Origin of the sequence: Rhodococcus pseudokoreensis, from assembly GCF_017068395.1 — a bacterium.
GTDB classification, from domain to species: domain Bacteria; phylum Actinomycetota; class Actinomycetes; order Mycobacteriales; family Mycobacteriaceae; genus Rhodococcus_F; species Rhodococcus_F pseudokoreensis.
Genome location: NZ_CP070619.1, coordinates 629019 through 743457, shown reverse-complemented (window position 1 = coordinate 743457; position 114439 = coordinate 629019). Strand labels below are relative to the sequence as shown.

Genomic DNA, 114439 nt, shown 5'->3' with positions numbered 1-114439 from the left:
CTGAGCGGCGCGGTGGCATAGTCGTCAGCATGGCTGCGTCGGACAGCGAACTCGAGGACCGCATCCGGGCGCTCCTCGACGCCCGGGCCGACAGCGCGAGCATCTGCCCATCGGATGTCGCACGAGCCGTCGCTCCTGACGACTGGCGACCCCTCATGGAACCGGTGCGGGAGGCTGCGCGGCGTCTGGCAGACGCCGGAGAGGTCGAGATCACCCAGAAGGGTGACGTGGTGGATCCGGAATCGGCACGGGGCCCGATCCGGATCCGGCGGGCCCGCACGAACTGAGCGGCGAATGTACCGCTCGGCGCATCGAAGGCGCCGAACGATCCGTTCGCCCGGTCAGAGCCCGGTCGGAGCCCGGCCGGAGCTCGGTCAGCGACCCGGCAGGGGACGCTCGGGAATCTCCGGCCGCGCCAGTGGATGCCGCACGCGACGTTTGGCCCCCGCGTAGACGTGGACGGTCTCCTCGGCCACCTTGTGCCAGTCGAAGTCGGCGGTGAGCCGGTCGCGGGCGGCCACCGCGCGCTGCTGTGCCCCGGCCGGGTCGTCGAGGACCTCCCGGACTGCGGACGTGAGTCCGGTGACGTCGCCCGGCTGGAACGACATGCCCGTTTCGCCGTCGACGACCGCTTCTCCGAGGCCGCCCGCGGTGGACGCGACGAGCGGGGTTCCGGAGGCGGCGGCCTCGAGTGCGATGATGCCGAACGGCTCGTACCGGCTGGGCAGGACGATGGCGTCGGCGCCGTGCAGCCACCCGAGCAGTTCGATGTGGTCGAGGTTGCCGAGGAAGTTCACGGCGCGGGCGACGCGATGGGTGCGGGCCTGCTGGTAGAGCCAGGTGAACTGGGTGCCCTCCCCGGCGATCGACAGCGTCGTCCCGGGGTGGCTGCGTCGGATGCGGGGGAGCGCGGCGATGGCGTCCTGCACGCCCTTCTCGTATTCGAGGCGGCCGACGAACAGCAGTTTCGGCGGCCCGGACCGTGGCGCGCGCTCGCGGAAACTCCACGTCGTGAGGTCGATTCCGTTGCGGATCACCGTGATCGGCGGGAGCTGCGGACCGTAGAGTGCGGTCACCTCGTCCTGCATCGACGCGGAACACGTGATGAGTGCGTCGGATTCGTTGGCCAGCCACCATTCCACCGAATGCACCTGCCGGTTGATCCGGCCGGACACCCAGCCGCTGTGCCGTCCGGCTTCGGTGGCGTGGAGCGTGGAAACCAAAGGGACGTCGTAGAATTCGGCCAACGCGATGGCCGGATGCGCCACCAGCCAGTCGTGCGCGTGCACCACGTCCGGCTGCCAGCCCTCCCCGACACCCGGCTTGTGCAGTGCGACGCCGGCCCGCACCATCGCGTGGCCCATCGCGAGCGTCCACGCCAGCATGTCCTCGCCGAACACGAAGTGCGCGGGGTCTTCGGCGACGGCGACCACCAGGACGCCGTCCTCGATGTGGGTGACGGTGGGATGGGTCGACGCGTCGGTGCCCGACGGCCGCCGCGACAGCACCACCACTTCGTGTCCGGCGGCGGCGAGTTCGGTGGCCAGGTGGTGCACGTGGCGGCCGAGACCGCCGACCACGACGGGTGGGTACTCCCACGACACGATCAGGATCTTCACGACGCCCCTCCCTCGGTGCCCGTCAGCCGGTGGTCCCCGGCGGGCAGACGCCGCGCGTCGAGCCCGGGGAACAGGCCGTCGGCGCGGTTCCATCCCTCTGCGAGCCTGCTCGCGGCCGCGTCCTTGCCTGCCGAGACGGCGGCGGCGATCTCGCGGGTGGCGTGCGCGTGCTTGTGTGCCCGGTCGCGGGCGTACCCGGCCGCCGAATCCTTGCTGACCATGAACGCCCAGTCGCTCGACACCGTCATGAGTGCCTCGCGCAGCATCTGGTCGTTCACGCGATTCCGGAGCGCGGACCGTCCCGGTGCGGCGTCGTGGTCGTGGGACTTGTCGACGGTGTCGAGGGCGGTCCCGACCACCTCGGAATTGAGTTGCACCAGGTCCGCGACCTGATCGCCGGCCCACACCCGCCAGTCCTTGCCGGATCCCCACGACGAGTTCTCGAGCTGCACGGGTTCGCCGACGTAGCCCTGGCTGCGGGCGTCGTCGAGGGTGCCGACCCGGATTTCGGCCTCGGGCAGCGCCCGCAGCACCTTCTCGAGCCACTCGGGGCCCTCGTGCCACCAGTGCCCGAACAGTTCCGTGTCGAACGCGGCGACGACGAGCGCGGGCCGGCCGATGCGCTCGGACTCGTCGCGCAGCCGTCTGCGGACGGTGGCCACGAAGTCGGCGACGTGCCGGTCGACCGCCGCCGACGCGAGGGCGGGGTCGTACGGCGCCTTGTCGGCCGAGTCGACCGTGCGGCCGGTGACCCGGGCCGGTTTGAGTCCCGTGGCGTGGTCGTACGTGTGGAAGTCGCGGTAGGCGCCGTGGCCGGGGTAGCCCGACTTCGGCGACCACACCCGGTAGCTGACCTGCAGATCGCGTCCGAACGCGACCACGTCCGACTCCCGGACCGGCCGGCCGAGGGACGTGTCGCCGCGCAGGGCGGGGCCGTCGACCATGAAATGCGTCACGCCGGCGTCGGCGTATCCGGTCTCCATGCCGGGGGTGTACCCGCATTCGGGCCCCCAGATACCTGTCGGCGTGCAGTTCCACCGGGCGGCGGCGTCGGCGATCCCCTCGCGGAGGGAGAAGGCGCGCAGCCGCGGATCGAGCAGCGGCTGGAACGGGTGGGCGAGCGGACCGCCGAGCAGTTCGAACGCCTCGCGGTCGAGGAGGTCGCGCAGCACCGGGGAGCCGCCGTGGCGCCAGCGCAGCTCGAAGTCGGCGAGCGCGGCGGCGGACGCACGGTGTTCGCGCGCACCGAGTTCGCGATGCGCGTCGTCGGGCATGCCTGCTGCCTCGTGCGCGCGGATCTGCCAGTTCCCGAGCCAGTGGTGCATTCCGGCGAGGCAGTGCGGATCATCGAGCTGAGCTGCCAGAACGGGGGTGATGCCGAGGGTCAGCAGATGCGAGCGACCCTCGTCGGACAGCCGCCGCAACATTGCGGTGAGGGGGAGGTACGACGCCGCCCACGACTGGTACAGCCATTCCTCGCCGACGGGCCAGCGGCCGTGGTTGGCGAGCCAGGGCAGGTGGGAGTGCAGGACCAGGCAGAACATGCCCGGTTCCGTCGCGTCGCCCGCTCCGGTGCGGTTGTCGGATTCGGTCACCGAACAGGATCCTTCACCGCGATGGCCACCAGGTCGAGGCTGTCGTCGATGTCGCCTTCGTGCAGTGCGAAATCGTCGACGGTGATGCCCTCGACGTCGCGGGTCAGTTCCTCGGGCCAGGGTTCACCGGCGAGTGCGCGGTCGATCTGCGCGCCGATGAACGAGCCGCCGTGCTTCGCGTCGAGGGCCTGCAGCCGCGCGCCGTGGTGGACGCCGGTCATGAGGGCGACGGTGAACCCGGCCTCCTCGAGCAGTTCGGTCAGCTCGGCCGCGTCGAGTTCGCGGGTGTGGAACGGATTGAGCGGCGTGTCGCGGCCCGGCGAGAACGTGATGCGGTTGGGCGTGCTGACGAGCAGTTCCCCTCCGGGGGTCAGCACCCGGAAGCATTCGCGCAGGAATTGGGCCTGGTCCCACAGGTGTTCGATCACCTGGAAATTGACGACGGTGTCGACGGATTCGTCCCCGAGGGGAAGCTCCGCGAGGTTGCCGTGCAGCATCTCGACCCGGGGGTACCGCACGCGGACGTGGTCGACGGCGGAGATGTCGTAGTCGAGTCCGGTGACGTTCTGTGCCACATCGGCAATCATGTTGGCGCCGTAGCCTTCTCCGGATCCGGCCTCGAGTACCCGGCGTCCCGCGCAGCGGGGGAGGAGGTCGCGGTAGACGACCTCGTGCCGCCGGAACCAGTAGTTCTCCTCGGGGATACCGGGCACGGTCCGCTCGCCCGTGAGGGGCAGTGGTGCGTCCTCGCGGTCGCCGACAAATGATTCGCTCACCGGTGCGAGGTTAGTGCCCCCGGCAAGGTCGCTCGTCCAGGTGGTCTACATCACAGCGGTGAAATGCGGTTTCGGCCGTTATGGTGAACGAGACTTTCGCGCAAGTTACCAGCGGGTAACTTAGCGTGGGGTAATCTGTCGCAGAGCAATCGTGCGACGAAATATCGAAAGACGAGAGCTCGGTCCGCGCGGAGCGACTCACGATAACCACGCAAGAACACACAGGAGGTCGACGAAGACCCATGACGAACATCGTTGTTTTGATCAAGCAGGTCCCCGACACGTGGTCCGAGCGCAAGCTGACCGACGGCGACTACACGCTTGACCGCGAGGCCGCCGATGCAGTGCTCGACGAGATCAACGAGCGCGCCGTCGAAGAAGCGCTCCTGATCAAGGAGGCCCAGGGCGGCGAGGTGACCGTCCTCTCCGCAGGTCCGGACCGCGCCACCGACGCCATCCGCAAGGCCCTGTCCATGGGTGCCGACAAGGCAGTGCACATCAACGACCCGGCCCTCCACGGCTCCGACGCGGTGCAGACCGCGTGGACCCTGGCCGCGGCGCTCGGACAGATCACGTTCGAGAACGAAGAGCCCGCCGACCTGATCATCGCCGGCAACGAGGCCACCGACGGCCGCGTCGGCGCCGTTCCGGCCATCATCGCCGAGTACCTGGGCATCCCGCAGCTCACGCAGCTGCGCAAGCTGACCGTCGCCGACGGCACCGTCACCGGTGAGCGCGAGACCGACGAGGGTGTCTTCGGCCTCGAGGCGAGCCTGCCGGCCATCGTCAGCGTCACCGAGAAGATCAACGAGCCCCGCTTCCCCTCCTTCAAGGGCATCATGGCCGCGAAGAAGAAGGAAGTTCTCGTCTACACGCTGGCCGACCTCGGTGTCGACCCGGAGACCGTCGGTGTCGCCAACGCGGGCACCACCGTCACCGCCTCCACCCCCAAGCCCCCGCGTACCGCTGGTGAGCGCATCGTCGACGAGGGCGACGGCGGCAGCAAGATCGCTGCCTACCTCGTGGGCCAGAAGATCATCTGATCGCGCCCCTCTACACACCAGCAGACACATACAGGGAGAGTTAGACATGGCAGAAGTACTGGTGCTCGTCGAGCACGCAGAGGGTGCACTGAAGAAGGTCAGCACCGAACTCATCACCGCCGCTCGCGCGCTCGGTGAGCCGGCCGCAGTGGTCACCGGTCCCGCCGGTACCGCCGACAAGCTGGCCGAGGGCCTCGCCGCCGCAGGCGCGGCCAAGATCTACGTCGCCGAGTCGGACGACATCGAGGGCTACCTCGTCACGCCGAAGGTCGACGTGCTTGCGTCGCTCGTCGAGTCGGCCGCCCCGGCCGCGGTCATCACCGCCGCCAGCGTCGAGGGCAAGGAGGTCTCCGGACGTCTTGCTGCCCGCATCGGCTCCGGCCTGCTCGTCGACGTCGTCGACGTGAAGTCCGACGGCAGTGCCGTGCACTCCATCTTCGGTGGCGCGTTCACCGTCGACGCCAAGGCCAACGGCGACGTCCCGGTCATCTCGGTCCGCCCGGGTGCCATCGAGGCGAAGCCCGAAGCCGGTGCAGGCGAGAAGGTTTCCGTCGAGGTTCCGGCCCAGGACGAGGGGGCCGTCAAGATCACCTCGCGTGATCCGATCGTCGGTGGCGACCGCCCCGAGCTCACCGAGGCGACCGTCGTCGTCTCCGGTGGCCGCGGTGTCGGCAGCGCCGACAAGTTCACCGTCGTCGAGGACCTCGCCGATTCGCTCGGTGCCGCTGTCGGTGCCTCGCGTGCCGCGGTCGACTCGGGCTACTACCCGGGCCAGTTCCAGGTCGGTCAGACCGGTAAGACGGTCTCCCCGCAGCTGTACATCGCGCTCGGTATCTCCGGTGCCATCCAGCACCGTGCCGGTATGCAGACGTCGAAGACCATCGTCGCCGTGAACAAGGACGAGGAAGCCCCGATCTTCGAGATCGCGGACTTCGGCATCGTCGGCGACCTGTTCAACGTCGCTCCGCAGCTCACTGAGGCCGTCAAGGCTCACAAGGGCTGATTTCCACCGACGGCGGCCCCGTTCCCTTTCCCGGGAGCGGGGCCGCCGTCGTATCTTCCGTCGTTCATCCGGGCTGCATCGACACGACACCCGGGCGACGCCCCCGCGCCGCCCCTGCTCGGTAAACCTGCGCCATGACAACTTCGTCAGTTCTCCGCGCACCGAGTGAGACCGCCGATTCTGTTGTAACCGCACCCAGATACTCCCTGGTGGTCTCGTCCGACCGCGAACACCGCGTGGCCGCTCAGCGGTTGCGGTACCGCGTGTTCGCCTCCGAACCCGGTTTCTCCGTCCCCGCGCACGCGGACGCCCTCGACGCCGACCGGTTCGACGACTTCTGCGACCACCTCCTCGTCCGGCACGAGGAGACCGGCGAATTCGTCGGGTGCTACCGCATGCTCCCGCCCGACGCCGCCGCCCAGGCCGGCGGCTATTACACCGCCACCGAATTCGACATCTCCGCACTCGATCCCGTCGGCAACCGCATCGTCGAGATGGGCCGGGCGTGCGTCGACCCCGATCACCGTTCCGGTTCGGTCCTGAGCCTGATGTGGGCCGGGATCCTGCACTACCTGCAGTTGACCGGATACGAGTGGGTGATGGGCTGCGTCTCCGTGCCGATGCGGGAGCACCCGGACGCGGTGGCCGGTTCCAACGTCCGGGGCGTGCGTGATCTGCTGCTCTGCAAGCACGGCAGCGACCCGGCCTCCCGGGCCGTGCCCCGGAACCCGGTGCGCGTCGACGGGCGGTCACTCGACGAGATCGACCCGCCCGCCCGCCCCGTCCTGCCGCCGCTGCTCCGGGGATATCTGCGCCTCGGCGCCACGGTGTGCGGCGAGCCCGCGCACGACCCGGAATTCGGAGTCGCCGACTTCGTCGCCCTGCAGGGACTGCACGGGGCGAACGAGCGTTACCTCGACCGCCTGCGTTCGGCTTCGGCCACTCTCGAGGCGGGGGCACAGGCATGAGCACCGCCGTGTCGGAGACGGCCGCGGTGCCCGTGCATTCGTGGATGCCGTCGAGTCCGTGCGGTGCGGGATGCCTGCCCGCGGAGGCGACCGCCGTGTCGATCCCGACCGTGGTCGTGCGGTGGTGCCTCGTGGTGTCGGCGCTGGCGACGGCGCCGCTCCTGACCGCGGGATGGTTGCTGCCGCGGTCGTGGCGGACCGGACTGCAGCGTCGGTACGCGGCGATGCTGTTGCGCTGCGTCGGGATTCGCCTCGTCGTGGTCGATCACCGCGGAAAGCGCAGGCACGACGGCGGGCTTCTGGTGGTGGCCGGCCACGTGTCCTGGACCGACGTGCTGGTACTGAGCGCGCTCGCACCGGCGAACTTCGTCGCCCGCGGCGATCTGCTGGACTGGCCGGTTCTGGGCTCGCTCGCCCGGCGGATGCGGGTCGTCCCGATCGAACGGCAGAGCCTGCGGGCGCTGCCGGGCACGGTGGCGACGACGGCGGGCAGGCTGCGCGGCGGCGAACGAGTCGTCGCGTTCCCCGAGGGCACCACGTGGTGCGGACGCGCGTATGGCGGATTCCGGCCCGCGCTGTTCCAGGCGGCGATCGACGCGGAGTGCCCGGTCCAGCCGATCTCGCTGCGATACACCGGCCGGGGCGGGGAACTGACGACCGGGCCGTGCTTCGTGGGCGAGGAGACGATCGGCCGGTCGATCCGGCGCATCATCCGCCAGAAGGGTGTCAACGCCGAGGTCCGGCTGGCACCGATCGAGTATCCGGGGGAATGCCGCCGGGATCTGGCGGCCCGATGTGAACGCGCCGCGCGAGGCGACGAACGCATCGATCTCGCAGCGCACGACATCGTCGATCCGCTGCAGGGTGCGGTCGGGACGGCGGCTGCGGGCATCGAGGCGGCGGAGCGTCTCGTCGCCTGAGCTATCCTGGTCACGTCATGACCTCTGCCCGCAGTGCCGATCACCCCGTCTACCTGGACCACGCAGCCACCACTCCCATGGTGCCGGCGGCCGTCCGGGCGATGACCGACATCTTCAGTACCGTGGGCAATGCGTCCTCGCTGCACGGTTCCGGGCGCGCCGCCCGCCGTCGCATCGAGGAGGCCCGCGAGTCCATCGCCGCCGACCTCGGCGCCAGGCCGTCCGAGGTCATCTTCACCTCCGGCGGCACCGAGAGCGACAACCTCGCGGTCAAGGGCATCTTCTGGGCGCGGCGTGACGCCGACCCGGGCCGGGTGCGGATTTTGGCCAGTGCCGTCGAGCATCATGCGGTGCTCGACGCGGTGGAGTGGCTCGAGAAGCACGAGGGCGCACAGGTCACGTGGCTGCCCGTCGACGAATTGGGCCGGGTGTCGCCGCAGACGCTGCGCGACGAACTCGCCGTCCATGCAGACGAGACCGCCCTGGTCACGATTATGTGGGCCAACAACGAGGTCGGCACGATCATGCCGATCACCGAACTCGCCGCGGTGGCGGCCGAGTTCGACGTGCCCATGCACAGCGACGCCGTCCAGGCCGTCACACACATCCCCGTGGACTTCGCTGCGAGCGGGCTGTCTGCACTGAGCATTGCCGCGCACAAGGTCGGCGGACCGCAGGGCGTCGGTGCGCTCCTGCTGGGACGGCAGGTCCCGTGTGCGCCGTTGCTGCACGGCGGGGGACACGAACGCGATCTGCGTTCGGGCACCCCGGACACCGCCGGTGTCGTCGGCATGGCAGCAGCGCTGCGCGACGCGACCGCGAACCTCGACTCCCGCGCCGCGGAACTGTCCGTCTTGCGCGACCGCCTCGTCGAGCGCGTCGGCGAGATCGTCCCGGACGCCGTGCTGAACGGTCCGGTCGGCAGCGCGCGACTGCCGGGCAACGCCCACTTCACGTTCCCCGGATGCGAGGGCGATTCGCTGCTGATGCTGCTCGACGCCGCCGGGATCGAGTGTTCGACCGGTTCGGCGTGTACCGCCGGGGTCGCCCGCCCGAGTCACGTCCTGACCGCGATGGGCGTGGATGCCGCGACCGCCCGCGGATCGTTGCGCTTCTCGTTCGGGCACACGTCGACGGTCGCGGACGTGGATGCAGTCGTCGCGGCATTGCCGCAAGTTGTGGAGCGGGCCCGCGCCGCCGGGCTCGCCGGTGTCGGAGCGCGTGGAGGGAATCGTTGATGCGAGTACTGGCGGCCATGAGCGGCGGTGTGGATTCCGCCGTGGCGGCGGCACGGGCAGTCGCTGCCGGACACGACGTGGTGGGCGTGCATCTCGCACTGTCCGCCGAGCCGGGCACGCTGCGCACCGGATCCCGGGGCTGCTGCTCCAAGGAGGACGCCGGTGACGCCCGGCGTGCCGCGGACGTGCTCGGAATCCCGTTCTACGTCTGGGATTTCGCCGACCGCTTCAAGGAAGACGTGATCGACGACTTCGTGGCGTCGTTCGCGGCGGGGGAGACGCCCAACCCGTGCCTGCGGTGCAACGAGAAGATCAAGTTCGCGGCGCTCGCGGACCGCGCGATCGCCCTCGGGTTCGACGCGGTGGCCACCGGTCACTACGCGCAGCTCGAGGACGGTGTGCTGCGCCGGGCCGTCGACGCGGACAAGGACCAGTCGTACGTGCTCGGTGTGTTGACGGCCGAGCAGTTGTCGCGGGCGATGTTCCCCGTCGGCGACACCCCGAAGGACCAGATTCGGGAGGAGGCCGCCGCACGCGGCCTCGCGGTGGCGAACAAGCCCGACAGCCACGACATCTGCTTCATCCCGTCCGGTGACACACGGGCATTCCTCGGCGCCCACATCGGCATCCGCCCGGGCAGTGTGGTCGACGCCGATTCGGGTGAGGTGCTCGCGGAACACGAAGGCGTGCACGGGTTCACGATCGGACAGCGGAAGGGCCTCGGCGTCCAGGGTCCCGCGGCCGACGGGCAGCCGCGGTACGTCACGTCGATCGAACCCGAGACCGGCACCGTCCGTGTCGGTTCGGCACGCGACCTCGAAGTGCACGCGATCACCGCGGACCGCGCCGTGTGGACGTCCGGAAGCGCGCCGGCGGGACCGATCGAATGCACCGTCCAGGTGCGCGCGCACGGCGGACTCGCCGACGCAGTGGCGGAAGCCGTCGACGGCGGTATCCGCATCTCGCTACGCGAACCGCTCACCGGTGTCGCGAAGGGGCAGGCCGTCGTGCTGTACCGGACCGACCCGGCCGGCGACATCGTGCTGGGCAGCGGAACCATCTCGGGTACCGACGCGCGTCCGAACACGCAGTGACGCAGGATATCTCACTGGCCGGTGCCGTCACCGGCGTCGGCTCGTGGCCCGGAGCGGATCCGCGCGAAGCCGCCACCGTCGTTCTCGGCGAACTCGGCAGACTTCCGCACCTGGTGGAGTTGCCCGCCCGCGGGCTCGGCGCCGACATGATCGGCCGCGCCAGCGCCCTGCTCGTGGATCTGCAACTGGACGTGTCCACGTCCGCCTACCGTGTAGTGCAGCGCCGCGGCTCGGTGGCCAAGCGGGCGACCGACTTCCTGAACCAGGACCTCGACGCGCTCGAAGAAGCATGGGAGAGTGCGGGCCTCGTCGGGGCCGATCACGTGGTGAAGGTGCAGTCGGTGGGTCCTCTCACGCTGGCGGCCGAGGTGGAACTCGGCACCGGCAGGCGCGTGCTCACCGACCCCGGTGCGGTGCGCGACTTCGCCGAATCGCTGGGCGAAGGACTCGCGCGGCACGCCGCGGAGGTCACCCGGCGTGTCGGTGCGCAGGTGCTGATCCAGTTCGACGAGCCACGACTGCCCGCCGTGCTGGCGGGCACGCTGTCCGGTCGGTCGAGGCTCGAGACCGTGCGGGCCATGCCGGAACCGGAGGCGCTCGCGGTGCTCGAGGCCGCCCTCGCCGGGTCCGGCGGAGTGACCATGGTGCACTGCTGCTCCGCGGATCTGCCCACCGACCTGCTGCGGCGCAGCAGTGCGCGCGCGGTCGGTCTGGATGTGTCGCAGCTTTCCCCTTCGGACCTGGACGGCATCGGCGAGTTGCTCGACGCGGGCAAGGAGCTGGTGCTGGGGCTGATCCCGGCCACCGCCCCCGCCGTGCCCGCCACCTGGCGCGACCTCACCCGACCTGCGGTGACGCTGATCGACCGGCTCGGATTCCCGCGCACGACGCTGCGGACCCAGGTCGCCGTGACACCGGCCTGCGGACTCGCGGGCGCCGACGCGTCCTGGAGCCGCGACGCGCTGAAGTTGTGCGCCGAGGTGAGCAGCGCGTTCACCGACGACCCCGAATCGCTCTGAGTCCGGGGTTCGGTGTCGGCCGGACCGGTTAATCTTCGATGGTGAGTGAATCGACCGAAGCCCCGACACCGGCCCCCGGACCCGTCCGGGAGCACTGGAACGAGCTGGCCGAGGAAGTGCGGCAGCACCAGTTCCGCTACTACGTCCGCGACGCGCCCATCATCTCCGACGGAGAGTTCGACGTGCTGCTGGGCGAGCTGAACGACCTCGAGAACCAGTACCCCGACCTGCGGACGCCGGATTCGCCGACCCAGCTCGTCGGCGGCGGATTCGCCACCGACTTCGCCTCCGCCGATCACCTCGAGCGGATGCTGAGCCTCGACAACGTCTTCGCGACCGACGAACTGCGCACCTGGATCAGCCGGGTGGAGCAGGAGACCGGCCCCGACCTGCACTACCTGTGCGAGGTGAAGATCGACGGCGTCGCGCTGAATCTGGTGTACGAGAACGGCAGACTCGTCCGCGCCGCCACCCGCGGCGACGGCCGGACCGGTGAGGAAGTGACGCTCAACGCCCGGACCATCGACGATATCCCGGAAAAGCTCACCGGCACAGACGAATACCCGGTTCCTGCGCTCCTCGAGGTGCGCGGCGAGGTGTTCTTCCGGCTCGAGGACTTCGCGGCGCTCAACGCGGCGCTCGTCGAGGAGGGCAAGGCGCCGTTCGCGAATCCCCGCAACTCCGCGGCCGGGTCGCTCCGGCAGAAGAATCCGGCCGTCACGGCCCGCAGGCGCCTCGGGATGATCTGCCACGGCCTCGGCCGGAGCGAAGGATTCGAGCCTGCCTCCCAGTACGACGCGTACACCGCGCTGGCGGCGTGGGGCCTGCCCGTGTCCACCCACACCGTCCGCGTCACCGGCGCGGACGCCGTCGTGGACCGGGTGCAGTACTGGGGCGAGCACCGGCACGACGTGGAGCACGAGATCGACGGCCTGGTCGTCAAGGTCGACGAGACGTCGCTGCAACGCCGACTGGGGTCCACGTCGCGCGCGCCGCGCTGGGCGATCGCGTACAAGTACCCGCCGGAGGAGGCCACCACCAAGCTCCTCGACATCCGGGTCAACGTCGGCCGCACCGGCCGGGTCACTCCGTTCGCCTACATGGAACCGGTCACGGTCGCCGGGTCCACCGTCTCCCTCGCCACCCTGCACAACGGCTCCGAGGTCAAGCGCAAGGGCGTGCTGATCGGCGACACGGTGGTGCTGCGCAAGGCCGGCGACGTGATCCCCGAGGTCCTCGGGCCCGTGGTGGACGCCAGGACCGGCGACGAGTACGAGTTCGTGATGCCGGCGAACTGCCCGGAGTGCGACACGCCGCTGGCCCCCGCCAAGGAGGGTGACGCGGACATTCGCTGCCCCAACCAGCAGTACTGCCCCGCGCAGCTTCGGGAACGCGTGTTCCACGTCGCGGGTCGCGGTGCGTTCGACATCGAGGTGCTCGGCTACGAGGCCGCGACGAGCCTGCTCGAAGCGAAGGCGATCGGCGACGAGGGCGACCTGTTCTCGCTCACCGAGGACGACCTGCTGAAGACGACGCTGTTCCGGACCAAGGCCGGCGGGCTGTCGGCCAACGGCCGCAGGCTGCTCGACAATCTCGATTCCGCCAAGGACAAGCCGCTGTGGCGGGTGCTGGTCGCCCTGTCGATCCGCCACGTCGGTCCCACGGCGGCGCGTGCGCTCGCGGGCGAGTTCGGGTCGCTCGACCGGATCCGGGAGAGCTCCGTCGAGGAACTCGCGGCCGTCGACGGGGTCGGTGGCACCATCGCCGCGGCCGTCGTCGAATGGTTCGGCGTCGACTGGCACCGGCAGATCGTCGACAAGTGGTCGGCGGCCGGTGTGCGCATGGAAGACGAACGCGACGAATCGATTCCGCGCAACCTCGAGGGACTGTCGATCGTCGTCACGGGTTCGCTCGAGACGTTCTCCCGCGATCAGGCGAAGGAGGCGATCCTCGTCCGGGGCGGCAAGGCCGCGGGTTCGGTGTCGAAGAAGACGGCGTTCGTGGTGGCAGGCGAATCCCCGGGGTCGAAGCACGACAAGGCCGTCGAACTCGGTGTGCCGGTCCTCGACGAGGACGGGTTCCGCCGGTTGCTGGAGGGTGGACCGGACGCGGTCGCGGATTCGGGAGTGTGACGGGAACCTCACGCTCGAGTTTGGGGCGGCGTGAGCTGTCCTGTCATAGTTCTGGACATGATCGAGATTCGGAATGCGACACCGGACGAGTACGAGGCCGTCAGCGACCTCACGGTGATCGCCTACGTGGGCGGCGGACACGTCGAGGCACACGATCCGTACACGAACCGGTTGCGCGACACCGCTGAACGGGCGGACAAGGCGGAGGTCCGGGTGGCGGTGATGGAGGGCCGGGTCGTGGGTTCCGTCACGATCGCGGAACCCGCGTCCCCGTACGCGGACGTCGCGCAGCCGGGGGAACTCGAATTCCGGATGCTCGCCGTGTCACCCGACGCCCGCGGTTCCGGCGTCGGGTCGGCGCTCGTGCGGCACGTGCTCGACACGGCCTACGACCGCGGCGACCGCGCTGTGGTGATGTCGACCCAGCCGGACATGGAAGACGCCCGCCGCATCTACGACCGCAACGGTTTCGTGCCTGTGCCCGACCGTAATTGGGCGCCCGTCCCGGGTGTCGAGCTCACCGTCCTGGTCCGCGAACTCGTCTGAGGCGACCCCAGACCCGGACCGCCCGGCCCCGAACCTTCCGGCCCCGGACCTTCGGCCCGGGGCGGCGCTCAGCTCAGCACCGTCGCGATGATGCCGGCGAGGTAGCCCAGCCGGGCGATCTCGGACGGACGGAACTCCGGGCCGCCGGGGCGGCCGAGCATCAGCACGCGGCCGGTGGTCCCGAGGGGAGCCGCGGCGAGTGTGGTGTTCATGTCGCGCCACACCTGCGGCACCCAGTCGCCCTCGCCGTCGAGCGCGGTCGGCTTCTCCAGCGGCATCCACGGGATCTCGGTGGCGTGCGTCTCGGGCGCTCCCGAGCTGCCGACCACCCGGTATGCGCCGTGCGGGCCGAGATCGGCGACCACGGACCAGCCGACCCGGAGCACCCGAGGGGCGCCGTCGACGAGGACCTGCAGTCGATCGTCCGCGGCTGTGGCGACCTGGTCGATGAGTTCGAGCTCGCGGTGGGTGTCGAGTATTCCGGCGTACGGCCGGATGGAGTCGACGGTGACGCCGGGCAGGTTCTCGGCGGCCGTGATGAGGGTGTCGGGGAGCGATCCCGGCTCGACATCGACGACGAGGTCGTCGATGGCGAATCCGGCACCCCGTTCCACCACGTCGAGCGACAGAATGTCAGCACCCACCGAGCCCAGGGCGACGGCGAGAGAGCCGAGGCTACCGGGACGGTCGGGGAGCTGGACGCGAAGCAGATACGACACGTGCGTCCCTTTCACCACGAGATAGACGCGGGAGTACCTGCGACCCCCGTCGCTCACCATCCTTGCACTTTCGTTCCCGAGTATGCGGTCCCCCCTGCGGGTTCGCCCGGGTCGGAACGGGGACTCGCAGGTCGCGCTCGATTCGTGACATCGCCGATACGGATTCGCCTCGTGCGCGAAACACGATGGCCCAAACATGGGTGCATGAACACCACGGCAACGGGAGTGACGACGTCCGTCTCGAGGCGGGTGGCGGCGGGCCGCGAGCAGGAGTTCCTGCGCTGGACGGACGCCGGGATGGCGATGGCGGGCACGTTCCCGGGGTTCCTCGGCGGGGGCTGGCTGCGCGCGGCGTCCGACCCCGAGCAGTATCACGTGGTGTACCGGTTCGCGGACGAGCACACACTCGACGCGTGGACCACCTCGCCTGCGCGGAAGGTGTGGGTGGGGCGGGGGACGGGTCTCGCGCAGGACACGGTGACGCACCGGCTGACCGGGGTGGAGGGCTGGTTCGAACCGCAGTCGACGCTCACCCACGCCGTGCGGGTCAGCACCCCACCGCCGCGGTGGAAGCAGGCGGTCACGATCTGGCTCGGGTTCTTCCCGATCTCGCTGCTCGTCGCGATGTTCGTCACTCCCCGGCTGGCGGCTCTGGATGTGGTGACCCGCACCGCGGTGGCGACGGTGCTCACGACTCCGGTGATGGTCTTCGTGGTTCTGCCGTTCCTGACGGCCAGGTTGCGGCGCTGGCTGCACGGCTGATCCGACCACTGCTCTAGGCTGGGACCCACTTGTGTACGTCCGAATGTGTACGTCCGAACCGAAAGGGGCCCCGCGGTGCCTGCCATCTCCCGTGACGAGGTCGCGCACCTCGCGCGGCTGTCTCGACTCGCCCTGACCGATGCCGAGCTCGACGAGTTCGCCGGTCAGCTGGACTCGATTCTCAGCCACGTGAAGGTGGTCACCGAGGTGCCCGCCGAGGATGTTCCGCCGATGGCGAACCCGAACGCCGTCACCAACGTGACCCGTCCCGACGTGATCGTTCCCGGCCTGACGCCCGAGCAGGCGCTGTCCGGCGCGCCGGCCGTAGAGCAGGATCGTTTCGCCGTCCCGCAGATTCTTGGAGAGGGCGAATGAGCGCCGATCTGACTACTCTCGACGCCGCAGATCTCGCGTCGAAGATCCACAGCCGTGAGGTGTCGTCCGTCGAGGTCACCCAGGCGCATCTGGACCGCATCGCCGCGGTCGACGGAGAGCTGAACGCCTTCCTGCACGTGGCAGGCGAGCAGGCCCTCGTGTCGGCGAAGGAGGTGGACAGCAGCCTCGCCGCGGGTAATGCGCCCGCTTCCCCGCTCGCGGGAGTTCCGTTGGCGCTAAAGGACATCTTCACCACCACTGACATGCCCACCACGTGCGCGTCGAAGATCCTCGAAGGCTGGATCGCGCCGTACGACGCGACGCTGACGAAGAAGCTGCGCGAGGCCGGCATCCCGATCCTGGGTAAGACCAACCTCGACGAGTTCGCGATGGGGTCGTCCACCGAGAACTCCGCGTACGGACCCACCCGCAACCCGTGGGACACCACCCGCATCCCGGGCGGCTCGGGCGGAGGCAGTGCTGCGGCACTCGCGTCCCGGCAGGCCCCGCTCGCGATCGGCACCGACACCGGTGGCTCGATCCGCCAGCCCGCCGCCGTCACGGCGACGGTCGGCACCAAGCCGACGTACGGCACGGTGTCCCGGTTCGGTCTCGTCGCCTGCGCGTCCTCGCTCGACCAGGGTGGTCCGTGCGGCCGCACGGTGCTCGACACCGCACTGCTGCACGAGGTCATCGCCGGGCACGACCCGCGCGACTCCACGTCGATCGACGCGCCCGTGCGTCCCGTGGTGGCGGCCGCGCGTGAGGGCGCCGGCGGCAACCTGAAGGGCGTGAAGGTCGGTGTGGTCAAGGAACTGCACTCCGACAGCTACCAGCCCGGCGTCATCTCCTCGTTCGATGCCGCTGTCGCGCAACTCACCGAACTCGGTGCCGAGGTCGTCGAGGTGTCGTGCCCCAACTTCGAGTACGCGCTCGCGTCGTACTACCTCATCCTGCCGAGCGAGGTGTCGTCGAACCTCGCTCGCTTCGACGCCATGCGGTACGGGCTGCGCATCGACCAGGGCGACATGAGCGCCGACCAGGTGATGGCCGCGACGCGTGCCGCCGGCTTCGGCCCGGAGGTCAAGCGTCGCATCATGATCGGCACCTACGCGCTGTCGTCCGGCTACTACGACGCCTACTACGGTCAGGCGCTCAAGGTGCGGACGCTCATCGCCCGGGACTTCGACAAGGCCTACGAGAAGGTGGACGTCCTGGTGTCGCCCACCAGTCCGTTCACGCCGTGGAAGCTGGGCGAGAAGGTCGGCGACCCGCTCGCGATGTATCTGTCGGACCTGTGCACGCTGCCCACCAACCTGGCCGGGCACTGCGCGATGTCGGTTCCGTCGGGGCTGTCCGCGGACGACGGTCTGCCGGTGGGACTGCAGATCATGGCTCCCGCGCTGGCCGACGAGCGGCTGTACCGGGTCGGCGCCGCCTACGAGGCCGCGCGCGGTCCGATCGGCTCGCCGAGCTAGGGGCAGTCGGGCAGGGCGGTGCCCTGCTCGCTGCCGTAGCGGTGTCCGTGCCCGGACGCGAAGTTCAGCGCGGATACCAGGTCGACACTCGTCTGCAGGAACGTGATGCCCGGAATCCATTGGGGGACCGGCGCATCGCGTACTGCGAGCGAGAGGTCGGGCCGGTGCAGGATCAGGTCGGGGGACCACCACACCACCGGATCGGACGTGTTCGCCAGCACCGTCGCGCCGTCCGTCAGCACGGAGCCGGCGGGTGGGCCCGCCCACAATGCGCCGCAGACGCGTTCCCGGAGTTGGTCGGCGTCGGTGAAAATTGCACTGCCGCCCACGGATCCGAGGCTCTGGCCGTAGACGTAGAGCGCCGGGCGCAGGATGTCGGGTAGGTCGGCGATCCGCTCGGCGACGGCGTCGAACAGTGCTGCCGCCGAGTCGTCCGCGGCGGAACGTCCGAACACGAACGTGATCCAGCTCGGCAGATACGAGTACTGCATGCCGACGATCGCGACATCGTCGGCGAAGCGTTCCTCGAATCCTTCGGCCGCGTTCTCGTCGATCCACCCCGAGCCGGTGGGCACCGTGACGACGATGGCGGACCGGGTGAACCCGCCCGCCCGTTCCAGCTCCGAGACCGCCAGTGCCGCACGAGATTCGACGTCGGGGGCCGAATCCATTCCCACATAGGTGCGGATGGCGGCCGACTGCTCGCCCGCCGCCACGAACCGCCGTCCCTGGCGCCCGAGCGACTCCCAGCTGATCTCGGACTCCGGGCCGCCGGACGATTCGGCCGACACCGGCCGGTGCAGGGACACGTCGACGAGCGCGTTGGAGTCGCTGTAGGAACGGGACATCATCCCCCACAGCGCGGGTCCGGCGACCAGTTGCAGCCCGGTCGCGAGAACGACCGCGGTGGTGGCGCTGCCGATCCAGCCGAGGCGACGGGCGACCGCGGCGACGACGCTGCCGATGCCGGCGAACAGCACGAACGTCAGCGCCGCCCCGAGGATCGCCTGCATCCAGTGGTCCGGCCCGATGCCCGGCATACCCATGGCGGCGCGCAGCGAATCCTGCCAGTGGTCGGCGAGCACGATCGCCCACGTCACCACGATCATGGCGCCGATCAGGACCAGCAGACGCACCGAGTCCCGCGGAGGGTGACGGGGGTGTGAACGCGTGACGAGTCGCCGCAGCAGGCGGGCGAGGACGAGGATCCCGAAGCCGACCGCGGCGAGGAATCCGGTGAACAGTGCCTGCGTCAGCGCACTGCGGGGGAGCAGAGAGGGGGCGAGCGACGCGAGTGTCGCGGTGGTGACGGCGATCGTGGAGGAGGTGCGGGGGAGCGCGGAGATCGGAATCGTCGTGGTCAGTGTGCGGCGCAGGGCGTTCGGCGCGGTACGCGACCGGGAGTGCGCCGGGCTCCGTCCGGGACCGGACAGAGCCGCAGTGGTCATGCGATCGCCCCGACCGGACGCGGGCGGCGGCGGATCGACCAGGCCGCGCCTGCGAGCAGTGCGGCGCCGGCGGCGCCGGCCAGCGCGTACGGGAGCCCGGCTTCGGTGACCGGCGTCGAATAGCCTTGACGCCAGCTGTTTCCGGTGACCGCGGTGGTCGCGATGTTGGCCATCACGAAGCACTGCGCCCGCGCCTGCTCGTCGAGTCGGGTGTCGCACGCGGAGTGCATCCGCTGATCCAGTTGCGTGTCGAGCGACTGCCGCGCCCAGGGGCCGAGATCCTCGCCGGACCGCGATGCATATCGCAGGAGGTCGTAGCCGAGGTCGTGGGCCTTGCACGCGGTGTCGAACTCGAGCGGCAGCGGGACGGGGGAGGAGCAGTCTCCGCCGGGGTTGGCGAGCATGCCGTCGATCCGCACCGGTGTGTACCCCATCACCGATGCGAAGTCGTCGGGAATGGAGTCCTCGGAGAGCGTCGCCGGTGTCGTGAGCGTGCGCACCGCGGCGGACGCGGCGGCGTTCTCGTGACGGGGCGTGCTCGCCGCGCCGGTGCCGGCGAATCCTGTGGTGGTCAGTAGCGCGGTGGCCGCGCACGCCACCGCGGCCCAAGTCGTTCTCCGTGTCCCCGTCGTTCGCATGACGACGACGTTATGAATTCGTGTTGCGCAGCCACATCACTCCCGGGTCCGGTTCGATGACTGGCCTCGTGGGGGGAGAGGGCTCCGATCTCATACTCCGGTACTAGGCCGACGTGAGTCCGGGGTATGAGGACACGCCGTGACCTGTGTTTCTACTGTCGAGGGTGTGAAGACGAAGACGCGCATCCGGAGAGCCGCCGAAGGCCAGTGGCTGAACGTGGCAATCGTCGTGGTCACGGCGATCCTGTTCGCCGTGGCGTGGCCGACCCTGCAGCTGACCCACCAGGTCAGTCCTCCGATTCAACCGTTCGTGGCGGCGCTCGCGACGTTCCCGTTCCTGCTCATCCGGTCGAACCCGGCGCTGGCCTGGGCGATCTCCGCGATCTCGGCGCTGGTGATCCCGCGCGTCTTCGCGCTGCAGGACGGCTACGACTACCCCTGGCAGGTGGTCCACATCCTGGTGATGCTCGCCCTGCTGGCCGCGGTCAGCATGCGCGCCGCGATCCCGGTAGTGGGAGTGGCATGGATCTCCACCGTTCTCCTGTTCCTCGCCGACACCCCGGGCACCAACGGTCGCGGGTGGGCCGTGGGACTGACCGCCATCGTCGTGTTCGGCCTGCTGATCCGGTGGCTGGTGCTGTCCCGGCGGCAACTCGCGCAGCAGGAGGAGCTGAGCGAACTCGAGCGCACCCGCAGGACGATCCTCGAGGAGAAGGCGCGCATCGCCCGGGACCTGCACGACGTCGTCGCGCACCACATGTCGATGGTCGTGGTGCAGGCGCAGAGCGCGCCGTACCGCATCGCGGGCATGTCGGACGAGACGCGGGCCGAGTTCGAATCGATCGGAGCCGCGGGCCGCGCCGCGCTGAACGAGGTGCGCGGACTCCTCGGTGTGTTGCGCAGCGACGGCCAGGTGGCCGAGCACGCGCCGCAGCCCGGGGTCCAGCAGATCAGCGAGCTGCTCGAGGGCAGCCGCCGGGCCGGCATCCCCGTCTCCTGGCACGTCGACGGCGACCCGCGGCACGTGTCGGAGTCGGTGGGGCTGGTGATGTACCGCATCCTGCAGGAGTCCCTCGCCAACACGGCCCGGCACGCGGCGGGCGCCGCGGTCGAGGTGCAGATTGCGTACGAGACGCCGATCGCGTCCGTGTCGATCGTCAACGGCCCGCCGCGGCGGAGCCTCGTCTCGGCCCTGACCAGGCACGAGTCGACCGGCGGCAACGGCATCATCGGGATGCGCGAACGTGCGCAGGCGGTCGGCGGCGTCCTCTCCACGCACCTGCACGACAACGGTGGATTCGAGGTCCACGCCGAGTTCCCGGTCGCCTCCGCCTAGGCTGGCGGCGTGGCCATCACCGTATTCATCGCCGACGACCAGGCTATGGTCCGGCAGGGTTTCGGAGCCCTGCTCGCCTCCCAGCCCGACATCAGTGTCATCGGTGACGCCCCGGACGGGGCGGTGGCGGTGAGCGAGGTGAAGCGCCTGCGACCCGACGTGGTCCTGATGGACGTGCGCATGCCGGAGATGAACGGACTCGACGCCGCCCGCGTCATCCTGTCGGCGGGGTTCGATCCGCCGGTGCGGGTGCTCATGCTCACGACGTTCGACGTGGACGACTACGTGTACGAGGCGCTGAGCATCGGGGCCAGCGGTTTCATGCTCAAGGACGCGCCCGCGGAGGAACTCATCCGCGCGGTGCGGGTGGTCGCCGACGGCGAGGCACTCCTCGCGCCGACCGTCACCCGGCGTCTCATCGCCGACGTGACCAGCCGCCGGAGCACCGCGCGCCGCAAACCGGCCGCGCTGTCGGCGCTGACGCCCCGCGAACGCGAGGTGCTCGAGCTGATCGCCCGCGGCATGTCCAACACCGAGATCGCGGAACGACTGTTCGTCGCCGAGCAGACCGTCAAGACGCATGTCGGCAAGGTGCTGTCCAAACTGGACCTGCGCGACCGGGCGCAGGCGGTGGTCCTGGCCTACGAGAGCGGTCTCGTCACACCCGGCTGACCGAACCGGCCGATCCGAGGTGCTCGAACACGTTTCGGGCGGCAAGATGTCTAATGAGAACCACCATCACCACACGAGACGACGAGGGGTGCTTGGATGCGGATCGGAATCCTCACCGGAGGCGGCGACTGCCCCGGGCTCAATGCGGTGATCAGGGCAGTGGTGCGGACGGCCGACGGCCGGTACCGCAGCTCGGTGGTGGGATTCCGGGACGGGTGGCGTGGTCTGCTCGAAGACCGCAAGGTCGCGCTGTCCAACGACGACCGGATCGACCGGATCCTCACCCGGGGCGGCACCATTCTCGGTACCGCGCGGGTCAACCCGGACAAGCTCAAGGCCGGCCTCGACCAGATCCGGCAGACACTCGACGACAACGGCATCGACGCACTCATCCCGATCGGCGGCGAGGGCACGCTCACGGCGGCGAGCTGGCTCGCCGAGAGCGGGGTGCCCGTGATCGGGGTCCCGAAGACCATCGACAACGACATCGACTGCACCGATGTGACGTTCGGTTTCGACACCGCCCTGTCCATCGCGACGGACGCGATCGACCGCCTGCACACCACCGCCGAGTCCCACCAGCGGGTGATGCTCGTCGAGGTGATGGGCAGGCACGCGGGCTGGATCGCCCTGCACTCCGGGCTCGCGACCGGTGCGCACCTCACGCTCGTTCCCGAGGTCCCGTTCGACGTCGGCGAGGTGTGCGCCATGGTGAAGAAGCGGTTTCAGCGCGGCGATTCGCATTTCATCTGCGTCGTCGCGGAGGGCGCCACACCCACCCCGGAGTCGATGAGCCTGCGCGAAGGCGGCATCGACGAGTTCGGCCACAAACGGTTCACCGGGGTCGCACAGCAACTCGGCGACGAGATCGAACGCCGCATCGGCAAGGAGGTGCGGACGACGGTGCTCGGGCACGTGCAGCGCGGCGGCACCCCGACGCCGTACGACCGGGTGCTCGCCACCCGCTTCGGGGTGCACGCCACCGACGCGGTCCACCGCGGCGACTTCGGCAACATGGTCGCCCTGCACGGCACGTCGATCGACCTCGTGCCCCTCGAGGAGGCCACCCGGCGGCTCAAGACGGTGCCGCGGGAGCGGTACGACGAGGCGGCCGCATTTTTCGGCTGACCGCGTTTTCCGGTGAACCGCCGGACGCATAAACTCTGTGGCATGACTGCTGTCGACACTCCGGACCTCCTCGACTACGACGACGTGCTCGCGAAGTACGAGCCTGTTCTCGGCATGGAGGTGCACGTAGAGCTCGGCACCAACACGAAGATGTTCTGCCCGTGCCCCACCGAGTTCGGCGCCGAGCCGAACACGCAGGTCTGCCCGGTGTGCCTCGGTCTGCCCGGGTCGCTGCCCGTCGTGAACGAGGCGGCGGTGGAGTCCGCGATCCGGATCGGACTCGCACTGAACTGTTCCATCACACCGTGGGGCCGGTTCGCGCGGAAGAACTACTTCTACCCGGACCAGCCGAAGAACTACCAGATCTCCCAGTACGACGAGCCGATCGCCACCGACGGCTACCTCGACGTCATCCTCGACGACGGCACCACGTGGCGCGTCGAGATCGAGCGCGCGCACATGGAAGAGGACACCGGAAAGTCGCTGCATGTCGGCGGCGCGACCGGTCGCATCCACGGTGCCAGCCACTCGCTGCTCGACTACAACCGCGCCGGGGTCCCGCTCGTCGAGATCGTCACCAAGACCATCAGCGGCGCCGGCGCCCGCGCCCCCGAGGTGGCCCGCGCGTACGTCACCGCGCTCCGCGACCTGCTGAAGTCGCTGAACGTGTCGGACGTCCGCATGGACCAGGGCTCGATGCGATGCGACGCCAACGCGTCGCTGATGCCGATCGGGGCGACCGAACTCGGCACCCGCACCGAGACGAAGAACGTCAACTCCCTCAAGAGCGTCGAGGTCGCGGTTCGGTACGAGATGCGCCGCCAGGCCGCGGTGCTCGAGGCCGGCGGCGAGGTGATCCAGGAGACCCGGCACTTCCAGGAAGCGGACGGCACCACGTCGCCGGGCCGCCGCAAGGAGACCGCCGAGGACTACCGCTACTTCCCGGAGCCCGACCTCGAGCCGGTCGCGCCCAGCGCCGAATGGGTCGAGGAACTGCGGGGCACCCTGCCCGAGCTGCCGTGGGTCCGCCGCGCCCGGATCCAGGCCGACTGGGGTGTCTCCGACGAGGTCATGCGTGACCTCGTCAACGCGAACGCCGTCGACCTCGTCATCGCGACCGTCGAGGCCGGCGCCTCGCCGGAGGCCGCACGGTCCTGGTGGGTGTCGTACCTGGCGCAGCAGGCGAACACCCGCGGGGTGGAACTCGGCGAGCTGCCGATCACGCCGGCCCAGGTTGCGCAGGTGGTCGCGCTGATCGACAGCGGGAAGCTGAACAACAAGGTGGCCCGCCAGGTGGTCGACCACGTCCTCGCCGGTGAGGGTGACCCCGAGCAGGTCGTCGCGGATCATCCCGAGCTCGTCGTAGAACGCGACGACACGAAGCTGAAGGCCGCCGTCGACGAGGCCCTGGTCGCGAACCCCGACATCGCCGAGAAGATTCGCGGCGGCAAGGTCGCGGCCGCGGGCAAGATCGTCGGCGACGTGATGAAGGCCACTCGCGGTCAGGCCGATCCGGCCCGCGTCAAGGAGCTGGTCATCGAGGCCTGCGGCGGCTGACCCCCCTCTGCACCAACGGGACGCTCGTTCGGATCAACCGAACGAGCGTCCCGTTCGTTGTGCGCGTGGGACGCGGCGCGAGGGCGGGGCCCGTCAGTCGAATCCGCCGCCACCGGAGGGCAGGGGCATCTTGATGACGCGGTCGTCGTTGGGTCCGGGCTGACCGGCGGTCTTGTTGACGGTGCTCACCCAGATGAGCCCGTCGGGACCGAGTGCGGCGCCGCCGAGTTGGCCGTACCGGTCCTGGACGATGACACCCGGCGCGGTGGTGACGGCACCCGTGCCGGGGTCGGCGGCGAGCGCCGACATGGCCTTCGCGGTGCTCAGTGACACCGCCACGACATCACCGGCGGCGACGCAGCCGCCGACGCCGGGCCGCTCCGGCCACGTCCACACCGGAGACGACACCGCTCCGTCCGCGCTGACCCGCACCAGCCGATCCTCGAGCGGGGTGCGGTCGGTGACCCACACGGCCACCCCGGGATCGACGCAGACCCCGCCAGCGGTCCCCATGCCCGTCAGCACCACCTGCGGCCGGGGCTGCGCCGGCGTCGGGGCGGGCGACAGCGCGGTGACCTTCAGCAGCTTCCCGGCGAGGGACGCCGGATCGGCGGCCGCCGCCGGGTTGTTCGCGTTGCCGGTCAGGACCATCAGTTCGTCGCCGGAGAATTCGAGCGACCCCGCATTGCCCGTGTCGCCGCGCGGGATTCCCCCGAGAACTTCCTTGGCGGAGTCGCCCGGTGCGATCCGCACCACCCGGTTGTCGGTCGGGGTGGTGACGTAGGCGTAGATGAGGTTGTCCTCGACGAAACTCGGGGACAGCGCGATGTCGAGGAGGCCGCCGTCGGTGCTGCCGTCGACGTCGACGTGCGCGATCTCCTTGGGGGTCTGCCCCTGGGCGACCTGCAGGATGCGTCCGGTCCGGCGCTCCGCGACCAGCGCGGTGGCCCCGTCGGGGAGGACGACGAGTCCGCCGGTGGTGTCGAGACACGTGGCGATGACACTGGGATCCGGATCCTGACACGGTCCCAGCGGCCCGCTCGGCGGCGGTGTGGTCGTGGTGGACGGCGGCGGATTCTCCGGCTCCACCTCCGCGCCCGACGCACCCGTCGGCTCGGGTGTGAAGGGGGAGGACGCGGAGTCGTCGAATTTCGCGCACCCGGCGGCGAGGACCGCCGTCACGCACAGTGCGGACATCGCCATCTTGCGGGACGCCGTGCGGCGCCGCCCACCCACCATCATGATGGAGACGTTACGGAAGAGTGCGAGGTCGCCGCCACGCCGGTTCCGCCTACCAGCGTTGTCCGGCGGATCGACCTAGGCTTGACGGTGTGACTGACATGCGGAAAGACCCCAGCGAGTCGTCGGACGACGGTGCCGCGCAGCAAGGCGCCTCACCCGGCTACGGCAGGGTCTCGAGCCCTTACGACCTTCCCACCGAGCGGTTTCCGTCGGCCACGCCGGCGTCCGGTTCCGCGGGACAGGGTCTCCCGCACACCGACGACGAACTCGATTACGGCGATGCACGCGGCGCCGGTCTGCCCACCGAGCAGATCCCCGCGTACCGGCAGTCGGCATCCGACGTGCCGGACCAGCCGACGCAGGTGATCGGCGCGACCTCCGGTGCGTCCCTCGGGGCCACGGCGGGTGATCCGTCGACCGACCGGCTCGGCGAGGGGGACGTGAAGATCGGCCGCGGAACCCTGGATCTCGGACTGCTGGCACTGCGACTCGCGGTCGGCGGTACGGCGCTCGTGCACGGTCTGCAGAAGCTGACCGGAATGTGGAACGGTCCGGGCCTCGACGGTTTCGAGGAGGTGCTCGTGAACTCGGGCTTCCAGCAGGCGAAACTGCTTGCGATCCTCGGCGCCATCGGTGAGGTCGCTGGCGGTGCGCTGCTGATCCTCGGCCTCGTCACCCCGCTGGCCGCCGCCTCGGTGCTGGCCGTGATGATCAATGCGTGGGCGTTCCGGCAGATCGCGGAACCGGGGCTCGAGTACTTCGCACCCTCCGGCACCGAGTACGAGACGCTGCTCGGCGTGTGCGCGGGCGTGATCATTCTCACCGGCCCGGGACGGATCTCGCTCGACGGCCGCCGCGGCTGGGCCACGCGGCCGTTCATAGGGTCTTTCGCGGCACTGATCCTGGGCGTCGCCGCCGGCGTGTGCATCTGGATCTTCCTCAACGGCGCCAACCCGCTCATCTGATCGTTTCTCCGAACCACGACTGCGCCGCACCCCCGACCGGGAGTGCGGCGCAGTCGTTTCTGCCGGATCAGTGCCGGCCGAGAATCAGTGCCTGCCGAGAGTCAGCGCTGGACGAGTTCCGGGATGTTCTCCTCCTCGGGTGGGGCGGCCTGTGCCTGTGCGGCGAGCCTCTGTCCGAGGACGGACTTGCGCCTGCCGTAGGCGAGGTAGACGACGACGCCGAGAGCCATCCACACCAGGAATCGGATCCAGGTCTCGACCGACAGGTTCAGCATCAGCCATCCGCAGGCCAGGACGGCGAGGATGGGAACGAGCGGGACCAGCGGAACGCGGAATCCGCGCGGCAGGTCGGGGCGGGTGCGGCGCAGGATGACGACGCCGATGCAGACGAGCACGAACGCGAAGAGGGTGCCGATGTTCACCATCTCCTCGAGGGTGCCCATCGGGAAGAACGCGGCGAGGAGTGCCACCACGGCGCCGACGAACAGCGTGATGCGGACCGGGGTGCCCTTCTTGCCGGTCTTCGCCAGACCGCGGGGGACGAGTCCGTCGCGGGACATCGCGAACAGGACGCGGGTCTGGCCGAGCATCATCACCATCACGACGGTCGTGAGGCCTGCGAGTCCGCCGAAGTTGATGGCGGTCTGCGCCCAGGTGATGCCGTGTGCCTCGAAGGCGGTCGCCAGGGTGGCGCTGCTGTCGCCGACGAGCGGGCTGCCGGTCTTGAGGTCGGTGTACTTCACCATGCCGGTGAGCACGAGGGTGACCGCGACGTAGAGGACGGTGACGATCGCGAGCGAGCCGAGAATGCCGCGGGGGAGCGCCTTCTGCGGGTCCTTGGTCTCCTCGGCGGTGGTGGCGACGACGTCGAAGCCGATGAAGGCGAAGAACACGAGGCTCGCGGCGGCGAGGAGACCGTACCAGCCGTAGCTGCTGCCGTCCGCTCCCGAGAGGAAGGAGAAGAGGGTCTGGTGCACACCGTGTGCGGCGCTCTCGTTGCCCTCGGCCGGCGGGATGTACGGGGCGTAGTTCTCCTTCTTGATGTAGAAGACGCCGACGGTGATGACGAGGAGGACGACGGCGATCTTGATGGCCGTGATCACGGCGGACACGCGGGAGGACACCTTGGTCCCGATGGCGAGCACGATGGTGATGCCGCCGACGATGATCAGCGAGCCCCAGTCGAAGTCGATGGGCCCGAGGTGGGCGGTGGTGGATCCGCTGAATCCGAGGACGTTACCCAGGTACAGCGACCAGCCCTTCGAGACGACGGCCGCCGCGAGGGCGAATTCGAGGATGAGGTCCCAGCCGATGATCCAGGCGACGAACTCGCCGAAGGTGGCGTAGGAGAACGTGTACGCGCTGCCTGCGACGGGGACGGTGGATGCGAACTCGGCGTAACAGAGGGCGGCCAGGCCGCAGGCGATGGCGGCGAGGACGAAGGCGAGCGAAATGGACGGCCCGGCGACGTTGCCTGCAGTCCGGGCGGTGAGCGTGAAGATGCCGGCGCCGATCACGACGGCGACACCGAAGACGGTGAGGTCCTTCGCGGTGAGTTCCCTCCGCAGCCGGGTGTCGGGTTCGTCGGTGTCCGCTATCGATTGCTCAACGGATTTCGTTCGCCATATGCCGACTCCTGGCATGTGTCGCTCCTTGGTTGTGTTCCCGATGGCCTCGTGGGCCGGAGAAGTTCCGGTGGTGCTGCCGATTGTGATGTAGGTCTCAACGGCCAACTGAGGGAACCACTACTGAGCGCCGTGTGCAAGAAGCGCGGGCTCAACTGATCAATTCGATCAGTAGAACCTGTTCACGGGTGTCGCCGTTTGAGCGAGTTGATCACCCGTGAGGGCGGTCACATCCGAGCCGGAATTCGCGGGCGCACCGACGACGGAAGCCGGGTGCCGCGGCAGGAAACCTGCTGCGGCACCCGGCTTCGCGTGTGCTCGTGCTGTGGGTGCGTGCGATCAGGGAACCTGACGGACCGCGCCCTTGTCGGCGGACGTCGCCAGTGCTGCGTACGCGCGCAGGGCCGTGGTGACGGTCCGTTCGCGGTTCACCGGCTGCCAGGGACGCTCGGACGACTCCATCTTCGCCCGGCGCTCGGCGAGCACCGCGTCGTCGACGAGCAGTTTCAGGCTGCGCGTCGCGATGTCGATGAGGATCTGGTCGCCGTCCTCCACCAGGCCGATGGCACCGCCGCTGGCGGCTTCGGGGGAGATGTGGCCGATGGACAATCCCGAGGAACCGCCGGAGAAGCGGCCGTCGGTGATCAGCGCGCACTTCTTGCCGAGGCCGGAGCCCTTGAGGAATGCGGTGGGGTGCAGCATCTCCTGCATGCCCGGGCCGCCCGCAGGACCCTCGTAGCGCACGACGAGGACCTCACCCGGCTGGATCTTCTTGCCGAGGATCACCGACACCGCCTCCTCCTGCGACTCCACGACGCGTGCGGGTCCCTGGAAGTGGAACAGGTCTTCGTCGATGCCTGCCGTCTTGATGACCGCGCCGTCGACGGCGATGTTGCCGCGCAGCACGGCCAGGCCGCCCTCGACCGTGTGCTTGTGCTCGAAATCGCGGATGCAGCCGTTGGCGGCGTCCGTGTCGAGCGACGACCAGCGGTTGTTCGTCGAGAACGGCTCGATGGTGCGGACGCCGCCGGGAGCGGCGTGGAACAGTTCGACGGCCTCGTCGGATGCCTTGCCGGACCGGATGTCCCACGTGTCGAGCCACTCGTCGAAGCTCTTCGTGTGGACGGTCGAGACGTCGCTCTCGAGCAGGTCGGCCCGGCGGAGTTCGCCGAGGATCGCGGGGATTCCGCCTGCCCGGTGCACGTCCTCCATGTGGTAGTCCGAGTTGGGTGAGACCTTCGACAGGCAGGGCACCTTGCGGCTGATCTCGTCGATCTTGTCGAGGTCGAAGTCGAAGACCTCACCCTCCTGCGCGGCCGCGAGGGTGTGCAGCACCGTGTTGGTGGAACCGCCCATCGCGACGTCCAGCGCCATCGCGTTGCGGAACGCGGCGGGCGTCGCGATGTTGCGGGGGAGGACGGAGTCGTCCTCGTCCCGGTAGTACCGCAGGGCGGCCTCGACGACGGTGGTGCCTGCACGGGTGAACAGCGCGCGCCGGGCTTCGTGGGTGGCCAGCGTCGAACCGTTGCCCGGCAACGCCAGACCGAGCGCCTCGGTGAGGCAGTTCATGGAGTTCGCGGTGAACATGCCCGAGCACGATCCGCACGTCGGGCAGGCGCTGCGCTCGACCTCGGACAGCCCCTCCTCGTCGACCTCGTCGTTGGCGCTCGCCGAGATCGCCGTGATGAGGTCGGTGGGTGCCTGCGCGACGCCGTTGACCACCACTGCCTTGCCCGCCTCCATCGGACCGCCCGACACGAACACGGTGGGAACGTTCAAACGCATTGCGGCATTGAGCATTCCGGGGGTGATCTTGTCGCAGTTGGAGATGCAGACGAGCGCGTCGGCGGTGTGCGCGTTGACCATGTACTCGACGGAGTCGGCGATGATCTCCCGGCTGGGAAGCGAATACAGCATGCCGCCGTGCCCCATCGCGATGCCGTCGTCGACGGCGATCGTGTGGAACTCGCGAGGTACACCACCGGCGGCGCGGACGGCGTCGGCGACGATGTCGCCGACGTTCTTGAGGTGGACGTGGCCGGGAACGAACTGCGTGTACGAGTTGGCGATCGCGACGATCGGCTTCCCGAAGTCGGAGTCGGTCATTCCGGTGGCGCGCCACAGTGCGCGGGCGCCTGCGGCATTTCGTCCTGCGGTGGTGGTTCGGGACCTCAGCGGGGGCATGAGCGTATTCCTTAGTCAGCGTACGGAAGTACTGACAAACGCTACTCGCGCACTATTCCCCGTCTGTGTCCGGCCGGTTCTTCGCCGGCTGCTCGCCGTTCGATTCGGCGTCGGCGTGCTGGGCTGCCTCGTCCGCCGCGGCCGCTGCCGCGTAGGGGTCGGTGATGCGGCCGCCGCTCGCTTCGGCGATCTCGGGGAGCCGGTCGAACGTGACGACGGGAAGAGCGACTTCGCCGCCGTCGGCCAGTGTGGCCCGGGCCCAGCCGCGCTTGGGGAAGCGGAATCCGGTGATCTCGGACCATGCGAGCGACCGGCCGCCGAACAGGTTGCGCACCTCGAGTCCGTCGGGTGTGACCGTCGTGCGCACCCGCGCGACCCAGGCCACCGCGAGGATCGGGGCGATCACGAGCCAGCCGAATGCGGCGGGCCAGCCGAAGATGGGGAACGACACGGCGAACAGGAGGAAGGCGCATCCCAGATAGGCAAGGGGAGAAATCCGGATGACGCGCTTGGGCGGGTTCGTCGTGTGGGATGATGATTCTGGTGGCACGGGCTGCTGCGGAGTTGACACCTCTACATCTTCGCACCGCAGCCGACGTATCTCATATTCTGGGACGGCCGACTCACCAAGTTGACTGTTCACTATTAGCGCGCCTACCGTCGAGCGCGTGAAACAGAATGAGTTGCTCGTAATCGGCCGGCGCGTCGTCGCCTGAGTCGATTTCTTCAACTCGCCAGATAACGACGCGCCACCCTCGTACAGCATCAGCTGACGGGGGTTTTTTGTTGCCCGGAGCCAGAATCAGAGGATTTCCCAGTGAGCGCACCAACCGCACGGCCTCAACCCACGCCGCGCAAGTCGGGGGCAGCAAGCCCGACGACCGCGGCCGCCGCGACGCAGACCGGTAGCCGCCGCCAACTCGCCCCCGAGCGGGTCAGCGGCGCCCAGTCCGTGGTCCGAGCCCTCGAGGAGCTCGAGGTCGACACGGTATTCGGCATTCCGGGTGGTGCCGTTCTCCCTGTCTACGACCCGCTCTTCGACTCGAAGAAGGTCCGGCACGTGCTCGTCCGTCACGAGCAGGGTGCAGGTCACGCCGCCACCGGGTACGCGCAGGCGACCGGCAAGGTCGGCGTCTGCATGGCAACGTCCGGTCCCGGTGCGACCAACCTCGTGACGCCGCTCGCCGACGCGCAGATGGACTCCGTTCCGGTCGTGGCCATCACCGGTCAGGTCGGCCGTGGGCTCATCGGCACCGATGCGTTCCAGGAAGCCGACATCTCGGGCATCACTATGCCCATCACGAAGCACAACTTCCTCATCACCGACGGCGTCGACATCCCCCGGATCATCGCGGAGGCGTTCTACCTCGCCTCCAGCGGTCGTCCCGGAGCGGTGCTCGTCGACATCCCGAAGGACGTCCTCCAGGCGCAGACCACGTTCTCGTGGCCGCCGGAGATGCGGCTGCCCGGATACCGTCCCGTCACGAAGCCGCACGGCAAGCAGGTCCGCGAGGCCGCTCGCCTCATCGCCGACGCGAAGCACCCGGTGCTGTACGTCGGTGGCGGAGTCATCAAGTCGGAATCGTCCCCGGAACTGCTCGAACTGGCCGAGCTCACCGGCATTCCGGTGGTCACCACCCTCATGGCGCGCGGCGCGTTCCCGGACAGCCACACGTTGAACTGCGGCATGCCCGGCATGCACGGCACCGTCGCGGCGGTGGCGGCATTGCAGCGCAGCGACCTGCTGATCACGCTCGGCGCGCGGTTCGACGACCGCGTCACCGGTCAGCTCGACTCGTTCGCCCCCGACGCCAAGGTCATCCACGCCGACATCGATCCGGCGGAGATCGGCAAGAACCGGTACGCGGACGTCCCGATCGTGGGCGACTGCAAAGAGGTCATCGTCGAGCTGATCGAGGCGATCAAGGCCGACCTGGCCACCGGAACCACGCTGGACCTCACCGAGTGGTGGGCGTACCTCGACGGAATCCGTCGCACGTATCCGCTCAGCTACGACCGTCCCTCGGACGGCGCGCTGTCCCCGGAATACGTGATCCAGGCGGTCGGCAAGCTCGCCGGTCCCGACGCGATCTACTGCGCCGGCGTCGGCCAGCACCAGATGTGGGCCGCGCAGTTCGTCAACTACGAGAAGCCGCGCACCTGGCTGAACTCCGGTGGTCTCGGCACGATGGGCTACGCGGTGCCTGCCGCGATGGGCGCCAAGATGGGCATGCCCGACACCGAGGTGTGGGCCATCGACGGTGACGGCTGCTTCCAGATGACCAATCAGGAACTCGCCACCTGCGCGCTCGAGGGCATCCCGATCAAGGTTGCGCTCATCAACAACGGCAACCTCGGCATGGTGCGCCAGTGGCAGACGCTGTTCTACGACCAGCGCTACTCCAACACCAACCTCGGCACGCACGGCGCCATCCGCATCCCCGACTTCGTGAAGCTCGCGGAGGCGTTGGGCTGCCACGGCATTCGCGTCGAGCGCGAAGAGGACGTCGAGGCGGCGATCCGTGAGGCACAGGCCATCAACGACAAGCCGGTGGTGATCGACTTCATCGTCGGCGCCGACGCCCAGGTGTGGCCGATGGTCGCGGCGGGCACGAGCAACGACGAGATCATGGCGGCACGGGGCATCCGGCCGCTGTTCGACGACGACGAGGCGGCCGCCGAGCCGGCCGTCATTCACGAGGCCATGGAGCGCGAGCAGCGTTCGGGCACGGCCGCAGCGGCCGGGGAGGAAGATCAGTGAGCACCAGCCACACCCTCAGTGTTCTCGTCGAGGACAAGCCGGGCGTGCTGGCCAGGGTGGCCGCGCTGTTCTCCCGTCGTGGGTTCAACATCGAGTCGCTCGCCGTCGGTGGCACCGAGCTTCCCGAGATCTCACGCATGACCATCGTCGTGACCGTCGACGAGTTCCCGCTCGAACAGGTGACGAAGCAGCTGAACAAGCTCGTCAACGTCATCAAGATCGTCGAGCAGGACGGTGAGGCCTCCGTCGCCCGCGAGCTGGTGCTCATCAAGGTGCGAGCCGACGCCAGCGTGCGCACGCAGGTGATCGAGACGGTGAATCTGTTCCGCGCCAAGGTGATCGACGTCTCCCCGGAGTCGGTCACGATCGAGGCGACTGGAACGCGATCCAAGCTGGATGCGCTGCTGCGGATGCTCGATCCGTACGGCATCCGGGAGATCGTGCAGTCCGGGGTCGTGGCCGTGGGACGGGGGCCTAAGTCCATCACGGCCACTCGCTAGTACTTTAGATACGCAAATCCAAGAAAGAGGTTGAACTGTGGCAGTCGAGATGTTCTACGACGACGATGCCGATCTGTCGATCATCCAGGGCCGTAAGGTCGCTGTGATCGGTTACGGAAGCCAGGGCCACGCGCACTCGCTGAGCCTGCGCGACTCGGGCGTCGATGTGCGTATCGGCCTGAAGGAAGGCTCGAAGTCCCGCGCGAAGGCCGAGGAGCAGGGCCTGACCGTCGGTACCCCCGCCGAGGTCTCCGAGTGGGCCGACGTGATCATGGTGCTCGCACCCGACACCGCGCAGGCGTCGATCTTCACCAATGACATCGAGCCGAACCTGAAGGACGGCGACGCGCTGTTCTTCGGACACGGCCTCAACATCCACTTCAAGCTGATCAAGGCTCCGGAGTTCGTCACTGTCGGCATGGTCGCCCCCAAGGGCCCCGGCCACCTGGTGCGTCGTCAGTTCGTCGACGGCAAGGGTGTTCCTGCGCTCATCGCGATCGACCAGGACCCGAAGGGTGAGGGCCAGGCCCTCGCGCTGTCCTACGCCAAGGCGATCGGCGGCGCCCGCGCGGGCGTCATCAAGACCACGTTCAAGGAAGAGACCGAGACGGACCTCTTCGGCGAGCAGGCCGTGCTGTGCGGTGGCACCGAGGAACTGGTCAAGACCGGTTTCGAGGTCATGGTCGAGGCCGGCTACGCGCCCGAGATGGCGTACTTCGAGGTGCTGCACGAGCTCAAGCTCATCGTCGACCTCATGTACGAGGGTGGCATCGCGCGCATGAACTACTCGGTGTCCGACACCGCGGAGTTCGGTGGCTACCTGTCCGGTCCGCGCGTCATCGACGCCGGCACCAAGGAGCGCATGAAGGCGATCCTCGCCGACATCCAGTCGGGTGAGTTCACCCGCCGCCTCGTCGCCAACGTCGAGAACGGCAACACCGAGCTCGAGGGCCTGCGCAAGGCCAACGCCGAGCACCCCATCGAGGTCACCGGCAAGAAGCTGCGCGACCTGATGAGCTGGGTCGACCGGCCGATCACCGAAACCGCCTAGGTTTCACTGCTTTACAGTTCCACCACAGCACCGGCCCGATGTCGCGTCGGCCTCGTCAGAGGCCTCCGCAGCGACATCGGGCCGGTGTTGTTTCGTGCCCGGTTCCGTTGTTGCAGGCGTCCACTATGTGGTATCGCAGACCGGGATGTGGTTTCCCGGTGAGGGCGGACTAAGCTGTGTGTGGTTAAAACACCCCCACACCCACCTACTCAGGGAGTTTGCACGTGAGCCAGCCAGGCCGTCCTGTAGTTCTGATCGCCGACAAGCTCGCGCCGTCCACCGTCGAGGCATTGGGCGACGGTGTGGAGGTGCGATGGGTCGACGGACCTGATCGCCCGGCCCTGCTCGCGGCGGTGCCCGAGGCCGACGCGATCCTCGTCCGTTCCGCCACCACCGTGGACGCAGAGGTCCTGGCGGCCGGTACCAAGCTCAAGATCGTCGCCCGCGCCGGCGTCGGCCTCGACAACGTCGACGTGCCCGCCGCCACCGAGCGCGGTGTCATGGTCGTCAACGCCCCGACGTCGAACATCCACACGGCCGCCGAGCACGCCGTCGCGCTGATGCTCGCCACCGCCCGCCAGATCCCCGCCGCCGACGCCACCCTGCGTGACCGCGAGTGGAAGCGCAGCAAGTTCAACGGCGTCGAAATCTTCGGCAAGACGGTCGGCGTCGTCGGCCTCGGCCGCATCGGACAGCTGTTCGCGCAGCGCCTCGCCGCATTCGAGACCCACGTCATCGCGTACGACCCCTACGTGTCGGCCGCCCGCGCCGCGCAGCTCGGCATCGAACTCGTCACCCTCGACGAACTGCTGAAGCGCGCCGACCTCATCTCCGTGCACCTTCCCAAGACGCCCGAGACCAAGGGGCTGCTCGGCACGGAGAACCTGGCGAAGACGAAGAAGGGCGTCGTCATCGTCAACGCCGCCCGCGGCGGCCTGATCGACGAGGCCGCGCTGGCCGAGGCCATCAAGTCGGGTCACGTGCGCGCCGCGGGCCTCGACGTGTTCGAGACCGAACCGTGCACCGACAGCCCGCTGTTCGACCTGCCCGAGGTCGTTGTGACGCCGCACCTCGGCGCGTCGACGAGCGAGGCTCAGGACCGCGCGGGCACGGACGTCGCGAAGTCCGTACTGCTCGCTCTCGCAGGCGATTTCGTTCCGGATGCCGTCAACGTGTCCGGTGGCGCCGTGGGCGAGGAAGTTGCCCCGTGGCTCGAGATCGTCCGCAAGCAGGGTGTGCTTCTCGGCGCCCTGTCGGGTGAATTGCCCGTCAGCCTGTCCGTCGACGTGCGCGGCGAGCTCGCCTCCGAGGACGTCGAGGTGCTCGCGCTCTCGGCTCTGCGCGGCGTGTTCTCCGCTGTCATCGAGGACGCGGTCACGTTCGTCAACGCCCCCGCTCTCGCGGAGGAGCGTGGCGTCACGGCGGAGGTCACCAAGGCCGCCGAAAGCCCCAACCACCGCAGCGTCGTGGACCTGCGGGGCGTGTTCGGCGACGGAAGCGTCATCAACGTCTCGGGCACGCTGACCGGTCCGCAGCAGGTCGAGAAGATCGTCAACATCAACGGCCGCAACTTCGAACTGCGCGCCGAGGGTCTCAACCTGGTGGTCAACTACACCGATCAGCCCGGCGCACTGGGCAAGATCGGCACGCAGCTCGGCAACGCCGGCATCGACATCCAGGCCGCGCAGCTCAGCCAGGACGCCGAGGGCGAGGGCGCGACCATCCTCCTCCGCGTCGACCAGGAAGTGCCGAGCGAGGTGCGGGACGCGATCTCCACCGCCGTCGGCGCCACCAAGATCGAGCTCGTCAACCTGGCCTAATCCCCACTGTGCGCGTGCCACGACCCCGTCGTGGCACGCGCACAGCTCTATCTGAAGTGAGGCGTTCATGAAGCTTGCGGTCATTCCGGGTGACGGCATCGGTGTCGAGGTCACGGCCGAGGCGCTGAAGGTGCTGCGGAAACTCGTCCCCGATCTCGAGACCACCGAGTACGACCTCGGTGCCCGTCGGTACAACGCGACGGGGGAGTTGCTCCCGGACGCCGATCTCGCGGCGATCCGCGAGCACGACGCGATCCTGCTGGGCGCCATCGGCGACCCGTCGGTCACGCCGGGCGTGCTCGAGCGTGGACTGCTGCTGAACATGCGATTCGCGTTGGATCATCACGTGAATCTGCGTCCGTCGCAGCTCTATCCGGGGACGAAGTCGCCGCTCGCGGCTCAGCCGGACATCGATTTCGTGGTGGTGCGCGAGGGCACCGAGGGCCCGTACACCGGTAACGGTGGCGCGATCCGGGTCGGCACCCCGCACGAGATCGCGACCGAGGTGTCGATCAACACGTGGTTCGGCGCCGAGCGGGTGGTGCGCTACGCGTTCGCGCTCGCGCAGACCCGGCGCAAGCACGTCACCCTGATCCACAAGACGAACGTCCTCTCCAACGCCGGTGCGATCTGGACGCGCGCGGTGGAGACGGTGTCGGCCGAATATCCGGACGTGGAGACGGCGTACTGCCACATCGACGCGGCCACCATCTACATGGTCACCGACCCGTCGCGCTTCGACGTGATCGTCACGGACAACCTGTTCGGCGACATCATCACCGATCTCGCGGGTGCGGTCACGGGCGGTATCGGCCTGGCGGCGTCGGGGAACATCGACGCCTCGGGGACGAACCCGTCGATGTTCGAACCGGTGCACGGCAGCGCCCCGGACATCGCGGGCCAGGGGATCGCGGATCCCACGGCGGCCATCCTGTCCGCGGCGCTGCTGCTGCGTCACCTCGGCCGGGACGGCGACGCCGCGCGCATCGAAGCCGCAGTCGAGGCCGATCTGGCGTCCCGGGGCGACTCGAAGGTCGCCACGTCGGAGGTCGGCGACCGGATCGCCGCGGCCCTCTAGGGCCGAGCGTCGACCCTGTCTCCCTCGATCCCCGTGGACCGGTCTTCGGACCGGGCCACGGGGATCAGTGGTATCGAGGCGGCCGGAAATCCCGCGGCTATGGCGAAAGTCACCGGGAATCCGACGATTCCGATCAGTGCGCCGAACACCGGGGGAACGATGGAGGCCGCGACGAATTGCCCGGTGTTCTGGACACCGAGGGCGCGCCCACCCCAGAACGGGCCCGCGATCTCGGCGACGGCGGTGAAGGCCAGCCCGTTCGGTGCCACCGTCGCGACGGACGCCGCGAGCAGCACCACGATCGCGAGCGGCGAATCCATCGCGTCCGTCACGGCGAGTGCCGCCATCGACAGTCCGCCGGCGGCCGCGACCCAGCGAAGCGGACGCATGCGGCTGCCCACCACGTCGGACCAGAAACCGACGCCCATCCGGCCGAACGCGCCGAGGATCTGGGCGAGGGTCACGATCAGGCCGGCCGCCGTTGCTTCCCAGTGCCTTTCGGAGATCAGCCACACGAGCGCGTACGTCCACACCGTGTACTGGGGCACGACGAGCAGCACGGAGACGGCGTGGATCCGCCACAGTGTGCCGCTGCTGCGGTACGGATTCGTGAGCATGCCGAGATCCGCCGCGTCGCTGCGACTCGGCCGGGGCGGATCGACCACCCAGAGTCCACAGGCCAGCGCGGCAGCGGCGCACAGGACGGCGGGCAGCGCGAGCGCCCATCCGATGCCGTGGTCGTGTGCGATCGAGGGGAGCGTCAGCGCAGCGCAGGCGATGCCGAGCGGCAGTGACATCTGCCGGATACCCATCGCCAGGCCGCGGCGCTCGGGCGGGAACCAGCCGACGACGACGCGTCCGCTCGCGGCATTCGCCGACGCCGCCGCCATGCCGCCGAGCAGCAGGAAGACCGCGGTGGCCGTGAGCGATCCGGAGAGGGCCGCGCCCACTCCGGCAGCTGCGGTGGCCGCCATGCCTGCAGCCAGCACCCTCCGTTCGCCGTAACGGTCGGCCAGTGCGCCCCACGCGATCAGCGTCACCATGACCCCGAGGGTGGGTGCGGCGACGACGAGTCCGGTGCGGGCGAGGCTGAGCCCGTGATTCTCCTGGAGTTCGGGGATCAGGAAGGCGACGCCGTTGACGAAGACCGCCTGTGCGGCCTGGGCGAACATCCCGAGGGCGAGCATCCACCATCTGCGAGCAGTTCCGACGGCGGACGCGGTGTCGATCGATGCTGTCATGTCATCTCAATATCTAGGATTTGATTCTCATATATTGGCGAACGTTCGGAGTCTATACCTCGCGTCGCCCGGCGTCCCGGCACGGCGGTGACGGCGGGCCGATAGACTCGGCGCCATGCGTCTTGGTCGAGTGGCAAGTCCCGATGGTGTTGCGTTCGTCAGTATCGAAGGGGACGGGGAGTCCCGGGTCGCGAAAGAGATCGCCGAGCATCCGTTCGGCAACCCCACTTTCACCGGCCGGAGCTGGCCGCTCGCCGACGTGCGACTGCTGGCCCCGATCCTCGCCAGCAAGGTCGTCGCCATCGGAAAGAACTACGCCGCCCACGCCGCCGAGATGGGCGGAGAGGCGCCCGCCGATCCTGTGATCTTCCTCAAGCCGAACACCTCGATCGTCGGCCCCGACGCCGCGATCGTCCTGCCGAAGTCCTCCAACGAAGTTCATTACGAGGGGGAACTCGCGGTCGTCATCGGGCGCCCCTGCAAGGACGTGCCCGCGGCCAAGGCCCTCGACGTGGTGCTCGGCTACACGGCGGCCAACGACGTGTCGGCGCGAGACCACCAGCGCCACGACGGCCAGTGGGCGAGGGCGAAGGGCCACGACACGTTCTGCCCGCTGGGCCCGTGGATCGAGACCCAGCTCGACGCGTCCGACGTCGACATCACCACCGAGGTCGACGGAGTCGTGAAGCAGCGGAGCAACACTTCACTTCTGCTGCACGACATTCCGAAGATCATCGAATGGGTGTCGGCCGTGATGACGCTGCTCCCCGGCGACGTGATCCTCACGGGCACCCCGGAAGGCGTCGGTCCGATCGTCGACGGACAGAGCGTCAGCGTGACCATCGGCGGCATCGGCACCCTCACCAACCCGGTGACCGCCAAGCGCTGACGGCTCTCGTGTCGAAATCGGGAGCGGACTAGCCTGTAGGAGTCCGTTTTCCCAGCGTCGACCCAAGTGAGCCATGACCACAAGCGAAGTTCGCGTCCGTTTCTGCCCGTCGCCCACCGGAACCCCGCACGTGGGGCTCGTCCGAACCGCCCTGTTCAACTGGGCGTTCGCCCGACACAACGGCGGGTCGTTCGTGTTCCGCATCGAGGACACCGATGCTGCCCGTGACAGTGAGGAGTCGTACCAGGCGATCCTGGACGCGCTGCGCTGGCTCGGGCTGAACTGGGACGAGGGCCCGGAGGTCGGGGGACCGTACGAGCCGTACCGCCAGTCCCAGCGACGCGACCTGCACTTGGACGTCGTCGCGAAACTGCTCGCGGCGGGCGAGGCGTACGAGTCGTTCTCGACGCCCGAGGAGGTCGAGGAGCGGCACAAGGCGGCCGGCCGCGACCCCAAGCTCGGCTACGACAACTTCGATCGTGACCTGACGCCGGAGCAGCGGCAGGCGTTCCTCGACGAGGGCCGCAAGCCCGTGGTCCGGCTCCGGATGCCCGACCACGACCTGACGTGGGACGACCTCGTGCGCGGTGAGACGACGTTCAAGGCCGGCACCGTGCCCGACTTCGCGCTGACCCGCGGCAACGGGATCCCGCTGTACACCTTGGTCAACCCCGTCGACGACGCGTTGATGAAGATCACACACGTGCTGCGCGGAGAGGACCTGTTGTCGTCGACGCCGCGGCAGCTCGCTCTCTACGCGGCGATGCAGCGGATCGGCGTGGCCGATTTCACGCCGCAGTTCGGGCATCTGCCGTTCGTGATGGGGCAGGGCAACAAGAAGCTGTCCAAGCGCGATCCCGAGTCGAACCTCTTCATCCATCGCGACCGCGGTTTCGTTCCCGAGGGATTGCTGAATTACCTGGCGCTGCTGGGCTGGGGTATTTCCGACGACCACGACGTGTTCTCGCTGGACGAGATGGTCGCCGCCTTCGATATCTCCAAGGTCAATTCCAATCCGGCCCGGTTCGATCAGAAAAAGGCCGACGCGATCAACGCCGAGCACATCCGCCTGCTCGAGCCCGCCGATTTCGCCGCGCGCCTGCGTGCGTTCCTCACTCTCCACGGCCACCTCGGCGAGACGGTGGACGAGTCCGTCTTCGCGACCGCTGCCGATCTGGTCCAGACGCGCATCGTGGTCCTGTCCGACGCGTGGGATCTGCTGAAGTTCCTGTTCGTCGAGGAGGCCGACTTCGCGATCGATCCGGCCGCCGCGGCGAAGAACCTGGGGGCCGACTCGGCGCCGGTTCTCGACGCCGCCCTCGCATCGCTGGACGCAGTCGGTGCGTGGGACGCAGCCTCGCTGGAGGAGGCCCTCAAGACCGCTCTCGTGGACGAACTGGGCCTCAAGCCACGTAAGGCGTTCGCGCCGGTGCGGGTGGCCGTCACGGGCTCGCACATCAGCCCGCCGCTCTACGAATCGATGGAACTGCTCGGACGCGACGTGTCGCTGTCCCGGCTGCGTTCCGCGCGGGCCGGCATCGCCGGTTAAACCGCCGCCCTCGGGCCGAAAAGGGTGCAAAAACAGCCTCTGACCATACGATTTGGTAAATCCCGGGAGTAGGCTGGTAATCTCTTCTTCGGCCCGAGGCGGGCCGCAGAGCCCAGAAGCTCAGCGGTTCGAGAACGGCCATTGGGGTATGGTGTAATTGGCAACACAGCGGTTTCTGGTACCGCCATTCTAGGTTCGAGTCCTGGTACCCCAGCGGAAGTTCGGCCGATTTTGACTCCGAACTTCTGGAAGCTATGCTTGCTGAGCTTCCAAAGCAAGACAAAGTTCCTGGCCCCGTCGTCTAGCGGCCTAGGACGCCGCCCTCTCAAGGCGGTAGCGCGGGTTCGAATCCCGTCGGGGCTACAAAGAGAAACACCCTCCGAGTATTCGGAGGGTGTTTCTTTATATATAGGGATGATGCGTTTATCCGGTCTTGCGGCGGAATTCGCGTTTGTGGTCGGCAGGCCCGTGCGCATGGTGCACCTTGGAATCCGCGTCCTTGTGATCGGCGGACAGCCCGGCCTGATGATTCTTCCGCTCCAGTGCTTCGCGGAATTTCTTTTTCGTGTCCTCGTTATCGGCGTCAGTCACGGTGAACTCCCTCGGGTAGTCGGTTCACTCTGTGAAGCTACGCCGAGGGCACCGAGAATGCTCCTGTTTTTCCGCCCTGCCCGATATCAGTCGCGGCGGTCGGCCGTCTCCACGTATGCGGCCGTGGTTCCGCCCACCGGCATCGCGGGAAGGCCGAGCTTGGCGTGGTCCCAGCTCCTGATGCGCTCGGGAACGATCCGCACGACCACCCGCTTGTGCAGCAGCTGATCGATGGCGGGACGCAGATCGTCGGTGTAGGGCCCGGTGTAGCGTTCCCACACGCTGACGCCGACGGCGAACATCGCGTCCGGATCCTCCACGATCTCCGCCCGGCCCTCGATCGAAATTCCACGCAGGGTGTCGTACGTCTGGCCGTCCTCGATCAGGACGGTGACCCGGTCGTCGCGGCGCAGGTTGACCGCCTTCTGCGATTTGGATTTCGTCTCGAACCAGATCTCGCCGTCGATCACGGCGTACCACATGGCGACCAGATGGGCCCTGCCGTCGGCTGCCACCGTTGCCAGCGTGGCGATCCGGCTCCGGTCCACGAATTCGGTGATCTCCGAATCCGTCATCGTGATCTGCGATCGCTGGTTCTTCCCCATCGGCTTCTCCTGTCGCGGTACGTATCGGTCGTGAGTGGTCAGAGTCTCTTGTGCAACGCCTCTGCGGCGGCGAGGAGGTCGGCAGCCCACCGGGCGCCGGGGCGCCTGCCCATCCTGTCGATGGGGCCGGACACCGAAATCGCCGCGATGACAGCGCCCGCGGAGTCCCGCACGGGTGCGGCGACACTGGCGACGCCGGGTTCACGCTCGGCGGCGCTCTGCGCCCAGCCGCGGCGGCGGACCTCGAGCAGCACGCGCTCGCCGAACGCCGCGTCGGGGAGCACCGTGCGCTGGGTCTGCGGGTCGGCCCAGGCGAGGAGGACCTTGGCGCCCGAACCGGCGCTCATCGGCAGGCGTGCTCCCACGAGAACGGTGTCGCGGAGGCCGGTGGGCGGCTCCATCGCCGCCACGCAGATGCGTTGCGTACCTTCCCTGCGGTACAGCTGCACGCTCTCGCCGGTGATCTCGCGCAGTCGCGGAAGGACGAGAGCCGCCGCCGAGACGAGCGGATCGTTAGCCGTTGCAGCGAGTTCGGCGAGGCCGGGACCGGGGCACCACAGCCCGTCGGAATCACGCGTCAGGAGGCGGTGGACCTCGAGCCCGACGGCCAGCCGGTGGGCGGTGGCGCGGGGGAGTCCGGTGCGCGAGCACAGTTCGGTGAGGCTGCAGGGCTTCTCGGCCACGGCATGAAGCACGCCCACCGCTTTGTCAAGGACCCCGATGCCGCTATGCTGTCTCATAGGTCGATACCACTTTCTCGCATATTGGGATCATAGCGCACCTTCGTCTCACGTCGAGTGCGTGTCCGGGAAGACAGTAACGACAACAAGCGCACGGCGGACCAGCCCGAAGCCCGCGGTGCGAGAGACACACAGAGGTGGAGAAGATGGCCGACAAAGCACGCACCCTGGCAGAGAAGGTGTGGGACGACCACGTCGTGGTCCGGGGCGAGGGAGACAACCCCGACCTCATCTACATCGATCTGCATCTCGTTCACGAAGTGACGAGTCCGCAGGCATTCGACGGACTTCGGCTGGCGGGGCGCCCGCTCCGCAGGCCCGACCTGACGATCGCCACCGAGGACCACAACGTCCCCACCGTCGACATCGACAAGCCGATCGCCGACCCCGTGTCCAAGACTCAGGTCGACACGCTCCGGCGCAACTGTGAGGAATTCGGCGTCCGGTTGCACCCGATGGGAAACATCGACCAGGGCATCGTTCACGTCGTCGGCCCGCAACTCGGTCTCACCCAGCCCGGTATGACCGTGGTGTGCGGCGACAGTCACACGTCCACCCACGGCGCCTTCGGTGCGATCGCGATGGGTATCGGCACCAGTGAGGTCGAACACGTCATGGCGACGCAGACGTTGTCTCTGCGCCCGTTCCGGACGATGGCGATCACCGTCGACGGCGAATTGCCCGAAGGCGTGACGAGCAAGGATCTCATTCTGGCCGTCATCGCGAAGATCGGAACCGGCGGAGGCCAGGGCTACGTCCTGGAGTACCGCGGCGAAGCGATCCGGAAGATGTCGATGGAAGCGCGGATGACCATCTGCAACATGTCCATCGAGGCCGGTGCGCGGGCAGGCATGATCGCCCCCGACGAGATCACCTACGAGTTCATCAAGGGACGCCCCCACGCGCCGCAGGGCGCCGACTGGGACGCCGCGGTGGCGGCCTGGGAGCAGTTGAAGACCGACGAGGGTGCGGTTTTCGACAACGAGGTCCACATCGACGCGAGCACGCTGACGCCGTTCGTGACCTGGGGCACCAACCCGGGCCAGGGTCTGCCGCTCGGCGAGGCCGTGCCGGATCCCGAGCAGATCGTGGACGAGAGCGAACGTCACGCCGCGGAGAAGGCGTTGACCTACATGGGTCTCGAAGCCGGAACTCCGTTGCGTGACGTGGCGATCGACACAGTTTTCGTGGGTTCGTGCACCAACGGCCGGATCGAGGATCTGCGGGCCGTGGCCGACGTGTTGCGCGGGCGGCACGTCGCCGACGGGGTCCGGATGCTGATCGTGCCGGGTTCGATGCGCGTGCGCGCCCAGGCCGAAAAGGAGGGTCTCGGCGAGATCTTCACCGCCGCCGGCGCCGAATGGCGGCAGGCGGGCTGCTCCATGTGCCTCGGCATGAACCCGGATCAGCTCGCGCCCGGCGAGCGTTCGGCCTCCACGTCCAACCGCAATTTCGAAGGCCGTCAAGGCAAGGGCGGGCGGACTCACCTGGTTTCGCCGCTGGTCGCCGCCGCGACCGCAGTCCGGGGAACCCTGTCCGCGCCGACAGATCTGGCCTAGGACCCAAGGAATTTAGGAGATTTTTCGATGGAATCCTTTAGCACACACAAAGGTATCGGCGTCCCGCTGCGGCGATCGAACGTGGACACGGACCAGATCATCCCGGCGGTCTACCTGAAACGAGTGACCCGCACCGGTTTCGAGGACGGGCTGTTCGCCGCGTGGCGGAACGATCCGGACTTCGTCCTCAACGTCGCCCCGTACGACAAGGGCAGCGTTCTGGTCGCGGGACCGGACTTCGGCACCGGCTCCTCCCGGGAGCACGCCGTGTGGGCGCTATCCGACTTCGGATTTCGGGTCGTGATCGCGTCCCGGTTCGCGGACATCTTCCGGGGCAACGCCGGCAAGGCCGGTCTGCTGGCCGCCCAGGTGTCTCAGTCGGACGTCGAACTGCTCTGGAAGTTGCTCGACGAACAGCCCGGTCTCGAATTGATCGTCGACCTCGAGAACAAGACCGTGACCGCCGGAACCACCGTGGTGCCCTTTGCGATTGATGACTACACACGGTGGCGTCTGCTCGAGGGTCTCGACGACATCGGATTGACATTACGGCAGGTAGAAGCCATTTCCGAGTTCGAAAAGGCAAGGCCTTCTTGGAAACCTGTGACTCTTCCGGAGCCCACTTCGGCCGACTGAAAGTTGGAATCGGAGCCCTGTCTCCCAGATAATAAGTTCCTGAGAATGGTGCCGCGTTGTTTGAGAATTGGCGTGGCACATAGACTCCTGCGGTATTCAGGTTTACCGTAGTTCGTAGTCGGTCCGATGATGGACCATTAGTTCGCGGAGGAATTTCAATGAATAAGGCAGAGCTCATCGATGTTCTGACCGAGAAACTGGGCACGGACAGGCGCACGGCAACGGAAGCTGTCGAGCATGTCGTGGACACGATCGTCCGGGCAGTGCACCGCGGCGACAGCGTGACCATCACCGGTTTCGGCGTCTTCGAGCAGCGGCGTCGTGCGGCACGTGTCGCGCGTAACCCGCGCACGGGTGAGACCGTCAAGGTCAAGCCGACGTCGGTGCCGGCGTTCCGTCCGGGCGCTCAGTTCAAGGCGGTTATCGCTGGCGGCCAGAAGCTTCCGGCCACCGGTCCGGCAGTCAAGCGCGGCGCAGCGGCGCCCGCCACCAAGGCCGCCGCCAAGAAGGCTGCTGCCAAGAAGACGGCAGCGAAGAAGACCGCCGCCAAGAAGGCTGCACCGGCCAAGACCGCGGCAGCGAAGAAGACCGTCGCGAAGAAGGTCGCTCCCGCCAAGACGGCGGCAGCGAAGAAGACCGTCGCGAAGAAGGTCGCTCCCGCCAAGACGGTGGCTGCGAAGAAGACTGCGGCCAAGAAGGCTCCGGCCAAGACGGCGGCAGCGAAGAAGACCGTCGCGAAGAAGGTCGCTCCCGCCAAGACGGTGGCTGCGAAGAAGACTGCGGCCAAGAAGGCTCCGGCCAAGACGGCTGCAAAGAAGACGGCAGCGAAGAAGGCTCCCGCGAAGCGCGCCAAGTAAGACAGCGCACACGGGTCTTCCCGAACACAGACAGGCGCCGACCCTGGGGGTTGGCGCCTGTCTGTGTCGTCGTCGTTCCCGGATGAAATCCGGTCGGTGGCGCTCAGTCCTTCCGCGTGGGAGGCAGAGGGCTGTCGATGTGGTCGGCGGCGATGAGTTTGCCCCCGGACAGGGAGAGCACCCAGGTGCTCGCCTTCCTGTTCCGTGCCGGGGGTAGTGCGACGCCGTCGATGTCCGCCCACCAGTCGAGCAGATCGGGAATGACGCCGCCCTGACTGCAGATCACCTGAACCCCGCCGAGCGCGGCGATCTTGCGGACGCGGGTACGGGTGGCTGCCGGGTCGGCGGTGTAACTCTCCTCGGACAGCAGCGGATCCAACCGGACGGTCGTGTCCAGCGCGCGAGCCAGCGGGTCGACCGTCTGCGTGCACCGCGTCCGATCGGCCGACGTGATGTCGGTGGCCCCGAACGCCTCGAGCTGGGCTACGAGCGCGTCGGCCTGCAGTACGCCGTTCGCGTCCAGGGGCCGGGTCGCGTCGTCGCCCTTGTACCGTTTCCGGCTTCCCGCCTTGGCATGCCGCACCAGCAGCACGGTCGCGGTGTCGGGCGGCCCAGCCGTGAACCGGCGGAGCATCTTGCGATCCATGGGATAGGACAGCTGATCGGCCACCTCCGGTACCGGAAGCCACCGCATCACGTCCACTTCGCTGTTGGCGACGAATTCGCCGGCGCGGGCCTCGGCCGCCCAGTATTCGACTCGTTTCAACCGGCGGTGCCCGGGAATCGGATAGGTCAACGCGCCGAGATGCCTGCCGAGGCGCCCGCGAATACCCGTCTCTTCTTCCACCTCGCGCAGTGCTGCCACCACAGCGGTTTCACCGGGGTCGAGTTTTCCCTTGGGAAACGACCAGTCCTCATATTTGGGCCGGTGAATGACCGCGATCTCGATCTCGTCGGGATTCTCGGGAGACTTTCGCCACAGCACTGCTCCCGCCGCGAAGATATTGGCTTTGACCGGTTTGCCGGATGTGCTGCTCACCGAGTTCCTTCCCTACTGCCGCGGGTGCGCCGCGATCAGGATCCGGTGCCCATTCGTTTACGCATCATGGCCTCCTGGTGGTCGCGTACCTCCTCGCCGTGTGCCGGCGACGGAACCCACCGGCCGTCGGGCCCGAGCACCCAGCACCGCGTGACGGGATCGAGCGCCGAGTCGACGATGTCGCCGATCTGAGCGGTGAGGCGAGGATCCTTCACCTGCGCCATGACCTCGACGCGTCGGTCGAGGTTGCGGTGCATCATGTCTGCGCTGCCGATCCAGAATTCGTCGGCGCCGCGGAAATGGAAGACTCGCGAGTGCTCGAGGAAACGGCCGAGGATCGACCGGACGTGGATGTTCTCGCTCAGTCCGGGAACTCCGGGCTTGAGGGCGCAGATGCCACGCACGACGATCTCGACGGGCACACCGGCCTTGGATGCGCGATAGAGCGAGTCGATCACCTGTTCGTCGACCAAGGCGTTGGCCTTCAGGAGGATTCCGGCGTCTTCACCCCGCAACTTGTGCGCAATCTCACCGTCGATCCGCTCGATGATTCCCCGGCGCACACCGTACGGCGCGACGAGGAGGTTGCGATACTGCGTCTTCCGCGAGTAGCCGGTGAGCGAATTGAACAGGTCCGTGAGGTCGGCGCCGATCTCCGGCGCCGCGGTGAGCAGACCGATGTCTTCGTACAGCCGGGCCGTCTTCGGGTTGTAGTTGCCGGTGCCGATGTGGCAGTAACGCCTGATGGTGGACCCTTCGCGGCGGACGACGAGGCACGTCTTGCAGTGGGTCTTGAGCCCGACCAGCCCGTACACCACGTGCACACCCGCGTGTTCGAGCTTGCGGGCCCACTTGATGTTCGCCTGCTCGTCGAACCGCGCCTTGATCTCGACCAGTGCCACAACCTGTTTGCCCGCCTCGGCGGCGGTGATCAATGCGTCGACGATGGGGGAGTCGCCGGACGTGCGGTAGAGGGTCTGCTTGATCGCCAGGACCTGAGGGTCGGCGGCGGCCTGCTCGATGAAGCGCTGCACGCTCGTGGAGAACGAGTCGTACGGGTGGTGGACCAGGACGTCGCCGTCGCGGAGGGTCGAGAAGACGCTCTTCGGTGTTTCCCGCTCGCCGAACGCCGGATGCGTTGCCGGCACGAACGGAGCGTCCTTGAGCGCGGGCCGGTCGACCGCGTACACCTGCCAGAGGCACGACAGATCCAGCAGTCCGGGCACCTGGATGACGTCGCCGGGATCGACGTCGAGTTCGCGCAGGAGAAGGTCGAGCATGTGCTCGGTCATGTCGTCCGCGACCTCGAGTCGCACCGGGGAACCGAAGCGGCGGCGCGCCAATTCACGCTCGAGGGCCTGCAGAAGATCCTCGTCGCGGTCTTCCTCGACCTCGAAATCGGCGTTGCGCGTGATGCGGAAGGCATGGTGCTCCACGATCTCCATGCCCGGGAACAGCATGTCGAGGTGAGCGGAGATCAGATCTTCCAGGGGCAGGAACGCGTCGATGGAGGACGGTGTCTCGTCGCGGCGGACGCGGACGAACCGTCCCACGTTGTCCGGAACCTTGACCCTCGCAAAGTGTTCGCCACCGGTGAGCGCATCCTTCACCGTCACGGCGAGGTTGAGACTCAGGCCGCTGATGTACGGGAACGGGTGGGCATGGTCGACGGCGAGTGGGGTGAGCACCGGGAAGATCTGGTCCTGGAAATGCACCGACAGTCGCTCGCGGTCGTCGTCGGTGAGTTCGTCCCATCCGATGATGGAGATCCCTTCGGCGGCAAGCGCAGGACGAACGGAGTCGAGGAACACCCGCGCGGCCTTCTCCGAGATCTCCTGGGTGCGGGTCGCGATCAGGGAGAGTTGCTCGCGAGGGGAGAGGCCGTCGGCGGATCGCACGGACAGGCCGGTCTCGTCGCGGCGCTTGAGTCCCGCGACCCGGACCATGAAGAATTCGTCCAGATTGGACGCGAAGATGGCGAGGAACTTGGCGCGCTCGAGCAGCGGCAGCGACGTGTCCTCGGCGAGGGCGAGCACCCGGGCGTTGAAATCGAGCCAACTGAGTTCACGGTTGAGGTAACGATCTTCGGGGAGCCCGTCCGTCAGCGCGCTCGTGAGGGCACTCGTCGCAGCGGGGGGAGCCATCGGAACGTTCGTGGGGTTGGCCGTCACGATCCCGTCGCGGGTTCCGTTCTTTCCGTCGACGTCGGTCGGGTGATCGAGTGCTTCTCGGTTGCTCACCCCACGATCATCCCTCGAGAATTCGGCCGCGGACAATCGATGGGGCAAATTCACACGGCGTGCGCGGGCTATTCGTTTCCGCAGCGCGAGGGTGGGGTGTGCTCGAGCGCGTCGAGGGCGGCACGCGTCGCAGGTCCGACGCCGAGAGCCTGCGCGGCATCGAGATCGTCGGCGGTGTCGACGTCGGTCCGCAGCCCTGGCCAGTAGCCGTCGAGAGGACGGGCCCCGGAGTCGAGATGCCGCCTCGCCGATCCCGGTCCGAACCGGGGATCGAGGGGAATCGCCGGGTCGCAGGAGAACAGTGCGGCCGTTCCGGTGCCGTGATGGTCGACGACCACCGACCTGCCGCCGGTTCTCGCCGCGGCGAGTGCTTCGCCGAATTCGCCGCCGCGCAGTGACGGAAGGTCGGCCTGCAGTGCGACGACGTCGACTCCGCTCTCGTTGCGGCGGACGTGCTCGGCCGCGGCGGCCAGTGCCGCGTTGAGACCGTGCTCGGTGCCGCTCTCCTCCGGACGACTTTCGGCGGCGACGGGGGCTGGGTCGGCGTAGACGTGCGCGCCGACGCTGCGTGCGAGCCGGGCCACCGCGGGATCCGGCGTGACCACGGTGACACCGACGACCGTCGCGACGTCGCTGACGACGGCCAGAGTGTCGCGCAGCATCGACAGCACCAGTCCGGTGCGGTCGTCCGTGTCGAAGACGCCCGACAGTCGCGTCTTGGCCGCGTGGAGTTCCTTCACCGCGACGAGTACGTGCGCGCGCGGCGCCACGGATCGGGTCGCTGTGCTCATGCGGATATCTTGCCAGCCCGCGCCGGGTGGTGCGCCGGACGCCCGGGTCGGGGCTGAGCAGCGAACGAGTTCGGTAGCGGGGCGGCGCCCGACCTCGGCATCGGCAATACTGTGGGCGACGCATCGGGTAACGAACGACGAGGGGGCTGTGTGAGCAAGGCTGCGGTACTGGGAGCGGGTTCATGGGGGACTGCATTTGCGAAGGTCCTGGCCGACGCCGGGACCGATGTCACCATGTGGGCGCGACGCGCCGAGGTCGCCGAATCGATCGTGACGCGGCACGAGAACGCGGACTACCTGCCGGGCATCGCCCTGCCTCCGTCGTTGACCGCCACCGACGATGCGCGGGCCGCGCTCGACGGCGCGGACATCGTCGTCCTCGCGGTGCCGTCGCAGTCCCTGCGCGACAACCTGCAGGTCTGGAGTCCGATGATCCCCGCGAACGCGACGATGCTGAGTCTCGCCAAGGGCATCGAAACCGGCACCCTCATGCGGATGAGTCAGGTGATCATTCAGGTCACCGGCGCGGATCCGGGACGCGTCGCCGTGCTGTCCGGGCCCAATCTGGCCCGGGAGATCGCGATCGGTCAGCCGGCGGCCACGGTCGTCGCGTGCACGGATTCGACGCGGGCGCTGGAACTGCAGAAGGCCTCGGCCACCGGATACTTCCGGCCGTACACGAATTCGGATGTCATCGGGTGCGAGATCGGCGGCGCCTGCAAGAACGTCATCGCCCTCGCCTGCGGTATGGCATCGGGAATCGGATTGGGCGAGAACACGATTGCGAGCATCATCACTCGCGGTCTCGCCGAGATCATCCGGCTCGGAGTTGCGCTCGGTGCGAAACCAGCCACCCTCGCGGGTCTCGCCGGGGTGGGCGATCTGGTCGCCACGTGCACGTCGCCCCTGTCCCGGAATCGGTCGTTCGGGGAACGTCTCGGTCAGGGTGGATCGATCGAGAGCGCCCAGGCGGCCACCCACGGTCAGGTCGCCGAGGGCGTCAAATCGTGCTCGTCGGTGCGGGCTCTGGCCTCCAGCTACGACGTCGAGATGCCGCTGACCGACGCCGTGCACCGGGTGTGCCACGAGGGGCTCGCGGTGCAGGATGCGATCGGACAGCTGCTCGGCCGCCGCACGAAGCCGGAGTGACGCACGTGAGTGGAGATTCGACCCGCTGCGTCAAAGCCGTTGCAGCAGAGCAGGTTCCCGGTTCCCCGATGCAGAGGGGTCCGGTGTTCGCGGCGCCGTACCAGCTGAGCTCGGACGAGGGGAGCGAATCCGACACCTATGCGCGCGCCTCCAACCCGGGCTGGCGTGACCTCGAATCGGCACTGGCGACGCTCGAGGGCGCCGCGGGCGCGCTCGTCGTGGGCTCCGGGATGTCGGCGATCACCGTCGTGCTGCGGAGTCTGCTCACCGCAGGCGACACGGTTGTCGTGCCGTCCGACGGCTACTACCAGGTGCGCGCGTACGCGCGGGAGCGTCTGGAGCCGATGGGCATCACCGTGCACGAACTGCGGACCGTCGACATGGCCGGCGAGGCGGCCGACGCACTGCTGGCCTCCGCCGAGGGGACGACGGTCGTGGTGGCCGAGACGCCGGCCAACCCGTCCCTGGACGTGGTGGATCTGCGGATCGTGTCCGAGCAGTGCGCGAACGCGGGCGCCGTTCTCGTGGTGGACAACACGACCGCCACCCCGCTCGGCCAGCAACCGCTCGAGCTGGGCGCAGACGTGGTAGTCGCGAGTGGCACAAAGACTTTGAGCGGGCACAGTGATCTGCTCATGGGGTATATCGCCGCGTCGGACGCCGACTTCCTGGCCGGCATGGAACGCGAGAGGGCGCTGTCGGGCACGGTGCTGGGCCCGTTCGAGACGTGGCTCGCCCACCGGAGCCTCGGAACGGCGGGGCTGCGATTCGAGCGGCAATGCGCCAACGCCCTGGCGCTCGCGGCCCTGCTGGAGACGCACCCGGCGGCCCACCGCGTCCGGTACCCGGGGCTGCCGGGTGATCCCGCGCATGCCGTCGCCGCCGGGCAGATGAGCCGGTTCGGCGGGCTGGTGACGTTCGAGGTGGACTCCGCCGAACAGTTCCACCGGCTCGTGGCCGGCAGCGACCTCCTCGTACCGGCGACGAGTTTCGGGGGTATCCACACGACCGCCGACCGCCGGGCCCGATGGGGTGACCCCGTGCCCGACGGGTTCGTGCGGCTCTCGTGTGGAATCGAGGACACCGACGACCTCGTCGCCGATCTCGAGAGTGCATTGTCCGCATTGTGACGTGCGTGCCGCCCGTCGTGTCCTGAGGTCGGCGAAGAAAACGTGAGGAGAGGTGGGTGCGGTGAGTGGGTCACGGCGACGGTACGGTTTGTGTCGTGAGTAAACCGCGTACCCGGGTAGCCGTCATCTTCGGTGGCCGCAGCAACGAGCATTCCGTGTCCTGTGTGTCGGCCGGAAGCGTCCTGAGGAACCTCGACCCGGAACGGTACGAGGTGGTGCCGATCGGCATCACCACCGAGGGTTCGTGGGTTCTCGGCTCCACCGACCCCGAGACGCTGTCCATCCGCGGCCGCGCGCTGCCCAGCGTCGATGCCGACGGGTCCGCACTGGCGCTCACCGCCGATCCGACACGGTCCGGCGACCTCGTCGCCCTCGACGACGGCGAAGCGGGCAAGATCCTGGCGTCCGTCGACGTCGTCTTCCCTGTCCTGCACGGCGCCTACGGCGAGGACGGCACCATCCAGGGCCTGCTCGAACTCGCCGGTGTCCCGTACGTCGGTCCCGGCGTGCTCGCGAGCGCGGCAGGCATGGACAAGGAATTCACGAAGAAACTGCTCGCCGCGGAAGGCCTGCCGATCGGGTTCCAGGTCGTCCTGCGCCCCGGCACCGCCACGCTGACCGACGAACAGAAGTCGCGCCTCCACCTCCCGGTGTTCGTGAAACCTGCCCGCGGCGGGTCGTCCATCGGCATCACCCGGGTGGCCGACTGGGCCACACTCGACGACGCCATCACCCACGCTCGCAGGCACGATCCCAAGGTGATCGTCGAATCGGGGATCCACGGCCGCGAGGTCGAGTGCGGAGTCCTCGAGTTCCCGGACGGCGAGGTGCGGGCCAGCGTCATCGCCGAGATCCGGATGCCGGAAGGCACCGACGAAGACGACGAGGCGTTCTACGACTTCGACAGCAAATACCTCGACGACGTGTGCGAGTTCGACGTGCCCGCGAAACTCGAGGACTCGGTCAGCGACGAGATCCGCGAACTCGCGGTGCGCGCATTCTCCGCGCTCGACTGCCAGGGACTCGCGCGCGTCGACTTCTTCGTCACCGAGGACGGCCCGGTGATCAACGAGATCAACACCATGCCGGGATTCACGTCGATCTCGATGTACCCGCGCATGTGGGACGCGGTGGGCGTCGACTACGGCACCCTCGTCTCGACCCTCGTCGACACCGCCCTCGCGCGCGGTACCGGCCTGCGGTAGCGAAACGGCGGTCCTGCGCTCAGGGATTGGCGACCGGCGCCGGATCGAGGGGCTTCTGCGGCAGTGCCTGCGACACGGCGCCGGAGATGTCCTGGAGCGGCGTCGGGCCCACCCCGGTAGGAACCGTGAGTCCGATGTACACGCCGCGGTCGACGGCGAAATAGCTGCTCGCGTCGATTCCGGCGCTCGCACCGGAGATCTCGAACCACTGCACCCCGTCGATCACCTGCAGCGCTGACGCCTGATCGAACTCCGCGGGACGGTCCAGGCCGCACCGCAGCACGAGGGGTTCACCCTCGGCCGGCTGCCACGCGGCGGTCGCCTCGGGTGCGGGTTCGGTGAGTTCCGCCCGGGTGTAGTCGCCCAGCGCGTCGGGGAGGCCCGCCATCAGGGCGGCGCACTCCGCGGAGCCGGACGCCGGCGCGGGCACCGGACCCAGCGACACGGGTTCCTTGGCCGGGTTCCGCCCGGCAACCACCGCGGCGACGACGATGCCGATGATCAGGGCAACGGGTAGTGCCACGGCCGTCGCGATGAGCGCCGGATTCCGTCGCTCCGCGGGAGCCGGGCCGGAAGTGCCGTCGGATTTGTTCTGTTCGGGTTCGTGATCGGACATGCTCAGTTCTTGTTCGCAGACTTTTCGGGGACATCGCAGGTGAGGGTGCGGGTGATGCCGGCGATCTGACGGATCTCCTTGACGACGGGAGCGACGTCGTCGGCGGACACCCGCACGATGACGTCGTACGGTCCGATCACGTCCTCCGCGGTCCGCACTCCGGTGATCTTCGCGATCTCGGTCGCGATCGCCGCAGCCTTGCCGACTTCGGTCTGGATCAGGATGAACGCTTGCACTCTCGCTCCGGCCCTTCCCTGTTCCGCCCCGCAGGTATCTCGGTAGAGTCGCGGGTGCTTCGGCGCGCTGATCGGTCACGTGCCGAGTAGTCCCGGCAACAGCTAAAAGGTACCGCAGTCGCACATTCCGTCGACCGGACCCACGGCCGTCGCGCGGGTCACCCGACACTACGGCGCGCCTGGAGGCACACCATCACACCGACGGATTCCCCGGACCCGACTCCGCCCCGCACCGTCGCCGACGTCGGCGAATTCGCCGTCATCGGCCGTGCGGTGGACGGCCGGGTGCAGCCCCCGACCACCCTGATCGGCCCCGGAGACGACGCTGCACTCGTCCGCGCGGCCGACGGCCGGGTAGCGGTGTCCGCCGACATGCTGGTGCAGGACAGGCATTTTCGCCTCGACTGGTCTTCGCCGCGAGACATCGGCCGCAAGGCGGTGGCCCAGAACGCCGCCGACGTCGCGGCGATGGGTGCGCGACCGACGGCGTTCCTGGTATCCCTCGGTCTGCCGCCGGACACGCCGATCGACGTGGCGGACGGCATCTCCGCGGCGATCGGGGAGAGCGCCGAGGAACTCGGAGCCGGCGTCGTGGGCGGGGATCTCGTGCAGGCCGCCCAGGTCGTGATTTCCGTCACCGTCCTCGGTGATCTGGGCGGCAGGAGTCCGATCCGGCGGTCGGGCGCGCGGCCGGGTGACGTGGTCGCGGTGGCCGGGGAACTCGGCCGATCGGCGGCCGGTCTCGCGCTGCTGCTCGGCGGATCCACGAATTTCCCGGACCTTCTCGCCGCGCACCGCGTCCCCACCCCGCCGTATGCCGCGGCCTGGGCCGCCGCCGACGGCGGTGTTCACGCGATGACCGACATCTCCGACGGACTCCTCGCGGATCTCGGCCACATCTGCGACGCGTCCGGAGTCGGGATGTCGCTCACCCGATCCGACATGACCGTGTCACCGGAACTGGTGTCGGCGGCGAAGAGTCTCGGTGCCGACCACTGGGAATGGGTGCTCACCGGGGGAGAGGACCACGGCTTCACCGCCACCTTCCCCGCCGACGTCCCGCTTCCGACAGGGTGGACCCGGATCGGCGGCGTCCACGACGGGTCCGGCATCTCGGTCGACGGCGAGACCTGGCCGGGGGCCGGCGGCTGGCAGAGTTTCGCGGTATAGGTTGCACGCATGGCTATCTACGCGCTCGGGGACCGCGAACCCGACATCCATCCGGACGCCTACGTCCACCCCGACGCCGTGGTGATCGGAAACGTGACCCTGGCGGCGGGAACCTCGGTGTGGCCGCAGGCCGTGCTCCGCGCCGACTACGGCACCATCACCGTCGGCGCCGACACCAACATCCAGGACGGCACCGTGATCCACTGCACGGTGTTCGATCCCACCGTCATCGGCTCGGGATGCGTCGTCGGCCACGCGGCGCACATCGAGGGATCGACGATCGGCGACCACTGCCTGATCGCGTCCGGTTCGATCGTGCTCAACGGTTCGGTCATCGGCGAAGGGTCGATCGTCGGAGCAGGCGCCGTCGTCCCGTTCAAGTTCGAGGTTCCGCCGCGGAGCATGGCGCTCGGCGTCCCCGCGAAGATCCGGCAGAACTACGAGGTCCCCGAGGGGCACCTCGACAGGAACGTGAAGATGTACGCCGCGAACGCGGCTTACTACCGCGAGTCGCTGCGCAGGCTCGACTGATGGCGGCGCCGCTGTCGGACCTCGTCGAGGCCGGATGGGCCGAGGCACTCGAGCCGGTGTCCGGACGGATCACGGAGATGGGCGAATTCCTGCGCGCAGAAATCGCCGACGGTCGTGAGTACCTCCCCGCCGGTGAGAACGTCCTGAGGGCGTTCACCCACCCGTTCTCCGAGGTCAAGGTCCTGATCGTGGGCCAGGACCCGTACCCCACACCCGGTCACGCCGTCGGTCTCAGCTTCTCGGTCGCTCCGGAGGTGAGGCCGGTTCCGCGCAGCCTCGGCAACATCTTCACCGAGTACAGCAAGGACCTCGGCTACCAGACGCCGACCACCGGCGACCTCACCCCGTGGTCCCGCCAGGGTGTGCTCCTGCTGAACAGGGTCCTCACCGTGCAGCCGGGACTCCCGGCCTCGCACCGGAAGAAGGGCTGGGAGGCAGTGACCGAACAGGCCATTCGCGCTCTCGTGGCGCGCCCCGAACCCCTCGTTGCGATTCTGTGGGGCCGGGACGCGTCCACCCTGAAACCGATGCTCGGCGACGTGCCGACGATCGAGTCGGCGCACCCCTCACCGTTGTCGGCGTCGCGCGGATTCTTCGGTTCGCGGCCGTTCAGCCGCGCGAACGAACTCCTCGAAGGCTTGGGCGCGGAACCGGTGAACTGGCAGCTGCCGTAAGCCGCCGCCGGGACGGCTCGTACGACCTCGTCAGTCCTGAGTTTCCTTCACCGACGCGAAATCGGCACGTCTCTTCACTTCACTGACGCGAAATCGGCACGCCTCTTTTCAATGAAGGCGTCGACGCCCTCGCGTCCCACCGGACTGTCGGCCGCAGCGGCGATCGACTCGGCCTCCGCGTCGAGTTGCTCGGCGAGAGTGCGGGACCGCGAATCGCGCACGAGTGTCTTGATCCCCGAGTAGGACGATGTCGGGCCGGCCGCGAGGGTGCGGGCCAGACGCAGCGCCTCGTCCTGGACGACGTCGTCGCCGACGAGGCGGCTGAGGATGCCGAGGCGCACGGCCTCGTCACCGCTGAGAACGGCGTCGGTGATCAGGATCTCCCGCGCACGGGCATCGCCGACGATGCGAGGCAGGGTCCAGGACATGCCGCCGTCCGGTGTGTACCCGATCGACGGGTAGGCGGGGCGCAGCTTGGTGCCGGGGCCGCCGATCGCGACGTCCGTGAGGCAGACGAGGCTCATGCCGGCGCCCGCCGCCCAGCCGTGGACACCGGCGATCACCGGAACGGTCACGGCGTCGAGCGCCCGGACGAAGTCGTGGAAGACGCCCGCCACCTCGGCGACGCATTCGCTGCGCACCGGTGCGGACGCGAAGGCGCGGACGTTGCCGCCCGCGCAGAAGTTCGGGCCCTCACCGACGAGGAGGACGCTGCCGATCCGGTCACCGACCGCTTCCAGTGCGCGGGCACCCTGCACCAAGCCCTCGCCGTCCAGCGAGGTGCCGTTCTCCGCCGTCGCGATCGTGACGCGCAGGACGCCGTCTTCGAGCTGTACTTTGCTGAATCCATCGAGAGAAGTCACCGTTGCACCCTACGTGGGCCCCTGCCGGTGCCCGACGTGCCCCGATGCGCTGCGACGATGCCGAAGCGGGGCGCAGTCGTGACAGAAAAGAACTGCGCCCCCGGCACCGAAGTGTCGGGGGCGCAGTGACATCGCACGCAGCGTCGGGTCAGCCCCGAGCAACCTTTCCAGCCTTCAGGCAGGACGTGCAGACGTTGACCTTCCGGGTGTTTCCGGGGGCAACCTCGGCACGAACAGTCTGAATGTTCGGGTTCCAGCGACGGTTGGTACGCCGGTGCGAGTGCGAGACCGACTTACCGAAGCCGGGCCCCTTGGCGCATACGTCGCAGACGGCAGCCATAGTCGCGAACTCCTTCAAGATAGTGAACTGTGAAATTTGCTGGCCTCGTGGAAACAGGGCACAGCAAGTGCGCCCTTAACGAGGCAACCGTGCAAGAGTAGCCGCTCGAGTGGGGAATGGCCAAACCCGGTCCCGAACGGCTCGGACCGCGGGCCCGATCACCGTCCCCCGACTAGTCTGGCGGCACCTTCCCATTCCCCGGCCGGAGAGGACGACAGTGGCCCCTGAGCTCCCGATGGACGGTCGAGTCCTCGAGTCGTGGGCGCGGACCGCCGTCGCCGGACTGGAACGGCGGTGCGAGGAGATCAACAGCCTCAACGTCTTTCCGATCCCGGACTCGGACACGGGCACGAACCTGCTGTTCACGATGCGTGCGGCGCTGGGCGCGATCGACGAGTACGCGGGCGCCGACGGCGGCACCAAGGACGTCCGGCAGGTGGCGATCGCCCTGGCCCGGGGTGCGGTCGCAGGCGCGCGCGGGAACTCCGGGGTGATCCTGTCCCAGGTGCTGCGGGGGGTCGCGGAAGCGGCGGTCGCCTCCGCCGTGGACACCCGGACGGTCCGGACCGGACTGCTGATGGCCACCAACCTGGTGACGGACGCGGTGAGCTACCTGGTGGAGGGGACCATCGTCACCGTGCTGCGCTGCGCCGCCGACGCTGCGGCGGAGTTCCCGGACGAGGCGCCGATCGCGGACACCGCGCGGGCGGCGGCCGACGCGGCGGCAGCCGCGCTCACCAGGACGCCGTCGCAACTCGAGGTGCTGGGCACCGCGGGCGTCGTCGATGCGGGCGGACTCGGACTCGTGGTGATTCTCGACGCGCTCGTCACCGCCGTGACGGGTGCGCCGCCGGATCGTCCACCGATCGCACTCCACGTTCCGCGGCGCACGCCGTCCGCACGCCGCGCCGAACCCGTGTCCGTGGCCGCGCCGCAGGCCGCGCACGCGCATCCGGGACCCGACTGCGACGAGGGCGCCGACCAGGACTTCGAGGTGATGTACCTGGTGGCGGAGTCCGACGAGGCCCGGATGGCGGGGCTGCGCAGCGCACTGAACGACCTCGGGGACTCGATCGTGATCGTCGGCGACGGCGGCGGCGGCTGGTCGGTGCACGTGCACTGCACGGACGCGGGCGCCGCCGTGGAAGCCGGACTCGCTGCGGGGCGCGTCCACGGAATCCGGGTCAGCAGCTTTCTCGTGGACGCGCGGGACCAGGGGCTGCTCTTTCCGCCGGTCCGGACCCGGCCCGATCAGGGCGAGCGGGGAATCGTCGCCGTCGTGGCCGGGGACGGCGCCGCCGAACTGTTCGCGAGCGAGGGCGCGACGATCCTGCGCTGCGACGACGCCCCCGTCACCCGCGCCCAGCTCCTCGGCGTCATCCGGCAGATGGGACGCACCGAAGTGCTGGTGCTCCCCAACGGCGCGTTGACGGCACAGGAACTCGTCGCGGTCAGCGCCGCGGCGCGCGACGCCCGGCACGAGGTCCTGCTGCTCGCGACGTCCGCGATGGTGCAGGGACTCGCGTCCCTGGCGGTGCACGATCCCGAGCGCGAGGCGGTGGACGACGCGTTCGCGATGTCCGAGGCCGCCGCCGCCACCCGCTGGGGGTCGCTGCGGATCGCCCGCGAACGTGCCCTCACCTACGTGGGCACGTGCGAACCCGGAGACGGCATCGGACTGATGGGTCACGAGGTGATCGTCATCGAACCGGACGCGGTCGCCGCCGGCCGCCGGCTCGTCGACCTCGTCCTCGGGGCGGGTGGAGAACTGGTGACACTCCTGATGGGCTCGGAAGCGCCCGAGGGGCTCGACACCGAACTGGCCGATCACATCTCGCAGCGGCACCCCGGCGTCGAGGTGATGATCTACCACGGAGGACAACCTGGAGATCTGTTGCAACTCGGGGTGGAATGAGGAATTCGATGGCCACACTGTCCGACCGGCTCGATCATCTGCTGGGGAAGAAGACCGCCGACGCGCTCGAGGAGGCGTTCGCCATCCGCACGGTCGAGGACCTGCTGCGGCACTACCCGCACCGGTACGCATCCCAGGGCCGGGAACTCGCCGAGAAGGACCCGCCGGAGGGCGAGCACATCACGATCATCGCCCGGGTCACGTCCGCGGCCGTCGTGAAGATGAAGAACCGGCCGGGCAGCATGCTCAAGGTGGTCCTGTCGACCGACACCCAGAACGTGGACGTCACCTTCTTCAGTCCGCAGAAGGTCAAGCACGTGATCAAGCCCGGCGTGCGCGCGATGTTCTCGGGAACGGTGAAGTACTTCCGCAGCAAATGGAGCCTCACCCACCCCAGCTACCTCGTCCTTCCCGAACCGCGCGCGGGTAGCGAGGACCCCGTCGTGAACGTCGGCCGGATCCGCGGCGCCGGGGACCTCGCGGGCATCGCCCGGGCGTCGCAGGAAGCCGGAGCCGGGGTCGACATGTCGGTGTTCGACCGCGCGTTGATCCCGCTCTACCCCGCCACCCGGGACGTGGAGAGCTGGACGATCATGAAATGCGTCCGCCAGATCCTGGACCAGCTCGACCACGTCGACGACCCGCTGCCGGAGAACATCCGGGCCGAACGGGACCTGATCGGACTCGACGAAGCTCTGCGGTCGGTCCATTTGCCCGACACCCGCGAGGACGTCGAGAACGCCCACGACCGGTTGCGGTTCGACGAGGCGACCGCGCTGCAACTGGTGCTCGCCCGTCGCCGCCACGACAACGCCGAGCGGGTCGCGCCGGCGTGCCCGCCCGTGCCCGGCGGGATCGCGGACGTGTTCGAGAGCATGCTCCCGTTCCAGCTCACCGACGGTCAGCATTCGGTCGCCGACGAGATCTCCGCCGATCTGGCGCAACCGCACCCGATGAGCAGGCTGTTGCAGGGTGAGGTCGGTTCGGGCAAGACGATCGTGGCGTTGCGCGCCATGCTCCAGGTGGTCGACGCCGGCTACCAGTGCGCGCTGCTCGCGCCCACCGAGGTACTCGCCACGCAGCACGCGCGGTCGCTGCGGGCGATGCTCGGATCCCTCGCGACCGCCGGGGAACTCGGGGCGCACGAGAAGGCGACCCGGGTGGCGCTGCTGACGGGGTCGATGGGCGTCGCCGCCAAGCGGACGGCCATGAACGAGGCGATCACCGGCGACGCCGGAATCGTCATCGGCACGCACGCCCTCATCCAGGACAACGTGGAGTTCTTCAACCTCGGGATGGTGGTCGTCGACGAGCAGCACCGGTTCGGTGTCGAGCAGCGCGACCGGCTGCGGTCGAGGGCGCGGGAGGGGCTGAGCCCGCACCTGCTGGTGATGACGGCGACCCCGATTCCCCGCACCATCGCGATGACGGTGCTCGGCGATCTGGAGGTGTCGACGCTGCGCCAGCTGCCGAAGGGGCGTTCCCCGATCAAGAGCAGTGTGGTGCCGGCGTCCCAGAAGCCGCAGTGGGTCGCGCGGGCGTGGGAACGGATCCGCGAGGACGTCGCCGACGGGCGGCAGGCGTACGTCGTGTGCTCACGGATCGGCGACGGCGAGAAGGGCGACGGCGAGGACACGTTCGACGAGAAGGCGCCCGAGACGAAGTCCGCCGTCGACGTGTTCGAGGAACTGAGCAGCGACATCATGGCCGACCTGCGGGTGGGACTGCTGCACGGCAGGCTGCCCGCGGACGAGAAGGACGCCGTGATGCGCGACTTCACGGCCGGCGACATCGACGTCCTCGTGTGCACCACGGTGGTGGAGGTCGGCGTCGACGTCCCGAACGCGACGATCATGGTGATCGTCGACGCGGACCGGTTCGGTGTCAGTCAGCTGCACCAGCTGCGCGGCCGCGTCGGCCGGGGCAGACACCAGGGCCTGTGCATTCTCGTCACGGAAATGAACCCGGGCGGCCCCGCCTACGAGCGACTGTCGAACGTCGCGTCGACCAACGACGGCTTCGAACTCGCGCAACTCGACCTCGCCACCCGCCGCGAGGGCGACATCCTCGGTGCGGCGCAGTCGGGCACGACATCCACGCTGCGGCTGTTGTCGCTGCTCGGCCACGAGGACGTCATCGCGGCGGCATCCGAGTTCGCGCGGTCGGTGATCGCCGTCGATCCGCGGCTCGAAAATCACCCGGGGCTGTCGGCGATGGTGACGTCGGCGCTCGACGCCGACCGCATCGAATATTTGGAGAAAACGTGAGAACTTCGCACGTCTGTTTCGGGTCTGTTGCAGAATTCGCACACGTCAGGGGCATCTTTGTGAAGTTTGTGGAGAATCTTGCAATGTGGGATGCCTGTTCTCCACGGCCGTCTTCGACGGGGTAGTTTGCTCCAATGTTCTCCAAAGTCCTGGTCGCCAACCGTGGCGAAATTGCGATCCGCGCTTTCCGTGCCGCCTACGAACTAGGTGCTGGAACGGTTGCGGTGTTCCCGTACGAGGATCGGAACTCGATCCACCGTCTGAAGGCCGACGAGAGTTATCAGATCGGCGAGGAGGGACACCCGGTTCGGGCGTACCTCTCCGTCGACGAGATCGTCTCCGCGGCCAAGCAGGCAGGCGCCGACGCCATCTACCCCGGCTACGGCTTCCTTTCCGAGAACCCGGATCTCGCCGCCGCGTGCGCCGAGGCGGGCATCACGTTCGTCGGTCCCTCCTCCGAGGTGCTCGAGCTCACCGGCAACAAGGCGCGCGCGATCGCCGCGGCGAAGGCGGCCGGTCTGCCGGTGCTGGCGTCGTCGGAGCCGTCCGCCGATGTGGACGAGTTGCTGGCCGCGGCCGAGACCATGCAGTTCCCGCTGTTCGTCAAGGCCGTCGCCGGCGGCGGTGGCCGCGGCATGCGCCGGGTCGCCGAGCGGGCGCAGCTCAAGGAGTCCATCGAGGCCGCTGCCCGCGAGGCCGAGTCGGCGTTCGGTGATCCGACGGTGTTCCTCGAGCAGGCCGTCGTCGACCCGCGGCACATCGAGGTCCAGATCCTGGCCGACGGTCAGGGCAACGTGATTCACCTGTTCGAGCGGGACTGCTCGCTGCAGCGCCGCCACCAGAAGGTCATCGAACTCGCACCGGCCCCGAACCTGCCGGAAGAGCTGCGGGCGAAGATCTGCGCGGACGCCGTCGCGTTCGCGAAGGAGATCAACTACTCCTGTGCGGGCACCGTCGAGTTCCTCCTCGACACCCGCGGCAACCACGTGTTCATCGAGATGAACCCGCGCATCCAGGTCGAGCACACCGTCACCGAAGAGGTCACCGACGTCGACCTCGTGCAGTCGCAGCTGCGGATCGCGTCGGGGGAGACCCTCGCCGATCTGGGCCTGAGCCAGGACAAGGTCAAGCTCCGCGGTGCGGCGTTGCAGTGCCGCATCACCACCGAGGACCCGGCCAACGGGTTCCGTCCGGACACCGGCCGGATCACCGCGTACCGCACACCGGGTGGCGCGGGCATCCGTCTCGACGGCGGTGCGACCCTCGGCGCCGAGGTGGGCGCGTACTTCGACTCGATGCTCGTCAAGCTCACCTGCCGCGGCCGCGACCTCGAAACCGCCGTCGCCCGCGCCCGCCGCGCGGTCACCGAGTTCCGCATCCGCGGCGTGTCGACGAACATCCCGTTCCTGCAGGCCGTGCTCGACGACCCCGACTTCAAGGCGGGACGGGTCACCACCTCGTTCATCGAGGAGCGTCCCGAGCTGCTCACGCTGCGCAGCTCCGCCGACCGCGGCACCAAGATCCTGTCCTACCTCGCCGACGTGACGGTCAACAAGCCGCACGGCGAGCGCCCGTCCGCGGTGTACCCGCGCGACAAGCTGCCCCAGATCGATCTGTCCGCCCCGCCGCAGGACGGCAGCCGCCAGAAGCTCCTCGCCCTCGGGCCGGAGGGATTCGCCAAGGCGCTGCGGGAGCAGAAGGCACTCGCGGTCACCGAGACCACGTTCCGCGACGCCCACCAGTCGCTGCTCGCGACCCGCGTGCGCACCAGCGGTCTGCTCGACGTCGCCGGGCACGTTGCCCGGATGACGCCGGAACTGCTCTCGATCGAAGCGTGGGGCGGTGCCACCTACGACGTGGCGCTGCGGTTCCTGCACGAGGACCCCTGGTACCGGCTGTCGGCGCTGCGTGAGGCCGTGCCCAACATCTGCCTGCAGATGCTGCTGCGCGGCCGGAACACCGTCGGGTACACCCCGTACCCGGAGAAGGTGACGCGGGCGTTCGTCGAGGAGGCCACCAACAGCGGCATCGACATCTTCCGCATCTTCGACGCCCTCAACAACGTCGACCAGATGCGGCCGGCCATCGACGCGGTCCGCGAGACCGGCACGTCGGTCGCCGAGGTCGCCCTGTCCTACACCGGCGACCTGTCGAACCCGAACGAGAAGCTGTACACCCTCGACTACTACCTGCGCCTGGCGGAGGAGATCGTCGAGGCTGGTGCGCACATCATCGCGATCAAGGACATGGCCGGACTGCTCCGCGCCCCGGCCGCCACCACCCTGGTGACCGCGCTGCGCAAGAACTTCGACCTGCCCGTGCACGTGCACACCCACGACACTCCGGGCGGACAGCTCGCGACGTACCTGGCCGCGTGGCAGGCGGGCGCGGACGCCGTCGACGGCGCGTCGGCCGCCCTTGCCGGCACCACCAGCCAGCCGGCGTTGTCGGCGATCGTGGCCGCGGCGGCGCACTCGGAGCACGACACCGGCCTGGATTTGCAGGCGGTGTGCGACCTCGAGCCGTACTGGGAGGCGCTGCGCAAGGTCTACGCCCCGTTCGAGTCCGGGCTGCCCGCCCCCACCGGACGGGTCTACACGCACGAGATCCCGGGCGGTCAGCTGTCGAACCTGCGCACGCAGGCCGTGGCCCTCGGGCTCGGCGACAAGTTCGAGGAGGTCGAGGCCAAGTACGCGGCCGCCGACCGGATGCTCGGCCGCCTGGTGAAGGTCACCCCGTCGTCGAAGGTGGTCGGCGACCTCGCCCTGCACCTCGTCGGCTCCGGTGCCTCCACCGAGGAGTTCAAGGAGAACCCGGCGAAGTTCGACCTCCCCGACTCGGTCGTCGGATTCCTGCGCGGCGAACTGGGCACCCCGCCCGGCGGCTGGCCGGAACCGTTCCGCACCCGGGCACTCGAAGGCCGCGGCGACGCCAAGCCCGAGGTCCCGCTGTCCGCGGAGGACGAGAAGGCCCTCGCCGGCACGTCCGAGGAACGCCGCGCGACGCTGAACCGGCTGCTGTTCCCCGGCCCGACGAAGGAATTCCTCGAGCACCGGGACAAGTACGGCGACACCTCGCAACTGTCGGCGAACCAGTTCTTCTACGGACTGCGCCGCGGCGACGAGCACCGGGTCCGCCTCGCGCAGGGTGTCGAGCTGCTCATCGGGCTCGAGGCCATCTCCGAACCCGACGAGCGGGGCTACCGCACCGTCATGGCCATCCTCAACGGGCAGTTGCGTCCGGTGTCGGTGCGTGACCGGTCGATCTCCAGTGAGATCCCCGCCGCGGAGAAGGCCGACAAGAACAACCCCGGCCACGTGCCTGCGCCGTTCGCCGGTGTGGTGACCCTCGCCGTCGCCGAGGGCCAGCACGTCGCCGCGGGCGACACGATCGCCACCATCGAGGCCATGAAGATGGAAGCGGCCATCACCGCACCCCGTGGTGGCACCGTCTCCCGGCTGGCCATCGGATCGGTCCAGCAGGTGGAGGGCGGCGACCTCCTCGCCGTCGTGGCGACAGGGGAGTCCGCGAGCGAGTGACTCGGATCATCGCGGGACTCGCAGGCGGTCGACGCCTGCGGGTCCCGCCGAGCGGGACCCGGCCCACCTCGGACCGGGTCCGCGAGGCATTGTTCAGCGCACTGCACAGCAGAATGGACCTCGAGGGCGCGTCCGTCCTCGATCTCTACGCGGGATCGGGGGCGCTCGGCCTCGAGGCGCTGTCCCGGGGTGCGGATCGCGTCGTCCTCGTCGAGTCCGACTCGAAGGCGGCGGGCATCATCAAGCACAACGTGACGACGGTCGGTCTGCCCGGTGCGGAAGTCCGCGGCGCTCCGGTGGCCGCGGTGCTCGCGGGCACCGCCGACCGGCCGTACGACCTGGTGATGGCGGATCCGCCGTACGCCGTCGACGATGCGGCGGTGCAGACGGTCCTCGGGCACCTGCGGGTCAACGGCTGGGTCGGCGACGGCTCGATCGTGGTGCTCGAGCGGTCGTCGAGGTCACCCGAGACGGCCTGGCCCGACGGCTTCGCGCCCGTCAAGGCGAAGAAGTACGGCGAGGCGAGAATCGAATTGGCGACCTGCTACGGTCTGGACTCATGACTGGCGCTGTCTGCCCCGGATCCTTCGACCCCGTGACCAATGGCCACCTTGACGTGATCGGCAGAGCTGCCGCGCAGTTCGACGAGGTCATCGTGACCGTCATGGTCAACAAGAACAAGCGTGGCCTCTTCACCGTCGAGGAACGCATCGAGATGCTCGAAGACTCGACCGCCGATCTGCCCAACGTGCGGGTCTCCTCCTGGCACGGCCTTCTGGTGGATTACGCCAAGCAGCAAGGGATCACGGCGATCGTCAAGGGCCTGCGCGGCGCCAACGACTTCGACTACGAGCTGCAGATGGCGCAGATGAACCAGAAGCTCAGTGGCGTCGACACCCTCTTCATCCCGACCAACCCCACCTACAGCTACCTGTCGAGTTCGCTCGTGAAGGAAGTGGCCACCTTCGGTGGCGACGTCTCCGACATGCTCCCCGAGAAGGTGCACGCCCGCCTTCTCACCAGGATCGCCGAGCGCGCCGCCGAGAGCAGCTGATACCCGACACACCGGCTGCCAGGAGCCACCCACGGCGTCCTGTCGTGCAGACTTGCACGAGGAAGGCTGCGCCGACCTGCTGAGGGTCATCGACGATTGGGGTTGCTTGTGTACCGGGTATTCGAGGCGCTCGACGAACTTGTCGCGATTGTCGAAGAGGCACGCGGCGTACCGATGACCGCCGGCTGCGTGGTTCCCCGCGGCGACGTCCTCGAACTGCTCGACGACGTGCGCGATGCGATTCCCGGTGAACTCGACGACGCCCAGGACGTCCTCGACCACAAGGACAAACTCGTGGGGGATGCCCGCGCCAACGCGGAGAAGACCGTCTCCAGCGCCAACGCCGAGGCGAACTCCACCATCGAGAACGCCCGCGACGACGCCGATCGCATCCTGGCGGACGCGAAGGCGCAGGCCGACCGGATGGTGGCCGAGGCCCGCGCTCACGCCGAGCAATTGGTCACCGACGCACGCGCCGAGGCCGAGTCCTCCGTCGCCGAAGGTCAGCGGGAGTACGACGCACTCACGGGCCGGGCGCGGTCCGAGGCCGATCGCATGATCGAGTCGGGCAAGGCGTCCTACGAGAGGTCCGTCGCGGAGGGCACGGCCGAGCAGGCACGGCTCGTCTCGCAGACGGAGGTCGTCCAGGCCGCCCACGCAGAGTCGGCGCGGGTGATCGATTCCGCGCACGCCGAATCGGATCGTCTCCGCTCGGACTGCGACCTGTACGTCGACACGAAGCTCGCGGAGTTCGAGGACTTCCTCAACGGCACCGTCCGGTCTGTGGGGCGGGGGCGTCAGCAGTTGCGGACCGGTTCGGGTGTTCCCGACTACGCCTCCGACTACGACGTCGACGACCGCCGCGCCGAGCGCCGCCGCTGAGCGTCCGAACTAGCGACCGAATTTGGCTCCACCGCGCTCATTGCGTATCGTGGAGTGGTTGCCCTTTGTCGTTTTCCTTTTCTCGAAAGTGAAGCCTGTTGTCATCCCATCGCCACAGCTCATCGCGTTCCCGTCGGGACGCGGACTTCGTGCTGGACACGGTCAAACTCGGCCGTCGTCCCGGTTCGATGCGCACCGTGGAACGGGTGGTGACGGCGCCACGGCGCATCGGTCTCGACCTGATCGCCATCGAGGAAGGATCGGAGATCGATCTGGATCTCCGGTTGGAGGCCGTATCCGAGGGGGTCCTGGTCACCGGTTCGCTGCGAGCCGACACCGTCGGGGAGTGCTCGAGATGTCTCGAGCCGTTCTCCGATGCGGTGGACCTGACCATCACGGAACTGTTCGCGTACCCGGACAGCACCACGGAAGAGACCACGGAGGAGGGGGAGGTCTATCACGTCGTCGACGACGAGATCGACCTCGAACCCGTCGTGATCGACGCCGTCGGCCTCGCACTGCCGTTGCAGCCGCTCTGCAGTGACGACTGCCAAGGATTGTGCCCAGAATGTGGCGTTCGCCTGGCGATTGCCGAATCTGGCCACGGGCATGACATACTTGATCCTCGCTGGGCTGGTCTTGCAGCCAAATTTGGCGTGGATTCGGAACCCAGCAAGAATCTTGTGAACAACGAAGCCGAGGAGAAGTAGAAGTGGCTGTCCCCAAGCGCAGAATGTCGCGATCCAACACGAGGTCGCGTCGCAGCCAGTGGAAGACCACTGTGCCTACCCTCGTCACCTGCCCCAACCGTGGCTGCGGCGAGAAGACGCTGCCCCACGTCGCGTGCCCGTCGTGTGGCACATACAAGGGCCGCCAGGTCACTGCCGCCGTCTAATTCTCCGCGGAGAGGCGTTGTGACGAGCGACATCAGTAATACACCCGCCGGCGGCGAGGAGGATCATGCTTCCCTCCTCGCCGCCCTCGGCGTAGAAATCGAGCCTTCACTGCTCACCTTGGCGTTGACGCACCGCTCGTATGCGTACGAGAACGGTGGTCTGCCCACCAACGAGCGTCTCGAGTTTCTCGGTGACTCCGTACTCGGAGTCACCGTCACGGAGAAGCTCTACCTCGCGCACCCCGACAAATCCGAGGGCGACCTCGCGAAGATCCGGGCGAGCATCGTGAATATGCACGCGCTCGCGGAAGTGGCGCGCAGCCTCGGTGAGGGCGGTCTCGGTGCCCATCTCCTGCTCGGGAAGGGCGAGGAGATGACCGGCGGCCGCGACAAGCCGAGCATCCTGGCCGACGGCATGGAGTCGATTCTCGGCGCCATCCATCTCGAGCACGGAATCGAGACGGCGCGACGCGTCGTCCTCGATCTCTTCAGCGACCTCCTCCAGCGAGCCCCCCGCCTCGGCGCGGGCCTGGACTGGAAGACGAGCCTGCAGGAGCTGACCGCGGAGCGTGGCGTCGGAGTTCCGGCGTACGAGATCACCGCGACCGGTCCGGATCACGACAAGGAGTTCACCGCCACCGTGATCGTCGGAGGCAAGCCCCTCGGCGTCGGGATCGGCCGCTCCAAGAAAGAGGCCGAGCAGAAGGCTGCGAGCACGGCGTGGAATGCGTTGTCCGACGCAGGACCCGACGTAGCGACCGACGACGTCAGTGCCTGAACTACCCGAAGTCGAGGTAGTTCGGCGCGGACTCGAACGCCACATCGTGGGGGCGTCCATCGATTCGGTGGACATCCTGCATCCGCGGGCGATCCGGCGTCACCTGCCCGGTGCCGCGGACCTCGCCGGACAGCTCACCGGCGAACGGATCGCGGGCGCCGACCGCCGCGGGAAGTACCTGTGGCTGGTCCTCGAACCCAGCACGGTCGCCCTCGTGGTGCATCTCGGTATGAGTGGTCAAATGCTCGTGCAGCCACCGGAATTGCCGACCGAGAAGCATCTGCGTATCCGGGCCCGGCTCGATTCCGGTCTCGACCTCCGGTTCGTCGATCAGCGGACGTTCGGGGGCTGGGCGCTCGCGCCTCTCGTCGACGTCGACGGCTCGCTCGTGCCGGACTCGGTGGCGCACATCGCCCGCGACCCACTGGATCCGCGTTTCGATCTGGCGGCCACCGTGAAGGTGGTGCGCGGCAAGCACACCGAGATCAAACGTGTGCTGCTGGACCAGACCGTCGTCTCGGGCATCGGCAACATCTACGCGGACGAGGCGTTGTGGCGCGCGCAGATCCACGGAAACCGGCTCACCGACAGGCTGACCGGTCCCCGGATTCGTGCGGTGCTCACCGCCGCCCAGCAGGTGATGCGTGAGGCACTCACCCAGGGCGGCACGTCCTTCGACGCGCTGTACGTGAACGTCAACGGCGAATCGGGCTACTTCGACCGCTCCCTGTCCGCCTACGGTCAGGAGGATCGCCCGTGCCCGCGGTGCGGCACCGCGATCCGGCGGGAGAAGTTCATGAACCGCTCGTCGTTCAGTTGCCCGAAGTGCCAGCCGGCGCCACGGAGAAGCCCGGCGAGATGACCTGCGTGAGTCCCGCGGGCACGGGCTCTTCGGCGGCCTGTCCGTCGGCGTCGTGGCGTGGCGTCGCCTTGGCGTCGAAGTAGTCGCCGCCCTTGCGTTTCACGTCGTCGGTTCCCCATTCGCGGTGGCGGGGAACCGGTGCCATCCTCGGAATGTGCTTGCGGCAGTGGATGTATGCCTCCTCCACGTCCACGACCACCCAGCGTTCCGGGACCCGCCCGCCGGAGTGGTCCACCGGCAGATCCGCGATCTCGGAGCGGAGGACCTCGTCGTCGACGATCCGGGCCGAACCGTTCACGTGCAGTCCGATGAGGTCCTGCACGAAGTCCACGAGAATGATTCCGACGTGCGGATTTTCCAGGATGTTGCCGAGGCTCGCCATGACACCGTTGCCGCGGTACTCCGGGTACGCGAGGGTCTTCGAGTCGATGACGTGCATGAATCCCGGTGTCCCGGCGCGCAGACTGTTGTCGCATTCGCCGGAGGCGTCGGCGGTGGCGATGAACGCGATCTCCTGGCGTCCGACGAACTCGATCATCGTCGGATTGAGATGGTCCAGCATCTGATCCGAGTAGAACTTGGCGGCACGATCCCCGGTGCCGAACTCGGATTGAAGTCGGCGTTCTCCCGCACTCCCGATCTGGCCCATCAGCATTCCCCGCTACGTCTCGGCATCGTTGGTCGGTTCACCCTACGGCCCACCGGTTCCCACTGCTGAGAATCGGCGTTCACAAATCGGTGGAAACCGGTGCCGCCCACCCGCCTACCTGGCGTTGCGCCCCTCGGTGGCAGGATTGAGCACATGGCAGAACAGACTTCCGACACGACGGCGCCCACTTCACTGTGGGTCGAGCGAACGGGCACCCGGCTGTACACCGGCCGCAGCTCCCGCGGCGCCGAGGTCCTGATCGGCTCCGAGGGCGTGGAGGGCGTGTTCACTCCAGGGGAGCTTCTGAAGATCGCACTCGCCGCGTGCAGCGGAATGAGCTCGGACTTCCCGCTGTCGCGGCGCCTGGGCGACAACTACGAGGCCACCATCCGGGTGTCCGGCGCCGCCGACCGGGAGAACGAGGTGTACCCGCAGCTCGACGAGGTGCTCGAGCTCGATCTCAGCGAACTCGACGCCGACGCGCAGGAGCGTCTGGTCACGCTCGTGGAACGGTCGGTCGACAAGGTGTGCACGGTCGGGCGGACGCTGAAGGCCGGGACGAAAGTGACGTTGACCGTCGAGAAGGAACAATGATGCGGCGTGAGCTCGCCGCACTCGCGGGCGGGGCGGCGCTCTGCGCGGGTCTGCTCGTGGTCGCGCCGGCCGCGGCCGGGCCCGCGTTCTCGCCCCCCGGCGGCGCCTGCACCCCGTGGTCGGTGTCGGAGGTGACGTCCGGCGCGGGCGTGCTCGAGAACCTGGCCTTCGACGGCGCGGGCACCATGCTGGTGTCGCGGACGGGCCTGGTGGGCGGCGGAGCCCTGGACGGCGTCAGCCCCGACGGCACCGTCACCCCGATCGTGCCCGAGGTCGAGTCGCCGGGCGGGATCGCCGTGGACGGCGCCGACGCGTACTTCGCCACAGGGAACTCCTTCGCCTCCGGGGTCACGGGCTCGACGAGCGGCACCGTCGACGTCGTGAATCTCGACACCGGTGACACGAGCACCGTCGCCGAGGGGCTGGTCATGCCGAACGGGCTCGTCCGGCTGAGCAACGGCGACATCCTCACCGCGCGGAATCTCGGCTCCGGCGCCGGACTGACCCGCGTCCCGGCCGAGGATCCCCGCACACCGGAGGTCGTGCGCACCGATCTGGGGACCGTCGACGGACTCGCCGTGCACGACGGCAACGTGTACACGGTCACGACGTTCGACACCACCACCACGCTGCGCATCCTCCGCGAAAACGACCTGCGCGGTCCCGTCGTGTCCGTCGAGTTGCCCGGCTCCGGGCCACTCAACGCGGCCGACGACCTCACCGTCGGACCGGACGGCATCGTGTACGTCGCGTACAACGGCGGCGGCAAGGTGGTCCGCGTCGATCCGGCGACGGGGGAGAGCTGCGCGCTCGCGTCCGGGCTGCCCCTCGTGTCCTCGGTGCGCTTCGGCGCCGGACCGGGCTGGGACCCGGACGCGCTCTACGCCACCAGCTTCACCGGGAAGATCTACAAGCTCGAACGGTCGTGACGGACATGGAGAGAATGACCGCGTGGGTGCACGGGTACGTGCAGGGTGTCGGATTCCGGTGGTGGACCCGCGCCCGCGCACTCGAACTCGGCCTCGTCGGATACGCGGCCAACCAGAAGGACGGCCGGGTACTCGTCATCGCCGAGGGTCCCCGAGACAAGCTGGATACCCTGCTGACGCTGCTGCGGTCGGGAGACACGCCGGGCGCGGTGGATCTCGTCGTGGAGCAATGGGATTCCCCCCGCGGCGACCTCACCGGGTTCGTCGAACGGTGAACCGAAGGTAAAGTTCTCCGTCATGCATCTGAAGAGTCTGACGCTGAAGGGATTCAAATCCTTTGCGTCCGCAACGACTCTGCGATTCGAGCCGGGAATCACCTGTGTCGTAGGGCCCAACGGGTCGGGCAAGTCCAATGTCGTCGACGCCCTCACCTGGGTGATGGGTGAGCAGGGGGCGAAGGCGCTGCGCGGCGGCAAGATGGAAGACGTCATCTTCGCCGGCACCGCCGGGCGGGCGCCCCTCGGGCGCGCCGAGGTGACGCTGACCATCGACAACTCCGACGGCGCGCTGCCGATCGACTACTCCGAGGTGTCGATCACCCGGCGTATGTTCCGCGACGGCGCCGGCGAATACGAGATCAACGGCAGCTCGTGCCGGCTGATGGACGTGCAGGAACTGCTCAGCGACTCCGGTATCGGCCGGGAAATGCACGTGATCGTCGGGCAGGGTCGCCTCGCCGCCATCCTCGAATCGCGTCCGGAAGACCGGCGCGCGTTCATCGAAGAGGCCGCCGGGGTGCTCAAGCACCGCAAACGCAAGGAAAAAGCGGTACGCAAACTCGATGCGATGCAGGCCAATCTGGCCCGCCTCAACGACCTCACGGCGGAACTGCGCCGACAGCTCAAACCACTCGGGCGGCAGGCCGAGGTGGCCCGCCGCGCGCAGACCGTGCAGGCCGACCTGCGCGACGCGAAGCTGCGGCTCGCCGCCGACGACCTGGTGACGCGGCGCGAGGAGCTGGCCGACCAGGCGCAGGACGAGAAGGTCGCCCGCGAACAGCACGACCACGTCACCGAGGCGCTCGACGAGGCCAATCTGGAGCTGGGACGGCACGAGCAGGAACTATCGAGGCTCACACCGGGTGCCGAAGCGGCCGCGCAGACGTGGTTCCAGCTGTCGGCACTCGCGGAACGCGTCAACGCGACCATCCGCATCGCCCGCGAACGGGCGCGCCACCTCGACTCCGAGCCGTCCGCGAACCGCGGTCAGGATCCGGACGAGATGGAGGCCCGCGCCGACCGGATCGCCGCGGAGGAAATGGAACTCGTCGAAGCCGTCGAAATGGCCCGCGCGGCGCTGGACGCGGCCAAGGAGCAACTGGCGCTGGGGGAGGAGACCGCCGCCGACGCGGAACGGGCCCACATGGCGGCGGTGCGGGCGATCGCCGACCGCCGGGAAGGCCTGGCCCGGCTGTCCGGGCAGGTCGACACCCTGCGCACCCGCGCCGACTCCGTCGACGCCGAAGTGTCGCGGCTGACCGTCGCGATCGACGAGGCCCGCCGGCGCGGCGACGCCGCGCAGTCCGAGTTCGAGGTCGTCCAGGACGAGATCGGCGACCTCGACGCCGGTGAACTCGGGCTCGATTCCCACCACGAGCGTGCCGTCGAGGCGCTACGCCTGATCACCGAACGCGTCACCGAACTCCAGGCCGACGAACGCGCCGCCGGGCAGGAAGTGGCGTCGCTCCGCGCCCGGATCGACGCGCTGTCGATGGGCCTCGAACGCAAGGACGGCGCAGGCTGGCTCGTCGAGAACCGGGGCGAGCACGGTATCCGGGGACCGATCGGTGGCCTCATCACCGTCGAAAAGGGCTACGAGGGTGCGGTCGCGGCAGCGATGGGTCCCGCCGCGGACGCCGTGGTCGCCGAATCCCTCGACGCCGCCCGCGGCGCGGTCGGTGCGCTGAAGGACACGGACAGCGGTCGGGCGTCCCTGGTCATCGGCACCGATCAGGCCGTGCCGAACGGTGGGCACCTGGATTCCGGCGCCCGGTGGGCCGTCGACGTCATCGACTGCCCCGCCGAACTGCGGACCGGGCTCGCGGCACTCCTGGGCGGCGTGGTCGTCGTCGACTCCCTCGACGACGCCGTCGAACACGTCCGGCGCAGACCCGACGTGCGCGCCGTCACCCGCGACGGAGATCTCCTCGGGGCGGGCTGGATGAGCGGCGGCTCGGACCGGCAGCCGAGCACCCTCGAGGTGCAGGCCGCCATCGACAACTCGGTGCAGGACCTCGCCCGCGCCGAACGGCGAGCCGAAGAATTGTCCGCGGCACTGTCCGGAGCCGTCGCGGAACAGGCCGACCGCCAGGAGAACGCCGAGCAGGCGCTGGCCGCGCTGAACGAGTCCGACGCCGCGATGTCGGCCATCTACGAACGCCTCGGCCGCCTCGGCCAGGCGGCCCGCGCCGCGCACGCCGAATCCGATCGGCTCATGGCGCAGCGGGAGAAGGCCGAGAGTGGTCGCGAGGACACGCTGACCGGGCTGGCCGAACTCGAGGAACGGCTGCGGATGGCAGAACAGGACGCCTCGCCCGCCGGCGCCGACACCGGTGGTTCCGATTCGACGAGCATCGATCGGGAGATGGCGGCCGCGGCCCTGGCGGAAGTGCGGGCCGTGGAGGTCGAGGCCCGGCTGTCCGTCCGCACGGCCGAGGAACGGGCCGAGTCGGTGCGCGGCAAGGCCGATTCGCTGCGCCGCGCCGCCCAGGTGGAACGCGACGCGCGTGCCCGGGCCGAACGCGCGATGAAGGCCCGGCAGAATGCGGCCGCCGTCGCGGCTGCGGTCGCCGAGTCCGGACAGCGGGTCGCCGAGCACCTCGGAGAGGTCGTCGACGCCGCGATGGCGCACCGGGACGACCTCGCCCGGGCCCGCACCGAGCGGACGACCCAACTCGAACAGGTGAAGGAGAGGGTACGTCAGCTCACCGGACAGCTGGCGTCGCTCACCGACGCCGTGCACCGCGACGAGGTGGCCCGCGCCCAGGCCGCACTGCGCATCGAACAACTCGAGGAGGCGATCCTCGACCAGCACGGGATCGGCCTGGACGATCTGATCGCCGAATACGGTCCCGACGTCGCGCTGCCACCGTCCGCGCTCGAGATGGAGGAGTACGAGCAGGCGAAGGAGCGCGGCGAACAGGTCACCATGCCCGCGCCGATTCCGTACGACCGCACCACGCAGGAACGTCGCGCGAAACGTGCCGAGAAGGATCTGGCGACCCTCGGCAAGGTCAACCCGCTGGCGCTCGAGGAGTTCGCCGCGCTCGAGGAGCGCTACAACTTCCTCTCGACACAGCTCGAGGACGTGAAGACCGCCCGCAAGGACCTCCTCGGTGTCGTCGCCGACGTCGATGCCCGGATCCTGCAGGTGTTCACCGAGGCCTACGCGGACGTCGAACGCGAATTCGTGCAGGTCTTCGCGAAACTGTTCCCCGGCGGTGAGGGCAGGCTGGTGCTCACCGACCCGTCCGACATGCTGACGACCGGCATCGAGGTGGAGGCCCGGCCGCCCGGCAAGAAGGTCAAGCGGCTGTCGTTGCTCTCCGGTGGTGAGAAATCGCTCACGGCCGTGGCGATGCTCGTGGCGATCTTCCGGGCCAGGCCGTCCCCCTTCTACGTGATGGACGAGGTGGAGGCCGCGCTGGACGACACCAATCTGCGTCGCCTCATCGGGTTGTTCGAGCAGCTGCGGGAGAAGTCTCAGCTGATCGTCATCACCCACCAGAAGCCGACGATGGAGGTGGCCGACGCGCTGTACGGCGTCAGCATGCGCGGCGACGGCATCACCACCGTCATCTCGCAGCGGCTCCGTGGCCAGGACATGGCGGCCGCAGACGCCTGATTCCGGCACCGGCCGGGACCGTTCGCCCGGCGAGGCAGTGCGCGACGGAATCCGGAGCCTGAAACAATGGGCGGCGTGACTACCGGAGCTTGGATTGCCATCGCGGCCGCACTGGCCGTACTTCTCGTCGTTCTCGTCGTCGGGTCCCTGCTGTATCGGCGTCGCCGGATCTCCCTGAAGGCGCCGGACACCCCGCAGGTCACCACGGCGGAGAAGGACCGTTCGGGCAGTTATCGCGCCGACGGCGGCTTCAACTTCAGCCAGGGGTCGACGGCGACGGCGCCGCCCCGCGAGGTGGTGCCGGAGCCGGTGCTGCCCGAACCGGTGCCGGAACCCACGATCACCCCCGAACCGGAGGTCGTGGCGCCTCCGGAGCCGGAGAAGGCTCCCGCGCCGGAGAAGGCCCCGGAAAAGGCACCGGAGAAGTCGAAAGCGCCGCCGGAGCCGGTCACCTACGAACCGGTGGTCGCCCCGGAGGTCGAACCGGAACCCGAGGTCGCGCCGGCTCCCGAGCCCGAACCGGCTCCCGCGGCACCCGCGCTCGACGTCATCGCCCCAACCGAAGGCCGCCTCGACCGTCTGCGTGGGCGTCTGTCCCGGTCCCAGTCGGCCGTAGGCAAGAGCCTGCTGGGACTGCTCGGCGGCGGCGACCTCGACGAGGACTCCTGGGAAGAGGTGGAGGACACGCTCCTCATCGCCGACCTCGGTTCGGCGACCACCACGAAGATCGTCACGTCGCTGCGTGAGCAGATGGCGTCGCGCAGCGTCCGCACCGAGGCCGACGCCCGCGCGCTGCTGCGTGAGGTCCTGGTCTCCGAACTCCGTCCGGAACTCGACCGCTCCATCCGCGCCCTTCCCCACGACGATCACCCGGCTGTCCTGCTCGTCGTCGGTGTGAACGGCACCGGCAAGACCACCACCACGGGCAAGCTCGCGCGTGTTCTCGTGGCCGACGGCAGGCGCGTCCTGCTGGGCGCCGCCGACACGTTCCGCGCGGCCGCCGCCGACCAGTTGCAGACGTGGGCCGAACGGGTCGGCGCCGAAGTGGTGCGCGGGAAGGAAGCCGCGGATCCGGCGGCCGTCGCGTTCGACGCGGTGGCCAAGGGGATCGACAACGGCGTCGACGTCGTGCTGATCGATACCGCGGGCAGGCTGCACACCAAGACGGGTCTGATGGACGAACTCGGCAAGGTCAAGCGGGTCATCGAGAAGAAGGCGTCGGTCGACGACGTCCTCCTGGTTCTCGACGCGACCATCGGCCAGAACGGCCTGGCGCAGGCGCGGGTGTTCGCCGAGGTCGTCGACATCACCGGTGTGGTGCTCACCAAACTCGACGGCACCGCCAAGGGCGGCATCGTGTTCCAGGTGCAGCACGAACTCGGGGTCCCCGTGAAGCTCGTCGGACTCGGTGAGGGCGCCGACGATCTGGCGCCTTTCGAGCCGGGCGCCTTCGTCGACGCGTTGCTCGGTTAGAGGGGGATCCGGCGGTCGTCTCGGGGTCCCGGACGGCTCCGGGGACCCGAAACCGACCGCAAATCGCCTGGCGAAACGTATACGCAACAAAATAGGTCGATGCGTTCACGTGCGCGAAACAGTGCAGTGGCACAGCCGAAACACCAACTGAGCACCCTTCTTCTCAGGTCGTCAGCCGCAACCGGCTGGGCAGAGAAGGAGGAGGCTCAAGGTGGATTTCCCCACTATCGGTGCACCGGACACCGGGGACACAGCGTGGATGCTGACCAGCGCCGCGCTCGTGTTGCTCATGACTCCGGGTCTTGCGTTCTTCTACGGCGGCATGGTGCGGGCCAAGAGCGTGCTGAACATGCTCATGATGAGCATCAGTGCGATGGGTGTCGTCGGCATTCTGTGGGTTCTCTACGGCTACTCCATGGCTTTCGGTGAGGACAAGGGGAACTTTGTCGGTGATCCGTTCCAGTACTTCGGGCTCAAAGGACTGATCGGCGGTTCCTACCTTGCCGAGACCGACGACGCCGGTTCGGTCATCGCCGATTCCGCGATCCCGCTCGTCGGCACCATTCCCGCGACCGTCTTCGTCGCGTTCCAGGCCATGTTCGCGATCATCACGGTCGCCCTCATCTCGGGTGCCGTCGCAGATCGCCTCCGCTTCGGTCCCTGGCTGCTGTTCGCCGGCCTCTGGGCGACGGTCGTGTACTTCCCCGTGGCGCACTGGGTCTTCGCCTTCGACGGCGTCACCGCCGAGACCGGCGGCTGGATCGCCAACAAACTTGCCGCGGTCGACTTCGCGGGTGGTACCGCGGTCCACATCAACGCCGGCGCCGCCGGCCTCGTCCTCGCGATCATCCTCGGCAAGCGCAAGGGATGGCCGGGAACCCCGTTCCGTCCGCACAACCTGCCCTTCGTGATGCTCGGCGCAGGCCTGCTCTGGTTCGGCTGGTTCGGATTCAACGCCGGTTCGGCTGTCGGTTCCAACGGAATCGCCGGTGCAACCTTCATCACGACCGTCATCGGAACGTGCGCGGCCATGCTCGCCTGGCTCCTGGTCGAGCGTATTCGTGACGGCCACGCCACCACGCTCGGCGCGGCTTCCGGAATCGTGGCCGGCCTGGTCGCCATCACGCCTTCCTGCTCCTCGGTGAACGTCCTCGGCGCACTCGCGATCGGCGTCGTGGCCGGAGCGCTCTGCGCGCTCGCCGTCGGACTCAAGTTCCGCTTCGGGTTCGACGACTCGCTCGACGTCGTCGGTGTTCACCTGGTCGGTGGCATCGTCGGAACGCTGATGGTCGGCCTGGTCGCAACGTCTGAGGCGCCCGCGGGCGTTGTCGGACTGTTCTATGGTGGAGGCCTCGACCAACTCTGGCGTCAGGCAGTGGGCGCCGGAGCAGTACTGCTTTACTCGCTCGTCGGTACGGCCGTCGTCGCGTTGATCGTGAAGTTCACGATCGGGCTGCGGCTCAGCGACGAGGGTGAATCACTTGGAGTGGACGAGTCGGAACACGCAGAAACCGCCTACGATTTCGCCGCTCTCGGCGGAAACTCGGCAGCCGCTCGTGTATCCGGCAAGGAGGGATGAGGAAATGAAGCTGATCACAGCAATTGTCAAGCCGTTCACTCTGGAGGACGTCAAGACGGGACTCGAGCAGGCGGGTGTCCTGGGCATGACCGTCAGTGAGGTTCAGGGGTACGGCCGGCAGAAGGGCCACACCGAGGTCTACCGAGGCGCCGAGTACTCGGTCGATTTCGTACCGAAGGTCCGGGTCGAGGTCGTCGTGGACGACGCTGCTGTGGACAAGGTCGTCGAGGTGATCGTCGAGGCCGCACGCACCGGCAAGATCGGTGACGGCAAGGTGTGGGTCTCACCGGTCGAGTCGGTCATCCGGGTACGCACCGGGGAACGCGGCGCGGATGCGCTCTGACCCCAACGGGTCCGGTAAGACCGGCCCTGGTCCCGTCGCCAAGGCGACGGAACCAGGGCCGGTTGCGTCAGGCGGATCGGACGAAGCGGCGGACCTGGCCCGCGCACGCAGGCAACTGCTCACCGGCGGCTCCGAGACCGGCCCCGGCGCAAGGAATCCGGCAGGTCACGGTCGGCGGCTCGACGCGGCTGCGCTGCGTCACGCGCTCGTCGATCTGCACGAGTTCTGGTTGACCACAAAGGGTGCCGAACTCGGCATCAAGCCGGACAGCGGCTTCGCGCTCGTCGCGGTCGGGGGGCTCGGCCGGCGGGAAATGCTGCCGTACTCGGATCTCGACCTCCTCCTGCTCCACGACGACATGGATCCGGCGGTGGTCTCGCAGGTGGCCGACCAGCTCTGGTATCCGTTGTGGGACGCGCACATCAAGCTCGACCACAGTGTCCGCACCATCCCCCAGGCGCTGCAGGTGGCGGACACGGACATCACCGCGGCCCTGGGGATGCTCGAGGCGCGCCACATCGTCGGTGACGTCGAGCTGACCAATCTGCTCATCAGCGGCGTGCGCCGGCAGTGGCGCACCGACATCCGTAACCGCTTCGACGGCCTCATCGAGCAGACGCAGGCCCGCTGGGAACGCAGCGGCCAGATCGCTCACCGTGCCGAGCCCGACCTCAAGAGCGGTCGCGGTGGACTGCGGGACGTGCAGTTGCTCAACGCGCTGTCCATTGCGCAGCTCACCGACGGCATGCCCGGACTCGGCCCGGAGTCGCCCGGCGGGGGACTGGCGCTCGCGCACCGGCGGCTCCTCGACGTCCGCACCGAACTGCACCGGGTGGCGGGACGCTCGCGCGACCAGTTGCGGGCGCAGGACGCCGACGAGATCGGCGCCGCGCTCCGGATCGGCGATCGGTTCGACCTCGCGCGCATGCTCAGCGATGCCGCGCGCACCATCAGCTACTCCGTCGACGTCGGGGTGCGGACGGCAGGCCATGCTCTGCCGCGGCGTGGTCTGGCGCGGTTGCGCCGGCCACCGGTTCGGCGGCCCCTCGACGAGGGAGTCGTCGAGCACGCCGGGGAAGTGGTGCTGGCCCGCGACGCCCGGCCCGCGAAGGACCCCGGCCTCGTGCTGCGGGTGGCGTCGGCGTCGGCGACGACGGGGATGCCGATGTCGGCGTCCACCCTGAATCGCCTGGCCGACAACGCCCCCGAGCTGCGTGAGCCGTGGCCGAAGGAGGCGCTGAACGATCTGCTGGTGATGCTGGGCTCCGGTAGCCGGGCCGTCGCCGCGATCGAGGCCCTCGATCGCACCGGACTGTGGGGCAGGCTGCTTCCCGAGTGGGGTGCCGTCCGGGACCTGCCGCCGCGGGACGCGGTGCACACGTGGACGGTGGATCGCCATCTCGTCGAGACCGCCGCGTATGCCAGTGGGTTCACCACCCGAGTCGCGCGCCCGGATCTGCTGATGCTCGGCGCGCTGCTGCACGACATCGGCAAGGGCCGCGGCGGCGATCACAGCGTGGTCGGCGCGGAACTGGCCACCCAGATCGGCAAGCGGCTGGGATTGTGGCCGTCCGACGTCGCGCTGCTGACGGCGATCGTGCGCCACCATCTCCTGCTGCCGCACACCGCGACGCGGCGGGACCTCGACGATCCCGCGACGGTCGAGAGGGTGGTCGAGGCGCTCGGCGGAGACGGCGTTCTGCTCGAACTGCTGCACGCGCTGGCGGAGGCGGATTCACTGGCGACCGGTCCCGGGGTGTGGGGTGACTGGAAGTCCTCGCTCATCGGCGAACTCGTGCGCCGCTGCCGCCTGGTCATGGCGGGCGAGGTGCTGCCCGCGCCGGATCCGCTCGATCCGGAGCACGTCGCTCTGGCGGCGACGGGGGGCGTGCACGTCGCACTGGTCCCCGCGGACAGTCCCCACACGTATGTGGTGACGGTCATCGCCCCCGACCAGCGGGGTCTGCTGTCGAAGGCAGCGGGCGTGCTCGCGCTGCACTCCCTGCGGGTCTTCTCCGCCTCGCTGGGCGGTGCCGAGGGTTCGGCGGTCAACTCGTTCGTCGTGTCCCCGAGGTTCGGGGCCCCGCCGCAGGCGGGACTGCTGCGCCAGGAGCTGATCCGCGCGCTGGCGGGCGAGCTGAATCTGATGGAGATGCTGACCGCCAAGGAGGAGGAGGCCCGCGAGAGCCAGCGCGTCGCCGCCGTCGAGGAACGCGGCGAGGCCGCCGTTCCGGTGCAGTACGCGCAGGCGCCGCCGCGGGTCATCTGGTTCGACACGGCGTCGCCCGGCGAGGTCATCCTCGAGCTCAGGGCCGAGGACCGGCTGGGGCTGCTGTGCAGGCTGGCCGACGCGTTCGACACGTGCGGAGCGGACGTCCGGTGGGCGCGGGTGACCACCCTGGGCTCGTCGGTGATCGACTCGTTCTGCCTCGATGTCGGCGGCGGGGACACCAGGGCGAGCCGGGAACAGGTCGAGAGCGCGATCCTCGGCGTCGTCCCGCTCACGAAGCCGAAGAAGCAGGAGGGCAGCGGGGGAGAATGAACGACCGGACGTGAGCGGCTAGGCTGGTGCCCGAGAATATCCACCGCACACTCGTATGACTTCAGGAGCGCACTCGGTGTTCGAATCCCTTTCCGACAGGTTGACCGGAGCCCTCAAGGATCTGCGTGGCAAGGGTCGCCTTTCCGGAGCCGACATCGATGCCACCTGCCGTGAGATCCGGTTGGCCCTGCTCGAGGCAGACGTCGCGCTGCCCGTCGTCCGCTCGTTCATCGCCAAGATCAAGGAACGCGCCAAGGGCGTCGAGGTCTCGGCGGCGCTGAACCCGGCGCAGCAGGTCGTCAAGATCGTCAACGAGGAACTCGTCGGGATCCTCGGTGGCGAGACCCGCCGGCTGGTGTTCGCCAAGACGCCGCCGACGGTCATCATGCTCGCCGGTCTGCAGGGTTCCGGTAAGACCACCCTCGCGGGCAAGCTCGCGAAGTGGCTGCGCGACCAGGGGCACACCCCGCTGCTCGTTGCCTGCGACCTGCAGCGTCCCGGCGCCGTCACCCAGCTGCAGATCGTCGGTGAGCGCGCCGGAGCCACGGTGTTCGCGCCGCACCCGGGCACGTCCATCGGCGGCGGCGACAACGAGCTGGGCATCACCGCGGCCGACCCGGTCGAGGTGGCCCGGGCCGGTGTCGAGGAAGCCCGCAACAAGCAGTTCGACGTGGTCATCGTCGACACCGCGGGTCGCCTGGGTATCGACGCCGACCTGATGGCGCAGGCCGCGGGCATCCGCGACGCCGTGAACCCCGACGAGACGATCTTCGTCCTCGACGCGATGATCGGTCAGGACGCGGTCAGCACCGCCGAGGCGTTCCGCGAGGGTGTCGGATTCACCGGTGTCGTGCTCACGAAGCTCGACGGCGACGCCCGTGGTGGCGCCGCGCTCAGCGTTCGCGAGGTCACCGGGCAGCCCATCCTGTTCGCGTCCACGGGTGAGAAGCTCGAAGACTTCGACATCTTCCACCCCGACCGCATGGCCAGCCGCATCCTCGGCATGGGTGACGTGCTCAGCCTCATCGAGCAGGCGGAGCAGGTCTTCGACCAGAAGCAGGCCGAGGCCACCGCGCAGAAGATCGGCTCCGGCCAGCTGACCCTCGAAGACTTCCTCGAGCAGATGATGGCCGTCCGCAAGATGGGTCCCATCGGCAACCTCCTGGGCATGCTCCCGGGTGCGGGGCAGATGAAGGACGCTCTCGCGAACGTCGACGAGAAGCAGCTCGACCGGGTGCAGGCGATCATCCGCGGTATGACCCCCGCCGAGCGCGACGACCCGAAGATCATCAACGCCTCCCGCAGGCTGCGGATCGCCAACGGTTCCGGCGTGAAGGTCTCCGACGTCAACCAGCTCGTGGACCGCTTCTTCGAGGCCCGCAAGATGATGGCCGCGATGGCCGGGCGCATGGGCATGCCAGGTGCGCGCAAGCCGCAGCGCAGCAGCAAGAAGGGCAAGAAGGGCAAGAAGGGTGGCAAGGGACCGACGCCGCCGAAGGTGCGCGGAGGATTCCCCGGTGGCCTGCCCGGCGGGTTCCCGGGGATGCCGCCCGGAGGTCTCCCCGCGGGGATGCCCGACCTGTCGAACATGCCGAAGGGCCTCGACGAGTTGCCGCCCGGACTCGAGGGCATCGACCTGTCCCAGCTGAAGCTGCCGAAGAAGTAGCCGATGGCCGCACTGCACTTCCGGGGAACCGGTCTGCCCGACGAACAGCCGGTCGAGTTCTGGGTCGACGGCGGTGTGATCTCGACGGACCCGATTCCCGGCGCCGAGACCGTCTGCGAGTCGGGCTGGATCGTTCCCGGTCTCGTCGACGCCCACTGCCACGTCGGCATCAAGTTCGGCGGCGGCGGTGGCGAGAGCATCGAGGGGTTGATCGCGCAGGCGGAGACCGAGCGCGACTGCGGGGTCCTCCTGATTCGCGACGCCGGTTCACCGGTCGACACCCGCTTCGTCGACGACCGCCCCGACCTGCCGAGGATCGTCCGCGCCGGGCAGCACATCGCCGCCCCCAAGCGGTACATCCGCGGACTGCCCGTCGATCTCGAGGACGAGTCGCAGTTGCCGGACGAGGTCGTGCGCCAGGCCCGGGCCGGCGACGGGTGGGTCAAGCTCGTCGGCGACTGGATCGACCGCTCCGCGGGCGACCTGGCGCCGCTGTGGAGCGACGACATCCTGGTCGAGGCGATTGCGGCGGCGCACCGCGAAGGGGCGCGCGTCACCGCGCACGTCTTCGCGGAGGATGCGCTTCCGGGCCTGATCAACGCCGGAATCGACTGCATCGAGCACGGCACCGGGCTCACCGACGAGACGATCGAGCTGATGGTCTCGCACGGGACCGCGCTCGTCCCGACGCTGATCAACATCGCGACGTTCCCGGAGATTGCGGAGTCCGCGTCGCGGTTCCCGGTCTACGCCGCGCACATGCGCGACCTGCACTCGCGGGTGAAGGACACGATCGGCGCCGCGCACGACGCGGGGATCCCGATCTACGCGGGCACCGACGCGGGCGGATCGATCGTCCACGGGCGCATCGCCGACGAGGTCGAGGAACTGAAGGCGGTCGGGCTGACCCCGTCCGAGGCGCTCGGCGCCGCGTGCTGGGAGGCGCGGGCGTGGCTCGGACATCCGGGTGTCGAAGCGGGTGCGCCCGCGGATCTGCTGGTCTTCCGGAACGACCCCCGTGCGAGCAGCGACGCCCTCGCCGCACCCGACGTCGTGGTGTTGCGGGGCGCCGTCGTCAAGACCCGGTGACCTGGTTTCCCCCTGCCGGGGTTCGTCTGGCAGAATGAACCGCTGTTCGCCGCATCCGGTTACGCACCGCGCGGCGGTCACAGATTAGAGGCAAAACCGGGCGCGCTATTCCTGCGCGTCGCCGAATTGCACGTGACACGTGGGCACATTCGTGTGCGCACTGAAGGAGAAGTACAGCAGTGGCTGTCAAGATCAAGCTCACCCGGCTCGGCAAGATCCGGAACCCGCAGTACCGCATCGTCGTCGCCGACTCCCGCACCCGCCGCAACGGCCGTGCGATCGAGACCATCGGCAAGTACCACCCCAAGGAAGAGCCCTCGCTGATCGAGGTCGATTCCGAGCGCGCTCAGTACTGGCTCGGCGTCGGCGCCCAGCCCACCGAGCCCGTCGAGGCCATCCTCAAGATCACCGGTGACTGGCAGAAGTTCAAGGGCCTGCCGGGCGCCGAGGGCACCCTCCGGGTCAAGGAAGCCAAGCCGTCCAAGCTGGAGCTGTTCCAGGCTGCGCTCGCGCAGGCCGAGAACGAGCCCGTCGGCGAGGCCATCACGCCCAAGAAGAAGAAGGCGAAGGCCGAGGACGCCGAGGCTGCTGCCGACGCTCCCGCCGAGGCTGCTGCAGAGTCCGAGGCTGCTGACAAGTGAGTGCCGTCGTCGCCGATGCCGTGGAGCACCTCGTTCGTGGCATCGTCGCCAACCCCGACGACGTTCGTGTCGAGCTGATCACCGGGCGTCGGGGGCGCACTGTCGAGGTGCACGTCAACCCTGACGATCTCGGCAAGGTCATCGGCCGCGGTGGTCGCACCGCGACCGCTCTGCGCACGCTGGTCTCCGGTATCGGTGGCCGCGGGATCCGCGTCGACGTCGTCGACACCGATCAGTAGAGGCCTTACAACAGTGGAGCTCGTGGTCGGCCGTGTCGCCAAGTCGCACGGCATCAAGGGTGAGATCGTGGTCGAGGTTCGCACCGACGAACCCGGGGATCGATTCGCCGTCGGTGCCGTGCTGCGGGGGCACAAGCCGCGCGAGCAGACTGTGAGCACGTACACGGTAGAAGCCGCCCGGGAGCATTCCGGGCGGCTTCTGCTGCGCCTCGAGGGCATCCCGGATCGCACCGCCGCGGATGCGCTGCGGGGCACGCTGTTCGTCATCGACAGCGCCGAACTCGTGCCCTCCGACGACCCCGACGAGTTCTACGATCACGAACTCGAGGGACTGTCGGTGCGCCTCGCGGACGGCACCGAGGTGGGTACCGTCATCGAGGTATTGCATTCCGCGGCAGGCGAATTGCTCTCGGTCCGTCGGGCCGGTGAACAGTCCGGCGAACTCCTGGTCCCGTTCGTGGCCGCGATCGTCACGTCGGTGTCCGTGGCCGACGGCGTGGTCGAGATCGATCCGCCGGAAGGGCTGCTCGACCCCGACTTCGGTGAATCCGCCGACGGGAAGTGAGTCGGTAGCCGTGCGCCTCGACGTGGTCACCATCTTTCCCGAATACCTCGAACCGCTTCGCGCCGCGTTGCTCGGCAAGGCCATCGACAAGGGCCTCATCTCCGTCGAGGTGCACGATCTGCGGGATTGGACGCACGACGTCCACAAGGCGGTCGACGATTCGCCGTACGGCGGCGGGCCGGGGATGGTCATGAAGCCCACCGTGTGGGGGCCCGCGCTGGACGACGTCCTCGCCGCCGGTGACGGCAACGCCGACACGTTGCTCGTCGTCCCCACACCCGCCGGCGTTCCGTTCACACAGGCCACCGCCGAGCGCTGGGCGGGGGAGAAGCACATCGTCTTCGCCTGCGGGCGTTACGAAGGCATCGATCAGCGGGTGTTCGACGACGCCGCCCGACGGGTTCGCGTCGAAGAGGTCAGCATCGGCGACTACGTCCTCATCGGCGGCGAGGCGGCGGTGCTGGTGATGACGGAGGCGTTCGTGCGCCTGATTCCCGGCGTGCTCGGCAATCAGCAATCGCACCAAGAGGATTCGTTCTCCGACGGACTCCTCGAAGGTCCCAGCTACACCCGGCCCGCCACGTGGCGCGGACTCGACGTCCCGCCCGTCCTCCTGTCGGGCGATCACGCGAAGGTGGCGGCGTGGCGGCGCGAGCAGTCGCTGCAGCGCACCGCCGAACGTCGCCCGGACCTGTTGCCCTGAAACGATTTCCGTGGCCCGGGCTCTAACCCTGGGGCTGCGCCCAGTCGTCGACGACCCCGGTGGGGAACAGGGACTTCACGAACCCGGTCATAGTGTCCCGTGCATGCTGCGCACTCGAATCCTCGGTGACATCCGTGATCGCGGTATCCGGATACGACTCCTCGTCGTCCTCGTACCGGATGTCCTCCCGCGACGCGACGGCCACGATGTAGCGGTTGTCCTCCCCGATCAACCCGGTCGACACGTGGATCCACCGATCACCCACACAGCACATCCAGCCCTGCTTCACCCCGACGACGGTCTCGCCCGGCAACCCGTCGGGGATGCCGAACCGCTGGTCGTAGCCGTCGATGCCCTCGGGTGTCGACGCGCGCAGATAGCCGACGAACTCGGCGATGCGCCCGGGGCCCAGGCCGTCGCGGTCGTCGAGAAGCCCCGTGTAGAACGTCACGAGGTCGGCGGCGGTCGTCTCGGTGTTCCACCACAACCCGTCCCACGGCGGTGTGGTGGCGGCGAGCCCGTATCGCCCCGCGACGTCGACGACCAGGTCCGAACCACCGAGATCGTCCCAGAGCGTGTTGGCCGCATCGTCGTCGGAGGACTCGAGCATCCGCTTCAGCAGGAGACGGTCGAAGTCGGACAGCGGCCGCTCACCGAGCGCGTCGAGGTGATACATCTGGGCGGCAATGAAGAGCTTGGCCAGCGACGCCGTTTCGACCGGTTCGGTTGCAGCGTCCTCCAGATAGCTGCCGGTGGCCCGGTCCAGGACGGCGATCGACACGTCGGCGCCGCGCTCGGCCGTCGCGGTCGCCACCGCCGCCGAGATGCGCTCCGCGAGAGGCGCGGAGACGGGAACCCGCGCGGAGGGGAACGGCTCCGGGCTCACGGTCAGGCCGTCACCGGCAGGTTCCCCTGCGGGTACCTCGGCAGGGAGAAGGTCGGGGGTCGCGACCGCCGGTGAAGTCGCGGGGATGTCGACCACGGAGTTCGTCTCGGTCGGGATCGTGCAGGCCTGCGTCGCACCCAGCAGGAAGACCATGACCGTCAGGCAGCGGATCAGCCTGGACATGAAATTCTCCCGAGATTTCCGTGACGGCGTCACCGCCGACGTTATTGTCTCAGAGTAGCGGTAGGGTCCATTTCCGTGACTCTCAAGACCGTGAACCAGCGCATTGCCGAGGAGCTCGACGTCCGGGAGGGACAGGTCGCGGCCGCCGTGGATCTCCTCGACGGCGGAGCCACCGTGCCCTTCATCGCCCGGTACCGCAAGGAAGTCACCGGAACGCTCGACGACGCTCAGCTCCGCCAGCTCGAGGAACGCCTGCGGTACCTGCGGGAACTGGACGAGCGCCGGGACGCCGTGCTCGAGTCGATCGACTCGCAGGGCAAGCTCGACGATCAGCTGCGCGGGCAGATCATGACCGCCGAGACGAAGGCGCGTCTCGAGGACATCTACCTGCCGTTCAAGCCGAAGCGGCGCACCAAGGCGCAGATCGCGCGCGAAGCCGGTCACGAGCCCGTCGCCGACGCGCTGATCACCGATCCCTCGACCGACCCGGCGTCGTACACCGCCGAACAGCTCGAAGGTGCGCGCGCGATCCTCGTCGAACGCTTCGCCGAGGACGCCGACCTGGTCGGTGAGCTCCGTGAGCTGATGTGGACCCGCGGTCAACTGGTGTCCGCGGTCCGCAAGGGCAAGGAAACCGAGGGCGCGAAGTTCGCCGACTACTTCGAGTTCTCCGAACCGTTCGGCAAGCTCCCCTCGCACCGGATCCTGGCGGTGCTCCGCGGCGAGAAGGAAGAGGTGCTCTCGCTCACCCTGGCGCCCGACACGGAAGAGGCCGTCCCGGGCGAGCCCACGGTCTACGAGGGCCGGATCGCCGGACGCTTCGGCATCGCCGACCGCGGCAGGCCGGCCGACCGGTGGCTCCTCGACACCGTGCGGTGGGCGTGGCGCACCAAGATGATCGTCACCCTGGGCATCGACACCCGGATGCGGCTGCGTCAGTCGGCGGAGAAGGACGCCGTCGACGTGTTCGCCACCAACCTGAAAGACCTGCTTCTGGCGGCGCCGGCAGGCACCCGCGCCACGATGGGCCTGGACCCCGGTTTCCGGACCGGCACCAAGGTCGCGGTCGTGGACGCCACCGGCAAGGTGGTGGCCCACGAGACGATCTACCCGCACCAGCCGCAGAACAAGTGGGACGCCTCCCTCGCCACTCTCGCCGGCCTCGTCGCCAAGCACGGCGTGGAGCTGATCGCGATCGGGAACGGCACCGCCTCCCGTGAGACGGACGCGCTCGCGAGCGAGCTGATCGCCAAGTCCGGCGCCACCAACCTCACGAAGATCGTCGTCTCCGAGGCCGGCGCGTCCGTGTATTCGGCCTCCGCGTACGCCTCGGCGGAGCTGCCCGACCTCGACGTGTCGATCCGCGGCGCCGTCTCCATCGCCCGGCGCCTGCAGGATCCCCTCGCCGAACTGGTGAAGATCGACCCGAAGTCGATCGGCGTCGGCCAGTACCAGCACGACGTGTCGGAGACCCTGCTCGCGCGTTCGCTCGGCGCCGTCGTCGAGGACGCGGTGAACGCCGTGGGCGTCGACGTCAACACCGCGTCCGTGCCGCTGCTGTCCCGCGTGTCCGGTATCGCCGGGTCCCTCGCCGAGAGCATCGTCGCGCACCGCGACCAGAACGGCCCGTTCCGCAGCCGCAAGGGGCTCAAGGACGTCGCGAGGCTCGGCCCGAAGGCGTTCGAACAGTGCGCCGGCTTCCTCCGGATCCCCAACGGCGACGACCCCCTCGACGCGTCCAGCGTCCACCCCGAGGCGTACCCGGTGGTGCGCAAGATCGTCCAGACCAGCGGCACCGGCGTACGCGAGATCATCGGCAACACATCTGCGCTGCGCAGCCTGAACCCGGCCGACTTCGTCGACGACCGGTTCGGACTCCCCACCGTCACCGACATCATCGGTGAGCTCGAGAAGCCCGGACGCGACCCCCGCCCGGAATTCAAGACGGCCACGTTCGCGGCGGGCATCGAGAAGGTGTCGCATCTGAAGCCAGGGATGACCCTCGAGGGCGTCGTCACCAACGTGGCGGCGTTCGGTGCGTTCGTCGACATCGGTGTCCACCAGGACGGCCTCGTCCACGTGTCGGCGATGTCCCACAACTTCGTGAAGGACCCACGCGACGTCGTGAAGTCGGGCGACGTGGTGACGGTGAAGGTCCTCGAGGTCGACGAGGCGCGTCAGCGCATCGGGTTGACGCTGCGACTCGACGACGAGGTCGGGGCAGGCGGTCGCAAGAGCGACGGTCCCCGCGGCGGCGGGCAGCGGCAGGATCGGCGGGGCGGCGGGCAGCCGCAGGACCGGCGCGGCGGGGGCAAGCCGCAGCAGCAGGGTGGACGCGACCGCGGCCGGGACAACCGCCCGGCGCCCGGCGGGTCGATGGCCGACGCGCTGCGGAAGGCGGGGTTCGGCAAGTAGGAGGTCACCATCCCGACACGAGCCGCCACTTTCCCGTGGAGTGACCAGTTCTTTACTGGGATAGTGGATGCCGATGTACGAATGGCTGGATAGGGAAATCGTCGGGCACGGGCGCCTGCCTCTGCTCTTTTTCCTGCTCGGGTTTCTCGCGGCATTCCTGTTCATCCGGTTGAGCGTGCGGATGATCCGCGCCGAGGTCTCGTGGTGGCCGGGCAACGTCAAACCCGGCGGGCACCACGTCCACCACGTGGTGTTCGGCGTCGTGACGATGCTCATGTCCGGTGTCGCCCTCATCGCCGTGTACGAGGACGGCACCCAGACCACCGGCGCCGTCCTCGCCACGTTCTTCGGGATCGGCGCCGCTCTGGTGCTGGACGAGTTCGCGCTGATCTTCTACCTGCAAGACGTGTACTGGGCGGACGAGGGCCGGACGTCGGTCGATGCCGTGTTCGTCGCGATCGGCGTCACCGGTCTGCTGCTCCTCGGTCTGCGTCCACTCGAATTGATCAATGTCACCGACTTCCGGGATTCCCCGGATCCCTGGGTGCGGGTGGCGATCGCGCTGTCGTCGGTGATCAATCTGCTCATCGCGGCGGTGGTGCTGCTCAAGGGGAAGATCTGGACGGGACTGCTCGGATTGTTCGTGTTCCCGATCCTGCTGATCGGGGCGCTCCGGCTCAGCAGGCCGAGCGCGCCGTGGGCACGGTGGCGCTACACCTCGAAGCCGAAGCGGATGCTGCGGGCACTCGAACGGGAGCGCAAGTGGCGGCGGCCGGTCATCCGGGCCAAGATCTTCGTGCAGGACTTCATCGCCGGGACGCCCAGCGCGGTGCACGTGAAGGAAGCCGCGGAACATGCCAAGGTGGCGGCCGAGGTGGAACTCGACCACGTGGTGCATGCGGCGCCACCACCGATTTCGCTTCACCCGGTGGCGTCTGGCACAATGGACGGGTTGCCTGGACCAGGCAGCAGTACTTGATCTGGGCACGAACCAGACGAGCACCGGTGTTCTCCGAACGTCCGGGTGCCGCTCGGTTCCTCTGCTCCTGTGAAAACGCAAGGATGGAACACCGATGAACACTCTCGATTTCCTGGACAAGAAGTCCCTCCGCGACGACATTCCCGAGTTCCGTCCCGGCGACACCCTCAACGTGCACGTCAAGGTCATCGAAGGCTCCAAGGAGCGCGTGCAGGTCTTCAAGGGCGTCGTGATCCGCCGTCAGGGCGGTGGCGTCCGCGAGACCTTCACCGTCCGCAAGGTCTCCTTCGGCGTCGGCGTCGAGCGCACCTTCCCGGTTCACAGCCCCAACCTGGCGCAGATCGAGGTCGTCACCCGCGGTGACGTCCGTCGCGCCAAGCTGTACTACCTCCGCGATCTGCGTGGCAAGGCCGCCAAGATCAAGGAAAAGCGCTGACCTTTCCGATGAGCCCGGCACTGCGTACGCGCGGTGCCGGGCTAATCTGATTTCGTGACAGATTCTTCGAAGGAGCGGGCATTGTCGTCGGAATCCGAGACCACCGGCGATTCGGCCGCCACCTCCGCGGTGAACGGCGGTGCGGCGGAGCCCGAGAAGAAGCCCCGCTCCTTCCTCCGCGAGTTGCCGATCCTGATTCTGGTCGCGCTCGTCCTGAGTTTCCTGCTGCAGACGTTCGTCGCGCGGGTCTATCTCATTCCGTCGGAATCGATGGAACCGACGCTGCACGGGTGCGCGGGCTGCACCGGTGACCGCATCGTGGTCGAGAAGATCGGTTACCGCTTCGGTGATCCGAAACCGGGTGACGTCATCGTGTTCCGCGGCCCCGACTCGTGGTCACAGGATTTCGTCTCCACCCGTTCCTCCAACGTGGTGATCCGCGGTGCGCAGGAAGTCGGTTCCCTCGTCGGACTCGTCCCGCCGGACGAGAACGACCTCGTCAAGCGTGTGATCGCCACCGGCGGTCAGACCGTCGAATGCTGTGACGACCAGGGGCGCATCCTGGTGGACGGTAAACCACTCGACGAGCCCTACGTCGTCATGGACTTCCCGTTCGTCCCAGGCTCACAGACCTGCGACACGGCGCTGAAGTCGGCACGCTGCTTCGGTCCCGTCACCGTCCCCGAGGGTCATCTGTGGATGATGGGCGACAACCGCAGCAACTCCGCGGACTCGCGGTACCACGTGGGCGACGACATGCAAGGCACCATCCCGCTCGACAACGTGATCGGCAAGGCAGTCTTCATCGCGTTGCCGCCGTCGCGGATGGGCACGATCAGTTCACCCGATATCCAGGGCAAGTGACTTCCTGGCCTCCACGCATCGTCATTCGCAGGTCGTCCGGTCTGCGGACGATGGAGTCGGCCCTGGTCCGCAGCGGACTCGGGCCGGTGGCCGGTGTCGACGAGGCCGGCCGGGGCGCGTGTGCGGGCCCGCTCGTCGTGGCGGCCTGTGTGCTCGCACCGAAGCCGTATCCGGCGCTGGCGCGGCTCGACGATTCGAAGAAGCTCACCGAACGCACGCGCGAAGAGCTGTTCCCGGCCATCACCCGCCTGGCAGTGGCGTGGAGCGTCGTGTCCTTCCCGGCCGAGGAAGTCGACCGCATGGGGGTCCACGTCGCCAACATCGAGGGCATGCGGCGTGCGGTCGCGGGACTCTCGACGACCCCCGGCTACGTTCTCACCGACGGCTTCCGCGTCCCGGGGCTCCCGGCCCCGTCGCTGCCGGTGATCGGGGGCGACGCCGCGGCGGCGTGCATCGCGGCGGCGAGCGTCCTGGCCAAGGTGTCGCGGGACCGGGTGATGGTCGCGATGGACGACACACACCCCGGTTACGGTTTCGCGATCCACAAGGGGTACAACACGCCCGCCCACCTGGCGGCGCTCGACGAGCTGGGACCGTGCCCGGAGCACCGCCGATCGTGGTCGAATGTCGCGGCGCTGCTACACCGAGTGGATAACAGTTCCGGAAGTGCGAGATGATGACAATTCACACCAGAGCAGGAGGACTCCGAGACCGATGAGTGCCGAGGATCTCGAGAAGTACGAAACCGAGATGGAGCTGTCGCTCTACCGCGAGTATCGGGACATCGTCGGTCAGTTCTCCTATGTCGTGGAGACCGAGCGCCGGTTCTATCTGGCCAACTCGGTGGAGTTGCTGCCGCACAACGCGGACGGCGAGATCTACTTCGAGCTGCGGATGTCCGATGCCTGGGTGTGGGACATGTACCGCCCCGCCCGGTTCGTGAAGTACGTCCGCGTCATCACGTTCAAGGACGTGAACATCGAGGAACTCGACAAGCCGGACCTGCGGCTCCCGGACAACGGTCTGTCCTGACGATCCGACCTTCCCGGCCGCGTACGATCATCCGATGACCGGACCGAGGCGCGTCGCGCTGGCTCTGGGCAGTGGCGGCGCCCGCGGGTACGCCCACATCGGCGCGATCCAGGTACTCGAGGAGCGCGGATTCGAGATCGTCGGTGTCGCAGGATCGTCGATGGGCGCCCTCGTCGGTGGCCTCCACGCCGCGGGGAAGCTCGACGACTTCACCCGGTGGGCGGTCGGTCTGACCCAGCTGGACGTCGTGCGGCTCCTCGACCTGTCGGTGTCCGCGCCCGGCGCCATCCACGCCGAGAAGATCCTGCACCGGGTCCGGGAGATCCTCGGCGAGATCCGCATCGAAGACCTACCCATTCCGTACACGGCCGTGGCCACCGATCTCGCTGCGGGCCGGTCGGTGTGGTTTCAGCGCGGCCCCGTCGACGCGGCGATCCGCGCGTCGATCGCCATCCCCGGCGTCATCACGCCGTATGTGCTCAACGGCAGGGTCCTCGCCGACGGTGGGGTGCTGGATCCGCTGCCGATGGCGTCGCTCGTCTCGGTGAGCGCCGACCTGACCGTCGGAATCAGCCTGGGCGCCGAGGATCGGGACGGCCGTTCCCCGGCCCCGGAGAACGTCAGCGCGGACTCGCGGCCGGTGGACGAATGGATGGCCCGCTTCCGCCGCAGCGCCGCGCAGCTGCGTGACCTGGACATCGTGCGGTCGGTGGTCGGACGGTTCGGTGCCGCGCACACCGACCCGGATCCGTCGGAGGAGCCGGACGGCCAGGTGATCGCTGACCAGGCCGTGGTCGAGGGGACCGCGGTGGCCGTCCCGAAGTTCAGCCGGTTCGCGGTGATGAACCGCTCGCTCGACGTGATGCAGGCGACGTTGGCCCGGTACCAGCTCGCCGCGTACCCACCGGACGTGCACGTCCGGGTCCCGCGGAACGCGTGCCGCAGCCTCGACTTCCACCGCGCCGCCGAGATGATCGAACTGGGCCGGGTACTCACCGGGCGTGCGCTCGACGATGCCGGACTCACCGCGACGACGGCCACTCCGTCTACGGCGGCCCCGTCTCCGGCGGATTCGGACGGCGAGCCCGGCTGACGACGACAGGGCCGGTGCAGCACCGGCCCTTCCCCGTCACGGGTTGTCAGCTGGCGGCCCTGGAGAGCTGGACGCACCTCGAGGTGCTCGAGGAGCACTACGCCAGGAGCCTCGACGTGCGCGGACAGGTGCGTCCCGGAACCGGGCACTTCGGCCGGGCAACTGTGAGACGATCGGCCGATGCGCCTCGGGTTGCACGCCCTCGGGATCGGTACCGGCGCTCGCCGCGCCGTGATCGACGCGGTCGCGGTGGCCGCGGAGAACAGCGGATTCGTGACGCTGTGGGCCGGCGAACACGTCGTGATGGTGGACCGGCCCGAGTCGCGGTATCCGTACGCGGACGACGGAAAGATCGCCGTCCCCGCCGTCGCGGATTGGCTCGACCCGATGATCGGGCTGAGCTTCGCCGCCGCAGCCACCCACACGATCGGCGTCGCCACCGGGATAGTGCTGCTGCCCGAACACAATCCCGTGCTCATGGCCAAGCAGGCGGCGACGCTGGATGTGATGAGCGGTGGCCGGCTGATCCTCGGCGTCGGCATCGGCTGGTCCCGGGAAGAATTCGCTGCACTCGGCATTCCGTTCGAGCGCCGCGGCGAGCGCGCCGCCGAATACGTCGCCGCGATGCGCACGCTGTGGCGTGACGACGTCGCGACGTTCGACGGCGAGTTCGTCCACTTCGATTCGATTCGCGTGAACCCGAAACCCGTGCGCGATCGCCGGATTCCGGTCGTGCTCGGCGGTAACAGCGACGCCGCGCTCCGCCGGGTCGCGGCGTGGGGCGACGGCTGGTACGGGTTCAACCTGGACGGCGTCGACGCCGTCGCCGAACGGATCGAAGCGATCCGCGCACTGTGCCGGGACGCGGGGCGCGATCCCGCCGGCTTGCGCCTGGCCGTTGCCCTGCGCGAAGTGGACCCGTCCCATGTCGACGCCCTGGTCGGCGCGGGCGTCGACGAACTCGTCCTCGTCGAATCACCACCCGAGGATCCCGGTGAGGCCGCCGAGTGGGTGGCGGCCCTCGCGCGCCGCTGGATGCCGGCTGTCGGCTGATCGTTCGACTACCGTCTTGACAGCCCTGGCCTGGGGTTTCCTCGCGCACGGCCGTCGCGGACTGCCGAGTTGTCCACAACCCGTGATCCATCCACAACCCAGTCTGTTCGCCCAGTTCGCGTGGGTCGTCCGGAATCCGGTTCGGCCATGGTGGTGCGAGAGGCGCGGTTCGCATCGGTGGGCCGCCGCGGGACGGGGTGGAGGCTGCTGTGGCGCACAATCTCGCGCTGGGTGCACATGGAGAGGATCTGGCCGCCCGGTATCTCACCGAGGCGGGCATGGAGATCGTCGACCGCAACTGGCGATCCCGCTACGGCGAGGTCGATCTCATTGCGGCGGAAGGGGACTGGCTCGTCTTCGTCGAGGTGAAGACGCGGCGCGGCCTGGGATACGGCACTCCCGCCGAGGCCGTGACGTTCTCCAAACAGCGACGCATCCGCCTGCTGGCGGTCGAATGGTTGCGGGAGTCGAGCCGGCACTGGTCGCGGGTGCGGTTCGACGTCGTCGCAATCATGATCGGGCACGGACCGCAACCTCAGATCGAGCATGTCCGGGATGCGTTCTGATGGCGCTGGGCCGCGCGCATTCGGTGGCGGTGACCGGGGTCGACGGTCAGTTGGTCGAGATCGAGGCCGACATCGGCCGGGGGCTCCCCGCAGTACACCTGGTCGGGCTGCCCGACACCGCGCTGTCGGAGGCGCGCGACCGGATCAGGGCCGCGGTCGCGAATTCGGGTGAGGAGTGGCCGGATTCGAAGGTGATCCTCGCGTTGTCGCCTGCGACCCTGCCGAAGGTCGGATCGGTCTACGACCTCGCGCTCGTCGCTGCCGTGCTCGATGCGGCCAAACAGGTGAAGCGGCAGCGGCTGCGCGAGACCGTTCTGCTCGGCGAACTGGCGCTCGACGGCCGGCTCCGGTCGGTGCGCGGGATCCTGCCCGCGGTGCTCGCGGCGAAGAACGCGGGATGGGCGACCGTGGTGGTCCCGGTGCAGTCGCTGCCCGAGGCGGGGCTGGTCGGCGGTGTCGAGGTGCTCGGCGCACACGATCTGAGGGCGGCGATCGCGTGGCTGCGGGAGGAGCGCGATCTCGAGTACCCCGAGCCGGCGCAGTGGGTCGCCCAGCCGGTGCGCGCCGATCTGAGCGAGGTGGTCGGTCAGACGGAGGCCCGCTGGGCCATCGAGGTGGCGGCGGCGGGAGCGCACCACCTCATGCTCACCGGCCCACCTGGCGTCGGAAAGACGATGCTGGCGCAACGTCTTCCGGGAGTTCTGCCGCCGCTCACCGAGAGCGAGTCGCTCGAGGTGACGGCAATCCACTCGGTGGCGGGACTCCTGCCGCCCGAGCGCCCCCTCATCGACGTGCCGCCGTTCATTGCACCCCACCACACCGCGTCGGTGAGTGCACTCGTCGGCGGCGGCAGCGGTGTCGCGAAACCCGGTGCGGTCAGTCGCGCCCACCGCGGGGTGCTGTTCCTCGACGAGTGCGCCGAGATCGGAACCAAGGTACTCGAGGCCCTGCGGACCCCACTCGAGGACGGGGAGGTGCGGATCGCGCGACGGGACGGGGTCGCCCGCTACCCGGCGCGTTTCCAGCTGATCCTCGCGGCCAATCCGTGCCCCTGCGCGCCGCCGCGGGAGGCGGACTGCGTGTGCGCGCCGACCGCCCGGCGACGCTATCTCGGCAAGTTGTCGGGACCGCTGATGGACCGCGTGGACCTGCGGGTGCGGATGCAGGCCGTCGCGACCGGGGCGTTCATCGACGACGTCGGCGAGAGCACCGAGGACGTCCGGCAGCGGGTGGCCGAGGCGCGCGCCGCCGCAGGCGAGCGGTGGAGCGACTACGGGTGGCGCACCAACGCGGAGGTGCCGGGCCCGGCCCTGCGGCAGAAGTTCCGGCTGGCGCGCCCGGCGCTGGCGCCGGTCGAGCGGGCGCTGCGCAAGGGGCTGATCACGGCCCGAGGCGCCGATCGTGCGCTACGGGTGGCATGGACGGTGAGCGATCTGGCGGGCCTCGCCATGCCGGGCCCGGAGCAGGTGGTCACCGCGCTGGGTTTTCGTGATCGGAGCTTTCAATGACGGTGGAAAGTCGAAGTGACGCAGGCGGTCCGAGTGGAGTTCACGATCCGCGCCGGTTGGCGTGGGCGTATCTGTCGAAGGTGGTGCAGGGGCCGTGCCCGGCGCTGTCCCGCCTCGTGGAGGAGGTGGGGCCGCAGGAGGCCGCGCGGGCCGTGCGGGAGCGGGACCTGTCGGACATGCTGGGGGAGCGCACGGTGGCCCGTGCCCACGTGGACACGGCCGCGGACGATCTCGAACTGGTGGCGGGGATGGGTGGCCGGCTCGTGACGCCGGACGACGACGAATGGCCACAGTGGCGGCTCCTCGGTTTCGGGAATCTGTCGCGGTCGCGGGACGAGGGCCCGCCGCTGGCGCTGTGGGTACTCGGGTCGCGCCCGGTGGCCGAACTCACCGATCGGGCGATCTCGATCGTGGGGACACGGGCGGCGAGTGGGTACGGCGAGCACGTGACGGCGGAGATTGCCGGTGATCTCGCGGTCGACGGGTGGACGATCGTGTCGGGCGCGGCGTTCGGGGTCGACGGCGCCGCGCATCGTGCGGCGCTGGGCGTCGGGGGCCTGACAGTGGCGGTGCTGGCGTGTGGTGTGGATCGCGCGTACCCGGCGGGGCATGCGCGCCTGTTGCGGCAGATCGCACAGAACGGTGCGGTGGTCAGCGAGTACGCGCCGGGCACGACTCCGGCGAAACATCGGTTCCTGGCGCGGAACCGGTTGGTGGCGAGCCTGTCCGACGGGGTGGTCGTGGTGGAGGCGGGCTGGCGCAGCGGCGCCAGGAACACGGTGAGCTGGGCGCGCAAACTGGGCCGTCCGGTGATGGCGGTGCCCGGTCCGGTGACGTCGGCGTCGTCGACCGGATGCAATCGGATGATTCGGGAGGGGGAGGCGCGGTTGGTCGCGAACGCCGGCGACGTGGTCGAGGAGGCCGGGCCGATCGGACTGCGGGACGGCCCCGAGGTGGTCCGCGATCTCGATGCGCTGTCGGGTGACGCGCTGCTCGTGTACGAGGCGTTGCCGGCCGCCGGACCGCGTGGGGTCCGGGATCTGTCCGAACTGTCCGGGGTCGCGGTCGAGCAGGTCCGCGCCGTACTCCCGTTGCTGGAGATGGAGGGTTTCGTCGGCTGCGACGACACGGGATGGTCCCGGCAGCGGTGAGACGGAGCGGGCCCCGGGGGCAGGCGACCTGAATGCCTTCTCAGGCGTCGCCGGTGCTCCGCGCGTGCTGCGCCTCGACCTTGGCCCATTCCGTGCCGCGGTAGTTGGCGAGGCGCAGTTCCTCGGCTTCGTCGAAGGTGTACCACTCGGTGCTGGGGCGGTCCGGCAGGGCGCCGCGCAGGTACTCGCCGAGATAGTGCAGGGGACCTTCCCAGCCCGTTCCGACGCCGTAGCAGCCCGTGTCCGGGTCGTTGCGGAAGACGTCGGCGACGGAGGCGTGTTCCAACTCCAGCCACGTCGCGTCCGGACCGTCGGCGGTCAGCCGGACCTCGACCTGATCGCTGTAACCACGGTCGCCGGGCGGAGTCCACTGCAGCCGCAGCAGATGCGGCGCGACGCAGGCCAGGATTTCCCCACTGGCCTGGCCCTGCAGGGCGAAGGATCCGCCCGCGCGCAGGTCGCCGCTGAGCGGGAGGAAGAAGCGGTCGACGCGGTCCGGGGTCGTGATGGCATTCCAGACGTCGTCGATCGGCGCGTCGTAGCGTCGTCGGAGCACCGCCGTTCGCGCTGCACCCTCGGCGATCTCGCGATTACCCATGCTCCGCTGCACTGTCGTCAGGCTGGTGTCCTGACCGGCGATCTCGTTCACTGTCGGTCTCCTTCTGTCGATGATTCGGGGTGTGCGGACCGGCTCGGCCGGGGGTCCTGACGACTCCCGCGGGCGAGTTCGGTGGCCAGGGCGTCGAGCGGCTGGCTCCAGAACCGGCGGAACCCGTCGAGCCATCGATCCACCTCCTGCAGCGGCGCCGGCTCGACCGCGTAGAGACGCCTGGTGCCTTCGCGACGGACCGTGGCGAACCCGTTCTCCCGCAGCACCCGCAGGTGCCCGGACACCGTCGGCTGTGAGATCCCGAACTCTGCGGCTGCGACTTCGGTCACCTGACCGGCCGAGAGTTCGCCCTCGGACAGGAGTTCCATGATCCGCCGGCGGACGGGGTCGCCGAGTACGTCGAACGCATGCACATCCCCTTTATATCGGCCTCTACCAATATAGGCAAGGGTCGAAGTATGTCGCGGGGTAAGACTGGTCGCCGCGCTCCGGCCTGCGCAAAGGGCGAGTCGAACCGACCGATCGGCGACGAGGTGGAGTAGAAACGTGTCTGGAACGCACCTCGCAACATGCGATACCCACAGGTGGATCAGCGTCACGTAAGGAGTGAGATATGGGGTCAGCCGAGGATTTGTGGCGGAACTTCGTCGCGCAGGTGTTGAGCCTGTTGTTCGCTTCCGGCTCGTAGACGACTCCGGCCGCCGCCGGCAGTCTCTCCTGTACCGTAGTTAGGTAACACTAACCAACTTGAGTTCATTGGAGAGATGCCTGTGGCAAAGCCGACCGCAACACTGACCGTGCTCCGGACCGAATGGCTGACCCCGCACATGGTGCGGGTAATCCTCGGGGACCCGGGGTTCGACAGTTTCGTTCCCAACGCCTTCTCGGACGCGTACGCGAAACTCGAATTCGGAAGCCCCGAAGCGCCCGTGCTGCGCACCTACACGATCCGGTCCGTGGACCCGGTGACGCGGGAGATCGCCATCGACTTCGTGGTCCACGGCGACGCCGGTGTCGCCGGACCGTGGGCGGCGTCCGCGGCGGCCGGTGACGTCCTGACGCTGCGCGGCCCCGGAGGGGCATTCGCACCGGACCCGGCGGCCGACTGGTACCTGTTCGCGGGCGACGAGACCGCGATCCCCGCCATCTCTGCGTCCGTCGAGAAGCTCGACGCGTCCGCGGTGGGGAGGGTGATCATCGAGGTCGCCGGGCCGGACGACGAGATCGCCTTCGACGCGCCCGCGGGCGTCGACGTCACGTGGCTACACCGCGGCGACACGGCGGACAGGATCGGGGAAGAGGCGTCGGGAGACAACGCCCCCCTCGTCGCGGCGGTCCGCGACACCGAATGGCTGCCCGGAAACGCGCAGGTGTTCATTCACGGTGAGGCGCAGGCCGTGATGCAGAACCTCCGCTCCTACGTGCGCAACGAGCGGGGCGTCCCCGCTTCGGCCGCGTCGATCTCCGGATACTGGCGCCGCGGTCGCACCGAGGAAGGCTTCCGGGTGTGGAAGTCCGAACTCGCCGCGAGTGAGGGCGTCTCCCGCTGACCCGCTGACCCGCTGACCCGCCGCGGCGGACGCGCTATGACGTGTGCGTCCGCCGCGTCAGCACCAGCAGCGACAGCATGGCCACGGCACCCGCCGACGGGATCGCGACGGCCATCGGCACGGCACTGTCGGGTCCGGCGATGCCGACGAGCGGCGAAACCACCGCGGCGAGCCCGAACTGGCCTGCCCCGAGGAGCGCGGACCCGGTGCCGGACGCCTTCGTCACCTCGCCCTGGGCCAGCGCTGTCGCGTTGCCCATCACGAAACCGATGCTCGACACGGAGACGAACAGCGGGATCAGGATCGCCCACCAGGACGGCGTATCGATCGTTGTCGCGGCGAGCAGCAGCACCACGCCCGCCGCCAGGAGCAGCGTGACCCCGAAACGCAGCAGTTGCCGGGCATGGAACGTGCCCACGAGTCGCGTGTTCACGATCGCGGAACTCACCATCCCGGCCGCGTTCACCGCGAACACCATCGAGAACTGCCCCGGACTGAGGCCGAGGACGTTCTGCACGACGAACGGCGACGCAGAGATGTACGAGAAGAGTGCGACGAACCCGAACATGAACGTGAACGCGTAACCCAGGTAGACGCGGTTGCCGACGACGTAGTGCAGGTTCCGGACGAGGGCAGTGAGCCCGCCGCCGTGCCGGTTCTCCGGGGGAAGCGTCTCCGGGACGAGGATCAGCACGCCCGCGAACATCGCCACCCCGGCGGCGGTGAGGACCCAGAAGATCCCTCGCCAGCCGACCGGCCCGAGCAGGGCCCCACCCAGCAGCGGTGCGACCACCGGTGCGACGCCGCCGATGATCATCATGATGCTGAAGAGCCGTGCGGCGCTGTCCCCGCGGGCCCGGTCAGCGATGCAGGCGCGCGCGAGCACGATCGCCGCGCCGCCGCTCAGTCCCTGGAAAAGTCGTGCGGTGATGAGGGTTTCGACGGTCGGGGCGAGAGCGCAGGCCATCGCGGCGAGGGTCGTCACGACGGTGGCGCCGATCAGCAGGCGACGGCGTCCGAGACCGTCCGACAACGGTCCGACCACGAGCTGGCCGATCCCGAGCCCCGCCATGAACGTGGTCAGTGTCAGCTGCACGCTCGGCGCCGACGTGTTCAGGCTCTCCGTCATCAGGGGGAGGCCGGGGAGATACATGTCGGTGGCCAGTGGGGCGATCGCGGACAGTAACGCCAGAACACACAACATCGGGATGGAGATCGTTCGCTGCACAAAAGAACTCTACTGGCGCGGCTGCTCGATTCTTGCCCCGCCCGAGTCGACTGCTGCCTCTCCTAGCAGCGACCTTCCGGCAGCTCGCGCTCGCGACGGACGGTTCCGGGCAGGCTGCGTGCGGCGCACGATCAGGCGCATCCCCGGGCCTGACCCGGTTTGGTAGCGTCGCCCCTCGAATCTGCAGTTGTTTCTGCACTATCCCGGGGGAACAGTGGACCGCGAAGACTTGACTCGATCGCAGCCGTCCTGGCTGAACGACGGTGGCGGCGCCCCGGTGGGCGATGCCGCGGCGGATCCGTGGGGGCAGCAGTCCTGGGACGATCCCACTCCGGCGCCGAGTCAGCATCAGGTGACCAATCAGGATCTGGTGGCGGATGCGCTCCTGAAGCGGGCGCGCAAGGCGCCGAGCCGGGGATGGCGGCGCGGACTGCACCGGCTCACCGGGGGAACGGTGAACCCGGGGGAGTCGGCGGGGGAGGCTCGCGACGCGGCACTCCTCGACCGGATCCGGCAGCCGATCCAGGGGGACTATCGAATTGCGTTCCTGTCCTTGAAGGGCGGCGTCGGGAAGACGACGACCACGATCGGGCTCGGTTCGACGTTCGCATCGTTGCGCGGCGACTGCGTGATCGCCGTCGACGCCAACCCCGACTTCGGGACGCTCGCGCAACGGGTTCCCCTGCAGACACATTCGACGGTCCGTGACCTCATCGCGGCGGAGCCGGACATCTTGCGCTATTCGGATGTGCGGGCTCACACGTCGCAGGCGCCGAGTCGCCTCGAGGTGCTCGCGAGCGAGCAGGACCCGGCGATCTCCGAGGCGTTCAGCGAGGACGACTACCGGCGGGTCATCGACGTCCTGCAGGTGTACTACAACATCATCCTCACCGACTGCGGCACCGGCATCATGCATTCGGCGATGAACGGTGTTCTGCAACTCGCCAATTCCCTGGTGCTGGTGAGTTCGCCCGCGATCGACGGCGCCCGCAGTGCCGCCGCGACGCTGGACTGGCTGCAGCACCACGGTTACGGGCACCTCGTGTCCCGCACCGTCGTCGTGATCAGTGCCGCCCGGCCGGGGTCGAGCATGATCGACATGACGGAACTGACCAACCATTTCCTGCTCCGGTGCCGGGCCGTGAAGGTAGTGCCGTTCGACGAGCACCTCGCCGAGGGTTCGGTCGTGGATCTGGATCTGCTGCGTCCCGAGACACGCAAGGCGTTCGTCGAACTCGCCGCGATGGTTGCGGACGACTTCCCGGAGTCGGCGGGCAGACACGCTGTCGCCGAGTGGCGCTAGCCGCGACTATCTGCGCCGAGTGGCGCTAGCCGCGACTATCTGCGCCGAGTGGCGCTAGCCGCCGCCGACGGGTTGTAGCCGTACCGGTGCCACCCGGACGAGTCCGAGAGGGTCGAGGTATTCGCGGTCGCGGCGCAGACCCCAGTGCAGGCACGCGGCGACGGGGGCGATGCAGCCCGGGTGCCCGGGTTCGAGTGTGCCGAGGACGGTGCCGCGGCCGACGCGCAGCCCGGGGGTGACCCGGGCGGTCACCGGTTCGTACGTGGTGCGCAGACCTCCCGGGTGGTCGACGGAGACGACGGGTTTGCCCGCGACCGTGCCGGCGAACACCACGATGCCCGCGCCCGCGGACAACACCGCCTCGTCGGGGACGCCACCCAGATCCACGCCGCGATGGCCGGGAAGCCAGTCGTGCTCGGGATTGTCGAATGCCCGCACTACTCGCGGCCGCGGGTGCAGCGGCCAGTCGAAGTCGCCGGCCGGTGCGGCTTCGGCGTGCGGGGAGAGAAGAACCGCGGCGGTCAGGACGGTCGTCGCCGTGACCGTCGCGGACAGGACCCGCAGGATCGCCCCGAACTTCGTCATGACTCGACGATCCCGCACGTCGGGGCAAAAATCGGGCGGCGGGCGACATTGTGGATGGATTCCGTTTCGTCCACAGATTCCGCAGAACCCTTGCACGCGTGGACCGGGTGTGTCAGGGGCGGTTAGGGCGTGGGGCGTGGAGGCCGTACACTGATCGAGCGGTCTGTGTTCGCACAGTCCGACTTCGCGCGTCCGCGCAGTGTACGGATCGTCGGCTGGTCTCGCATTTCGATGGGAGTCCGACGGTTCACGGGCGCCAGGGCGGAACGTCACCGACGTTCGGCATCAACCGGCAATGAAAGAGAGATACACAGCCATGGCTGTCGTAACAATGAAGCAGCTGCTGGACAGCGGCACGCACTTCGGTCACCAGACCCGTCGCTGGAACCCGAAGATGAAGCGATTCATCTTCACCGACCGCAACGGCATCTACATCATCGACTTGCAGCAGACGCTGACGTACATCGACAAGGCGTACGAATTCGTCAAGGAGACCGTTGCCCACGGCGGCACCGTCCTCTTCGTCGGCACCAAGAAGCAGGCCCAGGAGTCCATCGCGGCCGAGGCCACTCGCGTCGGGATGCCCTACGTCAACCAGCGTTGGCTCGGCGGCATGCTCACCAACTTCACCACCGTCCACAAGCGTCTTCTCCGCCTCAAGGAGCTCGAGGCGATGGAGCAGACCGGTGGCTTCGAGGGTCGCACCAAGAAGGAAATCCTCATGCTCACGCGTGAGATGACCAAGCTGGACCGCACTCTCGGTGGTATCCGCGACATGGCCAAGGTCCCCTCCGCGGTGTGGGTTGTCGACACCAACAAGGAGCACCTGGCGGTTGCCGAGGCTCGCAAGCTGAACATCCCGGTCATCGCGATCCTGGACACCAACTGCGACCCCGACCTCGTCGACTACCCGATCCCGGGCAACGACGACGCCATCCGCAGCGCCGCCCTGCTCACCAAGGTCGTCGCTTCCGCGGTGGCCGAGGGCGTGCAGGCCCGCGCCGGACTGAGCTCCGACAAGGACGCGAAGCCCGAGGCCGGCGCCGGTGAACCCCTCGCCGAGTGGGAGCAGGAACTGCTCTCGCAGGCAGCGCCCGCAGCAGAGGCCGCTCCCGCAGCTGAGGCACAGGCGGCTCCGGCTGCCGAGGCCCCCGCAGCAGAGGCTCCCTCCACCGAGGCCTGATCCGATGCAAACGGCCCTGACCAAGAGATCTTTGGTCAGGGCCGTTTCACGGTCTGCCCCGAGTACTACCCTGACTTACGTCCCAACAGACATATGAGGAGGCTCGCTCACCATGGCGAACTACACCGCCGCTGACGTCAAGCGGCTCCGCGAGCTCACCGGCTCCGGAATGATGGCCTGCAAGAACGCTCTCGCTGAGGCCGAGGGTGACTTCGACAAGGCTGTCGAGCAGCTGCGCATCAAGGGCGCCAAGGACGTGGGCAAGCGTGCCGAGCGCACCACGGCCGAGGGCCTGGTCGTTTCCAAGGACGGCGTCCTGCTCGAGCTCGACTGCGAGACGGACTTCGTCGCGAAGAACGAGGACTTCCTGAAGCTCGCCGAGTCGATCGTCACGGTCGCCGCAGCAGCGAAGCCCGCCGACGTCGACGCCCTCAAGGCGCTCGAGCTCGACGGCAAGACGGTCGACACCGTCATCCAGGAGCAGTCCGCGAAGATCGGCGAGAAGCTCGTTCTGAGCAAGATCGCCTCCTTCGACGGGCCGGTCGCGGTCTACCTGCACAAGCGCAGCGCCGACCTGCCGCCCGCCGTCGGCGTCCTCGTCGAGTACACCGGTGAGGGCGACGCTGCTGCGGAGGCCGCTCGCGGCGCCGCCATGCAGGTCGCGGCACTCAAGGCCAAGTACGTCACGCGCGACGAGGTCCCCGAGGACATCGTCGCCAACGAGCGTCACATCGCCGAGGAGACCGCACGCGCCGAGGGCAAGCCGGAGCAGGCTCTGCCGAAGATCATCGAAGGCCGCGTCAACGGCTACTTCAAGGACGTCGTGCTGACCGAGCAGTCCTCGGTGCAGGACTCCAAGAAGTCCGTCAAGGCGATCCTCGACGAGGCCGGCGTGACCATCAAGCGCTTCGTCCGCTTCGAGGTCGGTGCTTCGTAGGAAGTCGTGTGAGTCGTATGGCCCCGTCGGACGAGTGCGCTCGCCCGGCGGGGCCTACGTATACCGCCACCGTCCTGATGAGGCAGGATGAGGATGGCCGTCTGAATGGGCCGGGTAGCCGCATGGGTGCGCTCGGCCGCTGTCGAAATCGACGAGTGCTGTGGAACTGAGGAGAGCAATGTCCGAACCAGCCAACGAACGTCCGGGATTCCATCGAGTCCTTCTCAAACTCGGCGGAGAAATGTTCGGTGGTGGCAAGGTCGGTCTCGACCCCGACGTGGTGACCAAGGTCGCGGAGCAGATCGCGGAGGTCGTGCGATCCGGGGTGCAGGTGGCGGTGGTCATCGGCGGCGGCAACTTCTTCCGTGGTGCGGAACTGCAGCAGCGAGGTTTGGACCGCGCGCGTTCCGACTACATGGGCATGCTCGGCACGGTCATGAATTGCCTTGCTCTGCAGGACTTCCTGGAGAAAGAGGGCATCGACAGCCGCGTGCAGACGGCGATCACCATGGGTCAGGTGGCGGAACCGTACATTCCGCTGCGCGCCCAGCGTCACCTCGAGAAGGGGCGCGTCGTGATCTTCGGCGCCGGCATGGGCATGCCGTACTTCTCCACCGACACGACCGCGGCGCAGCGGGCCCTCGAGATCGGTGCCGAGGTGGTGCTGATGGCCAAGGCCGTCGACGGTGTGTTCACCGCGGACCCGAACCTCGACCCGAACGCGACGATGTACACGCAGATCACGCACCGTGAGGTCATCGAGCAGGAGCTGAAGGTGGCCGACGCGACGGCGTTCAGCCTGTGTATGGACAACCAGATGCCGATCATGGTGTTCAATCTGCTGACCGAGGGGAATATCGCTCGGGCGGTGTCCGGTGAGAAGATCGGAACGCTCGTCAAGTCATGACGCGCGTGCCACGCTCGACACAGGGATTTCTCGAAACAGAGGCAGTGACGAATCGATGCAGAACGACATGGAGGAACAGCCGTGATTGATGAAGCTCTCTTCGAAGCCGAGGAGAAGATGGAGAAGGCTGTCACGGTGGCCAAGGACGATCTCGGGTCGATCCGCACGGGCCGCGCGAATCCTGGCATGTTCAACCGCATCGGAATCGACTACTACGGCGCGTTCACCCCGATCACGCAGCTCGCCAGCATCAACGTGCCGGAAGCGCGACTCGTCGTCGTCAAGCCGTACGAGGCCTCGCAGCTGAACGCCATCGAGACGGCGATCCGGAACTCCGACCTGGGCGTGAACCCGTCCAACGACGGAAACCTGATCCGCATCTCCGTTCCCCAGCTCACCGAGGAACGCCGCCGCGAACTGGTGAAGCAGGCGAAGTCGAAGGGCGAGGACGCGAAGGTGTCCGTGCGCAACGTGCGCCGCAAGGCGATGGACGAGCTGTCCCGGATCCAGAAGGACGGCGAGGCCGGCGAGGACGAGGTCGGGCGGGCCGAGAAGGAACTCGACAAGACGACCGCCCGGTACGTCGCGCAGGTCGACGAACTGGTGAAGCACAAGGAAGCCGAGTTACTGGAAGTTTAGTCACGAGACGAGGAGTGGATCGGGGACAGTGACCGTGCCAGCAGAACACGGGACCCCAGGGGGACCCATCTCCGAGGGCGACCCCTCGGGACCGGTCTCCGAGGGAAAGCCCGCGCCGGAGGCGGCCACGGCCGCGAAATCCAAGGCCGGGCGTAACCTCCCCGCGGCGATCGGCGTCGGCGTCGGACTCGGCGTCGCGCTCATCCTGATCCTCGTCTACGTGCCCCTGGTGTGGATCGGGGTCGTCGCGGTCGCGATGGCCGTCGCCACGTGGGAGGTCACGAAGCGGCTCCGGGAGGCCGGTATCAGCGCCCCCCGGATCCCGCTGATCGCCGGGGGCCAGGCGATCCTGTGGCTCGGGTGGCCGTTCGGTCCGGTCGGCGTGCTCAGCGCCTTCGCGGGCACGGTGCTGGTCTGCATGGTCTGGCGCCTGTTCGACCACGGGTTGAAGGCGACGCCGCAGAACTTCCTCCGGGACACGGCGATCACCGTGTTCGTCGCGTCCTGGATCCCGTTGCTGGCGTCGTTCGCCGTGCTGATGGTGCTGCAGGACGACGGTGCCGGGCGGGTGTTGTGCCTGATGATCGGCGTGGTCTGCTCCGACGTGGGCGGTTATGCGGCGGGTGTGCTGTTCGGCAAGCATCCGATGGTGCCGGCGATCAGCCCCAAGAAGTCGTGGGAAGGGTTCTTCGGGTCGCTGCTGTTCTGCGTGATCGGAAGCCTGCTGACGGTCACACTGATCCTCGACGAGAATTCGATGATCGGTGTGCTCCTCGGCGTCGTGCTGGTGGTCACCGCCACGCTCGGCGATCTCATCGAATCTCAGGTCAAGCGCGAGCTGCGCATCAAGGACATGGGCACGCTGCTTCCCGGGCACGGCGGGATCATGGACCGTCTCGATTCCCTGCTGCCGTCGGCGTTCGTGACGTGGCTGGTGCTCACGGTCCTCGTGTGACCGCCCTGCCGTGACCATTCCCAGCCCGAACATCTGGCACTGGCCGGAGTGGTACGAGGTGGAGAATCGTGCCCAGGACGTGGACGGGGCAATCTTCCGGCACTTGCGCGGGGCCGTGGACTGGACGGGCGGCATCGTCGCCGACGTGGGCTGCGGCACCGGTTTCCATCTCCCGGTCTTCGCCGAGTCCGCGGCGACGGTCTACGGCATCGAACCGCATCCGCCGCTTCTGGAACGCGCCCGCGCCCGCGTGGGGCACCTGGCGAATGTCCGCGTGCTCGCCGGCTCGGCGGAGGGCATCCCCCTGGACGACGCGACCGTCGACGTCGTGCACGCGCGGACCGCGTACTTCTTCGGCCCGGGTTGCGGCCGCGGAATCCGCGAGGCGATGCGGGTGCTGCGCCCGGGCGGCGCACTGGTCGTGGTCGATCTCGACGCGACGGCGCATCCCTACGGAGAGTGGATGCGCACCGACCTGCCGCAGTACCAACCGGCGGCCGTGGAGGCCTTCTTCGCGGCGCAGGGGTTCGACCTGGCCCGAGTCGAGACACGATGGCGCTTCCCGAACCGGGAAGCGCTGCGCGCGGTCCTCGGCATCGAGTTCACGAAGAAGACGGCGTCCACGGCATTCGCGCAGACACCCGGCGTGGCTCTCGACGTGCGCTACCGCGTGCACGTTCGCCGAAAGCCCGCCGGGCTGGAATTGCTCTGACCGGTGTCGTTACCGCGATGCGATGTGGAAGAGCTTCGCGAGCGCGTTGATCTTCTTGGCCTTGGCCAGCTTGGGGAGGTCGCTGCCGTCCCGCACCCGGGAACCGTCCTCGCCGAGGTCCGCGATCACGTCCCGCGCCCATTCCGCCTCCGCCGGGGACGGGCTCAGCGCGTCGTTGACCGGCGCCGTCTGCGCGATGGTCATGCACAGTTTTCCGGTCATGCCCATCGACAGGGTGAGCGCCGACGCGCGGATCAAGGCGTCGACGTCGGTGCCGAGGGTGGGGCCGTCGATCGGCGGTGCGATCCGGGCGGCCCGGCTGGCGACCGTCAGCCGGGAGCGGGGGTACGCCATCGCCAGCGGCGAGTCGTCCATGCCGGTGTCGCGACGGAAGTCGCCGCTGCCGAACGCCAGCCGGAAGGTGGCCTCGGTCCGGGCGATCTCGGGTGCGGCCTCGAGTCCCATCGCGGATTCGACGAGGGCGAGCACCTTCGTGCCCTCGGGGAGTCGCTCGGCGGTGGCGTCGACCTGCATTCCGCTCTCGGTCTTCGCGAGCATGACGCCTTCGAGTCCGGGCACGCCGTGCAGGGCTGCCAGGTCGTCCGCCCAGTATGGGGTGGTGGCGTCGTTGATCCGCACCCACGCGCGGCGGCTCTCGCCGAGCCAGGCGACCACGTCGGCCCGGGCCTGGGGTTTGCGATCGGGCGTGACGGCGTCCTCGAGGTCGAGGATCACCGCGTCGGCGGCGCTGGTGTGGGCCGCCTCGAACCCCTCGGGTTTGCCGGCGGGAACCAGCAGCCAGGATCGTGCTTGTTCAGCTGCGATACGCGGTGCCACAGTCGTCTCCATGTCGGCCTTCACAGTTGTGCCGTTCCGGTGATATCCACGACAGTAATTCTGCTCGCAGGGGGTCGGCGCAATCCACTTGCGTAACTATTGTTCAGTTAGAAATTACTGTTCAGACGCCGCTGCCGGTTCGCAGCCCGCCGGATCTGGATGATGCGGACACCGCCCGCGAGGGCCATGATCACTGCGCCTGCGATTGCCGCGAACAGCAGGGTGACGCCCAGCGGGAGCGTGAATTCCCAGGCGAACAGTTCGAGAGTCACGCTGTCGAGGTTCTGCAGTATGAACACGAGAAGCAGTACCAGAACGACGATTCCGATCACCAGACCGGTCCAGGTGGCACCCACCCGGGTGTGCTTGATCCCCTTGCGGCGGGCGACGTCGGGATGCTCGGTGCCTGACGGCGTCGTGTCGGGGTGCGCCGGGTCGGTGGGCACCGGTTCGGTGCCGGGACCACGACCGGCCGGGACGTCCGGTGGGAAGTTCGAAGGGTCGTCCGGTGTTGTCGACATGAGTTGATCTTCACCCACCTGGGCGGGTTCCGCATGCGCATCGGGCGGCGAAACAACGTCGATCAGGCATCCGCACGACAACGACCCCCGAATCAATGGGACAATGGAGAAACTATGGCTGTCTCGCTTCCCCTCGTTTTCACCGCGCCCCGGCGTGGGATGCCCCCCAAGCATCTCGCGGACCTCGACTCCACCGAGCGGCGGGAGGCCGTCAAGGAGCTGGGTCTGCCCGGGTTCCGGGCCGACCAGCTGGCCCGTCAGTACTACGCGCGGCTCGAGGCGGATCCGGAGAAGATGACCGACCTTCCCGCCGCCGTGCGCGAGCAGGTGGGCGCGGCGCTGTTCCCGACGCTGCTCACCGCCGTCAAGCACCTGGCCTGCGACGGCGGCGACACCCGCAAGACGCTCTGGAAGGCGAACGACGGGACGCTGCTCGAGAGCGTCCTCATGCGCTACCCCGACCGCGCGACGCTGTGTATCTCCAGCCAGGCCGGGTGCGGGATGGCGTGCCCGTTCTGCGCGACCGGGCAGGGCGGGCTGCAGCGCAACCTGTCGACCGCCGAGATCGTCGACCAGGTGCGTGCCGCCGCGGCCGCCCTGCGCGACGGTGACGTCCACGGCGGCCCGGGCCGGTTGTCGAACGTCGTGTTCATGGGGATGGGGGAGCCGCTCGCCAACTACAAGCGCGTGGTCGCCGCCGTCCGCCGCATCACCTCGCCCGCCCCCGACGGCCTCGGGTTGTCGCAACGCTCCGTGACGGTGTCGACGGTGGGATTGGCGCCCGCCATCCGCAAGCTCGCGGACGAGGACCTCAGCGTGACGCTGGCCGTGTCCCTGCACACCCCGGACGACGAACTGCGCGACACCCTGGTCCCCGTCAACAACCGCTGGTCGGTGGCGGAGGTCCTCGACGCCGCCCGCTACTACGCGGACAAGTCCGGTCGCCGGGTCTCCATCGAGTACGCGCTGATCCGGGACGTGAACGATCAGCCGTGGCGCGCCGACCTGCTGGGCAAGAAGCTGCGCAAGGCGCTCGGACCGCTGGTGCACGTGAATCTGATCCCGCTGAACCCCACACCGGGCAGTGAGTGGGACGCGAGCCCGAAGCCGGTGGAGAAGGAATTCGTCCGGCGCGTGCTGGCGCAGGGGGTGTCCTGCACGGTGCGGGACACCCGTGGCCAGGAGATCGCCGCCGCCTGCGGGCAGCTCGCCGCCGAGAACTGATCGTCCGCCGCGCAGGCCGATACGACGAAACCCCTCGTCCCCGAGTGATCGGGACGAGGGGTTTCGTTCGTGGTTCGGTGTTACCGGGGCTTGCGCCGCAGGACGATGTCGCGAATGAGGATGAAGAACATCACGGCTGCGCAGCCGATCAGCCACAGGTCCTCGACGAAACCCCTGTGGTTGCCGATGATCATGAGCAGCAGGAACACGGCGAAGAACCATCCGAAGAACCGGAACGTCTTCGGCGCCTCACCGCTCCATCCCCATGCGGCCGACGGGACCTCCGCGGTGTCGATGTGTGCGGCCACGATGGGGTCGCTGGACGAGGGCTCCAACTGGGTTCCGGCCACGATCGATCCTCCTGCAGATTCGGTTGCGCTACTCGACATATCGTGACATACGACCGTCCGTCGTATGTAGTGGGGCCATCCGTGGCGGGCGGTCCGCATTTCATCAGGAACAATGGACGGGTGGATGAAAACAGGCCCACCCGTGTCCTGCTGCTCGGCAGCACAGGTTCGATCGGCACCCAGGCGTTGGAGGTGGTGGCCGCCAACCCGGACAAGTTCACGGTGGTGGGGCTCGCGGCCGGCGGTGGAAACGTCGAACTGTTGGCCCGGCAGATTCGTGAGACGGGTGTGTCGTCCGTCGCAGTCGCGGATCCGAGCGCGGCCGCCGCGCTGGACCGGCCCGGGGTACTGAGCGGACCGGACGCCGTCACCGAACTCGTGAGGACCACGCAAGCGGACGTCGTCCTCAATGCACTGGTCGGTTCGCTGGGCCTGGAGCCCACCCTGGCCGCGCTCGAGTCCGGTGCGCGGCTCGCGCTGGCCAACAAGGAGTCGCTCGTCGCAGGTGGGCCACTCGTGACGGCGGCCGCGGCGCCGGGGCAGATCGTGCCGGTCGACTCCGAGCACTCGGCGCTGGCCCAGTGCCTGCGCGGCGGCAGCGCCGGCGAGGTGGACCGCCTGGTCCTCACCGCCTCGGGCGGGCCGTTCCGCGGTTGGACGGCCGAGCGGCTGGAATCGGTGACACCCGAGCAGGCCGGCGCCCACCCCACGTGGTCGATGGGGCCGATGAACACGCTGAACTCGGCGACTCTCGTCAACAAGGGGCTCGAACTGATCGAGACCCACCTGCTGTTCGGCGTCGGCTACGACCGGATCGACGTCACCGTGCACCCGCAGTCCATTGTGCACTCGATGGTCACGTTCACCGACGGCTCGACGCTCGCGCAGGCCAGCCCACCCGACATGAAGCTCCCGATCGCGCTGGCCCTCGGCTGGCCGCACCGGGTCGCGGGCGCCGCCGCGGCCTGCGATTTCACCACCGCGTCCACCTGGGAGTTCGAGCCACTCGACTCGCAGGTTTTCCCCGCCGTCGACCTCGCCCGCGAGGCAGGCAAGGGTGGCGGATGCCTCACCGCCGTGTACAACGCTGCGAACGAGGTCGCGGCTCAGGCATTCTTGGACGGGATCATCCGGTTCCCGCGCATCGTCCGCACCGTCGCCTCCGTGCTGTCCGAGGCGGACGAGTGGTCGGCGCCACCGGCTACCGTGGAAGACGTACTGGCCGCCGACGGCTGGGCACGTGAGCGAGCACGCCAGCTCGTGAAGCAGGAAGGCTAGAACTGCATGGTGTTCGCAGTGGGCGTTGTTCTCTTCGCCCTCGGGATCGCGTTGTCGATCGCACTTCACGAAGCGGGGCACATGTGGGTGGCGCAGGCCACCGGCATGAAGGTCCGCCGGTACTTCATCGGCTTCGGGCCCAAGATCTTCTCCTTCCGCCGCGGTGAGACCGAGTACGGGCTCAAGGCGCTCCCGCTCGGCGGGTTCTGCGACATCGCCGGGATGACGGCGCTGGACGAACTCGAACCGGACGAAGAAGACCGGGCCATGTACAAGAAGCCGACCTGGAAGCGCCTCGCGGTGATGTCCGGCGGCATCGGCATGAACTTCGTCCTCGGCCTCGTGCTGGTCTACGTCCTCGCCGTCGGCTGGGGGCTGCCCGATCTGAACCGGTCCACCGACGC

At 68.5% G+C, this 114439-nt stretch carries 111 protein-coding genes and 2 tRNA genes (2 of these 113 only partly in view); 83 read left to right on the top strand and 30 right to left on the bottom strand.

All coding sequences use genetic code 11. The features are described 5' to 3' along the window. Positions 1-4, top strand: partial view of an acyltransferase gene (locus JWS13_RS08890; protein ID WP_206005312.1) — the 3' end only. It extends 740 nt beyond the left edge of the window; only the last 4 of its 744 coding nucleotides appear in the window; its start codon lies off the left edge, out of view; the stop codon is at positions 2-4. Positions 5-29: 25 nt separating this feature from the next. Then, entirely contained in the window at positions 30-287 is a 258-nt protein-coding gene (locus JWS13_RS08885) for a DUF3253 domain-containing protein (RefSeq protein WP_206005311.1), read from the top strand. Positions 288-374: 87 nt separating this feature from the next. Here the strand turns inward: JWS13_RS08885 and JWS13_RS08880 are convergent, their stop codons facing one another. From JWS13_RS08880 to JWS13_RS08870, 3 genes are read right to left on the bottom strand one after another with little or no spacing between them, the layout of a single operon-like run. Then, positions 375-1619: a glycosyltransferase family 4 protein gene (locus JWS13_RS08880; protein ID WP_124392726.1), complete on the bottom strand. Its 1245-nt coding sequence runs from the start codon at positions 1617-1619 to the stop codon at positions 375-377. Further along, a complete protein-coding gene (locus JWS13_RS08875) occupies positions 1616-3214 on the bottom strand; it encodes a 1,4-alpha-glucan branching protein domain-containing protein (RefSeq protein ID WP_206005310.1) in 1599 nt (532 codons plus the stop codon). The genes JWS13_RS08880 and JWS13_RS08875 overlap by 4 nt, the downstream gene beginning before the upstream one ends. Further along, the gene (locus tag JWS13_RS08870; protein WP_206005309.1) at positions 3211-3990 is read right to left on the bottom strand and encodes a class I SAM-dependent methyltransferase; all 780 of its coding nucleotides are present in this window, start codon (positions 3988-3990) and stop codon (positions 3211-3213) included. The genes JWS13_RS08875 and JWS13_RS08870 overlap by 4 nt, the downstream gene beginning before the upstream one ends. A gap of 242 nt (positions 3991-4232) precedes the next feature. Between JWS13_RS08870 and JWS13_RS08865 the strand changes: the two genes are divergently transcribed. From JWS13_RS08865 to JWS13_RS08825, 9 genes are all read left to right on the top strand, one after another. Continuing rightward, a complete protein-coding gene (locus JWS13_RS08865; RefSeq protein WP_005259535.1) occupies positions 4233-5033 on the top strand; it encodes an electron transfer flavoprotein subunit beta/FixA family protein in 801 nt (266 codons plus the stop codon). Between the two features lie 46 nt (positions 5034-5079). Beyond that, positions 5080-6036 (top strand): electron transfer flavoprotein subunit alpha/FixB family protein, encoded by a 957-nt coding sequence (locus JWS13_RS08860; protein WP_087556597.1) that lies wholly within the window; start codon positions 5080-5082, stop codon positions 6034-6036. Between the two features lie 134 nt (positions 6037-6170). Then, positions 6171-7004 (top strand): GNAT family N-acetyltransferase, encoded by an 834-nt coding sequence (locus JWS13_RS08855; protein ID WP_206005308.1) that lies wholly within the window; start codon positions 6171-6173, stop codon positions 7002-7004. Beyond that, a complete protein-coding gene (locus tag JWS13_RS08850) occupies positions 7001-7924 on the top strand; it encodes a lysophospholipid acyltransferase family protein (protein ID WP_206005307.1) in 924 nt (307 codons plus the stop codon). Before JWS13_RS08855 ends, JWS13_RS08850 begins: the two co-directional genes overlap by 4 nt. 17 nt (positions 7925-7941) lie before the next feature. After that, the gene (locus tag JWS13_RS08845) at positions 7942-9162 is read left to right on the top strand and encodes a cysteine desulfurase family protein (RefSeq protein ID WP_206005306.1); all 1221 of its coding nucleotides are present in this window, start codon (positions 7942-7944) and stop codon (positions 9160-9162) included. Next, positions 9162-10256, top strand: coding sequence for a tRNA 2-thiouridine(34) synthase MnmA (gene mnmA, locus JWS13_RS08840; protein ID WP_206005305.1), 1095 nt, complete (start codon positions 9162-9164; stop codon positions 10254-10256). Before JWS13_RS08845 ends, mnmA begins: the two co-directional genes overlap by 1 nt. Beyond that, the gene (locus JWS13_RS08835) at positions 10253-11275 is read left to right on the top strand and encodes a methionine synthase (RefSeq protein ID WP_206005304.1); all 1023 of its coding nucleotides are present in this window, start codon (positions 10253-10255) and stop codon (positions 11273-11275) included. Before mnmA ends, JWS13_RS08835 begins: the two co-directional genes overlap by 4 nt. A 41-nt stretch (positions 11276-11316) precedes the next feature. Next, on the top strand, positions 11317-13407 hold the full coding sequence (gene ligA / locus JWS13_RS08830) for an NAD-dependent DNA ligase LigA (RefSeq protein ID WP_206005303.1): 2091 nt from the start codon (positions 11317-11319) through the stop codon (positions 13405-13407). Between the two features lie 57 nt (positions 13408-13464). After that, positions 13465-13953, top strand: a complete 489-nt coding sequence (locus JWS13_RS08825; protein WP_087556591.1) for a GNAT family N-acetyltransferase — start codon at positions 13465-13467, stop codon at positions 13951-13953. A gap of 68 nt (positions 13954-14021) precedes the next feature. Here JWS13_RS08825 and JWS13_RS08820 read toward each other — a convergent pair whose 3' ends face one another. After that, positions 14022-14672, bottom strand: coding sequence for an ACT domain-containing protein (locus JWS13_RS08820; protein WP_025432327.1), 651 nt, complete (start codon positions 14670-14672; stop codon positions 14022-14024). Between the two features lie 204 nt (positions 14673-14876). On the opposite strand from JWS13_RS08820, the gene JWS13_RS08815 reads away from it, so the two are divergent. From JWS13_RS08815 to gatA, 3 genes are all read left to right on the top strand, one after another. Further along, positions 14877-15434, top strand: a complete 558-nt coding sequence (locus tag JWS13_RS08815) for an antibiotic biosynthesis monooxygenase (RefSeq protein WP_206005302.1) — start codon at positions 14877-14879, stop codon at positions 15432-15434. Positions 15435-15509: 75 nt separating this feature from the next. Further along, on the top strand, positions 15510-15809 hold the full coding sequence (gene gatC, locus JWS13_RS08810; RefSeq protein WP_005240352.1) for an Asp-tRNA(Asn)/Glu-tRNA(Gln) amidotransferase subunit GatC: 300 nt from the start codon (positions 15510-15512) through the stop codon (positions 15807-15809). Then, a complete protein-coding gene (gatA, locus tag JWS13_RS08805) occupies positions 15806-17287 on the top strand; it encodes an Asp-tRNA(Asn)/Glu-tRNA(Gln) amidotransferase subunit GatA (protein WP_206005301.1) in 1482 nt (493 codons plus the stop codon). Before gatC ends, gatA begins: the two co-directional genes overlap by 4 nt. Here gatA and JWS13_RS08800 read toward each other — a convergent pair. Then, positions 17284-18735: an alpha/beta-hydrolase family protein gene (locus tag JWS13_RS08800; RefSeq protein ID WP_206005300.1), complete on the bottom strand. Its 1452-nt coding sequence runs from the start codon at positions 18733-18735 to the stop codon at positions 17284-17286. The two genes, gatA and JWS13_RS08800, sit on opposite strands and share 4 nt — an antisense overlap. Next, positions 18732-19373 (bottom strand): hypothetical protein, encoded by a 642-nt coding sequence (locus JWS13_RS08795; RefSeq protein ID WP_206005299.1) that lies wholly within the window; start codon positions 19371-19373, stop codon positions 18732-18734. The genes JWS13_RS08800 and JWS13_RS08795 overlap by 4 nt, the downstream gene beginning before the upstream one ends. Before the next feature lie 139 nt (positions 19374-19512). Here JWS13_RS08795 and JWS13_RS08790 point away from each other — a divergent pair, with 139 nt between their 5' ends. The 4 genes from JWS13_RS08790 (at position 19513) to gatB (ending at position 24066) form a co-directional block, all read left to right on the top strand. Continuing rightward, positions 19513-20709, top strand: a complete 1197-nt coding sequence (locus JWS13_RS08790) for a sensor histidine kinase (RefSeq protein ID WP_206005298.1) — start codon at positions 19513-19515, stop codon at positions 20707-20709. Positions 20710-20718: 9 nt separating this feature from the next. Continuing rightward, the gene (locus tag JWS13_RS08785) at positions 20719-21381 is read left to right on the top strand and encodes a response regulator (protein WP_015890224.1); all 663 of its coding nucleotides are present in this window, start codon (positions 20719-20721) and stop codon (positions 21379-21381) included. 96 nt (positions 21382-21477) lie between these two features. After that, positions 21478-22509: an ATP-dependent 6-phosphofructokinase gene (locus JWS13_RS08780; protein ID WP_124392742.1), complete on the top strand. Its 1032-nt coding sequence runs from the start codon at positions 21478-21480 to the stop codon at positions 22507-22509. Between the two features lie 42 nt (positions 22510-22551). Further along, positions 22552-24066 (top strand): Asp-tRNA(Asn)/Glu-tRNA(Gln) amidotransferase subunit GatB, encoded by a 1515-nt coding sequence (gene gatB / locus JWS13_RS08775; protein ID WP_206005297.1) that lies wholly within the window; start codon positions 22552-22554, stop codon positions 24064-24066. Positions 24067-24159: 93 nt separating this feature from the next. Here gatB and JWS13_RS08770 read toward each other — a convergent pair whose 3' ends face one another. Next, positions 24160-25308: a PQQ-dependent sugar dehydrogenase gene (locus JWS13_RS08770; protein WP_160098844.1), complete on the bottom strand. Its 1149-nt coding sequence runs from the start codon at positions 25306-25308 to the stop codon at positions 24160-24162. Positions 25309-25406: 98 nt separating this feature from the next. On the opposite strand from JWS13_RS08770, the gene JWS13_RS08765 reads away from it, so the two are divergent. Then, on the top strand, positions 25407-26273 hold the full coding sequence (locus JWS13_RS08765; RefSeq protein WP_206011548.1) for a DoxX family protein: 867 nt from the start codon (positions 25407-25409) through the stop codon (positions 26271-26273). 101 nt (positions 26274-26374) lie between these two features. Here JWS13_RS08765 and JWS13_RS08760 read toward each other — a convergent pair whose 3' ends face one another. The 3 genes from JWS13_RS08760 to JWS13_RS08750 form a co-directional block, all read right to left on the bottom strand. After that, a complete protein-coding gene (locus JWS13_RS08760; RefSeq protein ID WP_124392745.1) occupies positions 26375-27916 on the bottom strand; it encodes an amino acid permease in 1542 nt (513 codons plus the stop codon). Between the two features lie 321 nt (positions 27917-28237). Then, on the bottom strand, positions 28238-30082 hold the full coding sequence (gene ilvD, locus JWS13_RS08755) for a dihydroxy-acid dehydratase (RefSeq protein WP_206005296.1): 1845 nt from the start codon (positions 30080-30082) through the stop codon (positions 28238-28240). A 52-nt stretch (positions 30083-30134) separates the two neighbouring features. Next, positions 30135-30632, bottom strand: a complete 498-nt coding sequence (locus tag JWS13_RS08750; protein ID WP_206011547.1) for a PH domain-containing protein — start codon at positions 30630-30632, stop codon at positions 30135-30137. Positions 30633-30899: 267 nt separating this feature from the next. On the opposite strand from JWS13_RS08750, the gene JWS13_RS08745 reads away from it, so the two are divergent. The 5 genes from JWS13_RS08745 (at position 30900) to JWS13_RS08725 (ending at position 37292) form a co-directional block, all read left to right on the top strand. After that, the gene (locus JWS13_RS08745; RefSeq protein ID WP_087556578.1) at positions 30900-32843 is read left to right on the top strand and encodes an acetolactate synthase large subunit; all 1944 of its coding nucleotides are present in this window, start codon (positions 30900-30902) and stop codon (positions 32841-32843) included. Continuing rightward, a complete protein-coding gene (gene ilvN / locus JWS13_RS08740; protein ID WP_015890233.1) occupies positions 32840-33343 on the top strand; it encodes an acetolactate synthase small subunit in 504 nt (167 codons plus the stop codon). Before JWS13_RS08745 ends, ilvN begins: the two co-directional genes overlap by 4 nt. 49 nt (positions 33344-33392) lie before the next feature. Further along, the gene (ilvC, locus tag JWS13_RS08735; RefSeq protein ID WP_179220164.1) at positions 33393-34394 is read left to right on the top strand and encodes a ketol-acid reductoisomerase; all 1002 of its coding nucleotides are present in this window, start codon (positions 33393-33395) and stop codon (positions 34392-34394) included. Between the two features lie 224 nt (positions 34395-34618). Then, complete coding sequence (gene serA, locus JWS13_RS08730) at positions 34619-36214, top strand: phosphoglycerate dehydrogenase (RefSeq protein ID WP_124392747.1); 1596 nt, start codon at positions 34619-34621, stop codon at positions 36212-36214. Between the two features lie 67 nt (positions 36215-36281). Then, a complete protein-coding gene (locus JWS13_RS08725; protein ID WP_206005295.1) occupies positions 36282-37292 on the top strand; it encodes a 3-isopropylmalate dehydrogenase in 1011 nt (336 codons plus the stop codon). On the opposite strand, the gene JWS13_RS08720 is transcribed toward JWS13_RS08725, so the two are convergent. Further along, on the bottom strand, positions 37289-38533 hold the full coding sequence (locus JWS13_RS08720) for an MFS transporter (protein WP_206005294.1): 1245 nt from the start codon (positions 38531-38533) through the stop codon (positions 37289-37291). The genes JWS13_RS08725 and JWS13_RS08720 overlap by 4 nt on opposite strands. Before the next feature lie 115 nt (positions 38534-38648). Between JWS13_RS08720 and JWS13_RS08715 the strand changes: the two genes are divergently transcribed. From JWS13_RS08715 to JWS13_RS08700, 4 genes are all read left to right on the top strand, one after another. Next, positions 38649-39422, top strand: a complete 774-nt coding sequence (locus JWS13_RS08715; protein WP_206005293.1) for a fumarylacetoacetate hydrolase family protein — start codon at positions 38649-38651, stop codon at positions 39420-39422. A gap of 73 nt (positions 39423-39495) precedes the next feature. Beyond that, on the top strand, positions 39496-40971 hold the full coding sequence (gene gltX, locus JWS13_RS08710; protein ID WP_206005292.1) for a glutamate--tRNA ligase: 1476 nt from the start codon (positions 39496-39498) through the stop codon (positions 40969-40971). A 142-nt stretch (positions 40972-41113) separates the two neighbouring features. Beyond that, positions 41114-41185 (top strand) — tRNA-Gln (locus tag JWS13_RS08705). A gap of 76 nt (positions 41186-41261) precedes the next feature. Continuing rightward, positions 41262-41334: transfer RNA gene (locus JWS13_RS08700), tRNA-Glu, on the top strand. 60 nt (positions 41335-41394) lie between these two features. Here JWS13_RS08700 and JWS13_RS08695 read toward each other — a convergent pair. From JWS13_RS08695 to JWS13_RS08685, 3 genes are all read right to left on the bottom strand, one after another. After that, positions 41395-41562, bottom strand: coding sequence for a DUF5302 domain-containing protein (locus JWS13_RS08695; RefSeq protein ID WP_150136595.1), 168 nt, complete (start codon positions 41560-41562; stop codon positions 41395-41397). 86 nt (positions 41563-41648) lie between these two features. After that, the gene (locus tag JWS13_RS08690) at positions 41649-42167 is read right to left on the bottom strand and encodes a pyridoxamine 5'-phosphate oxidase family protein (RefSeq protein WP_124392751.1); all 519 of its coding nucleotides are present in this window, start codon (positions 42165-42167) and stop codon (positions 41649-41651) included. Positions 42168-42205: 38 nt separating this feature from the next. Then, positions 42206-42907, bottom strand: a complete 702-nt coding sequence (locus tag JWS13_RS08685) for an IclR family transcriptional regulator (protein ID WP_015890242.1) — start codon at positions 42905-42907, stop codon at positions 42206-42208. 137 nt (positions 42908-43044) lie between these two features. Here JWS13_RS08685 and leuC point away from each other — a divergent pair, with 137 nt between their 5' ends. The 3 genes from leuC (at position 43045) to JWS13_RS08670 (ending at position 45959) form a co-directional block, all read left to right on the top strand. Next, complete coding sequence (gene leuC, locus JWS13_RS08680) at positions 43045-44466, top strand: 3-isopropylmalate dehydratase large subunit (protein ID WP_206005291.1); 1422 nt, start codon at positions 43045-43047, stop codon at positions 44464-44466. 27 nt (positions 44467-44493) lie between these two features. Then, positions 44494-45102 carry a 3-isopropylmalate dehydratase small subunit gene (gene leuD / locus JWS13_RS08675; RefSeq protein ID WP_087556567.1) on the top strand — a complete coding sequence of 203 codons (609 nt, stop codon included), beginning with the start codon at positions 44494-44496 and terminating at the stop codon, positions 45100-45102. Between the two features lie 158 nt (positions 45103-45260). Continuing rightward, positions 45261-45959 carry an HU family DNA-binding protein gene (locus JWS13_RS08670; protein ID WP_206005290.1) on the top strand — a complete coding sequence of 233 codons (699 nt, stop codon included), beginning with the start codon at positions 45261-45263 and terminating at the stop codon, positions 45957-45959. Positions 45960-46062: 103 nt separating this feature from the next. Here the strand turns inward: JWS13_RS08670 and JWS13_RS08665 are convergent, their stop codons facing one another. The 3 genes from JWS13_RS08665 to cofC form a co-directional block, all read right to left on the bottom strand. Beyond that, positions 46063-46998: an NUDIX hydrolase gene (locus tag JWS13_RS08665; protein ID WP_206005289.1), complete on the bottom strand. Its 936-nt coding sequence runs from the start codon at positions 46996-46998 to the stop codon at positions 46063-46065. Between the two features lie 35 nt (positions 46999-47033). Continuing rightward, the gene (locus JWS13_RS08660) at positions 47034-49238 is read right to left on the bottom strand and encodes an RNA degradosome polyphosphate kinase (RefSeq protein ID WP_124392755.1); all 2205 of its coding nucleotides are present in this window, start codon (positions 49236-49238) and stop codon (positions 47034-47036) included. 68 nt (positions 49239-49306) lie between these two features. Next, a complete protein-coding gene (gene cofC / locus JWS13_RS08655; protein WP_338050745.1) occupies positions 49307-50008 on the bottom strand; it encodes a 2-phospho-L-lactate guanylyltransferase in 702 nt (233 codons plus the stop codon). Between the two features lie 171 nt (positions 50009-50179). On the opposite strand from cofC, the gene JWS13_RS08650 reads away from it, so the two are divergent. From JWS13_RS08650 to JWS13_RS08640, 3 genes are all read left to right on the top strand, one after another. Continuing rightward, positions 50180-51178, top strand: a complete 999-nt coding sequence (locus JWS13_RS08650; RefSeq protein WP_124392757.1) for an NAD(P)H-dependent glycerol-3-phosphate dehydrogenase — start codon at positions 50180-50182, stop codon at positions 51176-51178. 5 nt (positions 51179-51183) lie between these two features. Continuing rightward, on the top strand, positions 51184-52308 hold the full coding sequence (locus tag JWS13_RS08645; RefSeq protein ID WP_206005287.1) for a cystathionine gamma-lyase: 1125 nt from the start codon (positions 51184-51186) through the stop codon (positions 52306-52308). A 95-nt stretch (positions 52309-52403) separates the two neighbouring features. Then, on the top strand, positions 52404-53513 hold the full coding sequence (locus tag JWS13_RS08640; RefSeq protein WP_206005286.1) for a D-alanine--D-alanine ligase family protein: 1110 nt from the start codon (positions 52404-52406) through the stop codon (positions 53511-53513). 19 nt (positions 53514-53532) lie between these two features. Here JWS13_RS08640 and JWS13_RS08635 read toward each other — a convergent pair whose 3' ends face one another. Next, a complete protein-coding gene (locus JWS13_RS08635) occupies positions 53533-54129 on the bottom strand; it encodes a DUF3515 domain-containing protein (protein ID WP_206005285.1) in 597 nt (198 codons plus the stop codon). A gap of 2 nt (positions 54130-54131) precedes the next feature. Further along, a complete protein-coding gene (locus JWS13_RS08630) occupies positions 54132-54365 on the bottom strand; it encodes an Lrp/AsnC ligand binding domain-containing protein (protein WP_206005284.1) in 234 nt (77 codons plus the stop codon). A gap of 285 nt (positions 54366-54650) precedes the next feature. Between JWS13_RS08630 and JWS13_RS08625 the strand changes: the two genes are divergently transcribed. Genes JWS13_RS08625 through JWS13_RS08615 form a run of 3 tightly spaced genes read left to right on the top strand, consistent with a single transcriptional unit; the run spans position 54651 to position 56740 of the window. Beyond that, positions 54651-55535 carry a thiamine-phosphate kinase gene (locus JWS13_RS08625; RefSeq protein WP_241032140.1) on the top strand — a complete coding sequence of 295 codons (885 nt, stop codon included), beginning with the start codon at positions 54651-54653 and terminating at the stop codon, positions 55533-55535. 9 nt (positions 55536-55544) lie between these two features. Then, the gene (locus JWS13_RS08620; RefSeq protein ID WP_206005283.1) at positions 55545-56066 is read left to right on the top strand and encodes a gamma carbonic anhydrase family protein; all 522 of its coding nucleotides are present in this window, start codon (positions 55545-55547) and stop codon (positions 56064-56066) included. Continuing rightward, on the top strand, positions 56063-56740 hold the full coding sequence (locus JWS13_RS08615; protein WP_206011545.1) for a uracil-DNA glycosylase: 678 nt from the start codon (positions 56063-56065) through the stop codon (positions 56738-56740). The genes JWS13_RS08620 and JWS13_RS08615 overlap by 4 nt, the downstream gene beginning before the upstream one ends. 74 nt (positions 56741-56814) lie before the next feature. Here the strand turns inward: JWS13_RS08615 and JWS13_RS08610 are convergent, their stop codons facing one another. Next, positions 56815-57603: an enoyl-CoA hydratase/isomerase family protein gene (locus tag JWS13_RS08610; protein WP_206005282.1), complete on the bottom strand. Its 789-nt coding sequence runs from the start codon at positions 57601-57603 to the stop codon at positions 56815-56817. Between the two features lie 148 nt (positions 57604-57751). Beyond that, complete coding sequence (gene rpmB / locus JWS13_RS08605; RefSeq protein WP_005240429.1) at positions 57752-57943, bottom strand: 50S ribosomal protein L28; 192 nt, start codon at positions 57941-57943, stop codon at positions 57752-57754. 235 nt (positions 57944-58178) lie between these two features. Between rpmB and JWS13_RS08600 the strand changes: the two genes are divergently transcribed. The 10 genes from JWS13_RS08600 (at position 58179) to mutM (ending at position 70135) form a co-directional block, all read left to right on the top strand. Continuing rightward, positions 58179-59858, top strand: coding sequence for a DAK2 domain-containing protein (locus JWS13_RS08600; protein ID WP_206011544.1), 1680 nt, complete (start codon positions 58179-58181; stop codon positions 59856-59858). Positions 59859-59866: 8 nt separating this feature from the next. After that, positions 59867-62125 carry an ATP-dependent DNA helicase RecG gene (recG, locus tag JWS13_RS08595; RefSeq protein WP_206005281.1) on the top strand — a complete coding sequence of 753 codons (2259 nt, stop codon included), beginning with the start codon at positions 59867-59869 and terminating at the stop codon, positions 62123-62125. A gap of 134 nt (positions 62126-62259) precedes the next feature. Next, positions 62260-65664, top strand: a complete 3405-nt coding sequence (locus JWS13_RS08590; protein ID WP_206005280.1) for a pyruvate carboxylase — start codon at positions 62260-62262, stop codon at positions 65662-65664. Next, the gene (gene rsmD / locus JWS13_RS08585) at positions 65661-66227 is read left to right on the top strand and encodes a 16S rRNA (guanine(966)-N(2))-methyltransferase RsmD (RefSeq protein ID WP_206005279.1); all 567 of its coding nucleotides are present in this window, start codon (positions 65661-65663) and stop codon (positions 66225-66227) included. Before JWS13_RS08590 ends, rsmD begins: the two co-directional genes overlap by 4 nt. Beyond that, positions 66224-66718 carry a pantetheine-phosphate adenylyltransferase gene (gene coaD, locus JWS13_RS08580; RefSeq protein ID WP_015890262.1) on the top strand — a complete coding sequence of 165 codons (495 nt, stop codon included), beginning with the start codon at positions 66224-66226 and terminating at the stop codon, positions 66716-66718. The genes rsmD and coaD overlap by 4 nt, the downstream gene beginning before the upstream one ends. Before the next feature lie 108 nt (positions 66719-66826). Then, entirely contained in the window at positions 66827-67600 is a 774-nt protein-coding gene (locus JWS13_RS08575; protein ID WP_124393012.1) for a DivIVA domain-containing protein, read from the top strand. 149 nt (positions 67601-67749) lie between these two features. After that, on the top strand, positions 67750-68310 hold the full coding sequence (locus JWS13_RS08570) for a YceD family protein (RefSeq protein ID WP_206005278.1): 561 nt from the start codon (positions 67750-67752) through the stop codon (positions 68308-68310). 2 nt (positions 68311-68312) lie between these two features. Further along, entirely contained in the window at positions 68313-68495 is a 183-nt protein-coding gene (rpmF, locus tag JWS13_RS08565; RefSeq protein WP_005240446.1) for a 50S ribosomal protein L32, read from the top strand. A gap of 19 nt (positions 68496-68514) precedes the next feature. Continuing rightward, positions 68515-69273 carry a ribonuclease III gene (rnc, locus tag JWS13_RS08560; protein ID WP_072937778.1) on the top strand — a complete coding sequence of 253 codons (759 nt, stop codon included), beginning with the start codon at positions 68515-68517 and terminating at the stop codon, positions 69271-69273. After that, positions 69266-70135 carry a bifunctional DNA-formamidopyrimidine glycosylase/DNA-(apurinic or apyrimidinic site) lyase gene (mutM, locus tag JWS13_RS08555; RefSeq protein WP_124392770.1) on the top strand — a complete coding sequence of 290 codons (870 nt, stop codon included), beginning with the start codon at positions 69266-69268 and terminating at the stop codon, positions 70133-70135. Before rnc ends, mutM begins: the two co-directional genes overlap by 8 nt. On the opposite strand, the gene JWS13_RS08550 is transcribed toward mutM, so the two are convergent. Continuing rightward, entirely contained in the window at positions 70086-70790 is a 705-nt protein-coding gene (locus JWS13_RS08550) for a pyridoxamine 5'-phosphate oxidase family protein (RefSeq protein WP_206005277.1), read from the bottom strand. The two genes, mutM and JWS13_RS08550, sit on opposite strands and share 50 nt — an antisense overlap. A gap of 147 nt (positions 70791-70937) precedes the next feature. Between JWS13_RS08550 and JWS13_RS08545 the strand changes: the two genes are divergently transcribed. The 14 genes from JWS13_RS08545 (at position 70938) to trmD (ending at position 87050) form a co-directional block, all read left to right on the top strand. Continuing rightward, the gene (locus JWS13_RS08545; RefSeq protein WP_072937781.1) at positions 70938-71378 is read left to right on the top strand and encodes an OsmC family protein; all 441 of its coding nucleotides are present in this window, start codon (positions 70938-70940) and stop codon (positions 71376-71378) included. Then, complete coding sequence (locus tag JWS13_RS08540; RefSeq protein WP_206011543.1) at positions 71378-72307, top strand: NHL repeat-containing protein; 930 nt, start codon at positions 71378-71380, stop codon at positions 72305-72307. Before JWS13_RS08545 ends, JWS13_RS08540 begins: the two co-directional genes overlap by 1 nt. A gap of 5 nt (positions 72308-72312) precedes the next feature. After that, a complete protein-coding gene (locus JWS13_RS08535; RefSeq protein ID WP_255314957.1) occupies positions 72313-72582 on the top strand; it encodes an acylphosphatase in 270 nt (89 codons plus the stop codon). A 22-nt stretch (positions 72583-72604) separates the two neighbouring features. Next, positions 72605-76210, top strand: a complete 3606-nt coding sequence (gene smc / locus JWS13_RS08530; RefSeq protein WP_206005276.1) for a chromosome segregation protein SMC — start codon at positions 72605-72607, stop codon at positions 76208-76210. Between the two features lie 66 nt (positions 76211-76276). Continuing rightward, positions 76277-77683, top strand: coding sequence for a signal recognition particle-docking protein FtsY (gene ftsY, locus JWS13_RS08525; RefSeq protein ID WP_206005275.1), 1407 nt, complete (start codon positions 76277-76279; stop codon positions 77681-77683). Between the two features lie 259 nt (positions 77684-77942). Further along, the gene (locus JWS13_RS08520) at positions 77943-79262 is read left to right on the top strand and encodes an ammonium transporter (protein ID WP_225927965.1); all 1320 of its coding nucleotides are present in this window, start codon (positions 77943-77945) and stop codon (positions 79260-79262) included. A gap of 4 nt (positions 79263-79266) precedes the next feature. Beyond that, the gene (locus JWS13_RS08515) at positions 79267-79605 is read left to right on the top strand and encodes a P-II family nitrogen regulator (protein WP_005240467.1); all 339 of its coding nucleotides are present in this window, start codon (positions 79267-79269) and stop codon (positions 79603-79605) included. After that, positions 79595-82147, top strand: coding sequence for a [protein-PII] uridylyltransferase (locus JWS13_RS08510; RefSeq protein ID WP_206005273.1), 2553 nt, complete (start codon positions 79595-79597; stop codon positions 82145-82147). The genes JWS13_RS08515 and JWS13_RS08510 overlap by 11 nt, the downstream gene beginning before the upstream one ends. Before the next feature lie 76 nt (positions 82148-82223). Further along, on the top strand, positions 82224-83813 hold the full coding sequence (gene ffh, locus JWS13_RS08505) for a signal recognition particle protein (protein ID WP_206005272.1): 1590 nt from the start codon (positions 82224-82226) through the stop codon (positions 83811-83813). Between the two features lie 3 nt (positions 83814-83816). Next, positions 83817-84902, top strand: coding sequence for an amidohydrolase family protein (locus tag JWS13_RS08500; RefSeq protein ID WP_206005271.1), 1086 nt, complete (start codon positions 83817-83819; stop codon positions 84900-84902). A gap of 179 nt (positions 84903-85081) precedes the next feature. Next, the gene (rpsP, locus tag JWS13_RS08495; protein ID WP_005240477.1) at positions 85082-85543 is read left to right on the top strand and encodes a 30S ribosomal protein S16; all 462 of its coding nucleotides are present in this window, start codon (positions 85082-85084) and stop codon (positions 85541-85543) included. Then, positions 85540-85782 (top strand): RNA-binding protein, encoded by a 243-nt coding sequence (locus JWS13_RS08490; protein WP_005240479.1) that lies wholly within the window; start codon positions 85540-85542, stop codon positions 85780-85782. Before rpsP ends, JWS13_RS08490 begins: the two co-directional genes overlap by 4 nt. A 13-nt stretch (positions 85783-85795) precedes the next feature. Next, positions 85796-86347: a ribosome maturation factor RimM gene (gene rimM, locus JWS13_RS08485; RefSeq protein ID WP_206005270.1), complete on the top strand. Its 552-nt coding sequence runs from the start codon at positions 85796-85798 to the stop codon at positions 86345-86347. Positions 86348-86357: 10 nt separating this feature from the next. After that, positions 86358-87050 carry a tRNA (guanosine(37)-N1)-methyltransferase TrmD gene (gene trmD / locus JWS13_RS08480; RefSeq protein WP_206011542.1) on the top strand — a complete coding sequence of 231 codons (693 nt, stop codon included), beginning with the start codon at positions 86358-86360 and terminating at the stop codon, positions 87048-87050. A 22-nt stretch (positions 87051-87072) separates the two neighbouring features. Here trmD and JWS13_RS08475 read toward each other — a convergent pair whose 3' ends face one another. After that, positions 87073-88119 carry a class A beta-lactamase-related serine hydrolase gene (locus JWS13_RS08475; protein WP_241032139.1) on the bottom strand — a complete coding sequence of 349 codons (1047 nt, stop codon included), beginning with the start codon at positions 88117-88119 and terminating at the stop codon, positions 87073-87075. 75 nt (positions 88120-88194) lie between these two features. Here JWS13_RS08475 and JWS13_RS08470 point away from each other — a divergent pair, with 75 nt between their 5' ends. The 11 genes from JWS13_RS08470 to dprA all read left to right on the top strand — a co-directional run bounded on the left by JWS13_RS08470 (position 88195) and on the right by dprA (position 99216). Continuing rightward, entirely contained in the window at positions 88195-90534 is a 2340-nt protein-coding gene (locus JWS13_RS08470; RefSeq protein ID WP_206005269.1) for a Tex family protein, read from the top strand. Positions 90535-90607: 73 nt separating this feature from the next. Continuing rightward, a complete protein-coding gene (locus JWS13_RS08465; RefSeq protein ID WP_206011540.1) occupies positions 90608-91513 on the top strand; it encodes a hypothetical protein in 906 nt (301 codons plus the stop codon). A gap of 94 nt (positions 91514-91607) precedes the next feature. Continuing rightward, a complete protein-coding gene (gene rplS / locus JWS13_RS08460) occupies positions 91608-91949 on the top strand; it encodes a 50S ribosomal protein L19 (RefSeq protein WP_005240490.1) in 342 nt (113 codons plus the stop codon). A gap of 81 nt (positions 91950-92030) precedes the next feature. Continuing rightward, entirely contained in the window at positions 92031-92813 is a 783-nt protein-coding gene (gene lepB / locus JWS13_RS08455; protein WP_124393016.1) for a signal peptidase I, read from the top strand. Then, positions 92810-93490, top strand: a complete 681-nt coding sequence (locus tag JWS13_RS08450; RefSeq protein ID WP_124392781.1) for a ribonuclease HII — start codon at positions 92810-92812, stop codon at positions 93488-93490. The genes lepB and JWS13_RS08450 overlap by 4 nt, the downstream gene beginning before the upstream one ends. A 37-nt stretch (positions 93491-93527) precedes the next feature. Continuing rightward, positions 93528-93845: a DUF2469 domain-containing protein gene (locus tag JWS13_RS08445; protein WP_005240496.1), complete on the top strand. Its 318-nt coding sequence runs from the start codon at positions 93528-93530 to the stop codon at positions 93843-93845. A 34-nt stretch (positions 93846-93879) separates the two neighbouring features. Then, the gene (locus tag JWS13_RS08440) at positions 93880-94938 is read left to right on the top strand and encodes a patatin-like phospholipase family protein (RefSeq protein WP_206005268.1); all 1059 of its coding nucleotides are present in this window, start codon (positions 93880-93882) and stop codon (positions 94936-94938) included. Between the two features lie 180 nt (positions 94939-95118). After that, complete coding sequence (locus JWS13_RS08435; RefSeq protein ID WP_206005267.1) at positions 95119-95991, top strand: LLM class F420-dependent oxidoreductase; 873 nt, start codon at positions 95119-95121, stop codon at positions 95989-95991. A gap of 209 nt (positions 95992-96200) precedes the next feature. Then, on the top strand, positions 96201-96557 hold the full coding sequence (locus JWS13_RS08430; RefSeq protein ID WP_087556533.1) for a YraN family protein: 357 nt from the start codon (positions 96201-96203) through the stop codon (positions 96555-96557). After that, entirely contained in the window at positions 96557-98065 is a 1509-nt protein-coding gene (locus JWS13_RS08425) for a YifB family Mg chelatase-like AAA ATPase (protein ID WP_206005266.1), read from the top strand. Before JWS13_RS08430 ends, JWS13_RS08425 begins: the two co-directional genes overlap by 1 nt. After that, positions 98062-99216 (top strand): DNA-processing protein DprA, encoded by a 1155-nt coding sequence (dprA, locus tag JWS13_RS08420; protein WP_206005265.1) that lies wholly within the window; start codon positions 98062-98064, stop codon positions 99214-99216. The genes JWS13_RS08425 and dprA overlap by 4 nt, the downstream gene beginning before the upstream one ends. A 40-nt stretch (positions 99217-99256) precedes the next feature. Here the strand turns inward: dprA and JWS13_RS08415 are convergent, their stop codons facing one another. Then, complete coding sequence (locus JWS13_RS08415; RefSeq protein WP_206005264.1) at positions 99257-99865, bottom strand: SRPBCC domain-containing protein; 609 nt, start codon at positions 99863-99865, stop codon at positions 99257-99259. Beyond that, entirely contained in the window at positions 99862-100239 is a 378-nt protein-coding gene (locus tag JWS13_RS08410; RefSeq protein ID WP_206005263.1) for an ArsR/SmtB family transcription factor, read from the bottom strand. Before JWS13_RS08410 ends, JWS13_RS08415 begins: the two co-directional genes overlap by 4 nt. A gap of 357 nt (positions 100240-100596) precedes the next feature. Between JWS13_RS08410 and JWS13_RS08405 the strand changes: the two genes are divergently transcribed. After that, the gene (locus tag JWS13_RS08405; RefSeq protein WP_206005262.1) at positions 100597-101376 is read left to right on the top strand and encodes a siderophore-interacting protein; all 780 of its coding nucleotides are present in this window, start codon (positions 100597-100599) and stop codon (positions 101374-101376) included. 34 nt (positions 101377-101410) lie between these two features. Here the strand turns inward: JWS13_RS08405 and JWS13_RS08400 are convergent, their stop codons facing one another. Continuing rightward, positions 101411-102580, bottom strand: coding sequence for a multidrug effflux MFS transporter (locus JWS13_RS08400; protein WP_206011539.1), 1170 nt, complete (start codon positions 102578-102580; stop codon positions 101411-101413). 301 nt (positions 102581-102881) lie between these two features. Between JWS13_RS08400 and JWS13_RS08395 the strand changes: the two genes are divergently transcribed. Next, on the top strand, positions 102882-103907 hold the full coding sequence (locus JWS13_RS08395) for a MinD/ParA family ATP-binding protein (protein ID WP_206011538.1): 1026 nt from the start codon (positions 102882-102884) through the stop codon (positions 103905-103907). A 54-nt stretch (positions 103908-103961) separates the two neighbouring features. Here JWS13_RS08395 and JWS13_RS08390 read toward each other — a convergent pair whose 3' ends face one another. Continuing rightward, complete coding sequence (locus JWS13_RS08390) at positions 103962-104492, bottom strand: M23 family metallopeptidase (protein WP_206005261.1); 531 nt, start codon at positions 104490-104492, stop codon at positions 103962-103964. A gap of 316 nt (positions 104493-104808) precedes the next feature. Between JWS13_RS08390 and rpsB the strand changes: the two genes are divergently transcribed. From rpsB to JWS13_RS08360, 6 genes are all read left to right on the top strand, one after another. Further along, a complete protein-coding gene (gene rpsB, locus JWS13_RS08385; protein ID WP_015890299.1) occupies positions 104809-105675 on the top strand; it encodes a 30S ribosomal protein S2 in 867 nt (288 codons plus the stop codon). 112 nt (positions 105676-105787) lie between these two features. Continuing rightward, positions 105788-106612: a translation elongation factor Ts gene (tsf, locus tag JWS13_RS08380; RefSeq protein WP_072937822.1), complete on the top strand. Its 825-nt coding sequence runs from the start codon at positions 105788-105790 to the stop codon at positions 106610-106612. 178 nt (positions 106613-106790) lie between these two features. Next, positions 106791-107519 (top strand): UMP kinase, encoded by a 729-nt coding sequence (gene pyrH / locus JWS13_RS08375; RefSeq protein ID WP_124392790.1) that lies wholly within the window; start codon positions 106791-106793, stop codon positions 107517-107519. Positions 107520-107600: 81 nt separating this feature from the next. After that, on the top strand, positions 107601-108158 hold the full coding sequence (gene frr / locus JWS13_RS08370) for a ribosome recycling factor (protein WP_015890301.1): 558 nt from the start codon (positions 107601-107603) through the stop codon (positions 108156-108158). Between the two features lie 28 nt (positions 108159-108186). Continuing rightward, entirely contained in the window at positions 108187-109113 is a 927-nt protein-coding gene (locus JWS13_RS08365; protein WP_206005260.1) for a phosphatidate cytidylyltransferase, read from the top strand. A 10-nt stretch (positions 109114-109123) separates the two neighbouring features. Next, a complete protein-coding gene (locus JWS13_RS08360) occupies positions 109124-109825 on the top strand; it encodes a class I SAM-dependent methyltransferase (protein ID WP_206005259.1) in 702 nt (233 codons plus the stop codon). A 9-nt stretch (positions 109826-109834) separates the two neighbouring features. On the opposite strand, the gene JWS13_RS08355 is transcribed toward JWS13_RS08360, so the two are convergent. Then, a complete protein-coding gene (locus tag JWS13_RS08355) occupies positions 109835-110686 on the bottom strand; it encodes an HpcH/HpaI aldolase/citrate lyase family protein (protein ID WP_206005258.1) in 852 nt (283 codons plus the stop codon). A gap of 83 nt (positions 110687-110769) precedes the next feature. After that, entirely contained in the window at positions 110770-111183 is a 414-nt protein-coding gene (locus tag JWS13_RS08350; RefSeq protein ID WP_206005257.1) for a LapA family protein, read from the bottom strand. 114 nt (positions 111184-111297) lie between these two features. Here JWS13_RS08350 and rlmN point away from each other — a divergent pair, with 114 nt between their 5' ends. Continuing rightward, the gene (gene rlmN, locus JWS13_RS08345) at positions 111298-112407 is read left to right on the top strand and encodes a dual-specificity RNA methyltransferase RlmN (RefSeq protein WP_087556523.1); all 1110 of its coding nucleotides are present in this window, start codon (positions 111298-111300) and stop codon (positions 112405-112407) included. A gap of 80 nt (positions 112408-112487) precedes the next feature. On the opposite strand, the gene JWS13_RS08340 is transcribed toward rlmN, so the two are convergent. After that, a complete protein-coding gene (locus tag JWS13_RS08340; RefSeq protein ID WP_072937825.1) occupies positions 112488-112757 on the bottom strand; it encodes a DUF2631 domain-containing protein in 270 nt (89 codons plus the stop codon). Between the two features lie 120 nt (positions 112758-112877). On the opposite strand from JWS13_RS08340, the gene dxr reads away from it, so the two are divergent. Both dxr and JWS13_RS08330 read left to right on the top strand, forming a co-directional pair. Then, positions 112878-114035 (top strand): 1-deoxy-D-xylulose-5-phosphate reductoisomerase, encoded by a 1158-nt coding sequence (gene dxr, locus JWS13_RS08335; protein WP_206005256.1) that lies wholly within the window; start codon positions 112878-112880, stop codon positions 114033-114035. Positions 114036-114041: 6 nt separating this feature from the next. Further along, a protein-coding gene (locus JWS13_RS08330; protein ID WP_206005255.1) for a M50 family metallopeptidase crosses the window boundary here: on the top strand, positions 114042-114439 show its start. It continues 823 nt past the right edge of the window; 398 of the gene's 1221 nt are visible here — the first part of the coding sequence; it begins with the start codon at positions 114042-114044; the stop codon falls past the right edge of the window.

Excerpts from the sequence above, each read along its gene's own strand:
- JWS13_RS08885 (WP_206005311.1), top strand. The coding sequence starts at position 30 with ATGGCTGCGTCGGACAGCGAACTCGAGGACCGCATCCGGGCGCTCCTC.
- JWS13_RS08865 (WP_005259535.1), top strand. The coding sequence starts at position 4,233 with ATGACGAACATCGTTGTTTTGATCAAGCAGGTCCCCGACACGTGGTCC.
- JWS13_RS08860 (WP_087556597.1), top strand. The coding sequence starts at position 5,080 with ATGGCAGAAGTACTGGTGCTCGTCGAGCACGCAGAGGGTGCACTGAAG.
- JWS13_RS08855 (WP_206005308.1), top strand. The coding sequence starts at position 6,171 with ATGACAACTTCGTCAGTTCTCCGCGCACCGAGTGAGACCGCCGATTCT.
- JWS13_RS08850 (WP_206005307.1), top strand. The coding sequence starts at position 7,001 with ATGAGCACCGCCGTGTCGGAGACGGCCGCGGTGCCCGTGCATTCGTGG.
- JWS13_RS08845 (WP_206005306.1), top strand. The coding sequence starts at position 7,942 with ATGACCTCTGCCCGCAGTGCCGATCACCCCGTCTACCTGGACCACGCA.
- mnmA (WP_206005305.1), top strand. The coding sequence starts at position 9,162 with ATGCGAGTACTGGCGGCCATGAGCGGCGGTGTGGATTCCGCCGTGGCG.
- JWS13_RS08825 (WP_087556591.1), top strand. The coding sequence starts at position 13,465 with ATGATCGAGATTCGGAATGCGACACCGGACGAGTACGAGGCCGTCAGC.
- JWS13_RS08815 (WP_206005302.1), top strand. The coding sequence starts at position 14,877 with ATGAACACCACGGCAACGGGAGTGACGACGTCCGTCTCGAGGCGGGTG.
- gatA (WP_206005301.1), top strand. The coding sequence starts at position 15,806 with ATGAGCGCCGATCTGACTACTCTCGACGCCGCAGATCTCGCGTCGAAG.
- JWS13_RS08800 (WP_206005300.1), bottom strand. The coding sequence starts at position 18,735 with ATGACCACTGCGGCTCTGTCCGGTCCCGGACGGAGCCCGGCGCACTCC.
- JWS13_RS08795 (WP_206005299.1), bottom strand. The coding sequence starts at position 19,373 with ATGCGAACGACGGGGACACGGAGAACGACTTGGGCCGCGGTGGCGTGC.
- JWS13_RS08780 (WP_124392742.1), top strand. The coding sequence starts at position 21,478 with ATGCGGATCGGAATCCTCACCGGAGGCGGCGACTGCCCCGGGCTCAAT.
- gatB (WP_206005297.1), top strand. The coding sequence starts at position 22,552 with ATGACTGCTGTCGACACTCCGGACCTCCTCGACTACGACGACGTGCTC.
- JWS13_RS08770 (WP_160098844.1), bottom strand. The coding sequence starts at position 25,308 with ATGATGGTGGGTGGGCGGCGCCGCACGGCGTCCCGCAAGATGGCGATG.
- JWS13_RS08765 (WP_206011548.1), top strand. The coding sequence starts at position 25,407 with ATGCGGAAAGACCCCAGCGAGTCGTCGGACGACGGTGCCGCGCAGCAA.
- JWS13_RS08760 (WP_124392745.1), bottom strand. The coding sequence starts at position 27,916 with ATGCCAGGAGTCGGCATATGGCGAACGAAATCCGTTGAGCAATCGATA.
- ilvD (WP_206005296.1), bottom strand. The coding sequence starts at position 30,082 with ATGCCCCCGCTGAGGTCCCGAACCACCACCGCAGGACGAAATGCCGCA.
- ilvC (WP_179220164.1), top strand. The coding sequence starts at position 33,393 with ATGTTCTACGACGACGATGCCGATCTGTCGATCATCCAGGGCCGTAAG.
- JWS13_RS08725 (WP_206005295.1), top strand. The coding sequence starts at position 36,282 with ATGAAGCTTGCGGTCATTCCGGGTGACGGCATCGGTGTCGAGGTCACG.
- JWS13_RS08720 (WP_206005294.1), bottom strand. The coding sequence starts at position 38,533 with ATGACAGCATCGATCGACACCGCGTCCGCCGTCGGAACTGCTCGCAGA.
- JWS13_RS08715 (WP_206005293.1), top strand. The coding sequence starts at position 38,649 with ATGCGTCTTGGTCGAGTGGCAAGTCCCGATGGTGTTGCGTTCGTCAGT.
- gltX (WP_206005292.1), top strand. The coding sequence starts at position 39,496 with ATGACCACAAGCGAAGTTCGCGTCCGTTTCTGCCCGTCGCCCACCGGA.
- JWS13_RS08690 (WP_124392751.1), bottom strand. The coding sequence starts at position 42,167 with ATGGGGAAGAACCAGCGATCGCAGATCACGATGACGGATTCGGAGATC.
- JWS13_RS08685 (WP_015890242.1), bottom strand. The coding sequence starts at position 42,907 with ATGAGACAGCATAGCGGCATCGGGGTCCTTGACAAAGCGGTGGGCGTG.
- leuD (WP_087556567.1), top strand. The coding sequence starts at position 44,494 with ATGGAATCCTTTAGCACACACAAAGGTATCGGCGTCCCGCTGCGGCGA.
- JWS13_RS08670 (WP_206005290.1), top strand. The coding sequence starts at position 45,261 with ATGAATAAGGCAGAGCTCATCGATGTTCTGACCGAGAAACTGGGCACG.
- JWS13_RS08635 (WP_206005285.1), bottom strand. The coding sequence starts at position 54,129 with ATGTCCGATCACGAACCCGAACAGAACAAATCCGACGGCACTTCCGGC.
- JWS13_RS08620 (WP_206005283.1), top strand. The coding sequence starts at position 55,545 with ATGGCTATCTACGCGCTCGGGGACCGCGAACCCGACATCCATCCGGAC.
- rpmB (WP_005240429.1), bottom strand. The coding sequence starts at position 57,943 with ATGGCTGCCGTCTGCGACGTATGCGCCAAGGGGCCCGGCTTCGGTAAG.
- JWS13_RS08600 (WP_206011544.1), top strand. The coding sequence starts at position 58,179 with ATGGACGGTCGAGTCCTCGAGTCGTGGGCGCGGACCGCCGTCGCCGGA.
- recG (WP_206005281.1), top strand. The coding sequence starts at position 59,867 with ATGGCCACACTGTCCGACCGGCTCGATCATCTGCTGGGGAAGAAGACC.
- JWS13_RS08590 (WP_206005280.1), top strand. The coding sequence starts at position 62,260 with ATGTTCTCCAAAGTCCTGGTCGCCAACCGTGGCGAAATTGCGATCCGC.
- coaD (WP_015890262.1), top strand. The coding sequence starts at position 66,224 with ATGACTGGCGCTGTCTGCCCCGGATCCTTCGACCCCGTGACCAATGGC.
- JWS13_RS08550 (WP_206005277.1), bottom strand. The coding sequence starts at position 70,790 with ATGCTGATGGGCCAGATCGGGAGTGCGGGAGAACGCCGACTTCAATCC.
- JWS13_RS08545 (WP_072937781.1), top strand. The coding sequence starts at position 70,938 with ATGGCAGAACAGACTTCCGACACGACGGCGCCCACTTCACTGTGGGTC.
- JWS13_RS08540 (WP_206011543.1), top strand. The coding sequence starts at position 71,378 with ATGCGGCGTGAGCTCGCCGCACTCGCGGGCGGGGCGGCGCTCTGCGCG.
- JWS13_RS08535 (WP_255314957.1), top strand. The coding sequence starts at position 72,313 with ATGGAGAGAATGACCGCGTGGGTGCACGGGTACGTGCAGGGTGTCGGA.
- smc (WP_206005276.1), top strand. The coding sequence starts at position 72,605 with ATGCATCTGAAGAGTCTGACGCTGAAGGGATTCAAATCCTTTGCGTCC.
- ftsY (WP_206005275.1), top strand. The coding sequence starts at position 76,277 with ATGGGCGGCGTGACTACCGGAGCTTGGATTGCCATCGCGGCCGCACTG.
- JWS13_RS08520 (WP_225927965.1), top strand. The coding sequence starts at position 77,943 with ATGCTGACCAGCGCCGCGCTCGTGTTGCTCATGACTCCGGGTCTTGCG.
- JWS13_RS08515 (WP_005240467.1), top strand. The coding sequence starts at position 79,267 with ATGAAGCTGATCACAGCAATTGTCAAGCCGTTCACTCTGGAGGACGTC.
- JWS13_RS08510 (WP_206005273.1), top strand. The coding sequence starts at position 79,595 with ATGCGCTCTGACCCCAACGGGTCCGGTAAGACCGGCCCTGGTCCCGTC.
- JWS13_RS08500 (WP_206005271.1), top strand. The coding sequence starts at position 83,817 with ATGGCCGCACTGCACTTCCGGGGAACCGGTCTGCCCGACGAACAGCCG.
- JWS13_RS08475 (WP_241032139.1), bottom strand. The coding sequence starts at position 88,119 with ATGTCCAGGCTGATCCGCTGCCTGACGGTCATGGTCTTCCTGCTGGGT.
- JWS13_RS08465 (WP_206011540.1), top strand. The coding sequence starts at position 90,608 with ATGTACGAATGGCTGGATAGGGAAATCGTCGGGCACGGGCGCCTGCCT.
- rplS (WP_005240490.1), top strand. The coding sequence starts at position 91,608 with ATGAACACTCTCGATTTCCTGGACAAGAAGTCCCTCCGCGACGACATT.
- JWS13_RS08445 (WP_005240496.1), top strand. The coding sequence starts at position 93,528 with ATGAGTGCCGAGGATCTCGAGAAGTACGAAACCGAGATGGAGCTGTCG.
- JWS13_RS08440 (WP_206005268.1), top strand. The coding sequence starts at position 93,880 with ATGACCGGACCGAGGCGCGTCGCGCTGGCTCTGGGCAGTGGCGGCGCC.
- JWS13_RS08435 (WP_206005267.1), top strand. The coding sequence starts at position 95,119 with ATGCGCCTCGGGTTGCACGCCCTCGGGATCGGTACCGGCGCTCGCCGC.
- JWS13_RS08425 (WP_206005266.1), top strand. The coding sequence starts at position 96,557 with ATGGCGCTGGGCCGCGCGCATTCGGTGGCGGTGACCGGGGTCGACGGT.
- dprA (WP_206005265.1), top strand. The coding sequence starts at position 98,062 with ATGACGGTGGAAAGTCGAAGTGACGCAGGCGGTCCGAGTGGAGTTCAC.
- JWS13_RS08400 (WP_206011539.1), bottom strand. The coding sequence starts at position 102,580 with ATGTTGTGTGTTCTGGCGTTACTGTCCGCGATCGCCCCACTGGCCACC.
- JWS13_RS08390 (WP_206005261.1), bottom strand. The coding sequence starts at position 104,492 with ATGACGAAGTTCGGGGCGATCCTGCGGGTCCTGTCCGCGACGGTCACG.
- rpsB (WP_015890299.1), top strand. The coding sequence starts at position 104,809 with ATGGCTGTCGTAACAATGAAGCAGCTGCTGGACAGCGGCACGCACTTC.
- tsf (WP_072937822.1), top strand. The coding sequence starts at position 105,788 with ATGGCGAACTACACCGCCGCTGACGTCAAGCGGCTCCGCGAGCTCACC.
- pyrH (WP_124392790.1), top strand. The coding sequence starts at position 106,791 with ATGTCCGAACCAGCCAACGAACGTCCGGGATTCCATCGAGTCCTTCTC.
- JWS13_RS08350 (WP_206005257.1), bottom strand. The coding sequence starts at position 111,183 with ATGTCGACAACACCGGACGACCCTTCGAACTTCCCACCGGACGTCCCG.
- rlmN (WP_087556523.1), top strand. The coding sequence starts at position 111,298 with ATGGCTGTCTCGCTTCCCCTCGTTTTCACCGCGCCCCGGCGTGGGATG.